Origin of the sequence: Veillonella sp. KGMB01456 (assembly GCF_023051165.1) — a bacterium.
In the GTDB taxonomy this organism is placed as follows: Bacteria; Bacillota; Negativicutes; order Veillonellales; family Veillonellaceae; genus Veillonella_A.
Window position 1 is genome coordinate 1 of record NZ_JALKIG010000001.1, and the last position, 115,343, is coordinate 115,343.

Below are 115,343 nucleotides of genomic sequence, written 5' to 3' on the forward strand. Positions count from 1 at the left end.
AACTTTTAGCTTAAATTTAAAACTATATTTTGACATGAAAAAACCGACCTCCTTAAAATTAGATTTTTAGGTCTAACTTTAAGGGGTCGGTTCAGGCGGAGGGTCCCTTTTTGAAAATTTAAGAGCACTTGATGAATATAAAAAGATATAAGCCTTGTAATTAGTATCATCAATCTGGCAGCTGCAATACTGATTTACAAGGCTTCTAAAAAGTAAAAAAGCAAGAGGGTGAAACACCCTCCACCTCTTAAAAGTAATTATAGACTCAAGAGAATAAAAATGCAATATTGAGGAATGATATTAAATAATTGTAATGCAAAATATAATATCTATTGTATTAGGCGAGATAGTTTTTTACTTAATTTTCTTGACTATTTTATCAAAATCAGAGATATATTCTTTGTCTTGGATGACGCGAAATTTTTTATATTCACTTTTAGCAAGTGATTTTGCTACCTCGGCGGATATTTTTCCTGCGTTATTTAAAATATCATACTCATTGAACTGCAAGAAATTATCAAGTCTGCCTGACCAATCGGACATGCTCATGGCAATTTGTCTTTCTGCCTGATTTTCCGCATAATCTAGGAACATTGTTACTACTCGGTTTAATTCTCGTAGCTCGGATTCAGTCAAATAGTTTTTTGCAGTGATAACATCGCTTTGGAGTATTTTGCCATCAGGCATATTTTTCCACGTTGTTAATCCCATATGTGGTTTTTGATGATTCGCACGCTCATGAATAATTTCAGCCGCCGTATGATTTGTAATGGCCCAATGGAGCTTATTTTGAACAGTAGAATAGAATAGTTGAGCCTCTTGGCTATTTTTATCGTAGTCATAGCTGCATTGTGAAAAAATATCGGTAATTTTTTGATAGAAACGTCTTTCAGAAGCACGAATCTCCCTGATACGTTCTAATAATTCATCGAAATAGTCTTTGCCGAATTGACGACCATTTTTTAGTAAATCATCATTTAAGGCGAATCCTTTTACAATATATTCTCGTAGTGTATTTGTGGCCCATATACGAAATTGAGTAGCCTCTTTACTATTAACTCGGTAGCCAACGGCGATGATGGCGTCAAGGTTATAATAGGTGACATTTTTGGTCTGAGTTTTTTCATCTATAGCACCATGTTTAGTGGTATGTGCAATTTCTGCACATACCACTGATTTATCAAGTTCGTGTTCATTAAAAATATTTTGTAAATGGCGGCTGATGGTTGAACGTTCAACATTGAACAATTGAGCTATATCTTTTTGAGGCATCCAAAATGTCTCATTTTTAAAAAGCACATTAGTGGTAATATTGGTATCATTTGATTGATAAATAATTACATCTCCTTGAGGATGTAATCCGTCCGGGAAAGGAAAAAACATATTGAACCTCCTAAAAATATTTTATTTCATATACTCACTAATTCTTTCTTAGAACAATTATAACATGAAAAGAGTTATAAGGATTAAAGGCGGCTTCGATGATAGGGATGGAATTAGTAAATTGACATTAAAATCCCTCCCCCTTACGTTAGAATCTGAGCCTTAACGTTAAGAGGAGGGATTTATTGAATACTATTTTTAGTTTTTATAAGAGCTGAATTAAATCACTTTCTATATCGATTCGCACATAAAAAGTAATTCTGATTTAGTTTATAGTAACTAGCAATTCTCACTTAGTTTTTACAAACCAGAAATTTTGACTAGTTTATACTAATAAGGCTTCCACTAGTCCCAACCTAACTTACGACGTTTTTCTTCGATGCCTTCGATAATCTGTTTAGCCAAAGCTTTTGGATCTGTATTAACGGTCATAACAGAACCGAGCGTGTCTTTCGTGTCGTGTTTTAAGAAGTTTTCCACATTAGTGGAGCCTTGTACCGGTGGTTCTACGCAGTGGTAGGAGTTGATACCGAACATGCGGAATGCAAGGGAAGCGTCGAGACCTTTTTCATTGGACCATTCAGGACTGGTGAAGGCGTAAGGCATATCTTTAATGTCTTTGCCCGCTGCCTGAGCGACGCCGGCTAAAACGGTGGATACACGCGTGTTATCTACGCATTCGCCTACATGCCATACCGGTGGTAATTTGCCGCCCAAGAATTCCTGTAAGGATTTACCGGCTTTGGACGCACCGTCTTTACTGCAATAGCCCAATTTTAAGAGTGGGAAGGATGCACAACCGTTTGTGAAAATTAAAATGTTGTTTTTCAATAATTCGTCGGCAATATCAACAATGGCTCGTTCGTAAATAACGCGCGGGTTGTTACAGCCAACCATGTTAACCATACCTTTGATTTGACCGCTCTTCAAAGCATCTACAAAAGCACCGAAACCATTGAATTCTTCAGCAATGTTTTCAGCATTGAAGCCTACATCGGCGGTTACTTCGTATGGTGGAATGAAAACCGGCACATCGCGACGATTAGCAAAGCTTTCGATAGCGCGGGTTACGATTTTGCGCGCCAATTTTTCAGTGTCTTCAATGTTGGAATGATGATGATCATACGCATAATGTTCAGCGCCTGGGAGACGAGCTGCATCGTTAGTAGTCACGACCGTTGTTTTGAAGCAACGCGCCACATCCATGATGGCAGGGAATACGTCCTGTACATCGGCTACCCATAAATCAAGCGCACCGGTACCTAAAACGAGTTCGGCACCAACGGCGTTTGACAAAGGAATAACGCCTTCGTAACGGTACATAGCGGACAAGCAGGAACAGCATACGCCGTAGAACTGAATCCCTTCGGCACCATGGGCTTTCGCCATGTCGATGAATTCCTGAGTGCGGCCGACACGAACGATTTCGCTCACTAAGGTTGGTAAATGACCGTGAACGGCAATGTTAACATAGCCTTTTTTCAAAGCACCGACATTTACTTTTGAAGTCGCCCGATGACCGATACCGAAGAGAACATCGGTAGCAATATCGGCAGCGACTACGCCGGTGTAGCAGAAAGCAAGACCGCAACGCAAGAATTGTTTCATAATGCTTTCCCAATCACCATCGGTACCGCAACCGGTGCGGTGGTAAGCATCGAATACTTCGTTATAAGCACTGATTGGAATAATGTCCAAATCTTGCCAAACTTTTTGGCGTTCAGCCGGAGCCAAGGCTTTGATGGCTTCGTAGTCATCCGGTGTGGCGCGAGATAAGTCGGCCAAGAGAACATCAGCCAATTTGCCGGCTAAGGCTTTAACATCATCCGTGTCATCCGGGATGCCAAAGGCTTTGCAAACTTGGTGTAATTTTTCAACACCGATAATCGGTAAATTCAAACGACCTTCAGCAACAAATTTTAAGGAAAAATAACTTCGCGAGCGTGCGCACCGTGTTGAGCCACGCCGGCAGCGGCACTGCGCAATAAGTTACGAGATACGATGAGGTCTGCATCGGCACCACAGACACCGCGTGGCGCTTGTGGTGTAATCTTACATGGACCCATGTTACAGATTTTACAGCAGACACCGGCTAAACCGAAGGTACACTGTGGTTTTTGTTTGTCAAAACGATCAAAAGTAGTATCGCAACCGATTTGTTCCATACGAAGAATCATTTCACGTACCGCAGGATCCGGCGTTTTGTCCAAAACGTCTTGTTTGGAGGCAAAAGTTTTGCGATATTCCGCAACGGCTTTCATGTAGTCGTTAACGTCGCCATGTACATGAGGATGATTGTGGTCATGAGGATGTACGTGGTCGGCGAGACAATCATGTTCATGGTCGTGGTCGTGTGCGTGATCATGAGCGTGTTCATGAGTATGAGGATGATGGTGGTCATGGTCATGATCGTGAAGATGCTCATGATTGTGGTGGTGATCATGGTTATGATCGTGAACGTGCTTTTTGTCTTGTTGATTGTCGTGTTCAGACATAAGAATTCACTTCCTTTAAGTGTAAAAAGAATAGTACTTACTACCGACTATTTGCTACTTTAAGTATAGAACTACTTCAGTGTATTATCAAGAAGAAATCGTTGTTTTTGTAAAATTATCAAGTACATTTGTATATTTAGGAAAAACGATTTTGCTGTATGCCCGAGTCATGTATAATGAGAGGTAATGAGACCAATGGTGGTCCGAAGATAAAAAATGAGTGGAATGGAAAGGGCGTTCCTGTCATTGCTTAAATAAAATACTACAAATAAATGAAAGGTCCCACTCGATTAATATCTGAGTGAGACCTTTTTCAGGTTTTACTTATTTCAAATATTGTTGATAGAATGCATCGATTTTATCAAACGGAATGTAGTTTGGATTATCATAGAAATCAGTATGCCATGCACCCGGAACAATAATCAACTCTTTGTTGTCCCCTTTAAGTTTTTTGAAGGCATCTTCACTGAAGTAACGGGAATGCGCTTCTTCACCGGCGATGATCAATACGGCACTCTGAATTTCATCGGAGCGTTGTAAGAACGGCATGTTGATAAAAGATAAGGCGGATGTTTTATTCCAACCGCCAAGGGAGTTGACGGAACGTGGATGGTAGCCTCGGTCCGTTGCATAATACTCAGCATAGTCGCGGATAAATTTCGGTGCATCAGCTGGTAATAAATCCGGATTTACATTGGCACCGGTGCGGACGAAGGTATCGTTTTTATAATCTTCCGTACGCTGTGCATTAAGCTCTTCTAACGTCTGATGACGTGCTTCGGCGCTGTCATTGGCATCGTTATAGCCATTCGCATAGTAACGGGTCATGTCGTACATAGTTGTAATAACGCTGGCTTTTACACGAGTATCCATGGAAGCGTTATTTAAGGCAATCCCACCGAAGCCGCAGATACCTAAGATGCCTAAGCGGTCAGTATCAACCAGACTTTGTGTGGTAAGAAAATCGATGGCGGCAGAATAATCTTCCGTGTTGATTTCCGGTGATGCTACATTGCGGACATTACCGCCACTTTCACCGGTGAAAGACGGGTCAAAGGCGATGGCAATATAACCGCGTTCTGCCAAAGTTTGGGCATACAGGCCGGATACCTGTTCCTTAACGGCGCCGAACGGGCCCACCACTACGATAGCCGGTAATTTTTCGCCGGCTTTGATATTTTTAGGCACATACATATCGGCTGCGAGAGTAATGCCGTAGCGGTTGTGGAACGTTACTTTTTGATGATTTACTTTATCGCTCTTTTTAAACTTTTTATCCCATTCGTTGGTAAGTTTAAGGTCTTCGGTGATTACACCCGGTGAAATGAGTGCGTTGGCTTGTGCTACTGCAGGGCCGGCCGCCGAAACTGTTTGGGCCGCGATGCCGGTAGCTGTCATGAGTGTGCCTAATGCTAAGGTCATAAGAATTCGTTTCGTTTTGAATAATTTCTTCATAAGGGTCTCCTCCGTAATCGTTTACTTTTTAGATTTTGTTAATTGATAAATAAGATAATCCAGACAGTCGATTTGTTGTTGTTTACAATGAAGTACATTCAATAATTCCTTACGATGAGCCAATAAGCGTCTGTGTAGCTGGACTCGTTTACCTTGTGTGAATTCATCCATACAAGATTTTGTCATCGTTTCACTACAGCCGGCATCAAGGAGATTTTGTCGAATGATACCCCTAATATCTGAAGCTTCGGGCATTCGTGTCACCCCTTTCTAATTGGTCGTTGTTTGTTTACTTCAACTGTATGACCATAGTATAATGGCTACAAAGACAAATTACCAATATCAATAATAAATTGAAATCTATTAAAAATCTTAATCGATTAAACCGAAAGGGGATGCAGTATGGATACCACTATTTTGCGCCATTTCCTGACGATAGCAAGGGAAGGCAGTATGACAGCGGCTGCCAATGAATTGCATATATCACAACCCACCCTCTCTGTTCAGATGAAACAGTTGGAAGATACCTTGGGGAAGAAGGTTTTTCAAAAACAGGGGCGTAATCTTGTGCTCACGGAGGAAGGCGTTTTGCTGAGAAAACGAGCGGAGGATATTCTGTCTTTGGTCGATAAAACGATGCAGGAATTTCAAGACATGGATAATCTCATAGGTGGCGAGATTCGTTTCGGTTGTGCAGAAACGTATTTGGTTCATCATATTGCCACTGTTTTTCACGAGTTACAACTACAGTATCCGTTACTTCATTTTCACATTACCAGCGGCAATACCGAGCAGGTTATTGAGCGCATTGAGCGAGGCATATTGGACTTCGCCTTAATTGTGGAGCCGCCGAGCCTTGATAACTTTAATTATATTGAACTGCCGGGCACTGATACCTATGGTGTATTGATGCGGCCTGACCATCCATTGGCAGCGAAACAGGCCATTGTTTTTGATGATCTTGTTAGTGAAAACCTGATTGCTTCGGAGCAGACGATTCAAAATGATATCTCCCGTTGGTGTGGTGAAAAAGTGAATCAGTTGAACTTTATCGGGAATGTAAACTTGTTTTATAATGGCAGTCAGTTTGTAAAAAACGGCGTAGGCCTGCAGCTTATTTTTGAACATTTAGTGCCGCAGTGTGATGAGTTAATATGGCGACCGCTGTCGCCTAAGCTGGAAACCCGTTGCTATATCGTGTGGAAAAAATATCAGATATTTACACCCATTACAGAAATATTTATAAAAGCGCTGACTAACTTGCTAGTGGCATGAGAACTATGTTTTTGTGTACCGGACAAAACGCTTGTGCTATACTGTAAGTAAATATCAAGTAGTGCGTTTCATTGATTGAAAGGGATGAGGTATATGAAGCGGTTATGGCAGGGATTATTTATTTGTTGTTTAGGGTTAGTTTTTATGTTCGCCGGTATGAATTCGGCAAGCGCTACGGATGTTTGGGTAGATCATTGGAATTATGAAAATATTGATATATATGTTATGAACGATGCAATAACATATAGTTCTGATTCGAATGGTCGAGGTTTTTCAGTGTCCACTAAGTTCGTCAAAAATGGCCAATTAAAGCAAATCGTGGTTTGGAATTTTTCTAAGTTCAGAAACGATATGTGGCGCTATCGTACAAATACGATGAGAGGTGGACACACTACCGTAGTAATCCCTCATAATGGGGTATTTGAGTATGGCATGAATCAAATTGGCTGGCGTTATTATATTGATCAGACGTATTACTATTAAAAGTGTATAAAATCAAGAGGGTACTATTATGATGATAAGTCCGGAAGAGTTTGTAGAACAGCATAAGAATGACACACTTGAAGAATTAATAATGGTCCGTAGGCGTTTAGAAAAAGACCTTGTGGAATTAGAAAAGAAGTTGTTTTATATTGGTGTCGATGAGAATGATCCGAGTATATTTACCTTGGTTGAATTTGAGGTAAATCCGGGACCTGAAGTGGAATACCAATGTAATCTTATGTATTTGGCTGAACTTTGTAATTTTTTGCGTGAAAAATATAATCGCGAAGAAATATGGGGATATTTGAACGACGATGATGACGATATTGATGACTTAGAGGCTGATATTGAAAAGTAATCATATGGAAGGGGAACTTATGAAAGAGTGTTTTAAACTATCAGGCAAGGATATAACCTTATATAAAGCTGAAAAGCCCAATCAACCATTAGTTGTACTGAATATGTTTGAAGACGATAGTTCCGGCGTGTTGGCAGAACTTCAGAAAATGGGCGATTTTGATATAAATCTTCTTGTTATCAGTAAGCTTAATTGGAATTCTGAGTTGTCACCGTGGGAAATTCCTCTCATTTCAAAACAAGAGCCGCCATTTACCGGCGATGCTTCTGTGTATCTCGATTGGCTCCTAAATGAGGCGTTGCCAAAAGGACTTGAGTTAATAGACGGTACACCGACAAAAACATATATTGCCGGTTATTCTATGGCGGGACTTTTTGCTTTGTATGCTCTTTATAACTGTGATGTATTTGAACGGGCTGCCTGCATGTCCAGTTCGTTCTGGTTCCTGGACTTTAAGGAATATGTTGAATCGCATCAAATGAAGCGTATTCCGGAAAAATTATACTTCTCTTTAGGTGATAAGGAATCTAAAACGAAACATCAGATTCTTAAAACGGTACAGGATAATACAGAAGCTATTGTTAAGCATTTAAGAGAACAGAATATAGATGTAACCTTTGAAATGAATGAAGGAAACCATTTTAAGGATATAGATTGGCGGATAGCCAGGGGGATTGCGGAGATTTGCGGATAAATATGAAGTGCGAATGATTATAAAGGAGTGTATACGAATGGCTAGGGGTAAATCAATTGAATTATTTTTGGCCAATGGGACAGCTGATAGTCTTATTACGGCTGAGTTTTCAAATTGGAACGGTAAAGCAATTAAGATTCCAAGAATTGAAGTGAGTGAATGTAAACGCACAGATATAAAGGGAGCCGGTGTATATTTTCTGTTTTGCAAGGAAGAGGATGACACTGATTCTGTGTACATTGGTGAAGCTGAAAATATTCAAGAAAGATTAATGCAGCATTTAAGAGATTATGCGGCTGAAAAAGAGACGTATTATTGGAATACAGTAGTATTATTTGTAGGTCGAGATTTAAATAAAGCTCTTATTAGATATCTTGAGTCTCGATTAGTTGATATGGCTAGAGATAGCAAACGTTATTTGGTGTTAACTAAAAATACTTATCGCAAAACGATTTTAAAAGAATCTCAAATTGCTGCTATGGAAGAATTTCTTGATAATATTAAGGTTTTAATTAATACGTTAGGGTATAAAGTTTTAGAACCTATTGTTCAAAAAAATGAGATAACACGTCAAGAATATCCTAAGTTATATTTAAATATTGGAAGTGCAACAGCTACAGCTATGATTACATCTGAAGGTTTTGTATTGTTGTCAGGAGCTTCTGTTAATGAAAGAACAGCCCCTAGATCATTCAGTTCCGGATTGATTAAATTAAGAGATAAACATTATAAAGCTGGTAGAATTAAAGATTGGAAAACAGTTGAAGATATATTATTTTCGAGTTCTTCCACCGCTGCATGTTTTGTCCTTGGATATAATGTTAGTGGGCCAGCAGTATGGAAAAACGAGGACGGTAAAACTTTAAAAGAGACTGAAGCGGAAAAATCATTCGAATAAATAATGTTTTGGGAATAGTTTAATGATAAAAGCTTAGATTCTTTCGACATTCTACGCAGCGTAGGTAGCCAGTACCCCCATTTTATCTTAAGATAGCCATAGCAAAAGAAAGAGGTGTAATGGCTATGAATTATATATCAGGCACGATGTTAAAAGAACTGCGTGAACGCAAGAAGCTCACGCAAAAAGAATTAGCTGAAAAGCTACTTATCAGTGACAAGACGATTTCTAAATGGGAGACCGGCAAGGGTCTACCGGATATTACTTTGGTTACGCCATTGGCGGAGGCACTCAGTATCTCCGTAGCAGAATTGTTTGCCGGCGAATATGCTATCAATGATAACTGCTCCGCCAATGTAAAAAAACTCAAATTTTATGTCTGCCCAATCTGCGGCAATATCATTACAAGTTTTGGTGAAGGTGACTTCAATTGCTGCGGTGTTAAACTACCGGTTCTTACTGTAGAAGAAGATTCACCGGAAGAATCTCCGGAACATATCATTAACGTTGAGAAGATTGAGCATGACTTTTTCGTGCATATGGAGCATCCCATGACGAAACAGCACTATATTTCCTTTATGGCGTATGTGACATCAGATAGATATACATTAGTGAAACTCTATCCTGAACAAAATGCAGAGTGCCGTTTTATGAGTCGTGGGCATGGCATTATTTATGCCTATTGTAACCGTCATGGGCTGTTTAAATTGAATGTATAAAAGAATCTGAAGAGTTTGTATTAAAAACAGGCAGTAATTGAACATAAATTGACAAAACTAAAGGCCTACAAAGTTAGATATTTCTGACTTTGTAGGCCTAATTGTTTATATAGATTTTATAGTATAGCAATACTAGTCAATTTGATGATTAAAGCAACTATTTTTGTTCTTCCACCCGCCCCGCACTCTTAAGCAGTGCGTCTTTGAGCTTACCTTCAATCTGCAGCAATTCCTGTTCCGCAGCTTGGCGTTTTTGGCGTCCTTCACTCTGGATACGGATAGTATCCTCGATGGTAGCGATGAGATCTTCGTTAACCTGCTTAATTGTCTCGATGTCCACGATGGCCCGTTCATTTTCAACGGCCGTTTCGTGCGAGTTTTGTTTGAGAAGCGCAGCATTGCGTTTTAAGAGCTCATTGGTAGTTTCGGAAACAGCTTGCTGCATCTTGAGCGCTTCTTGCTGACGCCCGAGGCCGAGGGCAAGAACCATCTGGTTTTTCCACAATGGAATAGTGTTGTAGATGGCTGTTTGGATGCGGTCCACCAAAATCTTGTCGTTATTTTGGATGATGCGGATTTGCGGCGCCGTTTGAATGGCAATCATTTTGCTGAGCTTCAAGTCATGCACTTTCTTTTCAAACTGAATCACGGAGTTTTTAAAATCCTGCACCACTTGGTGAGCCATCGGATTATCGGAGAGCTGAGCATCGGCTTCCAGCTTAGGAATCGTTACTTCATTAAGTTCCTGGAGTTTTTCTTCGCCCGCTTGGATGTAGAGCTGAAGCTGTTTGAAGTATTCCAGGTTCTTTTCAAACAAACCGTCAAACATGGCCACGTCTTTCATGAGCACCATTTTTTGCTTGTCCAGACCGGCTTGAATCTTATCGATTTGAACAGCCAGCGTAGTGTAAGACTCTTTGAGGTTCGCCACTTTTTTGAAAAGGGAACCGACTACCGGCAGATTGGCCAACATGCCTTTAGTGCCATCCTGCTCTGCTTCGAATTCGTTAACCTGTTTTACCAAGTCGGTAAGCAAGGTGCCGGCCGCTTCGTGATTCGTGCTTTTCACGGTCGCCAAGATGCTGTCTGAAAACGTCGCAATGTTGTCCTGTGCCGCCATGCCGTATTGGGCGATAGCATTGGACGTCACTAAATCGATGGAGTTTTTGATTTGATCTACTTGTTTACGTTCTTCCGGCGTGAGCGTCTCTACTTGTTGGTTAACGCGAACCAATTCCGTTGTTTCAATGGTTGGTGTATCTTCCGTAGCTTCTGCCTGTTTCTTCGCTAAGAGGTCGTTCAAATTAATTTCAGCCATAATTGCACCCTACTTTCGTCTACGATTTAAAAATTAACCAATGTTGCTGCCCAACTTCACGCAAGGTACAGGTGGGGATTCTGAGCCATATATTAGATGGGTATCCTACGCCATGCCTTAGGTGGGAATTCTGCACCCTGCATTAGGGTGGGTATCCTGCGTTCATTTACTTACGATTTAAAAATTTATCACTAAGCTCAATCAGGGAATTGATGAGAGGATTATTCGCTTTAGTGATTGGTGGACGCTCTTGAATATTCGGATTGAGCCCGTCCGCCGACATATTCTCCCTCATGACCTTCATCTCCGCATCGAGATCGATGAGCTGTGAGTTAAGAACCTTGGTAAACTGATCGGCATAGGCTTCGTCGTAATAATGGAGGAGCTGTTTGATCTCTCGTTTAGAATGTTCCACTTCTGGCTCCTGAAGACCGGTCCGATCCAATTCTTTGTATTTTTGCACCAATAAGATGGCGCGGTCCTGATAATAATCGATGAAACGGCGCGCCAGCCCGATACGTTCCGGATGCTCTTGCAGATAGGTCAGAAAGTTCTTGGCAATACCTTGTGTTTTTTGTAACTGCTTGCGGAACGATTTATCGTTTAACGTTTTGATTTCCCGCTCCATTTTGTTGTAGTCCGTAATGGCTTTATTAAAAAGCTCCGTGTTGAAGCGGTCCAGCTCTTTGTTACCGCTGTTGAATTTTAGCTTAGGGTTAAAACTCTTTTTCCAACGAATGGCACGGTAAAGAGCCAAAAAACCAAGGATAACAAGGCTTGTTGTTTCAAAACCGGAAAAATAAGATTCCGTTGAAAGGGTGAAGCAAAAAACTGCTATAAATAACCAAAAATATCGCATGTATGGTTCCTCCTTAATATGAAGAATCGCTTGTATTAATTTTATCATATTTTCATAAGCTCTGCCGATATCCATTTAGAACTCACAGGTGATAAATAGACCAATCGGGCGTGAAGTAAAAGGCATGCGAATATAGTCTGAGGGCCGTAGATTGACGAGGAAGTTTCTTAAGCCTATTTATTACATACTTGAAGAAATGCCGAAGAAAAGCTTGAAGAAAAACTCGACAAAAAAATGCGGAATCCGCAATAAAAATTCGAATTGTCTTGAAGCAAGTTAATATCATTGCTATAATATAGTCGAGGAAAAAATGCGGAATCCGCAATAAAATTTCGAAATATGAAGTGAGGTGAGAATATAATGGAATTTGCCAGAGCGGAATATATTGAAAAATTAGTGGCTAAAAAACATAATGGTAGAATCAAAGTGATAACGGGGATTCGAAGATGCGGAAAGTCGTATTTACTTTTTAAATTATTTGTTAATTACTTACATCAAAATAATGTTCATGATAATCAAATTGTCCAATTAGCTCTCGATGAAATTGGCAATGCCAAATATAGAAATCCAATCGAGTTGGACGCGTATCTTAGATCGCAAATAGAGAGAACTTCAACACAATATTATATTTTAATTGACGAGATTCAATTTGTAGCTGAGATTAAGAATCCATACGTTAATGATAATACAGCAAAATTAACCTTCATAGATGTTTTGCTGGGGTTAATGAAGTTGCCTAATGTGGATATTTATGTAACCGGTAGTAATTCTAAAATGCTATCTTCAGATATTCTTACCCAATTTCGGGATCGTGCGGATGAAATTCAAGTATATCCTCTTTCCTTTGCAGAAATGTATGAAAAATATGAGGGACCGGAACGCAATGCATGGCTTGATTATTATACCTATGGCGGGATGCCGGTAGTTTTTTCACTACAAACGCACGAAGAAAAGAGTAAGTATTTAAGTGATTTATTTTTGCGAACCTATTTAAAGGATGTAGTAGAACGTTATCAAATTCAAAATGATACGTCCATTTTGGAAGATTTATTAAATATTATTGCTTCCAGTATAGGATCTTTAACGAATCCGACAAAATTAGCTAATACTTTTTTGAGTAAAAAACAAGTTAAAATCAATTCGACTACAATCAGTAGATATTTGAGTTATTTTGTTGATGCTTTTTTAATAAAGCAAGCTAATCGATATGATGTTAAAGGAAAAAAATATATCAAAACACCGTTAAAATATTATTACACTGATGTGGGTATACGAAATGCAAGATTAAGTTTTCGTCAACAGGAAGAAAACCATATTATGGAAAATGTTTTGTACTGTGACTTAGTACGTCGGGGCTATAATGTGGATGTAGGTGTTGTTGAGGAGTATATTAGAACTGATTCCGGTAAAAATACTCGTAAGCAATTGGAAGTTGATTTTATAGTCAATCAATCCAATCAGAGATACTACATACAATCGGCGCTATCGATTGATAAACCTGAAAAACGAAATCAGGAAATAGCTTCATTACTGCGGATCCCGGATTCGTTTGGCAAACTTGTGGTTATACGTGACTATATTAAACCTTGGCGTGATGATAATGGGATTGTTTATGTTGGCGTAGAGCAGTTCCTGTTAAATAAAGATATTACTCGATTATTTTAATAGTGTTATTTTGGCAATCATTTGATTAAATGATTGCCTGTTTTACTTTAAAAATCAGTTAAATAGATCGGCCCACGTTTAATATTTAATAGATAAATAAATTAGTAGATTAGAATTAAAATAGCAACCAAAACAATAACCAAAACAATAACCAAAACAATAACCCAAACAACAACCAAGTGAAAAATGGTTGTTTAAAACCATTTGACTTCGTGTAATTTTGGTTGTACAATGAAAGTGCAGAGAGGGGTTGAAGCTCATAAATAGGAGAAAGCTCCTTAGAGGCTTAAGCGTAATATACGGATGAGTCAATAACCGGTAGGCCTGAAACAATGTATCCGGTAAAAGTGTTAGCTCATCCGGCAAGAGTGTTAGTTTATCTAGTAAGAGTGTTGCTTCATCCTGTAAAGGAGGTTTTAAAATCATCTAGTAAGAACGTTTTAAATTTTTTTAGCATTCTTTAAAATGGTTATACAAAACCAAAAAGAATAAAAGTGTTAGTCAATAGATTATCTAGTAAGCCCAAAAGTTATCTAGTAAATCTAAAAAGTATCTAGTCAGCAAAAACCATCTAGTAGAAAATATCTAGTAAAAACTATCTAGTAAACCCATAAATTCATCTAGTTAGCTTACTAGATAAAAACGGACGAATTTGTATTCACGTAAGGAGGAGTTAGTTATGTTAGGTTATTCAATTGGTATGTTAAAAGAATTCAGTGAGGATGTTCTTGAAAAGTTTGTCGGCAAAGTGGCGAGTGTTTTCGAATATTACTATTATGATTCTGACGATGATTTACCACTTATCCCGTTCAAGGACAGCATTTTGTTTGCTACGTTAATGTTCACTATGAAACGTCATAGACTTACTGAAAGCGAGGCAGAGGACTACATTGCAAAAGAGGTTAAGCTGCCTTCAATTAAAAAGGATTATATTGATTTGAGACAATACTATCCGAACGTATTACCACCTTTAGAGCCTTGTAAAACGGAAGAGCTATTTGCCTATATCCTTCTCGCCGAGCCAATTATTCGGTCGAAGTCTGAATACAATGTGGGAAGAAGTATTAATCGCTTGTTTGTTGAATTGTTAAGAGGTCAAGAGTCTGTATACGACTGGGGGTTTGCACAAGGTCAATTTCTGATTCAGTCACTCTTGAAAAATTCTTCAAAACCACAGGTATCGGGGATTGAAGTGAAAGAAAGTAACTATGTAGTTACTAAAATTCGGATGTGCATGGTGGGTGAAGCAGCAGACCTTCAACTGGGAAACCTTTTTATTGAAAAACAGGCCAATAGTGAAGGGGCCGCCGCCGTTATTTGCCCACCGCGTAAAAACCCGCTAACGGAGATTCAATATCGTGGCTATTATTTACAAAGCTCACTGGCTGAGTTGTTTTATAGCAGTTCAGACAGAGCTATGCATAACGGAGAATGGCCCTATGTTCTTAAAGCGTTGGATTCACTGCAACCCGGCGGTAAACTCATGGCCCTTACATCGACTGAGGCCGCTTCAGATAAACTTTATAGGGCGATTCGTCGTAAACTGCTTGAAGAAGGTTTGGTGGAGAGCGTTATCTTATTATCGAATCGCCTGATTCCGGGAAATAAGAAAGCCGCTATCCTCTGGATTTTTTCAAAAAAAGATAATCGCTACGTACGCATGATTAATGCCGGTGAAATCAGGACTAAGAGAGAGCCGGTGTACTATTTATCGGACGAGAATATAAAACAGATTGCCGATCTTTATCGCTATGGTGAAAAATACACGGGAACTATGACTGATGACGAAACTGTCATTGAAGATATAGTGAGGGATGTAGCTGTTGAAGACCTCTTGAAGGCCCCTATGTCTCATAGACGGCACCATCGTTTTGATGACGAAGAAATTGTTAACGTATGGAATTTAGGCCGGGATGAAGGGCCGCAATGTGATTTGGCGCCGGATCGATACACCAATAGAAACGCTACGGCAACGACTGATACGGAGGAGCTGTTTAAGGGTCCATCCTATTTCCTCGGCGATGTGTGCAAGATTCGACGTGGCGCCGATGAAAAAGTCGATGAGTCGGATACGGCGGATACCGGTGATTTGGCAAAATACATTACGCCGAAACATCTAAATAACCGCACGATTGATGTTTTGAAAATGCCTTCGCTTACGACAGTCACAGTAACGGGAAATCGGAAACCGCTGAAGACAAACACAATTATTATGAGTAAATCGGCACCGTTTAAATTCGGCTTTATCGATGATTTGAAGGGGCGCAATGTATATTGCAGCGGCAATACCTATAAGCTGACCGTTGATGAAAATGAAATAAATTCCATCTATTTGTTTATGTATCTGACTTCGGATTTGGCAAAAGAACAATTGACTCGAATTAGTGAAAACATGAATCCTTCATCGCGCACGAAGACAATCAGTATCACCGATTTAGGGGAGGTTCAAATTCCAATCGTGCCTCGTGACGAACAAGAGATGCTTGCTAAGGAATTTTTGAAAATGGCAGCTGAAGAAGAAAACATTCAAAGGCAATTAGATACGATTTCAGAAGGCAAAAAGGCACTCATTGAGAACGCGATGGCTAAAGCAGAACAAGAGAATAAATAGGATTTTGTATAGTGAGGAGGATGTGTATGTTTACGAAAAAAAGCATTTTTTACGACCCAATCGAAGACGGCACCGCCGAAATTTTACGTATCAATGCGGATGGCAGCTATAACGTCATATCGGTTAATGTTTTTTACAGCATCGGTGGCGTTGCGCCGGGGTATTTGGAATTTAGAGAACGGGCGGAAGGCATGGTATTTGAAGACGTAACCATTGGTGAACGAAACTATGGCATGTGGATGCCTATCGGCAAAACGGCCTATAACGAAAAGGCCTCAAAGCTGCTTGGCAAACCGGTGCAAGGCAATGTGTATATCATTCGCACCGACAGCTATAGAGAATTTCTGGAAGACGAGGATATGGAATATATCCAAAAGGTGCTTGGTTAATCAGGCCTGCCGGCGGATATATACGCGAAGAGGCATATACGAAGATGCATACATGAAGAGGCATATAGAAAGATGTATAGATGAAGTGGCATATAGAAAGATGTATAGATGAAGAGGCCTATGCTGAGTTAAGGGGGATACTATGTTTCGCAAAGACTTTTATCGAAGGCAGTCGAGGCCTTCATTATGAAGACGAAGAGGAGTACATGAAGATGCATAAAGTTATGTTGCCGTATAAAAAAGACGGGCGCGTGGTGGCATCCATTCGCGGGGAAATGCGCGGGAGCATGACCTTGCGTGATGAAAAAGGCAAGGTGTTGGCCCGTTATAGCTTGGTTAATAATTCTACGAAGGTTGTGAATGGTAAAAGCCTTGGTAGGGGCAATTGGTTGGCACAACTTTTAGTGGAGTATGTAGCGAGTTTGTCCTGTGAAAAAACTGCTGTGGCTGAGGTTGATAGCGGGAATGAGCCGGAGACGTTGAATAAAATGGCCGAATCGGATAATTAGTTGTCGTGTGGGAGTAAGGAGCGTGTTTTTATGAAAAAATATAAAGAACTGGAGATTGGGCGTGATGGTGTATCTCGATTTGTAGAAGTAGAGGCGGGGCCCTATGGTCAAGACGGAATAGCCGGTGCCGCACGACATAGACACTTCTGTAGTATACGGAAAATTAAAGTTAAAAATTTAGGCAAGAATTTTTATATCGTTGTAAATGGTCACAACACGATTAATCCGTTTAATAAAGACCCCCGGAAGGGATTTACTAAAGCCGATGATGCCGAACTTTTCAATGAAAATGCCTCAAAGCTTGCGGAACGAAATATATTCGGAAATGCCTATGTCGTGAAATTTGATAATGGCACTTACCGTGCCCTCTATGATGAGGATATTAGGGAGTTGAAAAAAGTATATCCATTTCCGATTAAAGGGGACGATGAGGAGCCAAAATAGCACCAAGCGAGCCATATGAAATTAGTAAGAAAAAGCAGGTAAAATACCCGAAAAATTAGCTCATAAAAGAGGAAACGCATTACATGTAGTCGAATATTATAAGGTAATGCGTTTTTTTACAAAACTTATTAGGCTATAGGAGATCGTTGCTATTTAGGGGATAGAGGACTGCTGCTATGAAACGGGATAAAGTGTTAAAAATCGGGTATGACGGCCATTCTGAATTTATTACCATTGAGACCGATAACCATGGTTGGGGCAAGATACTGGATATTTGCAAGCACGAAAGTTTTCACAAAGTCGATATATTTGGGGCCTATCGTCTGGCGGGCTATGTATTTGTGGTTGATGCTAAAAACTCCATCAAGAGGATGGAAGCTGAATTGATAAATCCCTTCTTTTGCCCGCTTGATGACAACTATTATAATGGCAACGCCAGCATGCTAATCGGCACGAACATCTACGGCAATGCCTATGTGGTGAAGGCCTATGGGATGAAGTACGGGGCTTTTAGCAAAAAAGATATGGGGGATCTGGCAAGGAAATATCCGTTTACCATTGATAATTTGAGTGAAATGGGGATTACGCCGAAGGGGCGTTAAAACCGGGAAACGTGAAAATGCGTTAGTTCTGTTGATTGATTTAAGATGAAACAATATATGCTGATTTGAAAATGCGGTTTGAGCGGATATGTGAATTCAAACCGCATTAATGCTATATAAGTTTATTTTTATCAAGCCAAAACTCCTTGATTAAGGTATAATTAAATATAAGATTAAAAGTGACGATAACTTAGTAAGATGATTAGGTAAAAGGTATCTGTTGAGGTGAGTTTATGGCTATACCTAAGTATTTTGAGTTTTTTCCTACAGTTATTGAATGTTTAAGTGATGCTACGTTGCATACTTCAAAAGAAATTCGAGAGTATTGTATTTCTGCATTTAAATTGACAAAAGATGATTGCCTTGAACAGTTAGAAAGTGGTCAACTAGTTGTTAATACACGCATAAGCTGGGCTTGTACTTATTTAAAGAAAGCAGGACTGATTGATAGACCTCAAAGAGGTTCTTATTTGTTAACTAAATTAGGTAAAGCTGCTTTAAAAGATGGTGTAGATAATATTACATTGGACTATTTAAAACAATTTGAAGCTTTTCGCGATTTTGTGCACGTTGAGCCAGGAATACAAAGTAGCGGAAATACCCCTCTTGCTCCTAAATCTGATGATAAAAGTCCGGAGGAGCTAATTGAATATGCAATGAATCAACTAAATTCATCATTAGCGGATGCATTATTGATTGAAGTAATGAAAATGACACCATATGAATTTGAGAAACTTGTTGTTAAGTTGTTAATTAAAATGGGGTATGGATCAGCTGAGTTATCTTTAAATTCTGTTACAAAGTTATCTGGTGATGAAGGTGTAGATGGTATGGTTGCTGCGGATCGATTAGGATTTGATGTAATTTATACGCAAGCAAAACAATGGAAACCGGATTCGGTAGTAGGACGCCCGGAAATTCAGAAGTTTTTAGGGGCATTAGCCGGCCAAGGTGTGGCTAAAGGAATATTTATTACAACGGCTAAGGTTTCATCAGAAGCTAGAGAATATGTGGCGAAACAATTGCTACAAAAAATAGTTCTCATTGATGGCAAACGACTTATGGAATTGATGATAGAATACAATCTTGGAGTTTCTGTTGAAAATCTTTACACCGTGAAGAAGCTTGATACAGACTTCTTTACTGAGGATTAATTAGGCTTGTAAAGGAGAAAAATTGTGGCGGACAAAAATACAGTTAATGTTGGATTTGAAAAACAAATATGGGATGCAGCCTGTGTACTACGAGGTAATATGGATGCCTCAGAATATAAGGGAGTAGTATTAGGCTTAATCTTTTTAAAATATATTTCAGATAGATTTGAAGATAAACATAAGGCGTTAGTGGCAGAAGGCGATGGATTTGAGGAAGATATTGACGAATACACTTCAGAAGGTATTTTCTTTGTCCCTAGTGGTGCGCGCTGGAGTGATATAGCTTCTAAATCTCATACCCCTGAAATTGGTGTAGTTATTGACAATGCAATGCGTGCTATTGAGAAGGAAAATAAACGACTTAAAGACATTTTACCTAAAAACTTTGCTCGCCCAGAATTAGATAAAGGCAGACTTGGCAATGTTGTTGATCTATTTTCTAATATTAAGATGATTGAGCATGGCAGTGAAAAGGATATACTTGGACGTACGTATGAATATTGCTTATCAATGTTTGCGGAACAAGAAGGTAAACGAGGCGGTGAGTTTTTCACACCTTCGTGCATTGTAAGAACCTTAGTTGAGATTTTACAACCGTATAAAGGGCGAGTATATGAGCAAAGATGCTTGGGATTGATACAATTTAAAGAAAGGTACGCATAGCCTAAAAGTCCATATTTAGCGAGGTTTTAACGTATTCCGGCAAAAGGCCGTTTTTTTTTATGCCCGAAAATAGAGGGGGTGGCTATGAGTAATGAAAGCTGATGGAGGAGAGAAATGAATACGACAGTAACGATAGCTTTTTATCGTTACTGCCGTTATTTTATGCTGGATCCATCATCATGTCATAATGCTGGGACTGTTCCATTACGTCGAATATGAGCTTGAACGTATACCTAATTTGTTCAACGCTTTCTGTATCTTCCACGTAGTCCAGCCCGTCATTAAATCGTTGATTTTCGGCTCCTATATATCTTAAAAGTGCATTCAGTAAATGTTGTTTTTCTCTGTTTTCAGTTCCGTCTGGAGCGATTTCCAGGAAGTCATCTTTTCGTTTCATGATACGGTCGGCCAAAGTTTGACCTTCGTAACCGCTGATTTGGATAAAGTAGTATTCTAGAATTTGTCTGGCTGTACGCATAATTACAGTAGAAGATGTTGCTTCCTTGTATTCTTTCCATAACGCCGCGTATGCATCACGCACTGTTGTAAAGTTTTTTTCGATTGCAGGCGTATCACTATTGACATCTTGTTTGACACACAGTTTAACTGTTGAGACATTTCGTTTCTTTTGAATGAGATAAAAATTTACGCAATGATAGTATTTGAGGCGGTTATATGAAACTTCCTTATGGAAAAAGGCATTATGCGTCAGAATAAAAATTTGTTTTATATAGCGCGGTGTATCTTGCTTTGAAGCAGAACCGTTATTAAAACAAATGGAAATCATTTCACGGATGATGGCACTGACAATAAAAAGTGACGAACTATCCATGCTTGAAACTGGATCATCAATGACAACGATGCGGTCTTTAAAATCACTGTCAGCATGTTCCCTTCCTTTCACTTTGTGATAAAAATAAAGAAATGCAATGAAATTGCGTTCACCTTCACTTAAGCCATGCGCCGGGGAGCCATCGTCCCGGATAATTTCATATTTGGCAGAATCGGGTTTATTCTTTTGAAGCCGAAACCCTTGAAACCCTGAATCCAGCAGCTCCTTATTGATAGCTTCCATTGTCGAATCAACATTGACAATTTGACTATTCAGTTCGGCAATCTGTGATTTTAAAGAAAGGCCTTTTTGGGTAATGTCATTTTGTTCTTTTGTTAATTTTGAAATTTCTGCATTCACATTTTTTAGACTGGTGCGGTAAGCATCAAGTTCTTTTTTAGATAAGAAAGCCATATGCTGCCAGACTGATTTTTTACACTCGGCCTGTTTTTCCTGTAAAGAAGCAATGATGTCGTTGTTAGCTTGGATAGCGGCATTGAATTTTTTTATTAAAGCATTTAGGCTATCAATAAGTTCAGATGTATCTTCTAAGTAAATAGGGCGTGAAGGTGCATCTAATTTCTCCTGTATGAGACCTTGGTTAATCTGTACAGTCTTTTTCAGGTTAATAAGCTGTTCTTTGTATACTGTGAAATCAATGTGAGAAAACTCGCAGTTTAGATTATTATCGAACTGGGTTAATAATCGAGCAAATGTATTATTGTAAGACTGTTGGAAATTTTCTAGTGAATCGATATCAGACTTATATTCTTCATCAAAACAGGCGGCAAGCTGTTTTGCAAAATCAGCAGGAAGAAGCTGATGACAATAAGGGCAATGGCCATCTGTTTTTTCTGCAAATAACTCGTGACCTTGTTTGACCCAGTCCGTTGCACCTACCGCTTGTATGAATTTGGCAAAAGGAGTATCGGCACTGCTGATGATAGGTTGGGAAAGTAATACCGAATCCAGAGGTTCTTCAGGTAACTCCTTACATCCTTCTTTTAAAAGAGGATAAGATTTGGCGCTTTTATCAAATGCAGTTTCATATAAAGCTTTCAGTACCTTGAAATCTTGCTCCTTAGGTTCCTTGATGGAGAGCAATTCATCGGTGAATACGGATTTTTTTCCTCTTTTACCTGCAAGTGCCTTTGCAAAGCGGTTGCGGATATCTGCTGTGGTTTCCCAGCAAGAGGACTCCAATGCGATTCTTAATGCGGGAAGCTTTCCCTTTGCATCTGTAAGTGCATTTTTCTTTTCTTGATACTGCACTGCAAGTTTGTTGCGTTCTTCATTTAATTCGGCCACTTTATTCTGAATTTCGATATTTCCTTCGTTCAAACTGAAAACGCCAGGCATAGCAGCATCTTCCTTAATGTTTTTTGCGATGAAGTCCTGATCATAGACCAGAACCTCAAAGTTGCTGATGTCCGGGGTAATTCCGGATTTTGAACGAATAAGACGGGCAATCGTGGATTTTCCGCTGCCATTTTTACCGTAGAAATAGTTAATGAGCGTAGGGTTTATTGTAACGCCATGAAACGTATTGTCGTCGAGAAAAATTGCTTTTATTGCGCCTTGCATTTTCTTTTCTGTCATTGAACTCGCCTCGTTTGTGATAGCAAAAGAACAAGCCTTAGCCGGGAAGGCTTAACAATCAGTAGGTTTAAATCGGGAACCCCAATTCACGGAATTCAGAAATCAAATTGACCTTTTTGACAGTCCAGTGTGTCCGATTGAGTTCACAGAAGCCTTTATGCCCATATATATCAAAATTCAGCAAGTTCTCGTTTAATATCTGCTGACTGAATTTCCAAAGAATGGATGGTTTGATGATAATTCCTTCATGGCGTACCTTTATTTTCAGGATGTAGCCGAACCCCGCTTGCTGATCCGGAGCGGCTAAACCATATCCTTCGTTTTCATGTGCAAAAATAGTAGGAAAGGTTTGAAGCGACTGAATTGCATCATCTGATAGAAGTGCGAACATTTTTTTTACGTCATCATCAATATATTCTGTAAGTGCTCTTGATGGTTCTATTGAAAAGCAGATTTCTGGATTTTCGATATCAATCATCCCGTCAACTATTAGATTGTAATAATCCGTATTAGGAGTCAGCGTCTGGTTGGGCACGATGGTTGGAATTGTTTTTTGTGTGGCATTTATGATTACATTATCAGCATGCTGAATCAACGTGTTTTTTTGTCCTTGCTGTGAGATGGACGGCGTAATTGAAGTCGTCGGCTGAGATATAGTGGTTTTGCTCAGAGTTAAATCATTGGACAATTAGAATCACACTCCACTAATTTTTTTTATTACTTGGGTGTTGGCTCTTTTGCTGGCCAAAGTTCGAGATACCGGTCACGTAATTCTTCGCGGATGCGAATAGAATTAGGCCTTAATTCTTCACGTAATCTTTCTCCTTCTTCAATGGACTGATTTTTACAGATTAAAAAATCAGGGTTAGAGGGGAGTAGCCGCATATATTTATCAGAGAGATAGTACAAATATTCATTGAAATTGTTTAACGTATGGCAGACGATTTCCTGTATTTTTTCAGATTCGAAATCTCTCCAATCAAACTGCCATTTATTGTAGTTACGTTCAATCAATTCAATACAATGGATATCAAAAGCATCGCCTGTCGGATCGATGTGTATGCAGTATTTCAGAATATTTTTATAAGAATTTTTAAATTCTGCCAATAATTTTGCATCGTTATTGGAAATTTTTATATCACCAAATATAGTACTAGGGAATGTAGATGAGTTTCTGCCTGGCTTTATATTGATGTTGACCGTGTCAGCATGCTGTATGACTGTGTTTTTTTCCCCATACTGATTGATGCTTTTATCAGTTACTGCATCAACAGAAACATCTGTTGGCTTTATTTGGCCCTTAGCTGGGAATTTGTTTGACATCTTAACCGCCCCTTTTGCCATCAGATATTTAGCGTATCGACATGAGTGATATGGATGTTTTTTTCACCATGCTGGTTGACTATAGTCGCATTTTGAATGATTTGTGTTTTTGAATAGTTGTTTTCTTCGGTGGTAGACGAATCGTCGGCTTCATAAGCCTTTTCTGAACTTTGATTGTTTTCTCCGTCAAGTACAGATGCGGATGCCGACTGATGGGATGTGTTGCTGCAAGTAACTTGCAGCTCCTGTTTAATATCGGCTCCTACACGTCCCTTATATTCTTTAGGGTTGTCGGGATACCAGGAGTGGTAGGTGTCGGCACCTTTTATATTTTCATTAGAACGATTTATGGCGATATAATGCCAAATGCCCAAAAGGAGATCAGGAAGATTTATCTCTGTACGGGTTATCAGACTCTTCTTTTCGACCCATTTAGGCCAAATGAAAAATTTTTCATTCGTTGGAATTGAGGAATCCTCCTGTATCAGCCCGAGTAAATTACGGACTAGTTGTTTGTATGCTGATTCATCAATGAAATCCCGGACAAATTGTACCATTGCGGAAAAAGCTTTAGAATCCTCTTTCTGGATATCTTCCTTAAAGTTTCTGCGTTTGTCATAATCATTAAACTCAATAAAGAGAATAAAATTGTCTTTACATTGTTTAAAACGGCTGGCATTGGTCTTAAGGCTGCTGCCTTCTGGTTTAAAATCATTATTTAGGTGATAAATTGAAATAAGCCTCCTGAACAGTTCTGGTTCAGAGAGGCTTTCTTTTTGTCCTTTTGCAAGCTCGGCAGGTGACTTTCTGTGTCTTCGTGCCCTAAGAATCTGGGCAAAGAACGTACCGCCGCAAAGGAAGGGAATAGTTGTTTTTTCCATGATTGCCTCTGATTTTCAAAATAAACTCAATAAACTCGTTGTCCCATTGCAATAAACCCGATAAACAATATTCTGAAATCACAGATGGGGCAATGGGGCCGACATAGTTGCCTTTCCATCATTATATCACGTGATGGCATGATTGTCGTACTCCTGAAGTCCTCAATCTGTAGTTAAAAAATCCGTTTCGCGAGGTTCATCTTTCGACGGGAAGATGCCTGGAGCCGAGAGATGGATATTAGATTTCTGTGTCAACCCACCAGGACGGTTGACCATGCGGAGCGAGGAGCATCCAAATGGTCAAGATGGGCGGCCCTGTGCGAAAACTCGCTTCGTTCGTTTATGAAAGCGAGTTAAACGATGGCCAATCTACAGACAAACAAACAGAAGCAATACTACATTCCTCTGGAACTCACGCCAGAAACCGTCATCACCGAGGCGTACAAGGACTGTGAAGTCCGCTGGTCAAAAATCGGTTGCCGTAAGGTACGTACTGTCCTGATTCCGGCAACTGAAGAACAGTATCGTGAATACATGCGTCCGCTCTGGCGGGAAGATAAGCGCCAGCAGCGGCATGGTGCCGATGAGGTATCGGCGGACAAAGTGCGGGATGACTACGAGGTGGAGGTGCCTGATGACTTCAACCTAGAGGAAGAAGTCGTGAAGGAAGAGTTACTGGCAGCACTGCGCCATGAACTGGCAGCTCTGCAGGATATCGACCGGACCATCCTGCTGATGATTGCCGATGGTTCTAGCGAAGCGGCGACCGGGAAGGCCGTCGGCTTGAGCCAGAAAGCGGTGAACAAGCGCAAACACAAGCTGTATGCACTCCTGAAGGAACAACTCAAAGACTTCCGTTAAGAAGAAAAAAGCCCCGGTCACAAAAAATGTGGCCGGATTTTTTTCGGAATCGGTACTTAACGATAACGCGGTTGTCCTATTACTGGTGAAGGGCGAACGAAGAAGCTCTTCAGGAAGGAGGCAGACAGATGATTCACACACAGACACCTGAAAAACTGGCACAGCGGCAAAAGCTGGACCGGGAACTGGCGGCGGTGCTGATGGCCATCAGCGTCACGACCCGCAGTATTGCCAGGAACATCCATCTCTTATCAATGCAAAGACATGTGAAAGGAGTCAATCCGTATGACAAACGATGAACTGCAGAAACTGATAGCGGCCCTGGCCGATTGTGGCAAGGCGCTGCTGAAGATTTCCGAAACCATGGCGGTGAAGAAAGACAATCTGCCACCTTCAGAAACAAAATCAAAGAAGGCTGAAGAGCCGCTGACACTGGAAGCTGTCCGCAAAGTCGCTGCTGACAAGGCCCGCAAGGGATTCACCGCAGAAGTCCGCAACCTTATCCAGAAGTACGGAGCGGACAAGCTGTCCGGTATTGATGCGGTACAGTACGAAGCATTCCTGAAGGAACTGGAGGTGATTGGCTATGCCGGATAAACATGCGGTGCTGTCCGCATCTTCCTGCTACCGCTGGCTGGCCTGCCCACCGTCTGCAAAGGAATGTGCCAAGCTGCCGGATACCTCCAGTGAATTCGCCCGCCAGGGAACGGATGCCCATACGCTCTGTGAATTCAAGGTGAAGACGGCGCTGGGGCAGAAGCTGGAAGACCCGACGAAGGGACTCACGTTCTTTGATGAGGAGATGGCGGAATGCACTGATGAATACGCGCAGTTCGTCATGGAATGCCTGGCCACAGCCAAAGTATCCTGCAAGGACCCGATGATCATGATCGAACAGCGGCTGGACTTTTCCCAGTGGGTGCCAGGCGGGTTTGGAACAGGCGACTGCCTCATCGTAGCCGACGATACCCTGACAGTCATCGATTACAAGCACGGCCTGGGAGTCCTGGTGGATGCAGAGAGGAATCCGCAGATGATGTGCTATGCCCTCGGTGCGCTGAACCTATTTGAAGGCATCTATGATATCCGCCAGGTGTCCATGACGATCTTCCAGCCCCGCCGGGACAACGTCAGCACCTGCACCATGAGCAAGGAAGAACTGCTCCAGTGGGCCGAAACGGTGCTGAAGCCTGCGGCAGAACTGGCGGCGAAAGGTGAGGGCGAATATAAAGCCGGTGACCACTGCCGCTTCTGCAAGATCAAGGCAACCTGCCGCAAGCGGGCCGAGTACAATCTGGAACTGGCCCGGTATGATTTTGCCGTCCCGTCCACGCTGCAGGATGAAGAAATCGAAGCCGTCCTGGAGAGAGCCGATGAACTGGTGAACTGGGCCGGGGATGTCAAGGAATACGCATTGCAGCAAGCCCTTTCCGGCAAGCAGTGGGACGGATGGAAACTGGTCGAAGGCCGGTCGAACCGCCGCTACGTAAGTGAAGAAGCAGTCGCCGCCAAAGTGGAAGAAGCGGGCTTCGACCCATATGAAAAGAAGCTGCTCGGCATCACGGCAATGACAAAACAGCTCGGCAAGAAGCGGTTCGAAGAACTTTTGTCAAATTTAGTCGAAAAGCCGCAGGGAAAACCGGTTCTGGTACCGGAATCGGACAAGCGTCCGGCGATGCATACGGCGGCTGATGATTTTAACGCTGCAAATTAAGGAGGAAACTACTATGTCTAACAACTACGTCAATCCGTGCAAGGTAATCACCGGAGTCAATACGCGCTGGTCTTACGCCAACGTCTGGGAACCGAAGTCCATCAACGGCGGTACGCCGAAATACAGCGTCAGCCTGATCATCCCTAAGTCGGATACAAAGACCGTAGAAAAAATCCGCGCTGCCATCAAGGCTGCTTACGAAGAAGGCGAAAGCAAGCTCAAGGGCAATGGCCGCACTGTACCGGATCTCGAAGCCATCAAAACGCCGCTCCGTGACGGTGACCTGGAACGCCCGGGCGATGATGCCTATAAAGACAGCTTCTTCGTCAATGCCAACTCGGCGACCAAGCCGGGCATCGTTGATGCTGACTGCCAGCATATCCTGGAACGCTCTGAAGTCTACTCCGGCGTCTATGGCCGTGCATCCATCAACTTCTATGCCTTCAACAGCAATGGCAACAAGGGTATCGCCTGCGGCCTGAACAACCTGCAGAAAATCCGTGATGGTGAACCCCTTGGCGGCAAGCCGCGTGCAGAAGATGACTTTGCTACGGCTGACGATGATGATTTCCTGGCATAAGGAGGTGCAATTATGGAAACTATGATGAGACTGATTCTGGATGGCCTGTACTGCCTGGTTGCACTGTGCGCTGGAGGATTCTTCGTGGCTATGATCTATACGGATATCAAAAAAGACCAGCGGGATGAAGAAATGGCTCGGCACCGGGATGAACGGGAAGAAGAGTACCACCGCAAGCAGATGGAATCCTTCCGGAAATAAGTAGTAGTGAATAGCGGCGGGGCCTTGTGCCTCGCCGCTTTTTCGAGGTGAAGCGTATGAAAACCATCAGTATCGATATTGAAACATTCAGCGATATCAATCTGGCAAAATGCGGCGTGTACAAATATGCCGAATCGCCAGCCTTTGAAATCCTTCTTTTTGGATATTCGGTGGACGGCGGCAAAGTGCAGATCGTTGACCTGGCGCAGAGAGAGCGTATCCCCAACGCTATCCTGGATGCCCTGACCGATGAATCCGTTACCAAGTGGGCGTTCAATGCCAGCTTTGAACGGGTCTGCCTGTCGCGCTACCTGTGTGACCTGGGGATGAGCCTGGATCCGTTCCGTGACCATCATCCGCTTTCCCAGGACTGTGCCAGGTTTCTCAATCCGGTAGGATGGAAATGCTCCATGATCTGGTCGGCCTATATGGGCCTGCCCCTTTCCCTGGAAGGCGCAGGAGCCGTGCTGAAGCTGGACAGCCAGAAGATGAAGGAAGGCAAAGACCTGATCCGCTATTTCTGCGTTCCCTGTAAGGAAACCAAATCGAATGGCGGCAGGACAAGAAACCTTCCTCAGCATGCGCTGGATAAATGGACACTGTTCAAGTCCTACAACAAAAGGGATGTGGAAGTGGAAATGGACATCCAGGAGCGGCTGAAGAAGTATCCCGTCCCGGAACCGATATGGGATGAATATCATCTCGACCAGGAAATCAATGACCGGGGCATCGCCATCGACCGGACGCTGGCTAAAAATGCCATCGTTATCGATGCCCGCAGCCGGGACAGCCTGATGGCTGTGCTGAAGGAAAAGACGGGCCTGGAGAACCCGAACTCCGTCATACAGATGATCGGCTGGCTGGAACAGCATGGGATGAAGACCGATTCCTTGGGCAAGAAGCAGGTACAAAAGCTGCTGAAGACGGCAGAAGAACCGCTACGCAGCGTACTGATGATTCGGCAGAAACTGGCCAAATCATCAGTACGTAAATACCAGTCCATGGAGATGACGGCCTGCGAGGATGGCCGGGCCAGGGGCATGTTCCAGTTCTATGGGGCCAACCGGACCGGGCGGTTTGCCGGCCGGCACATCCAGCTGCAGAATCTTCCCCAGAATCATCTGCCGGATCTTTCGGAAGCCCGGGAACTGGTACGCCAGGGAAATTACGAAGCCATGGAACTCCTATATGATTCCATCCCCGATGTCCTTTCCCAGCTGATCCGTACGGCCTTTGTGCCCCGGCAGGGACTGAAGTTTGCCATAGCGGATTTTTCGGCCATTGAAGCCAGGGTGCTTTCATGGCTGGCAGGAGAAACATGGCGTTCGGATGTCTTTGCCAGGAACGGCGACATTTACTGCGCCTCGGCCAGCTCCATGTTCGGCGTTCCCGTGGAAAAGCATGGTGTCAACGGGCATCTCAGGCAGAAAGGGAAAATCGCAGAACTGGCCCTTGGCTATGGCGGCTCCGTAGGAGCGCTGAAGGCCATGGGTGCCCTGGACATGGGACTTTCGGAAGATGAGCTGTATCCTCTGGTGCAGTCCTGGCGGTCGGCCAATCCGCACATCGTCGATTTCTGGTGGCAGGTGGACGCCGCCGTGAAGACAGCCATCAAGGAACGTATCCCCATGCGGACTGGCTGCATCCGCTTTCTGTATCAGAGCGGCATGCTGTTCATACAGCTCCCCAGCGGACGGCGGCTTTCTTACGTAAAGCCCCGAATAGGCGAGAACCGCTTCGGCGGGGAATCCGTCACCTATGAAGGCATCGGCGCAACAAAGAAGTGGGAACGGCTCGAAAGCTATGGCCCGAAGTTCGTGGAGAACATCGTCCAGGGCATCAGCCGGGACATCCTCTGCTATGCCATGCAGACGCTGCGATGCTGCGCCATCGTCGGCCATGTCCATGATGAACTGATTATCGAGTGTCCCAAAGACACTAGCGTCGATGCCATCTGTGAGCAGATGGGCCGGACACCGTCGTGGGCTGAAGGGCTATTGCTCCGGGCAGACGGGTATGAGTGCGAATTTTATAAAAAAGATTGATTTCCCGGTACTTAACATAGTGATTCCTGTCCTTTCACTATCAGAGGGAATTTCCTCGGATGTTTATTTTAAGAAAGGCGGGATTCGCTATGAAGTTTTTGATTCCAGAAGATGAATTTGGCGTGTTTGCTGATCAGAGAGGTGTACCAAGGGTCGACAGCCTGTTTGTTGCAGCGACTTTTGAAAAACAGCATTATAACGTTCTGCGTGATATCGGACGAATCACTGCATCCAATTCTGGATTAAGCCCAGAATTCATTGCACTCAATTTTGAGGGCAATACATATCGTGATGCCAGGGGAAGAAAACTGCCACGTTACCTGCTGACCCGCGATGGGTTCACCATGCTGGTCATGGGCTACACAGGCTCGAAGGCGATGCATTTCAAGGAACTCTATATCCATCGCTTCAATGAGATGGAGCAGTGCATCCGGTCGCTCCTGTCTGCCCGGCAGGAATTCCCGATGCTGACGGAAATGATCTGCCGGCTGCATGAAAGCCCGAAGGCATATCACTTCAGCAATGAAGCCGACATGCTGAACCGCATTGTCCTGGGGATGTCTGCCAAGCAGTTCCGGCTGGCCAACGGCATCGAAAAAGGGCAGAGCATCCGGCCTTATCTGACTGCACAGCAAATCCATGCTCTGGACCGGCTGCAGCACCTGGATTACGGCCTGCTGTATTCCTGCCCGGATTTCCAGCAGCGCAAGCAGATGCTCATGACCTATTACAAGACGGAACTGGAGGGATGAATCATGTTTTACGTAAAAGAACCACTTAAAGATGGTGTTGATGTGACGGTCGAAATCAATGACGAAAACGTCTTCTGCCGCTGCCCGGTCTGCGGCAGGGAAGTACCTGTCAATCTGAAGGATGTCCTGTCAGACAGTGACGCTGACCTGATGGGAACGGCAGTATTGTGCGATGAATGTGCGGAGGGGTGGATGGAACTGCATGGAAAACAATCCGAAACGTAATGCAGAGTACTATCCGGACCCGACAGCGTATCAGGCAATCAGGAACGTGGAACCCCAAAGGTTCCCGTTCATGCCTGTTGTGTACGTGTGTTCGCCCTATGCCGGGGATGTGGAAGAAAATATCCGGAAAGCCTGTGCCTACTGCCGCTATACGGTAGACCAGGGATGTATCCCTCTGGCACCGCATCTGTATCTGCCGCAGTTCCTCGATGAAGAATCGGAACGGGAACTGGCACTCTTTATGGATATCGCACTATTGTCCCGCTGCGTCGAACTCTGGGTCTTTGGCGATGTGATTTCGGCGGGAATGGAAAAAGAAATCCAGTACGCCCAAAGAAAAGGAAAACCAATTCGGTATATTAACGAGGTGAAATAAGATGGATTTTACACTTTATAGGTCAGACTTTGCTGGCGTGGAAGCGAATTGCCGCTATCCCAGGCAGCAGAAAATCAGCTGTGCCGAGGACCTGAAGGCGGCAGCCGCCTTCGATCATGTCTGCGTAGCCTTCAAAGATTGTTATCGGAAGCGGGAAAATTTCCTCTCCGCCGACGTCCTGGTCATGGATTGTGACAACACCCACTCGGAGAATCCTGCTGACTGGATTTCCATGGAAAATCTCCTGGCCATGTTGCCGAAAGTCTCGGTGGCCGTCGTGCCATCAAGGAATCACATGAAACCCAAGGACGGGAAGTGTGCCAGACCGCGCTTCCATGCTTATTTCGGGATCCCGGATATTACGGATGAACAGCACTATACAGAACTGAAACGGGCAATCCACCGGGCGTATCCCTTCTTCGATGAAGCGGCTCTCGATGCAGCCCGGTTCATCTATGGCTGCCCTGTCGAGAAAGTATTGTGGCAGGACGGGGAAACGACAATCGACCAGGTACTCAAAGTGGGAGATACCGAGTCACGCAGTATCCCGGCCGGACGCCGGAACAGCACTATGAGCCGTTTTGCCGGCCGCGTCATCAAACGTTACGGGGCGACGGAAAAGGCGTACCAGATTTTCCTCGACGAAGCGGAAAAGTGCGACCCGCCGCTTCCCGACACCGAGCTGAACACTATCTGGGGCAGTGCCGTACGGTTCGGCAAGCGCATCGAAAAGCAGGAAGGTTACGTCAGCCCGGATGAATACAACAACGATTTCGGCACCCGGGACTCCTTGCGGCCGGAGGATTATTCGGATATCGGCCAGGCCAAGGTTATCGCTAGAGAATACGGCAACGAGCTGCGCTACACCGACAGCACGGATTTCATCCGCTACGATGGCATCTGCTGGGAAGAATCGCGGCAGGCAGCGGTCGGTGCAGCGGAAGAATTCCTGGATTTGCAGCTGGCTGATGCTAATGAACAGTCCGAGCAGGCACTCAGGGAATTAGCAGGGACAGGGATTTCGGAAGATATCATCCGTAAGGGCGGACGGAACCTGGAGAAGATGATTGAGGAAAAGCAGACTAAAGCCTACGCCGCCTACCTTGCCGCAGAAGCGTACCGGAAGTTTGTCCTGAAACGCCGCGATATGCGCTATATCCTGTCGGCCTTGCAGGCATTGAAACCCATGGTCCAGATGCCTATCCAGGCACTGGATGCAGATGAATTCCTGCTGAACACCCCGTCTTATACATATGATCTGCGGAAAGGGATGCGGGGACGGCAGGAACACCGAGCGACGGACTTCATCACGAAATGTACCTCTGTAGACCCGGGCAGCGAAGGGAAAGCTATTTGGGAACAGGCCGTCCGGCAGTTCTTTACCGGCGATACGGCGCTCATCGACTACGCCCAGGAAATCAGCGGTCTCATGGCTATCGGCAAAGTCTATGTAGAAGCCCTGGTCATCGCGTACGGCGACGGCCGCAACGGCAAGTCGACCTACTGGAATTCCCTGGCCCGCGTCCTTGGCAGCTACTGCGGCGGCATCTCTGCCGATGCCCTGACGGCAGGCTGCAAGCGGAACGTCCGTCCGGAAATGGCGGAGCTGAAGGGGAAGCGCATGATCATTGCCGCCGAAATGGAAGAAGGTGTCCGGCTTTCTACATCCATCTTGAAACAGCTCTGCTCAACGGATGAAGTGAGCGGCGAAAAGAAGTATAAGGATCCTTTTAAGTTCGTACCGACACACACGCTGGTTCTCTACACGAACCACCTGCCCAGGGTGGGGGCTAATGACGAAGGGACATGGCGGCGTCTTATCGTCATGCCCTTCAAGGCCCAGTTCGATGGGAAGAGCGACATCAAAAACTACGCAGACTACCTGGTGGAGAAAGCCGGTCCTGCCATCCTGCAATGGATCATCGAAGGGGCGGAGAGGGTCATTGCCAAGAACTATCACCTGGATACGCCTGATTGCGTCGCATCTGCCATCAATGAATACCGCGGGCAGAATGACTGGCTTCGGCATTTCCTGGATGACTGCTGTGAAGAAGATGCCTCTTTCAGCGAGAAGTCCGGGGAACTTTATACGGCCTATCGGCTGTACTGCCAGCAGATGAACGAGTATACCCGCAGTACGACGGATTTTTACGGAGCATTAGAGAAAACTGGGTTTGACAGGCGTAAGCGGAAAGCCGGGTATTTCATTTATGGGCTGAAGCTGAAAGTCACAGATTTCCTGTAAGAAAAAGGGAAGGGTGCAGGTCGGTGCAGGTCAATATATAAACCCCCTTTAGGGCTGAAAAATAGAAAAAATGTCTTTAAGGGAAGTTTATGAAACGACCTTCACCGACCTGCACCCCTATAAAAAAGAGGTGAGTAATATGCGAGAAAAAGTAATCGAACACCACCTGGTGATGGAAACGGAGAAGGCTGGCGGTAAGGCAGTGAAGCTTGTTTCGCCATCATTTGCAGGTATGCCGGACCGCTTGATTCTATTGGCTGATGGGAAGATGGGCTTTGTGGAAGTAAAGGCGCCGGGGCAGAAGCCAAGGCCGCTGCAGCTGAAGCGCCATGCCATGTTGCGACGGCTGGGCTACCAGGTATTCGTCCTGGATGCCATGGAGGATATTCCCGCAGTCCTGAAGGCTATCGCCCACATGCCTGATGGGAAAGGGGGCGGAGGTGCATGAAGTTCATGCCGCATGATTATCAGAAATACGCCATCGAATACATCAAGTCCCATCCCATTACAGCCCTGTTCCTAGACATGGGCCTTGGCAAGACGGTGACAACGCTGACGGCCATCCGTGACCTCATGTATGATGCCTTTGAAGTTAAGCGGGTGCTGGTGATAGCTCCGCTGCGGGTGGCGAGAGACACCTGGCCGGATGAACTCAGGAAGTGGGATCACCTGAAAGAGCTGACCTGCAGTGTGGTCGTGGGAACCGTGGCAGAACGGCGGCGGGCTTTGCAGCAGGATGCGGATATCTATATCGTGAACCGCGAGAACCTGGCCTGGCTCTATGAGAACAGTCGCCTGGATTTCGATATGGTCGTCCTGGACGAGCTGTCGAGTTTCAAGAACCACCAGTCGAAGCGGTTCCGTGCCATGAAGGCCATGCGTCCTAAAGTGAAACGCATCGTCGGCCTTACAGGGACGCCCAGCGGCAATGGCTTGATGGACCTCTGGGCTGAGTTCCGCATCCTGGATATGGGAGAGCGGCTGGGAAGATATATCAGCCAGTACCGGAACCTCTACTTCCAGCCGGACAAACGCAACGGCATGGTGGTGTATTCCTACAAGCCACTGCCGGGAGCGGAAAAAGCCATCTATCACCAGATTGCCGACATCACTGTGTCCATGAAGGCAACAGATTATCTGGAGATGCCGGAATTGGTGAGCGTAGCGAAGGAAGTCAGACTGAGTGAAAAGGAGAAGGAACGGTATGACGAACTGAAGAAGTCCCTGATACTGAAGCTTCCAGGCGGCGAGGTCACCTCTGCCAATGCCGCGTCGCTTACCCTGAAGCTTTCGCAGATGGCGAACGGTGCCATTTACACAGATGACAAGAACGTCGTGAATATCCATGACCGTAAACTGGAGACCCTGGAAGACCTAGTAGAAAGTGCCAACGGGAAGTCTGTCCTGGTGGCGTACTGGTTCAAGCACGATAAGGACCGCATCCGGGAGCGGATGGAAGCCAGGGAACTGAAGGAGCCGCAGGATTTCGCCGACTGGAACGCAGGAAAGATTCCTGTGGCCCTCATCCATCCAGCTTCTGCCGGACACGGCCTAAACCTGCAGCAAGGCGGTTCCATCCTGATCTGGTTCGGCCTGACCTGGAGCCTGGAGCTGTACCAGCAGACCAACGCCCGGCTCTGGCGGCAGGGGCAGGCGGACAAGACGGTCATCATACAGCACATCGTAGCCAAGGACACGATTGACGAACGCATCCTGAACGTCTTGAAACACAAAGACGGAACCCAGGCCGCACTGATTGAAGCCGTAAAGGCTGACCTGGGCATGACGGAAACAGAAAATGGGGGTATACTATGAAACAGGAAACAGAAGGAGAAGAAAAGCGTATGGAAGCCAAGGCGTACCTGGAACAGGCACGGAACATCAACATACAGATAGACAGCAAGCTGGAGCAGGTATCGTCTTTGCGGCAGCTGGCTATCAAGGCGTCATCGACACTCAGCCCGGTGCCGCCAAGCGGGACACCCAATCCGCACCGTCTGGAAGAAACCATCGCCCGTATGATGGATATGGAACAGGAAGTGGATGAAGCTATCGACGTCCTGGTCGAACTCAAGGCAGACATCATGAAGGCTGTCAGCCGAGTGCCAGATGCCCGGGAACGGGTCGTCTTGGAACTCCGCTACTTGGCCTTTAAAGACTGGGCATCCATTGCCGATACTCTCGGACTTCATATCCGCCAGGTGTACCGGCTGCATGACGAAGCCCTGAAACACATCGAGATTTCTGGCGAATGTCACTGAATGTCACTAAAGCAGCACTTGATGTCACAGGCTTCTGTAAGATATACTATAATCAGCAAGAAAAGAATGAAGGACCGAGGCTTGAACGCCATCGGTCCTTTTTTGATGCCGGAGATGATGTAAATGCCCAGAAGACCGAAGACGCCCTGCAAATATCCGGGCTGCCCCAGGCTGGTGCCGTATGGAAGAAAATATTGTGAGGAACATGAACGGCAGTGCCAGGGCGACCGGGCTGATGCAGAAACACGTGGTTACGGATGGGAGTGGCAGAAGGCTAGGAAGTTTTTCCTGAAACGTCATCCCTGGTGCATCCGCTGCAAAGCAAAAGGCCGTCTCGTCCCGGCAACGGTCGTTGACCATATCAAACCGCATCGCGGTGATGAGAAACTGTTCTGGGACGAAACGAACTGGCAGCCCCTTTGCAAGAGCTGTCATGACCATAAGACGATGACCGAAGACCGGAACATCGAGTACAAGTACTGAATCCGTCCGTAGGGCGGGGGGGATGCAACTCTCTGCAGCCCTTCCGTCCATGACCGCCGCCCCCTCAAACGTGAAAAAACGCGAAATTCATAAGGGGGGATACCCGGCATCTAAAATCGAATCATCTGCTCCAGGCTATTTGGCCCGGAGCTTTTTTGTTGTGTGAAAGGAGCCTGTCATGAACGACTGCCAGCGTCGGCAGATAGAAGCCATGCGGAAGCAGGGGATGGGCTACAAAGCCATCGCCAGGAAGACCAAGCTGTCACGGGACAGCGTACGGAATTATTGCAGGTGGCACCACCTCGCCGGTTACGGCAGAGCGGTGGCGGCTGCCTTCAGAGAGGAGCAAGCGTGTGAAGACATCGGATATGGAATGGAAGATGCTGCCCATCGGCCAGCTGAAGCCTGCGGCATATAACCCCAGGAAGCAGCTGAAGCCTGGCGACAAGGAATACGAGAAAATCAAGAAGTCCATTCAGGAGTTTGGCTATGTGGAACCCATCATCGTCAATTACGACATGACGGTCATCGGCGGGCATCAGCGCCTGACCGTACTGAAGAATCTGGGCTACGAAGAAGTCCAGTGTGTCGTTGTCCATATCGAGGATGAGCATAAGGTCAAGGCGCTCAACATCGCACTCAATAAAATCACGGGTGCTTGGAACGAACAGCTCCTGGCCGACCTCATCGTCGATTTGCAGAGCGTCGACTTCAACGTCGACCTGACGGGCTTTGAAGCACCGGAAGTCGAGCAGCTCTTCTCGAAAGTGTACAACAAGAAAATCAAGGAAGATGACTTTGATGTCGACGGTGAACTGGCAAAGCCGACCGTCGCCCGGGCGGGAGATATCTGGTTCCTGGGTGACCACCGCGTCATCTGTGGCGATGCGACGCTGCCGGAAACCTATGAACGGCTGATGGCGGGGAAGAAGGCCAACATGGTGCTGACGGATCCGCCGTATAACGTCGATGTCGAAGAAACGGCCGGCAAGATTAAGAACGACAATATGCCGGATGACAAGTTCTACCAGTTCCTTTTCGCGGCCTTCGTCAATATGGAACAGAACATGGAGCAGGATGCTTCCATCTATGTATTCCACGCAGATACCCAGGGACTGAACTTCCGCAAGGCATTCAAGGACGCAGGATTCTACCTGTCTGGCTGCTGCATCTGGAAGAAGAACGCCCTGGTACTGGGACGTAGCCCGTATCAATGGCAGCACGAGCCGTGCCTTTTTGGCTGGAAGCTGAACGGCAGGCATCAATGGTATTCCGACCGCAAGCAGACGACCATCTGGGAATACGACCGGCCGAAAGCCAGCAAAGAGCATCCCACCATGAAGCCTGTAGCTCTCATGGCCTATCCTATACAGAATTCATCCATGAGCCACTGCATCATCCTGGACCCGTTCCTCGGTTCCGGTTCGACGCTCATGGCTTGCCAGCAGACGGGCCGTATCTGTTACGGCATCGAGCTGGATGAGAAATTCGTCGACGTCATCGTCAGGCGCTACATCAGCGAATATGGGGACGCAGGTGTGTTTGTCCTGCGCGGGGATGAAAAAATCCCCTATGGTGATATTGCACCTGAAACAGATGAATAGTTTCTCCCAAAGATGCAGAATAACTTGCTATTATCGGAGTTCAGAGTGATATATGTACTAACAAAAAAAGGAGGTACATACCTATGACCATCAAAACCAATCTGGACGACCGCAAGGAACTGGCGAAACACCTGATTCCCTTCAACCATAACGAAAAACTGCACTATGCAGGAACTCCGACCTTTGCTTTTGAAGGCTGCGGCTTCCGCATCCTCCGAAGCGGAGAAATCGAATGCGATGACGAAAAGACGCAGAAGGCCCTGCGCCGCTTCCTCGAAGAGGAAGGGCTGGTGGAACCGGAAGCAGAAGCCGAAACAGAAACCATCGAAGTCGGTGTTCCCATTGACGGGATGGACGGCATCCATCTCCGCAGCCTGATCTTCACCCTCAGCGCCCAGCAGTACCTGCTGAACCGCGCGGCAGGCTCCGAGAACTTCCATATTACAGAAGACTGCGTGACGGCCCTGAAAGAAGCCGCACTTACTGACGCCGCTTCCTTCTTCAAGGTGTACGGTACTTGCCTAAGCGGCAATAAGGGTATCCGTCTGAATGAAGAATCGGCGACCTTCTGCTTTGCCGACAAGGGGAACGCCGTAAAGAACCGGGCCATGGTGGAACTTTTCGCCTTCCTGATTAGCGCGGCCCGCAAAGCAAAGCGGGTACAGCCTGCGGTGAAGAAACCGGAGAACGAAAAGTACTATTTCAGGAGCTGGCTCCTGCGCATCGGCATGGGGACCAAGGCCAGCCATGAATCCCGCATGGCCCTGATGAAGGACCTCAACGGCTGGAGTGCTTTCCGCACGGAAGAAGAAGCAAAGCGTCATGCAGAGCGGGTGAAAGCACACCGGAACCTGTAAAATTAATCAATAATTATTCTCAAAATGACTTGCTATTGTGTGCCTTTAGAGTGATATATGGTGTACCGTAAGGACACACGCACACATAGAAAGGACAGAGAGAATTATGAAAACACAGCACTTTGGCATCGAAATCGAAATGACAGGGATTACCCGCAGCAAGGCGGCCAGCCTGATGGCCACCTTCTTCGGGACGGAACGCAAATACCACGAAGGCGGCGCCTACGACACCTACATCGCAGAAGACGGACAGGGACGGAAATGGAAAGCCATGAACGATTCCAGCCTGGTTCCCGAAAAGAAGGTCGGCGGACGCACTGTTGAAGCCTCGACAAACTACCGCACCGAAGTGGTCAGCCCCATCCTTTCCTACGACGACATCCCGAGCCTGCAGGAACTCATCCGCACCCTGCGCAAGGCCGGCGCTTTCGCCAACAGCTCCTGCGGCATCCACATCCATGTGGGGGCGGAACGGTTCACGCCGAAGACACTGCGGAATCTGGTGAACGTCTTTTACAGCAAGGAAGATCTGATCTACCGCGCACTGAGCATCAACCCGGGCAGGGAACACCGCTACTGCCGCAAGACCAATGAAAAGTTTCTCAGGGAGCTGAATAAGAAACGGCCGGCGACGATGGCGAAATTCGCAGACCTCTGGTACATGGAAGCCCCCTGCGGACGGAACATGCATTACAACAGCAGCCGCTACCACGGCCTGAACATCCACGCCACCTTCACCAAAGGCACCGTCGAGTTCCGCCTTTTCAACGGCACCCTCCACGCCGGCGAAATCAAAGCCTACATCCAGTTCTGCCTTGCCATGACCCACCAGGCCCTGACCCAGAAGAAAGCCTCGGCACGGAAAACGGAAACGGACAATGAAAAATACGCCTTCCGCTGCTGGATGCTCCGGCTTGGCCTAATTGGCGACGAGTTCAAGACCTGCCGCCATCACCTTTTGAAGAACCTGACGGGCAACGCCGCATGGAGACACGCAGCCGCCTGAAGGGAACAATAAACTACACACAGGGCAGCCCCGGCTGCCCTTAAGGGGGTAGAAGGACATTCCCTTCAGAAAGGATGAGCAATATGAAGAAATACTACATCGCTTACGGAAGCAATATGGACGAACAGCAGATGGCCGTACGGTGCCGCGACGCCGGCCTTGTGGGGACAGGATTCATTCAGGGATACGAGTTGCTTTTCAAAGGCTCGCTGACAGGCTGCTACGCCACCATCGAACCCAAGGAAGAAAGCACTGTTCCCGTCACGGTCTGGGCCATCTCCAAGGCCGACGAGAAGCGGCTGGACCGTTACGAAGGCTTCCCGACGTTCTACTACAAGAAGGATATCGAAGTGCAGATGAAAGATGGGGCGATTACAGGGCTGGTCTACATCATGCATGAAGACCGTCACTGCGGGATGCCATTCCCTTGGTATTATGAGCAGATGGAACGGGATTACCGGAAATTCGGCTTCGACCGCGTCATCCTGAAAAAAGCACTGGAAGCCAGTAAAGCAGGCATGGCCGGGATGCGGGTGAAGCTAATCTATATGGAGGACCCGCAGGCACCGGCACTGGAGACGGAAGGCACCGTCCAGTTCATCGACGATATAGGGACCATCCACGTGGCATGGGATACGGGCTGCAGCCTTGGTCTGGTGCCGGGAGTCGATGAATGGAAAATCCTCAACTAATCTATCAGAAATGACTTGCTATATTATGCATTTAGAGTGATATATATACATACCGAAAGGGAAAACACTCAAAGCATAAGAAAGCGGGGAAATAACGATGAGAACAATCATTACCTTGGATGGAAAGAAAATCAGCAAGAAAGCCGCCTGTGAACAGTTCGGCAAGGAAGACATGGAAAGAAAAATTAAGGAAGCGAAACAGACCTTCATGGAAGATCCATGGGTCGAAAACAGCTGGTGGATGGGGAAAGGGATGCTGACCATCAGCTTCTGCTAAGAAGCAGGCGCCAAAAGAGGGCTGGGAATCAGCCCTCTTTTCTCATCAAGCTCCTCAAGAAAATGCATAAATTCTCAATATAAAGCTCGCTATTATGTGCCTTTAGAGTGATATATATACATACCAAATGGGAACACCCACAAAGGAAAAACACATGAAAGCGAGGAAAAACATGAAAGACTTGAACGCAATCGACAAACAGAACCTGGACGGAGCATACGGAGCCACCGCAGTAGCGATGGACTGGCCGGAAGACCTTTCCGAAAAGGCGAAAGAAGCTTTGGGTTACCTGGATGACACTGCTTACCTTTTCCATTATCTTGGGAAGTACATCATCACCGACGAAAGCCTCTGGCTTACAGAATTTGGAAACGGCACCATGGACAGCCCTTACGGTTTTCCCAGAGCCGAATTTAGCAGTCTTGAAGAAGTCGGCCCCTGGCTGGAAAGTGTGGCGGACGAACTGGAAGATTTCTAACTTAACACACAAACAGCCCTGCGGGGCTGTTTTTTATTACAGAAAGGAGGTGTATGGCTTGGCAGTACGAGGAAGGAAGCCGAAACCGACAGCCCTCAAAGTATTGGAGGGCAATCCCGGCCATCGTCCCCTCAATAAGAAGGAACCCATGCCAAAGGGACGGCTCCCTCGCTGCCCGGACTGGCTGGAATACGATGCCAAGAAAGAATGGAAGCGGCTGGGGAAAGTCCTCGCTGAGATGGGGATGCTGACCAATCTGGATATGATGGCCTTTGCCGGGTACTGCCAGGCATATGCCCGATGGAAAGGAGCGGAAGAGTTCATCACCCAGCATGGGGATATGGTGCGGACGCCGAACGGATACCTGCAGCAGGTACCGCAAGTATCCATTGCCCAGACGAACCTCAAGATCATGCTGAAATTCTGTGAGCAGTTTGGCCTGACCCCGTCAGCCCGGAGCCGCATGATTGGGGAAGAGAACGGTGCAGAAAAAGAAACGGATGAAATGGAACTGCTGTTAAGGGGGTGACAAGTTTGGCATTTGTATATAAGCCGTCAGCGTTCATGCTGCCGGATTCCCATTACGACAAGGACAAGGCCGACAGGGCGGTTGCCTTCATCGAGCATCTCTGTCATACCAAAGGCAAATGGGCCGGGCAGCCGTTCCTGCTCCTGCCGTGGCAGGAACAGATTGTGCGTGATCTCTTCGGCATCGTCAAGGAAAACGGGAAGCGGCAGTTCCTGACGGCCTATATAGAGATTCCAAAGAAGAACGGGAAAAGCGAGCTGGCTGCAGCCATCGCCCTGTACCTTCTTTATGCCGATAACGAGCCGAGTGCCGAAGTGTATGGTGCGGCCTGTGACCGCAACCAGGCTTCCATTGTCTTTGATGTGGCACGGCAGATGGTCGAGATGAGTCCGGCCCTGATGCGCCGCTCCAAGATACGGACGGCGGGCAAGCGCATCATCAATTATCGCAACGCCGGGTTCTACCAGGTGCTGTCGGCGGAAACCGGGACCAAACACGGACTCAATGTGTCGGGCCTGGTCTTTGACGAAATCCACGCCCAGCCGAACCGCAAGCTCTATGATGTCCTGACCAAAGGCTCCGGCGATGCCCGGGAGCAGCCGCTCTTCTTCATCATCACGACGGCGGGCAACGACAAGAACAGTATCTGCTATGAGTTGCACACAAAGGCCCTTGACTTGATGGCGGGCCGAAAGAAAGATTCCACCTTTTACCCCGTGGTCTATGGCCTGGAACATGAGGAAGACTGGACGGATGAAGCCAATTGGTACAAAGCCAATCCTTCTCTGGGGCATACCATTCAGATTGATCGCGTCCGGGAAGCCTATCGGAATGCCGTCGAAAATCCGGCGGAAGAGAATGTCTTTAAGCAGCTCCGGCTCAATATCTGGACTTCGGCCAGCATCCGCTGGATACCAGAACAGGTCTACGACAAGGGGAGCCTTCCTATTGACCTGGATTCCCTGCGGGGACGGATGTGCTACGGCGGGCTGGACTTGTCCAGTACATCGGATATCACGGCCCTGGTACTGGCTTTCCCGCCACGGAGCGATGATGAGAAATACATCCTGTTGCCTTTCTTCTGGCTGCCGGAAGACACGCTGGAACTGCGGTGCCGCCGGGACCATGTTCTCTACGACATCTGGCAGAAGCAGGGCTTCATCCAGACGACGGAAGGGAACGTCATCCATTACGGCTTCATCGAGAAGTTTATCGAACGCCTGGGGGAAACGTACCGCATACGGGAAATCGCCTATGACCGCTGGAACGCCACCCAGATGGTGCAGAACCTGGAAGATATGGGCTTCACTATGGTGCCTTTCGGCCAGGGGTTCAAGGATATGTCGCCGCCGTCGAAGGAGCTGTTCAAGCTCCTGATGGAAGGGAACATCATCCATGGCGGCAATCCCGTTCTCAAATGGATGGCCAGCAACGTCGTCATGCGCCAAGATCCTGCGGGGAACATCAAGCCGGACAAAGAAAAATCCGTCGAAAAGATTGACGGAATCGTGGCGTCCATCATGGCACTAGACCGCTGCATCCGCAACGGGACTGGCAGTGGCAGTGTCTATGACGAACGAGGTGTTATTGCATTTTAAAGACATTTGCAAAAATAGCAGGTGCTTTTTTGTGCCCGTTTTTGGAGGTATTTTATGAGAATCCCCTTTTTATCCAGCCTGTTCCGTACCCGGGACAAGCCTCAGAACTATTATATCGGCACGGATTTCCGTTATCTGTTCGGCCCCTCTGCCAGTGGCAAGACGGTGAACGAGTTCACGGCTATGCAGACGACGGCAGTGTATGCCTGCGTCCGCATCCTGGCGGAAACTCTGGCGGCCTTGCCGCTCCAGCTGTACCGTTACACGCCTGGCGGCAAGGAGCGGGTCTATGACCATCCGCTGTACCATCTGCTCCATGATGAGCCGAATCCGGAGATGACTTCGTTTATCTTTCGGGAAACGCTCATGAGCCACCTGCTCATCTGGGGCAATGCTTACGCCCAGATCATCCGCGACCGATTAGGGCGGGTACAGGGACTATACCCGCTCAGGCCGGACAAGATGACCGTCTGCCGGGATGACCGGGGAAAGATTTTTTATCTGTATACCAAGACGGGAGACGAGAATCCGAACATCAAGCCGTACGGGCAGGTGGCCCTGCAGAAGGAAGAAGTGCTGCATATCCCCGGCCTTGGGTTTGACGGCCTGGTAGGTTATTCGCCGATTGCCATGGCCCGCAATGCCGTGGGCATGACCATGGCCTGTGAGGAATACGGTGCCTCTTTCTTTGCGAACGGGGCCAGCCCCAGCGGGGTGCTGGAACATCCAGGCGTTCTGAAGGATCCGGCCAAAGTCCGGGATTCGTGGAATGCCGTCTACCGGGGGACGGGCAATGCCCACAAGGTGGCTGTGCTGGAAGAAGGCATGAAGTACCAGCAGATCGGCATCCCGCCGGAAGAAGCACAGTTCCTGGAAACACGGAAGTTCCAGCTCGATGAGATTGCCCGGCTCTACCGCATCCCGCCACATATGATTGGCGACCTGGAGAAAAGTTCCTTCAATAATATTGAGCAGCAGTCCATGGAATTTGTGAAGTACACGCTGGATCCATGGGTCATCCGCTGGGAACAGGCCATGCAGAAAGCCCTGTTCCTGCCGGAAGAGAAGAAACAGTATTTCCTGAAGTTCAACGTGAACGGTCTCATGCGCGGCGACTATGAGAGCCGCATGACCGGGTACAGCATCGGCCGGCAGAACGGCTGGCTGTCCGCCAACGATATCCGGGAGATGGAAGACATGAATCCCGTCCCCGATGAGGAAGGCGGTAATCTGTACCTGGTGAACGGCAGCATGACCAAGCTCAAAGATGCCGGGGCCTTTGCCCGGAAGGGAGAAACGAATGAAACATAAATTTTGGAAGTGGGTGACCAATGCGGCCCCCGATGCCTTCGGCAGTGAACGGACGCTGTACCTGGACGGCCAGATCTCGAACGAGACCTGGTGGGGCGATGAGGTAACGCCGAAGGCGTTCAAGGAAGAACTGAATGCGGGCAGCGGCGATATCACCCTCTGGATCAACAGTCCGGGCGGTGACTGCTTTGCGGCTGCCCAGATTTATAACATGCTCATGGAGTATCCAGGAAATGTCACCGTGAAGATTGATGGCCTGGCAGCTTCTGCGGCCTCGGTCATTGCCATGGCCGGGACCAAGGTCTGTATGTCGCCAGTGGCCATGCTGATGATCCATAATCCGGCGACCCTGGCCTATGGTGACCAGGCAGAGATGGAAAAGACCATCGGTATGCTGAGCGAAGTCAAGGAAAGCATCATCAATGCTTACGAAATCAAGAGCGGCCTGGCCCGCACGAAGATTTCCCACATGATGGATGACGAGACCTGGCTCAACGCAAAGAAGGCTGTGGAACTTGGCTTTGCCGATGACATCCTGTTCGACCAGAAAAAGGGAAATGAAGAACAGCCGGAAGCCATGCTCTACAGCCCGGTCACCGTCACCAGTTCCTTCGTACAAAAACTGAAACCACATGAACCTGTCAATAAAGTGCCAGCCGCTTCCCTGGAGAACCGGCTGGCATTGCTCATTCATTAAGGAGGACAACAATGGATACGATTTTAGCACTGCGTGAGAAACGCAAGAATCTGTGGGATGCCGCCAAGAATTTTCTGGATACCGTCCGTGATGAGAACGGCATGGTGTCTGCGGAAGACGCGGCTCGCTACGACAAGATGGAAGCAGATGTGGTGAACCTCGGCAAAGAAATTGACCGCCTGGAACGCCAGCAGCAGCTCGATGCCCAGCTGGCACAGCCGACCACGACACCGATTACCGAACTCCCTGGCGCAGGTCAGAATGGAGCAGAAAAGAAAGGCCGTGCGTCCGATGCCTATCGTAAGGCTTTCTGGGACAGCATCCGCCATAAGAACTTCATCGATGTACAGAACGCCCTGAGTGCAGGCACCGATGCCGATGGCGGTTACCTGGTGCCGGATGAATTCGAACACCAACTCATCGACAAGCTGCAGGAAGAAAACTTCTTCCGCAGCCTGGCCACGGTCATCCACACCAGCGGCGACCGCAAGATTCCCATCGTGACGGGTCATGGCGAAGCGTCCTGGATGGAAGAGAACGGCCTCTACCCGGACAGCCAGGATACCTTCGGCCAGCAGTCCATCGGGGCGTACAAGCTGGGGACGGCTATCCGTGTGTCGGAAGAACTCCTGAACGACAGCGCTTTCGACCTGGAAAGCTATATCGCCGGTGAATTTGCCCGCCGTATCGGTACGAAGGAAGAAGAAGCCTTCCTGGTAGGCGACGGAAAGAACAAGCCGACCGGCGTTTTCCCGTCTGCCGAAGTGGGGGTGACGGTCACGACGGCTTCTATTACCTTCGATGATGTCATCGACCTCTATCATTCCCTGCGCATCCCGTACCGCCGCAAGGCTGTCTGGCTCCTGAACGATGCAACCATCAAGGCCCTGCGCAAGGTGAAGGACAACAACGGCAACTACATCTGGCAGCCGTCTGTCACGGCAGGCACACCGGATACCATCCTGAACCGTCCCTGCTACTGCACTTCCTTTGCACCGGAACTGGCCGCGGGCAACCGTCCCATGCTCTTCGGGGACTTCAGCTACTACTGGATTGCCGACCGGGAATACCGCTCCTTCAAGCGGCTTAACGAATTGTATGCCGCCAACGGCCAGATCGGCTTCCTTGCCAGCCAGCGCGTCGATGGCATGCTGATGCTCAAGGAAGCGGTCAAGGCCCTGGAGATGAAAGCGAAGGGATAAGCCATGATTGTGACGCTGGAAGAAGCCAGGGAATACCTGCGGATTGATGAAGATGACACGAGTAATGATGACGTCATCCAGTCTTCCCTGGAAACAGCCCAGGCCCTCTGCCTGGATATATCCCGCTGCGAGGAAGCCGATGCCGAAGAGAATCCCGTGGTTTTTCACGAAGCGATTCTCTTCGCTGCGGCTTTTTTATATGAGCACCGGGAGGAAGCGGACTACGCAGGCCTTTTGAAACGTCTGCGCTGGCTGCTGTTCGGGGTCCGGCGGAGCTGTTTTTGAAAAGGGGGATGCCCATGAAGACGGGACTTTTGAATAAACGGATTGAGATTCTGGGAAAGCAGGCCGTGACGGATGAATATGGTTTCGATACCCAGGCCGACGTCGTAGTGTACCGCTGCTGGGCATCCATCGAGCCTGCCCGGGGCAAAGTGTTCTATGAGATGGAACGCAAGGCGGACACGGAGTACAGCAAGATCACCATTCGCTGGCGTCCGGGTGTCACCCACGATATGAAGGTGAAGTATCAGGATCACCTCTACGACATCGATACCATAGTAGACCCGTATATGCGCCATGAATCTCTGGAACTGTACTGTACGGAAGAAACCAGGGGGCAGGACGATGAGCAGGGGTGATTTGGATATCCAGGGAATAGACGAGCTGTCCGGCAAACTGCTCTCTGCGATTGAGGAATTTCCAGGAACTGCTGAAAAGGGGCTGGTAACGATTGGCAACAAACTGAAGAAGGAATGTGTGAATCAGACCCCGGAAGGCAGTACGGGCAAGCTGAAGAAGGGATGGAAGCACAAGGTAACGGGCTATAACGGTTCGGAGCTGACCTATGAACTGGTCAACAGGCATCCGGTCCATCACCTCTTGAATAACGGCCATGTCAAGAAAACGCCGGGCGGCAGGACCGTTGGCTATTATGAAGGCCGGCACTATACGGAGAAATCCGTCAAGCAGTTCGAAGCCAGCGACTTGCAGTCGGGGCTGGAGAGACTCACGAAGAAGCTCCTCAAGAAAGCAGGCGGCACATGATCCATGACCTCGATATCCTGCAGGCGGTGCAGCAGAAACTCAAAGAGCGGTTCCCGTATCCCGTCTACCTGCAGGAAGTCAAGGAAGGCTTTGCGCCGCCGGCCTTCTTCCTGAAGACGATGACGGTAGCGACGCCGCAGAAAGAAAATGAGGTCTACCGGGATACGGACCTCTACATTACGTATCTGCCGAAGAAGCAGGAAAAAAGCACGGCTATCTACGCCGTGCTTTTTGCTGCGGAAAATTTATTCCGGGACGGACTGAAAGTCGGCAACCGTTATCTCCCTGTCGTGTCTATGAGTGAGGAGCTGATGGGGACGGACAATGACGGCGGGCGTCTGACGCTGACCTTCCAGTACTATGACGCCCGGGAAAAAGAAGAAACGGCAGAAATCATGAAGGTACTGCATCAGCGGTATCAGGGAAAGGAGACGTAACCCATGAAAATGCCATCCATTAATATCGCGTTCAAAGAAAAAGGCATCAGTGCCGTCGAACGCAGCGAACGCGGTATTGTCCTTCTGATTCTGAAAGAAGAGACACTGCCGTCCCAGACGGAAGTGAACCTGTATACGGCAGATGACATCCCCAAAGAACTCTCGGACAGCAACCGTGAGCAGCTGGAACTGACCCTTCGCGGCTACGTGAACAGCCCGAAGAAAGTCATCGCCGAAATCATCAGCAAGGATGCAGAAGATTATACCGATGTCCTCAAGGCCATCGAGAACAAGCGCTTCGATTACCTGGTCATCCCGGATATCGAAGAAAACCACATCGACACCATCGCGACCTGGATCAAGGGGATGCGGACGAATAAGAACAAACGCATCAAGGCCGTCCTGCCGGACTGCACGGCGGATACGGAAGGAGTCATCAACTTCGTCAATCAAGTCATCCGTACGAAAACGAAGACCTACACGACGGCCCAGTACTGCGGGCGCATCGCGGGCATCATCGCAGGAACGCCGATGACCATTGCCTGTACGTATGCGCCGCTGCCGGAAGTCATCGGCTGTGACGTCTGGACGAAGGAAGAAATGGATACCATGACGGATGCCGGCAAGCTGTTCTTTTTCTTTGACGGGGAAAAGGTCAAGCTGGGCCGCGGAATCAACTCCCTGGTTACGACAGTCCAGGGCAAAGGGGTATCGTTCCAGAAAATCAAGCTCGTCGATTTGATGGACATGATGTATGACGATATCCGCACCACCGCCCAGGACCATTACCTTGGCAAGTACGCGAACAGCTATGCCAACCGATGCCTCCTGGTGACGGCTATCCAGGGCTATCTGGACCAGCTGGCCCAGGAGGGCCTGCTGGAACAGGGGCAGAACACGGCTTATATCGATGTGGAATCCACCAAGATCTGGCTGGCATCCAATGGCAAATATACGAAAGAGGAACTGGCAGACATGTCAGAAATGGACATCAAGCTGGCCAACATCGGCAGCAATGTCTTCATCGCCGTAGATGCTTCGCTCCTGGATGCCATGGAAGATGTCACGATTGCCGTCAATATCTGAGGAGGTGAGGTACAGTGAACAGCATGGAAGCCAAACGGGTGATGAACGGCAAGTATGCCGACCTCTATATCGACGGCGACCTCATGGCCGAAGCCACGGCTTTCAAGGCCGAGGTCACGCTGACCAAGGAAGAAGTGAAGATGCTCCGTCATGTCGGCAAGGGCTACAAGGTCACAGGCTATGACTGCAAAGGGCAGCTGAAGCTCCATAAAGTCTCGAGCTACATGATTAAGAAGATGAACGACAACATTAAGGCGGGCAAGCAGACCGTCGTGACCATCGTCTCTGTCCTTGACGATAAGGACGCCATCGGCAGCGAACGTATCGTCATCAAGGATGCGACCTTTGACAGCCTGATCCTGGCGGATTGGGAAGTGGACAAGATGGGCGAAGAAAGCTACAGCTTCACCTTCTCGGATTGGGACCTCTTGGATTTAGCATAAGGAGAACAAGCACATGAATATGGTAGACCGACTTCTGAAAGCAGATGTAGTGAACAAGCTGGCCGAACGGCCTGAAAAGAAAGTGAAGATGGAACGGCTCTCGAAGCTGTTCGGATTCGATTTTATCATCACGCTCCGGGCTATCGACCCGGAACGCTACGCCGATATCCAGAAGATGGCCGTGGACTTCACCAACGGCAGCGCCGATAACATCGACATTTATCAGATGCAGACCCAGACGCTCCTGGCGGGGATTGCCGACCCGGACCTCAAGAACAAGGATCTGCTGGAAAAATTCGGGGCCGTACTTCCTGGTGACATCATCCGCAAGCTCTTCCTGGCAGGTGAGATTGCTGATCTCACAGCGCAGATCACAGAACTTAACGGCTATACGACCCAGGAAAAGGCGGATAAAGCCGTAAAAAACTGATCCGGACCGATGGCGAAGTGCAGGCGATGTATCTCCTGTTCCGGGAGCATCACCTGCTGCCGTCAGCGGTCATGAAGCTGGGATACGGCGAACGGCAGGTGCTGTATGCTTTCATCCGCTATGAGATGGAAGAACGCGATAAAAAAGTATCTTCAGCATTATCGGATTAACTGCTGAAAATACGGCTATCTGCCATAAAGTCATAAGGCAGGCTCAAGCCACTTAGATATTTCATAGACGAAGTCGCTTTTTTTCTTGCATTGTGGGTGGCCGACACGTAGTACATGAAAGGTTTGATTGCCCAGAGTGGAAATGGCTTCCTGCCAGGGCATTTTTCTTTTCCCAATGTCTTTAAAACCGTTGTAATGAATATTATAACGGTCAAAAACGTTAGGGATGTAATCGTCATAATACCAAGATGTATAAAAAATGATATGAGTAGGATGTATTACCTTTAATTCCTGCTGAAGGACTTTTAGGTTTAGGATACAGTTGGATTTTACAAAATCTGAGGTAGTATCCTTTCCTCCGGAATTGTTGGATTTGACAATATTGGTAAATGCGATGTGTTCTATAGAATCGTCACCGAATATTCTCTGAGTGATAGCACGAGTATAGCTCCAATATGGCCAGCTTTTGTTCCACAGAGATTCACGGGTATATTGAAAGGGATTGCGGAAGCCGTCTTCAATCGTGCCGGGATTGTTTCTGGCATTTTTACCGACAAATAGAATTCTCTTGGAAGTTTTATTAAAATCGGAACCTACGCACCAGCAGCCAATCGGTAAGGATAAATGTTCTTTCTTGTGACATTCTTCACAGATTTTGCAAGTACCAAGCTCCATATGGTGATATCGTTCAGCTAATCTTTTTTCTGTTTCATTGAAATAGCGCATTGGAATTCCTCCGTAACGATAGATTTCTTTTATCTTACTATATTTTTAATATCTGTAACAACATTGAGAGGTGAAACAGCATGGCCAATAATGTTATCGATGCCGCCATCCGGCTGCGGGATTTGTTCACGCCGACCGTGCGTAGCGTCAATGCCAGCCTGGGGACCATGAAGACCCAGATGGCGGCGGCGAAACAATCGGTCAGCGGACTGTCGGACAAGCTGACGGAGCATGAGCGCATCCAGAAACGGACGGCGAAGAGCATCGAGCAGACGGGAAGCAAGATTTCCGGCTTATCAGACAAGATGGCCCTGCTGTCAGCCCCCATCCTGGCAGCCGCAACGGCAGGCTTCAAGCTGCACAGCGACTTTGCCAACGGTATCGCCAAGATTTCGACTTTGGTCGACACGACGGTCGTTTCCATGCAGAAGGTCAGTGATGAGATTCGTGCAGTCAGCGATGAAACGGGCGCAGGTGTCGCTGATCTTTCGGAATCGGTCTACCAGGCCATTTCCGCTGGTGTCAATGCGGCCCATGCCGTGGGCTTTGTCAAAGACATGACAATTGCTGCGAAAGCCGGCTTCACCGACACGACGACTGCCGTTAACGGTGTGACCACGGTCCTCAATGCCTATGGAAAATCGGCAGAAGAAGCCACGGCGGTGACGGACCAGATGCTCCTGGCACAGAACTTCGGCAAGACATCCTTTGGCGAGATGGCCCAGTCCATGGGCAATGTCATCCCCATTGCGGCACAGCTCAATGTCAGTACCCAGGAACTGTTCGGTTCCATCGCCGTCCTGACCAAGAACGGTATCCGGACCAGCGAGGCCATTACCGGACTCAAGGCGGCTTACAGCAACATCCTGAAGCCGTCTGCCGAAGCGGCGAAACTGGCTCAGTCCCTTGGCCTTGAGTTCAATGCGGCTCATCTGCAGAGCGTGGGCTGGGTGAAGTTCCTGGACGAAGTGAAGCGGGTGACAGGCGGCGATGCCGAACAGATGGCCCAGCTCTTTGGCTCTGTCGAGGGCCTGAACAGCATCCTGGTCCTGACGGGCAAGGGAGCCGGGGACTTCGATAAGGTCATGGACCAGATGGCCCAGTCTGCCGGCATGACCCGGGAAGCCTATGAGAAGATGCTGACCCCGTCGGAGCAGATGCAGATTGCCATGAACCAGCTGAAGAATGCCGGCATGGATTTAGCAGTGTCGTTTACGCCGTACTTCAAGGCCATGTCGATGCGCGTCAAGGAACTGGCTGCCTGGTTTCGTGCGCTTACACCGGAACAGAAAACGCTGATCGGACAGGTGGCTTTTGGCATCGTGACCTTCCAGCTCTTCGGTTCCACCCTAGGGCGGGTGCTGACGGTCGGCGGCAGGGCTTTTGGTACTTTCAACTCTATTGCTACGGGCATCAGCAAAGCTGGCAGTGTCTCGAAGTATCTCTTGACTCAGTTCAAAGGACTCATTCCAGTGTGCCGGGGCATTGCCATCGTGGCCAGAGGCATGGGCAGTACCTTTCTGACTGCCGGACGCATGATGATCACCATAATCCGTGCTGTAGGCGCCGCAGCCATGGCCAATCCCATTCTTATCGTCATCACGGCCATCATCGCAGGGCTGTATCTCCTCTGGAGTAACTGGGATACGGTGTCGCAATATATCGAACAGGCTATACAGGCTGTATCGGACGCCGTCGATGCGGGGATGAACTGGATCAGTTCTGCCTGGGACGGAGCCATGAATGGCATCAGCGAGACGGCCTCCAGTATCTGGGAGAGCATCAAGGACACCTTTCGCAGCGGTGTGAACTGGGTCATTGACCAGGTGAACGGACTCATTGCCAGCGTCAATAGTCTGTCCATCGACATTCCGTCCCTTACGGGCGGGGCGCCGACCCACGTGGGCTTTGATATCCCAAGCATCAGCCACTTTGAAAGCGGTGTCGAGAACTTTCGTGGCGGCTTTGCCGTCATCAATGAAGACCGCCGGGGCGAGCTGGTACACCTGCCCAATGGCAGTACGGTCATACCTCATGATGAAAGCATCCGCCAGGCCATGAACGCCGGCAGCGGCGGCATTACCATCTGCATTGATACGATGAACGTCCGCAGCGAGCAGGACATCGACGCCGTCGCTGAAAAACTCGTCGAAAAAATGAGACTGTACGGCATGAACCGCATGAAAGGAGCGACCCTCTGATGAGTTCTTTCTTAGCATCCCTGTTGAACGCCATCGGCCAGGCTGCGTCTTCCCTCACGATTTCACTCTCTTCTGAATCGGCAGCGGTGGTCTTTCCCGTCCTGCCTTCGGAGCTGATGGTATCTGTCAATACGAATCATGGCACGGTGAACATCAATAACTTCGGCGACTACCTTATGATGGGAAAGACGGGACTCAAGACACTGACCCTTTCCGGCTTTTTTCCGGCCCAGGATTATCCCTTTGCCATGATGGGGCTGGCACCTTATACGTACATTGCCCAACTGGAAACGATGCGTACCGGTGACAGCGTCTGTCAGCTGACGGTATCAGACACGCCACTTTCCATGCCCTGCCTGATTTCATCCTTCAAGTTTGGCGAAAAGGACGGCAGCGGCGATGTCTATTACGAGCTGGGCCTGACAGAGTACCGCTACGTTACGGCGCCTGAGACAGGAAAGACCGAGACTGCTACGGGACTGAAGAAGCGGCCGGAGTCGTTCTGGTCGAAGATGAAGAAGAACATCACCTATTATCCCGGTGACAGTATCGGGAACGTCATCGGCCGGGCCGTGGGGAAATCGGTGACGCTCAACAATGAGCAGTTCTCGAAGTTCCAAATCTATCGCAGCATTGTCCGTAACGGCGGTCTTTCGCCCGGGGATATCATCCGCCTGACGACGATGAACCTCAAAAGGAATGATGAAAATGTTCCAGTTGCAAAGAATCAATAAGAAAACCAATACCGAGGATGCTCAGACGGAAGGCCTGAAAAAGCCCGAGAACGCAGACCTTACGGGCTGGCTGATTTGTGCAACCTGGTCCGGGGACGTCGAGCAGGCCGGACGCAGGCTGGAATTCGACCTGGCCTATACGACGCGGGATAAATCTTGGCAGAATCCGGAACTGGAACTGGGGGACGAGGTGCTGTTTATCCACATTGACGATAAAACGCAGCAGACTGTCCACCTGTTCCAGGGACGTATTTTTGGCCGCAGCCGGGAGAGCGGCTCTTCCGTGATGCATTTTACATCCTTTGACAATATCGTCTATCTGGCCAAGTCCCGCATAACCAAGAAGTACACGAACGTCACAGTGGCCGACGCCATCCGCCAGACCATCAATGACTTTTCTATTCCGGCCGGGACTATTCCTGACCTGTCCGTCACCTGCAATTTCATTGCCGATGATATCTCGGCTACGGAGGCTATCAAGCAGGCATTATCCTATCAGTCTGCACAGGATGGCAAGGGATACCATATCTACATGACCGAAGGGAAGCTCAACGTGGTCTGCATGAACAACCAGGTGGTGGAAGATTTCCTGATCAGCGATGTGACAAACCTGACCGGCGCTTCCGTGTCGGAGTCGGTCGAAGACATGGTTTCTAAGGTCATCGTCGTCGACAGTACCGGGCAGACGAAAGGCGAACTGCCCAATCAGACGGATATCGACCGATTCGGTCTCATCCAGGCCATTTGCAAGGCCGACCCCAAGCAGGACGATGCCTCGCAGGCAAGGGCCATGCTGAAGACCGTCGCCCATGACATGTCCATCCGGGCCATCGGTCATATCCAGTGTATCGCCGGGTTTTCTGTCTCAGTCCAGGAAGAACAGCTCAAGGGCCAGTTCTTCATCAAGTCAGACAGCCATAAAATCGAAGGCAACAAGCACCTGATGGAGCTGCATCTGGTATTCAACAAACTGCTGGATGAGCAGAAACAGGAACTGGACAGTACATCGTACAATGCCAACCCGGATTATGTGCCGCCAGCGGAAACGGAATCGACATCTTCTGTTTCTACAGGTGGCGCTGTGGCTGGCAGCAGTGTGGTCGATGCGTGCATGGCCAATTTCGAGGGTACCGTTTCTCCCTATGGCTCAGAAGGCTGTGTCGACCGGGCAACCATCGCCGCGGCGGGCTATTCCCCTTTCGCAGCGCAGGAATATAACAATGGCGTGAAAGGCTGCGACCAGCTCCGGGCCGATGCCGAAGCGCAGGGTCTGGCTATCCCTTATGACCCGTCGCAGCTCGAAAAGGGCGACATCATCATGTACAACCGCTACAGCAAGCCGGATCCGAACTGGCATGTCGTCGTCTATGACGGGAGCGGCGGCTGCTGGGGCAACAGCTCCAATGTCTATGGCTGTTTTCATCACTACGAAGGCAGCATCGATATGGGAAGCGACTATTATCCGGCAACGATTATCAAGACCTCAAGGGGGTGAGCGTGTGCAGAAAAATCCGTATATCAGCCTGCTGGATCTGATGGAGCAGGTCAGCCGCAGCAGCAACAGCCCGGACATTCAAATCGGGCAGATCCTTGCTTCGCCGCCAGATATCAAGGTCCGCTACAATGGCATCATTTTGACCAAAGAGGAGCTGTGGATTTCCCATTATCTCCTGGCAGGTTATGGCCGCACAGCTAAAGGGCATCTGGTATCGGCGACACAGAATCGTGCCGGCGGCAGCGGTGATGCGGCTTACCAGTCCCATAATCATGATATCGATAATGACTACACCGATTCCGTCATCTATACGGATACGCTGAAGCCCGGCATGTATGTGGCCATCATGCCCATGCTCATCAATGGCCGGATCCAGCAGTACATCATTTTGGACGAGATTGTGAGGATTGATGGCCATGGCTGATCCTTTTGTAGCAATGAACAGCATCCAGGCAGCGAACCGGAATGAGTCGCTGCCTCTTTTCGTAGAATACGGCTATGACTTTGATAAGCAGTGCTTCCGCTACGACGAAAAAGGCCAGAACCTGATGGTGACGGAAAACGAAGCCCTCAAGGTCTGGATTTATAAAGCGATTCTCACCGAACGATACCGCTACTTAGCGTATGATGACAGCTATGGCATTACCATCGAGCCGTATCAGGGGAGAGCGCCAAACAGCCAGTATACAGCAGACAGGATTTGTCAGAATATCCGTGAGGGATTGATGGTGAATCCGTACATTGCCCGCATTAACCATATCGAGGTGGAGAAGCGGGAACGGGATGATTTGGCCATTACGGTTGACGTCACTTCCATTTACAGTGACGAATCATTGATTGTGACGGCAGGAAGGAGCGAGGCATGAGCAATTTATTTGATGCACAGACCAAAGATGTGATTGAGAGCCGCATGGCCCAGACCCTGCACACCATTACGGAAAAAGAGCAAAGTACCATGGAAGGCACCTTTGCCCGCGACCTGATCGACGCCAATGCTGTGGAATTTGAGAGCAGCTATGCCGAGATGGCCATGTTGCGCGACGCGGCCTTTGCCGAAACGTCCTGGGGCGACTACCTGACGCTGCGGGCAGCGGAATTTGGCGTCGATCGCAAGAAAGCCGTCAAGGCCAAAGGAGAAGTTACGGTGACGGGGATGGCAGGAGCCTACATCATTCGCAGCAGTCTCTTCCAGACAAAAGACGGCCAGCGATTTTATACCCTGGAGTCGGCCACCATTCCTGCCGATGCCTCTGAGGTTACGATTCCCGTGGAAGCTGCCGATGACGGGGCGAGTGGCAATGTGGCCGAAGGAACGATTACAGAAATCCCCTATTCCATCCCGAATATCTCGGCAGTCGTTAACCATAAGAAATGCACCGATGGGGCGGATGAAGAAACGGATGACGCACTCCTTGCCCGGCTCCTGTTCCGGGTGCGCCAGCCTATCACCTCGGGCAATGCCAATCATTATCGTGACTGGGCCATGTCTGTCGATGGCGTCGGGAACTGCAAAGTCATCCCGCTCTGGCAGGGCAATGGTACAGTGAAGGTCATTATCGTCACGGCAGAGAACGAATCGGCATCGGCGGAACTGATTCAGGAAGTTTACGACTACATCGAAAGCCAGCGGCCTATTGGAGCGACTGTGACCGTCGTTTCACCGGCACCTTTAACCATTGATTTGACGGCAGATGTCTATGGCACAGCCAGCCCCGATGCCGTAAAAGCAGCCATGACAGCCTATCTCAAGCAGACGGGCTTCACGCTTTCCTATGTCAGCCTGGCCCAGATGGGGAAACTTCTTCTTTCCATCAGCGGCATTACGGATTATAAGGATTTGAAGCTTAATGGGAAAGCGGCCAACGTGGAACTGACGAACGAGCAGATCCCCGTGGCAGGGAAGGTGGTGCTGAACCTTGTCAGCCAATGACTGGATGCGGCAGAGCCGGATGGATATCCTGAAGTATTTGCCGCATTTCTTATCGAAAGACCCGATGTTCCGCCGGGTGGCAGAAACCTGCAATGAGGAGCATGACCGCCTGCGCCTGGCTCTGCAGGATCTGGCGGACAACTTCTTCGTGAACACCGCCACCTGGGCGCTGCCGCTCTATGAATCGTTCCTGGGCATCAAGCCCGGTGACGGAGATAGCGACGAATTCCGCAGGCAGCGGATTCTCTTCAAGCTGCAGCACGTGGATGTGTCTACGAAAGATTTCATGAACTCCATCATCAATCTCTACAGTGCCGGCCATATCGAGGAAGTCAATAAGGAGTATTACTTCAAGGTGTACTGCATCATGAACGACAAAGATACCACGACCTTGCAGAAGCTCATCACGCAGCTCAACATCTACAAGCCGGCCCATCTGGGGTATGCCATCTACCTGGGTTATTCCTGGAATGGCAAGATTCACTGGAACGGAGAAGCCACCTTCTCGACGGCGACCATCGTATCCAAGAAAGGAGTGATGACAAATGGATGATTATAGCAAAGAGAAATGGTCTGCCGACTTCCCGGACCGTGCCGGACAGGAAGTCCGGCCCACAGAAGCTGTGGAGAATACGCTGGATTATGATGTGCTTTTCCCACAGTATCTTTCGGAAGACCCGGTTGTCTTCAACCAGCAGAACAAGACCGTGTCCCAGCTGGTCAGCAATGATGCCCGGCTCTATGAGCGGATTTCCGCTACGGCAGCTGACATCAATGCCCATCTGACCGATGCCAAGGCCCATGCCAGCGGCATCAGCGGCAATGCGGCCAGTGCGTCGAAGTTGCAGACGGGGCGTAAGATTCACCGGGTTGTTTTTGACGGCACGAAGGATATCACCCTGCCGGATTTCAGTGGCTGCGGCGAAAAGACAGCAGGCCAGAGCGGAATGGTCCCGTCACCTTCAGCCGGGAAGCTGAATACCGTCCTGCACAGCAATGGCAGCTGGGGCAAGGTCACCTATGCCGATATGGATGAAGAAGCCGTGGCCAAAATCCAGGCATGCCCTTTTCCCGTCAATGCCATCTACATTTCTGCGGACGGGAAGAATCCGGCAACGTACTGGCCGGGAACGACCTGGGTGGCTTTTGCCATGGGACGTTGCTTGATCGGGGCCGGAGCGGCAGACAGCGGAACTATGTACAAGGCCGGGGACAAGCTGGGCGAGGAGAAGCACAACCTTACGATTCCAGAAACTCCGGCTCATGGCCATACAGTCGGAGACAGCGGAAATCATCGTCACTGGTCCTGCGGGTCATTGCCGCGCAACTTCCAGTGGGATGCCTGTGAAGGCAATGATGCACCTGTTGCCGTAGGGTATGGCGACGGCTGCTGGCATGGCAATCAGGTGGATGGGCATACATCTTGGGATGGAAATCATTCCCACAGCCTTTCCCGGACGGGTGGTGGCCAGCCGCACAACAACATGCAGCCGTCCATCGTCGTGTACATGTTCCAGCGGACAGGCTAGGAGGTGAGGAATATGGCTGAATGGTTACAGATGGCCGCATCCTTGGTATCGGTCCTGATGCTCTGCGGCGTCATCTTTAATTTCAGCGTCATCAAGCCGTTGAATGAATCGGTGCGGAGCCTCCGGGACTGTATCGCAGAACTTCGCCGCCAGCTGTCGGATACGGAAGCTAAGCGGCAGAAAATGGCGGAACGGCTGTCCCGGGTGGAAGCCCTGGCAGAACATGCCCACCGCAGGCTGGATGCCATGGAACAGCGGCAGCCGGAACAGGGGGGATGGAAATGAGCTTCTCCGTGGTGCAGAACCGGATTCGCCTGGTGAGGGGCGATTCGGCAGAAATCCGCCTGGTCATTTGCGACCGTGTGACGGGGGAACCTTTCATCCCTGGAAAGCGCGATGAGCTGACGTTCACGCTGAAGCGCAGTCTCACCGATGAAAGACCTGTTCTGACCAAGACACTGGAACAGGGCATCCGGCAGGAAGGGGCGGCGTGCTTCCTGGTTTTCTGGCCGGACGATACCCGGAACCTTCCCTGCGGCCGTTATATCTATGATGTGGAGCTGGTGCGGGAGAACGGATACACCGATACCCTTATTCCGCCCCGGCCTTTTTTCCTGGAAAGGGGCGTGACGGACAATGGCACATAAGGGGAACAACCTTGTCGGCATTCTTTCCATGCCCCAAGCCCCTTCCGGGGACTTTCAGGAAAAATGCATCGTCCCATCCGACGAGGAACAGGTCGTCACCGCTGACAGCGGTCATGCGGCCCTTTCCCGGGTGACGGTAGCTGCCATCCCGTCGAACTATGGCAGAATCAGCTTTAATGGCTATGAGTTGAAAGTCGAGTAAAGGAGCAATCAACATGGCGAAAAACGTAAAAATCAATTCGGTCGTGTATGCGGAAGTGCCGCAGGTTTCCATCCCTTTGGCAGAAGGGCAGGGGACAGCTGTCTTTTATGATACGACCGGGGCTGCGGCGGCATCGGGCGATATCCTGACGGGAAAATCCGCTTTTATCGGGAACGGCTTCGTCGCGGGTTCCATGCCCAATAACGGAGCCATCAGCGGCAGTATCAGCAAGGCCGATGGCACGTATACCATCCCGGCCGGGTTCCATAACGGCAAAGGGGCAGTCCGCATCAGCAGCGAGGAACAGGCCAAGCTGGTCAGCGGGAACATCAAGTCCGGGGTGACGGTCCTCGGCATCAGCGGCAAGTCCAGCGTAGTCGATACCAGTGATGCCACCGCCGCCGCGGGGACGATTGTCAGCGGTAAGACGGCCTACATCAATGGTACCAAGGTGACGGGCAGTCTGACGACCGTTTCCGTTTCCCAGGACAGCCTGACGAAAATCCTGACTGTCGAGTAAGGAGGGAAGGCCATGAAGGTAAATGTGACGATAGCCGGAGCCAGTTACAGCGAAGTGCCATCCATCCTGATTCCCCTAAAAAAAGGCGGCAGGGCACGGTTCTGCGAAGTGTCTGACACAACGGCGAAAGCCGCCGATGTGGCTAAGGGGAAAAAGTTTTATACTTCAGAGGGTGAACTGGTGACGGGGACGGCTGACCTGTCACAGGCAGATGCACGAAAGACGATAACCCTGATTCAAAAAGAGCATCAGACCATTACGCTTACCTGCAACCATCCGGAGTTATCCTCACAAACAGACTCAGATGGAAATACCGTATATGCTACAACGTATCAGGATACCTTGAGCATCAACTTGAAAGCAGATACCGATTATTATGCGGGGAAAATCACTATCAACGGGGAAGAGCAGGAAAACAGCAGTACCAATCCTCAACTTGCTTATATATCGGCACCCATCAGTAATGGCATGATTGTCAGTGCAACCGACGCCGCCCCGATTCCCACTGTTCCTTTTACAGATGTAAGCCTTACGATGACGGGACAGGGCACGCAGTGGCTGACTGGCCATATGCTTATGACGACGAAGCAATCCCCGGAAAGCCCTAAGATAGTCGGCGTGGGGGCTCTGGAAAATGGAAGCCGTAAAGGGCTGCTGTTCCTGTTGGATGAAGAAAAACGATATGCAGGTTGCAAAGTTGAACTTACGACAGGGACAGGAATATCGGATACCACAGAATTGTTCTATGAGAAAGATAATGATCTGGGGGTCATAATGATTGGGGAAATATCAGATGCTTTATATTCTTATCTGGCAGAATCTTCAGAGACAAATGCAGAAGTCATACTGACAGTTAAGGTGGTGGGATGAGTTTGTTTGAGAAAGTGAATATCCCCGACTGTATCGTCATTATCGGTCTGGTCACAGCACTAATCCTGGCGATTTTTTATGCCCTGAACGAACTGGCTATGTCCATTGCGTCAGGGCTTCTCGGTTACATCGGCGGCACCGTGAAGTCCGCCGTTCATCAGAAAGGAGAAGAAAAACATGAAAGTATTCCTGAATCCCGGCCATGCGCCGGGCGGCCATCCCGATCCGGGGGCCGTCAATAGTGAAAGCGGTCTGCGTGAGTGCGATGTCGCTTTGGCAGTCGGTCAATCTGCGGAAAGTTACCTGAATGCGGCAGGAGTAGCAACAGAACTGCTCCAGTCTGACAGCCTGGAGGAAATCTGCGAGGCCACCAATGCCAGTGATGCGGACATCTTCGTGTCCATCCACTGCAATGCCGCTGAATCCGAAGAAGCCAACGGCACGGAAACCTGGGCCTGTGCCGGCAGTTACCGTGGCAGCATGCTGGCTAGTTGCATCCAGAACCAGATTGTCGATGCCCTGGATACGACAGACCGGGGCGTGAAGATTGCCACGCCCGGCGTCAACGGCCTGTATGTCCTCACGAACACGGACATGCCCGCTGTCCTGGTCGAACTGGCCTTCATCACCAATCCTAGTGATGAAGAAATCCTGGCCAATGCTCAGGATGCCTTGGCCAGAGCAGTGGCACGGGGCATCACCGATTACGAACAGCTGATTCTAGGAGGTAAGTGACTATGAATCGTGATGAAATCAAGAAAGCCGTCGCCGATGCCGTCGTATCCTTTGCCAGGAGCGAAGCCGAAGCGGCCATCAAGTCCATCGACCTGGATGATGTCCAGAAGCTGGTGGAAGCGCAGATGAAGAACCTCACAGACCCGCTGGAAGCCGAAATCCAGACCACCACAAGCTGGTGGGTGAAGATCCGGAACAGGCTGTATATCACCTTGATGCAGCAGGCGGTCAAAGCCATCGTGGCTGATGTAAAACAGAAGATTGCATGAAAAGAGCCGGTATGGGACATCGGGAAGGATGTTCTGTACTGGCTTTTTATGTTACAATGAAAAATAAGAACTTTCAATGTCTGGACTGTAAATGGCTGATTGAGAGGAAAGCAACATGTGGAAGGTACTCACCGAAGAATTAAATCAAATCGGCTCTGAAGGCGGCAAGATTCTAAAAGATGAAGAATATAAAGGACAATGCCGTATTACCTTAGAACGATGCATTCGTTACGATGCCATCACCTGTGGTGTGTACGGCGAAATGGTTCACACTGCTTATTCTGATGCCAAAGATTCATCTTCTCTGTATGAATCAATGAAGAAAGAACTGCAGATGTTCATTGATGCAGATTTCGATGATGAAGAGAAACGTAGTGACTTTTATGAAGTCTTTGTAAATCGGTATTAAGAATAGCCGTAAGCCCTGTTTTTACTTGATATTGTTCGCTTAATGGTATAAAATCAGACATACGTAAATTCTGGAGATAAGTAATCATGGAATATATGACGGTTAAGGAAGCTTCTAAGAAGTGGAATATTACTATGCGACGTATTCAAGTGTTATGCAGCGAAGGAAGAATTGAAGGCGCTTTTCGTTTCAGTAGAGTGTGGGCAATTCCGATTGATGCACTTAAACCTATCGATGCAAGAATACATACAGGAAAATATATAAAAGCCAATAAATAAAGAAAGTAGAGTTGTTCATATGGATAAGAAAAAAACTGCGATTTCATTGTTTTCAGGTGCGGGAGGAATGGATGTTGGCTTTGAAAAAGCGGGAATCCAAGTTCTTGTTGCAAACGAAATTATGCCAGAAGCATCAGAAACTTATAAAGCCAATCATCAGGAAAGCAGAATGATTAATGATGACATCAACAATGTCATTAATGAGCTTGATAAGTATTCTGGAGTAGATTTTGTTTTTGGGGGGCCGCCTTGCCAAGGGTTTTCTGTAGCGGGTAAAATGGACCCTGATGATAGTCGAAGTAAATTGATTTTTACATTTCTGGATGTTATAAAAAAAGTACGGCCCAAGGCATTCGTGATGGAAAATGTAAAAGCTTTGGCAAAGTTAGAAAAGTGGGGGGACGTCAGAAAACGATATTTAGATACAGCCGCAATGTTAGGCTACCAATGCTTACCCTTTGTTTTGAATGCAACTGAGTTTAATGTTTCGCAAAAAAGGGAACGTGTATTTTTTGTTGGGGTTAGGGATAATTCAGACATCTTTTTCGAGTACCATATGAATGAGCTTTTAGATGAGGAAAAGAAAAAAGCCCCTATCATTAGAGACTTATTAAAAGATTTAGGAAAGGCTGGTACGGATAAAAACCCAAATACATGTACGGCCAAAATTACATTCGCAACTCATCCAATTATGAGAAAATCACCATATGCAGGAATGTACTTCAATGGCCAGGGAAGACCAATCAATATCGATGGATATGCAAATACGCTGCCAGCTTCTATGGGAGGAAACAAAACTCCTTTTGTAGATGAAGAATATTTGTACGGAAAGGCTGATGAAGACTGGGTAGTAAAATACCATAAAGGATTACTTGATGGATCAATAACTCCCCAATTCGAAGAAGCTCCAAAACGATTACGTCGTTTGACAATCAATGAAGCTATTCGTATACAGACTTTCCCTGATGACTATATTTTTTGTGGAAATAAAGGGAAAATATATACACAAATTGGTAATGCTGTACCTTGCAATCTAGCCGAGGCTGTAGCTAAAGCTACATTGAAGTACATGGAGAAGTATGAGTAAGGAACTCATATTTCTCCATCTTTATTAGTCAAATATGCTTCAACCCAAAAATTTGTTGACCTAAGGCGTCTAGGTATGCGATGACTTCTTCTTTGAATTTAGTGTCATGCGCAACTTTTAGAATGAACTTCATAAATTCTTTAGTGTCTGGTTCGGCGATACAGTTCAGTAAGCTAGAAAAGAATTCGTTATAGGGTACTACACGTAAGAAAAAATTTTTACTTAGATATTCTTGCTGAATATCATTAATGAAATCTGATTCAGGACATGCTCGAGGACCAAAAATAAATAACATATGATTTCCGCCTGCAGTAATAACTTTATCTGCAGCATGTCGAACATCTGGTTCAGAGAAATTTTTATCTTTTAATTCGTTAGAAGAAATTAACTCATTATCGACGTAGATATCTAAATCGCTGACTTCTCGTCCTGACGCACCGCTTTGATTAACGGGATGGACTTCGACTCTTGCACCAGGACGGTCTTTATAAATTAAATGATACGTTCCTGCAACCATTAAAGTAAGAATTTCACCTTCGAAGCTTTCTTTCAGCGCTTTTATGATGTATGTCCATAACAAAGCTGGGGTATTCGAAGTTTCACGTACATAGAAATTCAAAGATTTTTTTTGTGCATCTCGTAATTTGATTAATTTACAGAGTAAGTACACCAAACAATCAAATGCATCTTGTGATGTTTTTATTGTAGGTAAATTATCACATAATGCATTTAATATATTTTGGTCATTTCCTCTGCGAACTGCGTTGGTTTTGCTTAGTTCAGGGAACCGGGCCGGTTTGTTTAAAAAAGGTTCATTAGAGCCACCCATCGCTTTTTTTAAGACTTCCATCTCAAAAGGCACAATTACTTTATGACAAATTGTTCTTGCGTCATAGGCTCCTGGAAGCGTTGATTTCTTTTGAAGACAAAGAGGATTTATTTTTTCATCAGTAGCTTTAGATAAAAGAGCTGTAAACAGTACATATTTATAAGTCAGATGGGTGTTGTCAATAACATAATCAATTAACTCTTCATGTGTACAAGTTGACTCTGGATTATAACTCGCAACAGCATATGCTTTTTTTAGTATTTTTTCTGCTTCTTCTCGCATTCCCATAATTAATCATTCCTTTTAAATAGATGAAATTCTTTTTTTGTAAATCCCATGTCCAAAGCCCGGTAAAGAAACCGGGCAGCAATGGAGGAGTAGGGCTTCCACTTTTTACATTTCTTTTCTATGGATGCTCTCGACACATCTTCTGTTTTATAAAGCCATTTGTAGCTTTGTAAAAAAGCAACGTCTTCGAATGGCAGGATATCCTGTCTGTCCAGGACGAAGATCAAATACATCTTTGCAGTCCAAGTACCAATGCCGCGAAGACTGACTAATTCTTTGAGCGCAGCTTCATCTGTCATATCAGGAAACTTCGTAAAATCAAGTTCTCCTGTCAAGACGGCTGAAGCTGCGTTTTTTATATAGTTAGCCTTCGCAGTAGAAGTACCGATTGCCTTGATTTCCTCAACGGAGAGCTTTGAAATAGACTCCGGGGTTATCTGACCAGCACATAATTCTTCAAACCGCCCATAGATTTTGGCTCCGGCTTTTATCGACAGCATCTGCTCGATGATTTCATGGATCAGAAAAGGAAAGGGATTATCAGTGTGTGGTTCATAGGTAATCGGGCCAACCATGCTGATGACTTTTGTCAGTCGTTTATCTTTTTTGCATAAATATTGGACAGAAGGGCTGTCTTGATTCAAGGTGACGATAGCGGCCATAGAAGCTCCTTGTGTACACACCGTCTGTAAATTTTCTAAGCCGTGGTGTGTTTATATTGAGTTTCTTTAATTATAACACACTGAAACGACAGCTACTATAGGTACAGCACAGCCGTACTTATTATTTAGTACGAGTAATGAAAAATCGGATGCTCACATGGGCATCCGTATTTTTTTGCCATCAAAGTACTTAACGATAGCTGTTCTGTCCTATTACTCCTAAAAGCTAAATTTTCAGGAGGTGTCCTCGATGACGGACGAACAGAAACAACAGATCATTGCCCTGCGCCGGGATGGGGCGGGGTATGGCAGGATTGCGGCGCGGCTCCAGATTTCCATCAACACGGTGAAGTCGTTCTGCCGACGGCACAGTCTTGCTGCCAGTACAGCGGGGGCAGTCTGTGAGCAGTGTGGAAAGCCGATTGAACAGAATCCGGGACGGAAGCGGAAAAGGTTCTGCTGCGATGTCTGCCGGAATAAGTGGTGGAATGCACATCTGGAGCTGGTGAAGCGGAAAGCAGTCTACACCTATACCTGTCCGGCTTGCGGGAAGAAATTCACTGTCTACGGCAACAGCCATCGGAAGTTCTGCTCCCATGCCTGCTATATTGCATACCGGTTCGGAGGTGTCCGCCATGGATAAGAGGTCGTTTCAAAATGAAACAGCCTTCCAGGTGGTGATGCATCTGGCAAGGCGGATGCTGGCCGAAAAGCTCATCACCGGGAAGGAGTACCGGGACTTCGTGCAGGAGATGATCCGCCGCTATCCGCCGTTTTCCGGGGACTTATACACTTGATAATTGTATCAAACAGAGTGATATATAGTGTCGAAAGGAGCTGATTCTATGCGGACTATCCGTAAGATTGAACGACGCATACCAAATTTGAAGCAGCGAAAGAAAGTCGCAGCCTATGCCCGCGTATCCATGGAATCGGAGCGGATGCACCATTCCCTTTCGGCGCAGGTCAGTTATTACAGCAGCCTCATCCAGAAGAACCCGGACTGGGAATACGCCGGGGTCTATGCCGACTATGGCATCTCTGGGACGGGGATGAAGAAGAGGCAGGAATTCCTGCGGATGCTGGAAGATGCCGAAGCCGGGAAGATAGACATCATCCTGACCAAGTCCATCCAGCGCTTCGCACGCAACACCGTAGACCTTCTGCGTACCGTCCGGCATTTGAAAGAGCTAGGCGTCGAAGTCTGGTTTGAAAAAGAGAATATCCATACCATGAGCGGGGACGGCGAGCTGATGATGACCATCCTGGCCTCCTTCGCCCAGGAAGAGAGCCGTTCCATCAGCGAAAATGTCAGATGGAGAGTGAAGAAACGATTTGAGCAGGGGAATCCTAACGGGCGGTTCCGTGTTTACGGGTATCGTTGGGAAGGGGATAACCTGGTGGTAGTCCCCAAGGAAGCAGCTGTTGTCAGACGCATCTTCCAGAATTTCCTTGATGGCAAGTCACGTCTTGAAACCGAACGGGAATTTGCTGCCGAAGGCATCACGACCCGGAATGGCTGCCGCTGGATGGATTCCAACATCAGGGTTGTCCTGACCAATGTTACCTATACTGGCAATATGCTTTTCCAGAAGGAATATGTGACGGATCCAATCCTCAAGAAGCGGAAGAAGAACCGGGGCGAACTGCCTAGGTATTATGTTGAAAATACGCATGAGCCTATCATCGACAAGGAAACCTTTGATTACGTGCAGCAGGAGATGGCGCGGCGAAAGGAACTGGGGGCGCTGGCCAATAAGTCCTTGAACACGACCTGTTTCACGGGAAAAATCAAATGCGGCATCTGCGGTCGGAGCTATATGCACAATCGCCGCACAGACCGGGGCTTTGAAGAATTCTGGGATTGCGGCTCCCATAAGCTGAAAGGCCGGAATTGCGGCGCAAAAGGCAGTATCCCGCATGCAGTCCTTGTGAAGGAGAGTACAGAAGTTCTGGGGTTGGATGATTTTGACGAGCAGGCTTTTCTTGACCAGGTCGAAAAGATAGTAGTGCCAGAATACCATGTGATGGTTTTCTGTATGAAAAACGGACAGAAACTTATCCGGCACTGGGTATCAACAGCGAAAAAGGATTGCTGGACCGATGAGTATAAGGATCGCCAGAGGGCATGGATGAAAAACTACATGGCCAATGGCAAGGGAACACGGTTCTCCGCCTTTACGACACGTGTCCGGTGCGCCTTGTGCGGATCCTCTTTCCGGCGGTGCAAAACGAAGCATGACAGGCCTGTTTATTGGCGATGCAGCAAAGGCGGCAAATGTGAATCGGTCAGCATCCGGGAAGATGAGCTGAAGCGTGTGGTTGCAGAGGCCATGGGGCTAGAGACTTTTGATGAGGATAGATTCCGGGAGAAAGTGGAATCTATCGAAGCCGGAAAGCCAAATTGCCTGACTGTCCATTTCAAGAGTGGGAGAACAGAAGAGATTTCTTATACGCCTACGCCATCCAAGCGGCGTCCCAAGGCACGGAGAAAGGAGAGTAGAGAAAAGTGGCAAAGACAGTAAGGGCCATCCCGGCCACCATCAGCCGTTATACGGCGGCCCCAATCAACAGCCGGAAGAAGCGGAGAGTAGCTGGCTATGCCCGGGTTTCCACGGACCATGATGACCAGGTTACCAGCTATGCCGCACAGGTGGACTATTACACGAATTACATCAAGGAGAGGAATGACTGGGAGTTCGTCGGCATCTACACCGATGAAGGCATCTCGGCGACCAACACGCGTCACCGCGATGGTTTTAAGCGGATGGTCAGGGATGCCATGGATGGGAAAATCGACCTCATCGTCACAAAATCAGTCAGCCGCTTTGCCAGAAATACCGTGGACAGCCTGACGACGGTACGCAAGCTCAAGGACAAGGGCATCGAGATATATTTCGAGAAGGAAAATATCTGGACGCTCGATGCCAAGGGCGAACTCCTCATCACCATCATGAGTTCCCTGGCGCAGGAAGAAAGCAGGAGCATCTCGGAAAACGTCACCTGGGGCCATCGGAAGCGATTCGCTGACGGGAAGGTGTGTGTTCCGTTCGGCCATTTCCTTGGCTATGACCGGGGACCGGACGGGAATCTGGTCGTCAACCGGGAACAGGCCAAGACGGTGAAACTGATTTACCGCTTGTTCCTGGACGGGTATACCTTCCACTCCATTGCCAGGGAGCTGACTTCCAGAGGGCTGGAAACTCCGGCAAGAAAGAAACGCTGGTATCCGGGGACGGTAGAGAGCATCCTGACAAATGAGAAATACAAGGGCGATGCCCTGCTGCAGAAGCGGTTCACCGTCAACTTCCTGACCAAAGAAACGAAAGCGAATGAAGGGGAAGTGCCGCAGTACTATGTGGAAAATAACCACGAAGCCATCATCAGCCCGCAGGTCTTCGACTGGGTACAGGAAGAAATCAAGCGGCGGCGTGAAGGCAGGGGACGTTACAGCGGCGTATCCATCTTCTCCAGCAAAATCAAGTGCGGCCAGTGCGGAGGCTGGTACGGGGCCAAGGTCTGGCATTCGACCGACAAGTACCGCAGAACCATCTACCGATGCAACGATAAGTTCAAGAGCCATTGCAAGACACCACATCTGACAGAGGATGATATCAAGGAAGCCTTCGTCCGGGCCGTCAATCAGCTCATCGAAAACAAAGCGGACGTACTTGACAGCATCACACTGCTGAAGGAACGGCTCACTGACACAGAAGACTTGGAAGAGGAGCGGGACAGGATAAGCACAGATTTGAACCTGCTGGCCGACAAGATACAGCAGCTCATAGCCGAGAACGCCAGGGTCGCGCAGAACCAGGATGATTATGACCGGAACTACAACGAACTGGTCAGTCGGTATGAAGCAGCGAAGACGCAGTACGACAAGACCTGTGAAGCCATCCAGTATCGCAAGGCCCGGAGCCGTCAGATGGACAGCTTCATCAAGGAGCTTAGGAATCAGGATCTCATTAAGGAGTTCGATGCCCGGCTGTGGGGCAGCCTGGTGGATTTCATCACAGTGTACAGCAAAGACGATATCCGGGTGACCTTCAAGGACGGGACGGAAATCAGAGCATAAGCAGGAAAAAAGGATTACGGCAGAGAATCCAAGAGGAAACGCAGGATTCTCTGCCGTATTTTTGATGAAGAAAATCGGAATATGATATAATAGTAAGGGTTTCAGGTGTGCGAAGTTTGAGTGAGATATAAATGTTTGGCGAAATATTTTTGCGTGATGGCCCTCTCTGCCCATCGGCAATACCGATGCTATCAAGCCCCTTTAAAATACTAAATTATCAAAAATTCGTTTTGCCGCCTCCGCAATCATAGCGTCGTCAGATTTTGCATTTTTTTCCGTGCGGCGCGACATTATCGCCATGACAATGGGTTTGCGATTGGGCGGATAAATCACGGCAATATCATTCCGCGCCCCATAATCGCCTGAACCGCTCTTGTCGATAACTTTCCAACCTTGCGGAGTTTCTGCCTTGATAAGCGTGTCGGTTATGGAATTGTCGCTCATCCAATCAATCAGCAGTTTTTTCTTGTCGTCGCTCAAAATATCGCCGAATATATAGACTTGCAAATTTTTTACCATCTGTCTCGGCGTGCTAGTATCACGATTATCTTTTGGATTGAAAAGATTAAGTTCAGGTTCATTTCGCGCAGGTTTGGTAGTTTTGTCGCCAATATTTTTAAGTGCCACCTTGAAATTTTCCACGCCGCCGATCTCCTGCAAAATTAAATTTGCCGCCGTGTTGTCACTCCACCTGAGCGATGCCGAACAAATTTCCGCCAGCGTCATGCCATCAGCAACATGGTCTTTGGTGATTGGCGCGTAGGACAAAATATCTTCCGCCGAAAACTTACGAATTTCATTCAAATCGGAGATATTTTTTTGTCTTAGCAATTCTGCAGCCGTAAAAACTTTGTGTGTCGAGCAGTAGGAAAAACGCGTATCAGGTTTGTAGCAAATTTTTTTTCCATTCTCCATGTCAACGGCGTAAACACCAATCACGGCGTTATATTTATTTTCCAGATCAGCAAGATTTAATTTCTGCCGCGCTTGACAATCCTGAGGGCAGAAAACCATCAAGCCACAGATTATCAAAAACAAAAAACAAAATTTCTTCATAATAACCTCCTACTATCTGTTGAACGACCCGCCAAATTCAACGGGTCGTATTGGCTCAATAGAGCGTGATCATCAGCAATTAGCACTCTTATTGCCATTACTAATACATCACTTCATACAATCAAAGATGCAGTCACTTGCACTTGTCAACAAAAATTGGACACAAAACTAAAAAAATCAGGCATAAAAAACGAATCGATGTACAAGATTCATCAACTTTTCTGACATCCTTCAAGCTTGTTAGACAAACCATGCCATCGATAATGCAGACGAGATCAGCAGATGGGCGTGTGACGTTCCCGATACTGCTTCGGCGTCAGGTAGCCTAAGGAATAGGCTGGCCTCTGTTCATTGAAGAAAAGAATGTAGTCATCCACCTCCTCCTTGACCGGTTTCTCGCCGGTCACATGCAAGTCCATGAACAGCTCCACCTTGATCCATCCATTGATGGACTCCATAGCGGCATTGTCTGTGGGGGTCCCGGCACGTGACATGGATCGGGTGATGCCGTACATGGGCAATAGCTCGTTGTAGGCTTTGGAGGCGTAGACCGATCCCTGGTCAGAATGGAGAACCATTTGGTGCTCCGGATGCCGTTTTTGCCACTCAATCAGATTTTCCAGTCCGCTGATGTAAGTCATGCGATCACCGCGTTTTGCAGAGAGGGAATGACTGACAATCTCATTGTTCCATAGATCCATATAAAGAGTCAGTTCATGGTAGATGCCTTTCACATAAAAAGCGGTCATATCACTCACGATGCACTGCATTGGCCCATCGATCTGCATTTCAGACATGAGCAGGTTGGGAAATATCCGCGCTGGATCGCCAGCCTTCTTGTACCTGTAGTGCTTGGATTTGCTCTTGATTCCCGCAATCCTACAGCATTTGTGGGCATAGGGATCGGACAGGACAATCTCTTTGTCCAACCGTATCTTGGCGTTCAGCCAGCGATAGCCGTGCGATGGATACTTCCAATGGTACTCCTGGAACAGCAGGACGTTGCTCAAAAGGCGCTTTTCTTTGCCCGACGGCTGAGAAAGATGTTTTTTCCAAGCGTAGAAACTGCTCCTCTGGATGCCCATTGTCTTGCAAAGAAGCTTCACCGGAATTTCTCCGGATAGTTCCATGATTACTTGATAATCTTGTTGCCGTACAGAATTACAGTACCATCCCCCTTCACCTCGTAGCCTTTTTTTAGCCGTGCCTCGGTTATCTTGGCCTTGATTAGTTCCTGGATAAGTTCTTCCTTTGTCATCGCCTTCAGTTCATCCAGCTCTGCCGGAGCTTTCTTGAACGAGGGCGCACAGATGCTTCTTCGTCCCTGCTTGGGCGGCAACTGGTTGGCATCCCGGTACATTCTCATGTAATTCCGTGCCGTCTGCTCATTGATAACGTATTCCTCTGCAGCTTCATACCGGCTGATTTCGCCGTCGTAAATGCGGCGGCCAATGTCCAATCTCTGTTCTTTTGTGTACTTCACGGCAAACCTCCTGTCCTGTGAGGGAGAATTTCTGTCCGATAATTAATTTCGTACTATCCGTACAGTATACACCGTATGTCCAAAAATTACCCCCTCCGTGGCCAATTTTAGTTTACCACTTCACCATAGGATAGTCAATGAATATAATTTGAAAGTGAACCCTATTAACAATCGTCAAGTGGTTGTTAATAGGGTTCTTTTACGTCTTGAAAAAAATAAATGGTTAATTATCAGGGTAGATTGTATAATTAAATGAAGAGTATGATGTTCTATAAATTGTGAGTACGATGTTCCATACATTGTGTGTTTAAATATATTCCTGAACTAACAAGAAGCGATTCTTTATTTAATTCAAGTGAGGCCTTATGTTAACCAAAAACGAACTTTTAGAGTTGTTGCATAAAGATGTAGTACCGGCGCTTGGTTGTACGGAGCCGGTCTGCGTGGCTCTTTGTGCCGCTACAGCAAGTGCTGAATTAACGGACCCGATAGTACGGATTGAGGTAGAAGTCAGTCCCGGCCTTTATAAGAACGGCATGTCAGCCGGTATCCCGAATTGTGAGCACGTAGGCTTGCAGTATGCCGCGGCTCTTGGGGCTTTTTTAAAAAATCCGAATAAACGCATGGAATTATTTGAGGATATTACGCCGGATGTATTAAACGAGGTAGACGAACTCTGTAATAATGATGGTGTAATCGTTCAAATTAATTCGGAAGAAAGCGGTATATTTTCAAAATGCACTGTTTGGACTGCAGCGGAGCAAGCAACGTGTATTATTAAAAATGCTCATACGAATATTGTTTTTTTGCAAAAAAATAATGAAACAATCTTAGATTGTCGAGGCGGTCAACGTCTAAAACAAGACGATATATTGGTTGAAAAGCTAAAAGCCATGACCATTGCCCAAATGAGAAATTTGGTTGACACCGTGTCCGAAGATGAGTTGTTATTTTTGTTGGACGGCGTTGTGATGAATGAAACGCTGGCGGCCTATTCCAAATCCAATAAGATTGGTGTAGGCTTAGCAGATTCTATGCGAACAGGGGCAGGCCAAAAGTTGTTGTCAAATGATATAATGTCACGAATTATGGTGAAAGTTACCTCGGCAGCGGAAAGCCGTTTGGATGGCTGTTCTATGCCGACTATGAGTAGTTCGGGGGCCGGCACCAAAGGCTTGGTGGTTATTTTACCGGTGAACGAAATGGCTGATGAATTGCAAGTTTCCGTATTAAAACGCGTGCGTGCCCTGGCGTTGGCGCATTTGGTAAATCGGTATATTAATGCTCAGATTGGTAAATTATCACCCATGTGTGCTTGTGTATTGGCATCGGCTACGGCCGCGTCAGTGGGAATGACATATTTACTGGAGGGTACGAATGAAGAGCTCGGCTATGCTGTACGCAATATGACGGGAACTGTCACCGGCATGATTTGCGATGGCGGCAAGGTTGGTTGTGCCTTGAAGGTAGCCAGTGGTTCAGTGGCGGCCTTTATGAGTACTATGGCTGCGATTAATGAGGCCCCGTTGCGAGTGAGTGACGGTATATGTGCCGAAACGCCGGAGGATTGTATTCGCAATATGGCACGTATTGGGCAGGAGGGCATGAACCGAGTCGATGCGACCATTTTAGATATTATGAGAGAAAAATAGAGTAACGATAGGAATTTTTTTCAAAAGAAGGAAAAAGCCCCCTTTTTGCCGAATCTGTTGAATATAATTGTATTGTATGGGTAAAGGAGTTTGGGATGAAAAAAGTATTAGTTGTTTCCGCGCATGATACCGTAGTAGATTCAGTAGCGAATAAGTATATTTTGGAAGATTTGAAGGCAAAATTGCCGAATGCTGTGTTTGATGATTTAGATGCACAGTACGCCGGTTTTAATTTTGATATTAAAGCGGAACAGGCTAAATTGGAAGCCGCTGATATCATCGTGTTGCAGTACCCGTTCTATTGGTACTCTATGCCGGGGTTAATGCATCGTTGGATGGAACAGGTTTTCCAACACGGTTGGTCTCACGGTACATCCGGCCACGCGTTGGAAGGTAAAACATGGATTGCATCGTTTACAACCGGCGCGCCTGCTTTTGCCTATAGCCGTGAGGGCATGATGCGTTTTGAACTGGAAGATTATTTGGCACCATTTAAATCTATGTGTATTTTGACCGGTATGCACTGGGGCGGCTTTGTGGCGACGACCGGCGTGTCTTATGGCGACCGCAAACCGGAAAATGAAGCGGCTACGCGTGCTAAATTGGCGTCTCACACTGAAAAGTTGATGGCTTTATTGGCTAAAGCGTAGGTAGAATAATTACATGTCCTATCACCCAATTATATCTTTTGAATATAGAGGCAACGTGGCAACATGTGCCTCTTTTTTCTTGGGATATAAGAGTTTTCTTCTATAACCCTGTGCATTATTTAATCCAAAGTAAAATCTGTTTTCGTAGGAGAAGAAAAAAATTTTGCTTGAGTGGACAAATTTTGTCAATTTTTGTTTGAAGTTGGCCTTAATTCTTATTATAATATATTTATGAGATAGAAATTATTTCCGGTACATTTCATGTTAGCCGGAAGGGATGCCGTAATTCTAGTATAATTATGTAAAGCGAGGGATTATTATGCATGATGCAGAACATTTGATACAACTGTTAAAAACTAGACGGAGTGTTCGTAGTTTTAAGTCGGATGCGGTGCCTGCGGAATTAATAGATCAGATTATTGAAGCAGGTTTGTATGCGCCTAGTAGTATGGGGAAACAATCGGCCATTATTGTGGCTGTAACGAATAAAGAAGTTCGGGACCGCTTATCGGCGATGAATGCCAAGATTTTCGGTACCGAAAGTGATCCGTTTTACAATGCACCGGTAGTGCTGGTGGTTTTGGCGTCAAAAGAACGGCCACCTTATGTATGTGACGGTTCGCTGGTTATGCAAAACCTCATGCTCGCTGCTCATGCGTTAGGTCTCGGCAGTTGCTGGATTCATCGTGCCAAAGAAGAGTTTGAGTCACCGGAGGGGAAGGAACTTTTGAAGTCGCTTGGGATTGAAGGGGATTACGAAGGCATCGGTCATTGTGTCCTCGGTTACATTGACGGTGACACGCCAAAAGCGGCACCACGCAGAGAAAATCGGGTATATTACGTAAAATAAAGTTAAAGGATAAAATATATGGAATTTTTAGAGTTAGCTACATGGATTATGATTGGCAAAATTATCGTGGTCGATGTTTTGCTGGCCGGCGATAATGCCGTGGTTATTGGCATGGCCGTAAGTAAGTTGGAAGATAAGTATCGTGAAAAAGCCATCATGTGGGGCACCTTCGGGGCCATTGCGATGCGTCTTATTTTTGCCACCATCTTGGTAGAGGCGTTGGAATACATTCCGGGTCTCCATTTCGTAGGTGGTCTCGTGCTCTTGTGGATTGCATTCCATCTCCTTGTCGGCGATGATGAAGCTGAGAACATTGAAAGTAAGGACTCCCTGCGCGGTGCTATTATTACGATTATCGTAGCCGATGCGATGATGAGTATCGACAATGTTATCGGCGTTGTCGGTGCCGCCAAAGGCCATTTGGAACTCGTTATCGTAGGGATGTTAATTACCGTTCCGCTTTTGATTTATGGTTCCCGTTTGTTGGCGCGTATCATCAACAAATATCCGATTATCTTGTGGGCCGGCGGCAGCTTGCTCGCGTGGGTAGCCGCTGAAATGGTAACGGCTGAACCATTGTTACAGCCTTATATCACAGGGTATGAACGGTTGATTGAAATTGCCGGCGTTATCTTGGTTGTGGCTGCGGCACTTATTTGGAAACGTCGTCGTAAAGCAACGGCTCCGGATGAAGAAGCATAAAGACCTTAATTGCTGAAGAAGAGCAACGGTTTTTCTATTGAAAGGCGTAAAAAATAATAATTGCCCCTGAGGGGAAGAAGGATGAATTCGGTTATGCCGGGTTCATCTTTTTTTGTTCTCATAGGGTTGGTAATACCGCTGAAAACCGCGTAAAGATAGGCGTTTCCGGATTAGAGAAAATGATTTGGCGAAGACGATTCAACGACTTTACAAAAAATTTTCAAAAATTTAAAGTGTAATGCTTGACATTACAACTAAAAGGTTGTAACATGAACATGTAAGGAAAAATATTACAAGAAAGTCATTAAGAATTAAGTTTTAAAAGTTAGGCATTAAGTATTAAGAATTCAGTATTAAAGAGTTCAGTATTAAAGCATTCAGTATTACAGAGTTCAGCGTTACGTATTAAGCATTAAGGATTCAAAAGTTAAATTTTTAACAGTCATTTATTCCCGGTGCGGGAGAAAGTAGAGGTTCAATTATGAAAATTGCAGTTGTAAGTTCGAATGGTAAAGTAGGTCGTTTGGTAGTAGCAGAAGCATTTCGTCGTGGTTTTGACGTAACCGGTTTTGCCCGTAGCGAAAATAAATCGGACGCTACTAAATTTGTTCAAAAAGATATTATGGATATCACGAAAGAAGATTTGGCCGGTTTTGATGCAGTAGTTGATGCATTTGGTACATTTGCGCCGGATACCTTGGATCTTCACACTAAATCGTTGATGCATTTGTCCGATGCCGTAGCCAATACGGATACTCGTTTATTGGTTGTAGGTGGTGCCGGCAGCTTGTTCGTAGATAAAGAACATACGACACAGCTTCTCGATACACCGGAATTTCCAAAAGAATTCTATGCGCTCGCTAAAGCTCAGGCTGATGAATTGGCAGAACTTCGCAAACGCAATGATGTAAAATGGACCTTCGTAAGCCCTGCTGCGATTTTTGATCCGGAAGGTGCTCGTACCGGTGAATACATTTTGGCCGGTGAAGAATTCACTGTTAACGACCGTGGTGAAAGTGTGGTAAGTTATGCCGACTACGCCCTTGCTATGGTGGATAAAATCGAAAAAGGTAACCACATTCAGCAGCGTATCAGCGTGGTGGGTAAATAATTATACATCTTTATTTTGGGCGTCGTTATAGTAAAAACGGTGGATTCGTGATATAATCTGTAATGTAATAGTGTATATTACAATTTATTAGGAGGCATGCCCATGCAAATATCCAGTCGTTTTACTATAGCGGTTCATATTTTTACTTGTATCGCTATTGCAGAAAAGAAATATAAAGTAACCAGCAAGTTTTTGGCCGGTAGTATCAACGTAAATCCGGTTATTATTCGTAACATCGTGCTCATGTTGAAGGCTCATGGTCTGATTGATTCTCGTCAGGGCACGTCCGGCATCAAGATTGCCAAATGTCCGTCGGACATCACCTTGTTAGATATTTTCAACGCCGTGGAATCCCTCGATAACGGTCAGCTGTTCAGTTTTCATGAAAACCCGGCTCAAGATTGTCCGGTCGGCAGTCACATTCATTGTGTGCTGGATGGCCGTTTGGAGCAGATTCAGAGTGCCCTTGAAAAAGAATTGCAAAGTATTACGTTAGCTTCGATTATTGAAGATGCAGAAACGCAAATTGCTAAAGATGAAGCAGCGGCCAATGCCGATTGTTCGGAGCTGGTATAAAAACTATGCTCGGAGCTGGTATAAAAACTAAATAATTGAGCAGAGAACCCCGTGTCTCGGTTATGTAAGAGCTTATCCTTCAGGAAAGTTACGTATCATGACCGAGCGGGGGTCTTTTATATTGACTATGATATTTTTCAAAAGTTTATTGACTGAATAATCGTAAATTTTTTGAAAAATATCGATGTTATATTGCGGCCTTTTGGAGGCAGTGTGATATAATTAAATGTATGAGACAGATATTCAAGATTATTTATTTTTCAAAAATATTGATAGCGAAATAATAAGGAGGTAAAAGATGAAATCGTATGACGTAATTGTGATTGGTTTCGGTAAAGCCGGCAAAACTTTGGCCGGTAAATTAGCAAAATCCGGCAAAAAAGTAGCGTTAATTGAAAAAGACGCTTTTATGTATGGCGGTACTTGTATTAATGTAGGTTGTATTCCTTCAAAACGTTTGATTACAGATGCGGCGTTGTCCCCTGATGCATCTTTTGAAGAAAAAGCGGCTTATTTTAAAAAATCTATTGAAGGTAAACGTCAATTGACCGCTGCGTTAAATCAGGCCAACTATAATAAAGTAGCTCAAGCAGGTGCTGAAATTATTGATGGCGTAGCATCCTTTGTTGATGCTAAGACTATCAACGTTAAAACTGCTGATGGCGATTTGACGTTGACCGCTGAACAGTTCTTGATTAACACCGGTTCCACGCCGGTAATTCCTAATATTGAAGGCGTACGTGATCCAGCGACCGGTGAACTTCAGGCAGGCAATAAACTTTACACATCCCAGACGCTCATGGATTTGGATGAACTTCCTGAACGCCTTACTATCGTAGGCGGCGGCTATATCGGTTTGGAATTCGCGTCCATGTTTGCCGAATTCGGCAGCAAAGTTACGATTATTCAAGATTCGGATGTATTTTTACCGCGTGAAGACGAAGACATTGTCGAAGTAATTCGCGAAGTTATCAGCGCTAAAGGCGTTGAAGTGATTACCGGTGCGGCTATTAGCGCTATTAAAGACGGCGTAGTAACTTACACAGCTGACGGCGCTACTAAAGAATTAGCCGGCGATGCTGTTTTGATTGCTACCGGTCGTCGTCCAAACACCGACGAGCTTCAAGCTGAAAAAGCGGGTATCAAAATGACGAACCGTGGCGCTGTTGAAACAGATGAACACTTACGCACCAGCGTGCCTAACATCTGGGCTGCCGGCGACGTTGTTGGTAAATTGCAGTTCACCTACATTTCCTTAGATGATTACCGCATCGTTTTGGATGACATGATGGGCAACCGTCAACGTACCACTGAAAACCGTGGTGCTTTCGCATACTCCGTATTCATTGAACCTCCGTTCTCTCGCGTTGGTTTGAATGAAAAAGAAGCTAAAGCTCAAGGCCTCGAATATCGTGTTCTTAAAATGCCGGCTAACGCCATTCCAAAAGCTAAAGTACTTCGCGAAACTGAAGGCGTGTTAAAAGCTTTGGTAGCTCCAAACGGCAAAATCTTGGGTGCACAACTCTTCTGTGCCGAATCCCATGAAATGATTAATATGATTAAACTCGCTATGGATCATGACTTGGGCTATGAAGTACTCCGCGACTTCATCTATAACCACCCAACCATGTCTGAAAGCTTGAACGATTTGTTTGCGTTATAAGATGCTCTTTATGAATAGTATCGAATTATAAACATAATGTAATAAAACAGCAAAACTCCTTAATATATCAATGTATTATCGATATATTAAGGAGTTTTTTGTAATTTATACATGTTAGAAGAAAATTTGACAATTTTAAGACCTTACAGGAATAAAATAACTACAATATATCAAGTGTGTAGTTAAGCAAGGTATAAATACGGAGGAAAGGAGACAGGAAGGTTGATGGATTCATGATTTAACAATCAAGTGGAGAGGTGAGAGGTATGAATAAGTACTCCATCGAGAGTAAGTTACAGTTCATTATTTACAGTATTTTAGGCATTATTATATTCTTTGTACCGGTTACAATTGGCGGAAAATCGACGATTCCGCTGGATCACATTGTTACGTATATTTTAAAAATCCCGTACTTCCAGCCGGTATATGGTGCTTTGTTTGTTATTCTAGGGGCGGTCTTGCCGTTTATCAACAAGACGTGGAATAAGAATACGACAACAACTGTGTTCTCTTTGCTGAATATATTGGGGATTCCATTTATTATCATGGCTCTCATGAATGTGGGACCGGAATTTTTAATGAATAAGAGTACGATTCCGTTTATTTATTCTAAAATCGTAGTGCCGGTTATTACGATCGTGCCGATTGGGGCTGTATTCTTGGCTTTGCTTATTAACTATGGTCTCATGGAATTCGTCGGAGTTTTCATGCGTCCTGTTATGAGACCACTGTGGCAAACGCCGGGGCGCTCCGCTATTGATGCGGTAGCATCCTTTGTAGGCAGTTACTCGGTAGCCCTTTTAATTACGAACCGTGTTTTCAAAGAAGGTCGTTATACTATTAAAGAAGCCGTTGTTATTGCCACCGGTTTCTCCACGGTATCAGCTACCTTTATGATTATTGTGGCCAAAACTCTTAATTTATTGGATGTATGGAACTTATATTTCTGGGCCACCGTTGTTGTTACCTTCCTTGTTACGGCTGTGACGGCGCGTATTTATCCAATCAGTAAAAAGCCGGATACTTATTACAACGATGTACAGGGGGAAGTGGAACGCGTTGTTGTGCATGATAAATTCAAAGTCGCTTTTGAAGAAGCCATGGAAGCCAGTTCCAAAGCGGACGGTATTGTGACCGGTACCTTTCATCATCTCCGTGACGGCCTCGTGTTGGCCTTAAAAATTGCACCGTCCCTCATGTCGATTGGTGTACTGGGTATTGTTATCGCCAATAATACGCCGGTGTTTAACATTTTGGCCTATACATTGTATCCGTTTACCTGGATTACGGGCTTTGAAGAACCGTTTTTAGTAGCTAAAGCGTTATCCCTCGGTATTGCGGAAATGTTCCTGCCCGCCGTTTTGGTTACGAAATTGAGCTTTGAAGTTCGTATGTTGGTTGCTATTACCTGCGTTTCCGAGGTATTGTTCTTCTCCGCATCCATTCCATGTATGATGGCTACGGAAATCCCGATTAAACTCAAAGATTATTTCATTATTTGGTTTGAACGTGTGGTCTTATCTATTTTGATTTCTGTACCAGTTATTTATGCGATTAAGTGGTTAATGTAGTGTTCCGTAATTATTTCTGATGATACGTAAATAATGCAGTAGTGTTGCATTTGGAGCGGTCAGACGGCTATAAGCGTCCTGTGAATTCAAATTGTGAATTATCGAAATAGATTTACAAACAAAATTAATAAATATTCCCTGATAAATTATATATCAGAAATCATAAGATAATATTCCTGTTGGTTGCCTAATAGATAACTCCTTGAACTTTTTGGGAGTTATCTTTTTTTGTTCCTTAAAACATTTAGTATAGTAACTTTGGTCACTGAAACCTACTGAGGTTGCAATTTCGGCGATAGATAAATTGGTATCTCTGATTAAGTCGATACTTTTGTTTATCCGATAGAGTATTAAGTAATTGAACAACGATTCTCCGGTGACTTTTTTAAAAAAGCGACTACATTCGCTTTTGCTGATGGAAACAGATTTTGCAATTTCCTCCAGCGTTATTTTTTCTTGATAGTGATTTTGTATAAAGGAAAGAATTTGTTTTAACCGATCATTTTCATAGTAGCTTTGCGGGACTTCATCGCTGTCTTGTGAATTAGATTTTAGCAATAAATATGTTTCTTTAAAAATTTCCAATATATCAATTTCTACATCAACTTCAAATAGTTCCGGTGTTTCTTTTATTAATTGCTGAATGTTAATTATTTTATTTAGGATATTTTTTGAGTTGGACTCATTACCGGATAATTTTAAGGCTGCTGGAATAGGTGACTTAAGAATCGGGTTTATATATCGAGAATAAATTCGTCCGTGATTATCGTGGGCGATAAAAGATGGTGGAATATCTAAACAGATGTAAGACGCGGTTGAAACACTTTTATTTTGTTTAATGAGATGTATCTGCTGATAGTTAATAAAAAAACCGTCTCCTTTTTTTATTGAATATGTCTGTCGGGGAAGTTTTATATCAATGATACCTTCTGTTACATAACAATATTGAAATGCTTGATGCCAATGCCAATTAATGAACTCATAGGTATGGGGCGAAAATGTAGTTGTAAAAATTGAAATATTAAAACCGGGGAAAATAGGTTTTATTAATTCTTGTTTTGAATGATCAAAGGTAATTTTTTTCTCTTTCATTCTTACGACCTCAATATTTTTATAAAATTAAGATTTTTAGTGATATAACCATAAATTAATAAATAGTATAGTAAGTATAACAATAAATCGTTGAAAAGGGAAGTGATGAGATGCGTATTTTTAGCAATGATGTTATGGAAGTGCTGATTAATAAGGGTTTAAGAGAATTTAGAAGTGATGGTTGTTTTGACTATAATGAAGCTTTAGCGGCTAAAAAATCACATGAGTCATTAGAGGCTTATCAAAAAACACCTTTGGTTCACCTTGATGGATTAGCAAAAAAATTACAAATTTCCAATATCATGGTTAAAGATGAATCGAAACGATTCAGTCTTAATGCATTTAAAGGTTTAGGTGGCAGTTATGCTATGTTTCGTATTATCTGTGAAGTTCTAGGTTTAGATTATCAAACAGCACAACTTAAAGATTTATTACAAGATAAATTTAAAGCGACCTTACAAGCGATTGAGTTTGTTACGGCAACTGATGGGAATCATGGTAAAGGTGTTTCATGGGCAGCCGGAATTTTTGGTTGTAAAGCACATGTCTATATGCCAGCCGGTTCTCAGGAAGTTCGGGCCGAGGCCATTAGAAATGCGGGCCCTGCCGATGTTGAGATTACAAAGTTTAATTATGATGATACTGTTAGATTTGTAAAGAGCCAAAGTGAAGCAAACGGTTGGTATCTTATTCAAGATACTGCTTGGGACGGTTATGAAAAAATCCCAACTTGGATTATACAAGGTTATTTAACTATGATTCTTGAAACGGTTGAAGAGTTGGGAACTAAAAAAAATAAACCAACCCATGTTTTTTTACAAGCCGGGGTCGGGGCTATGGCTGGCGGTGTAGTAGGCTTTTTAAGTGATTATTATAAAACAGATAAACCGATAATTGTAATCGTCGAACCGCAAGTAGCTGACTGTATTTATAGATCTAAGCTGATTGATGATGGCGCGATGCATTCTATTGAAGGCTCGCCTTTTACGATTATGGCCGGCTTGAACTGCGGTACACCGTGCAAAGTAACCTGGGGTGAACTAAGTAATCTGCCTGACTTTTACGTATCTTGTGCTGATAGTGTAGCAGCTTGTGGAATGAGAACATACCATAAACCGCTTTCCGGTGATGCTCAAATTATTTCAGGCGAATCAGGAGCAGTAACAATGGGGGTTGTAAAAACTATTTTAGCGGATGAACGTTACAAGTCATTGAAGGAAAGTATGCAATTAAATTCGGATTCTAAAATTTTACTCATAAATACTGAAGGTGATACGGATCCAGAGAATTATGAGGCTATTATTTCCGGAAAATTATTCAAAGAAAACTGTTAGATCTTCTTATAATAGGTTGGTTAATAGATAGAGGGATAGGTATGAATACGATGAAACGGGAGTTGACTTTTTCGTATGCCGCATTTGTAATGGGCGTATGTTTTGCTTTCATTATGATTCCGGCTGCTGTGTTTGGAGTTAAAATTCATGTTATGTTTGTACTATCGTGGCTAATTGCGATTCCACTTTGTATGAGATTGGGCTATACCTATAAAGAGTTACAAAGTGGGATGTTGGACTTTATTCCTAAATGCATTATGCCGGTTCTTTTAATATTAATTATTGGTGGATTAATTGGTGCTTGGTGTGCCAGTGGTACCATTGCTTATATTACGGCTCTAGGGTTAAAAATGATAAATCCTCAATATTTTTTAGCAACAGCGTTTGCGATTACCTTTATTTGTGCTTGTTTTACGGGTACAAGTTTCGGTACCTGTGGGACAATTGGGGTGGCCCTTATGGGGGTTGCGGCCGGCATGGGAATTGATACCTATTGGGCCGCCAGTGCTATTCTTTGTGCTGCCGTTATTGGTGATGGATTGTCACCTTTATCTGATACTCCTAATGTTATTGCCGGTGCAACGAATGTAGATGTTTTTAAAAGTGTAATTTTTCAGTTGCCTATGACAATTCCGGTTATTCTTATATCCTTCGCATTTTATGCGTTTATGGGGGTGTTTGGGGATGTACCGATGGCTGATACATCGACTATAAGCAATTTAGTTATTGCCATCGAAGATAGCTACAATTTAGGTGTATGGTGTCTTATACCGGTGATTTTGGTGTTTGGCTTGTTGATTTTTGAATTTCCGGCGATACCGGCCATTTTAATTGGTATTCTAAGTGCTATAGGTGTGGCTGTAGTATTTCAAGGGCAAAGTATCGTAAATACTGTTAGTGCGGTATGGGGCGGCTATCACTTAGTTTCGGATAATAAATTAATTGAAACTTTATTCAGTCGAGGCGGCATTTCGAGTATGACGGGAACAGCAGTTTTAATTATCTTCTCATTTGGTTTATTTGGAATACTAAAGCTATGTAATGTACTGGATGTATTGGTAGTTCCACTAACTAAGAAAATTAAATGTCGTTTAAGTGGAGTTGTATGCGTAATTGTATTGGGATTTTTGGCAAATTTCTCATCTTCGGCCAGTTTCTCTGAAGTTTTTACAGGCAATATTATGACAACTGTTTATGATAAAGCAGGTTTGAATCGCTTGGATTTAACACGGGCTGCCACTGTTGGATGTTTAGTGTTCTCTATGTTCGTACCGTTTACAGTAATGTGTGCTACCGTTACCGGCTTTTTAGGTGTAGATCCGGTTGCGATGTTTAAATATTATGTCAGTATGCCACTTTATTTAATCGTTATATTGTTGATTACAGGGTTTAATTTGGATAAATCTTTATTGGCTAAGATGAGTAAAAGTTAGGTATAGCAACAGGTATTAATTTCGATTGGGTATTTGACAGTCTGTTCTTGGGAGGTAATTTATCATGGAAAATCAATTAGCGAAAATCTTTACATTTATTGATGAACATAAGGAAGACATGGTACAGGATTTAAGAACGTTTGCTGATTTAGAGGGGCACTTTGAAGAAAAAGATAATGTATTAAAAGCCAGAACGTGGTTGCAACAGCAGTTGGAAAAAGAAGGTTTTGCGTGTAGATTCAGAGAGGTTGCCGATGACCGTTGTGGTATTATGATTGCCGAGTTAGGGATGGATCGACCGGGGAAACCGATTATATTTTCCGGCCATTGTGATACAGTACATTATACCGGTAGCTTTGGCGGTGAAAATCCGACTGTCATTAAAGACGGGAAAATTTTTGGACCCGGTGTGCTTGATATGAAAGGCGGTTTAATTATTGCATTATATGTTGCAAAAGCGTTAAACTTTATACAGTATAAGGAGCACCCGATTAAACTTATTGTTGTAGGTGAAGAAGAATCCGATCATGTCGGTAATGACGGCAATAAAATACTAACGGCTGAATCAAAAGGGGCACTCTGTTGTTTTAACATGGAAACCGGTCAAATGAATAATAGTTTATGTACTCAGAAGAAAAGTCAATTTACCTATTATTTGAGTGTTGACGGGGTAGGTGGTCATGCCGGTAATGATTTTTTGAAAGGTCGTAATGCAATTAATGAAGCCGTGTATAAGATTCAGAAAATTATTGAACTCACTGACTTATCCGTAGGAACTACGGTTACAACGGCAGTTATAAAGGGTGGTGGGCACACCAGTGGCATTGCAGATCATTGTGAAGTCGTGTTCGATGTGCGAGTGACAAATGAAAATGAAGCAAAACGTATTATGGACTCTATGTATGAAATTACTGATGAAACGTTTATTGAAGGAACAAAGTCAAAGTTAACGTATTACCGCGCTAAATTATTGCCACTTCAAGAAACCAAAGAAGCGATTCGTTTACTAGACTTTGTTAATACAGTTGCCAAAGATAACGGTTTTGATGAATTTGGGAAAGTGCATTTAGGCGGAGCATCCGATGCCGGAAATATGGCGGCAGCCGGTATTCCGGTTTTAGATAACTGCGGTATCATCGGTCAATATGCACATAATAAAAAAGAATATGGCATAATTAATTCCTTATACTCTAGAGCTAAAATATTTGCAGGCACTGTTTTGAAAATTAAGGAGTTGTAGTTGTGGAACTTTCAACGGATATACGTTTTTGGTTACCGGCGTTAGTACCCATTGTATTTCTTTTAGTAGCGATTATTAAACTGCGGTGGCGGATTGCGAAGGCGTCGGTAGTCAGTATGAGCTTGGCATTGCTGATTGCCGGGTTGCTTTTCGGATCATCACCGTTAGCTTTATTATTTGAAACCGGTAAGGGCGTTTGGAACGCTGCCACCATATTGCTCGTGATTTGGCCGGCTATTTATTTATATGAAATAACTTGTGAAGTTAAGGCGGTTGAGGCGATTCGTACAGGTATTCAACGGATTACAAAACACGAACTATTGCAGATTTTAATATTAGGATGGGTGTTCCCCAGTTTCTTACAGGGGATAACCGGCTTTGGTGTTGCTGTGGCGGTGGGAGCGCCGCTGTTATTGAGTATTGGCGTAAGGCCGCTGTACAGTATTGTCATTGTACTGCTGGGCCATTCTTGGGGCGCTACGTTTGGGACCTTGGCGCTTGCTTGGGAGGCCTTGGTTCAGCAATCCTCGATGAATGGCAACGAACAAGTGTATGCCGCCTTTTTGGCGGCGGCTATGATTTGGATTTTTAACTTTTTAGCGGTGCTATATATTTGTTGGTTATATGGACGAATGAGGGCAATACAATCTGTTTGGCCGGTAGTAGTTGGCTTGTCGCTTGTCATGGGTGGTGGCGAATTATGGCTTGCCACCATTAATCCAACAATTTCCTGCTTTTTACCAACCGCTATCGGTATGGGCTTAGTGTTTGTGGTGAGTAAAATTCCAAAGTATAAGCAACGATGGTATAATACGGACAGTCCAATTATGATGCGGCTTAATCAAACTGAAAGAGCACCGTTGAATGACACGCCGGCAAAGGTCACTTCCGGACGTACCATGTCGTTTAATCAAGCTTTTTTGCCATACTATCTGTTGATTGGCATTACCGTATTATGCTTGTTAGTGCCACCGATTTACAATGCTCTCAGTGTCTGGAAAGTGGCGCTCACGTTTCCTGAGACGGCGACTGCTTTTGGCTATATGACTAAGGCGGAGCCTTATTTCAGCCCTGTGCAACCCTTAACGTATGCAGGTACGTTCTTACTTTTGTCAGCGCTAAGTAGTCTTTGGTACTATGAAAAAAAGAAATTTTTATCTAAATCAGCGGTAACGGCTATTAATAAACGTACTTTTGAAAAATGTAAGGCGCCTACCATAGCGATTACCTGTTTGATTGTCATGGCTAAATATATGGGCAGTAGCGGGCAAATTTATGTGCTTTCAACGGGGATTGTTGAATTGCTCGGTATTTACTATGTTATCGTATCGCCGTTACTGGGCATGATCGGGTCCTTTTTGACGGGCAGTAATATGTCGTCCAATATATTATTCGGCAATTTACAAATGCTGGCGGCTAAGGCGCTGGGCATAAATCCGGCTATTACGGCAGCGTTGCAAACTACCGGCGGCGTGCTTGGCAATTCCTTTTCGCCGGGCTGTGTGATTATGGGTATTGTCACAACCGGTTTTAACGAAGGTGAAGATAAAATATTGAAACTTATGATGCCGTTTACTATTGCGCTGGCTGTTATATTTGGTTTGTTAGGCTTTATGCAGTTATTGTTGTAAGTTTTGTCCTATAACCCTATAACCCTATAATCCTATAATCCTAAGCTTTGGATTCAGATAACACAAACCCCCTCTCCGTGCGGATGCACAGAGAGGGGGTTTGCTTATTATGCAGCTGATTTTCCTAGAGAGAGTAGTTATTTTTAATGATTAATTGCACACATTGGTCACATGAAACGCGAATATATTAATCATTTAAATTGGAAAAATCAACTGTAATACCGAGTGCCTTGGCTACGCCTTCGCCGTAAGCCGGATCACATTGGTAACAATGTTTAGCATGGCGTTCTTGAATTTCTTTAGAAACGCCGTTCATAGCACGTGCTGTATTTTCAAATAAAAGTTGTTGTTTTTCCGGAGTCATGAGACGGAACAATTTGCCCGGTTGGGTGTAGAAATCGGAATCGTCTTCATAGAAATCGTATTGGTAAGCAGGGCCCGTAATATCGAGCGGTGGTTCTTTGAATTCCGGTTGGTTGAGCCATTCGCCTTTAGTGTTTGGCGCATAGCCGATGGTAGCGCCGTGGTTACCGTCAACACGGCCGAGACCGTCGCGATGGTACATGTTAACAGGGCATTTAGCGGCGTTAACAGGAATCTGATGGTAGTTAGTGCCTAAGCGGTAACGCTGTGCGTCAGCATAGGAGAATAAACGACCTTGTAACATTCTGTCAGGGGAGAATCCGATGCCCGGAATTATGGTGGACGGAGCAAAGGCAGCTTGTTCAACGTCTTGGAAGTAGTTTTCAGGATTGCGGTTCAATTCCATGACACCAACTTCGATGAGCGGGAATTCGCTGTGATACCAAACTTTAGTGAGGTCGAACGGATTGTATGGCATTTCTTTAGCCTTTTCTTCCGTCATAACCTGGATGCACAATTTCCATTTCGGGAAGTCGCCTTTTTCAATGGCGTCGAATAAATCCCGTTGATGGCTTTCGCGGTCGCCGGCTACCACTTCGGCTGCTTCTTGGTCGCTCAAGTTTTCAATCGGTTGTTGGCAAACCCAGTGGAATTTAACCCAAACGCGTTCGTTATTGGCGTTGATTAAGCTGTACGTATGGCTACCGAAACCATGCATATGGCGGTAGGAGGAAGGGATACCACGGTCACTCATAACGATAGTAATCTGGTGGATGGCTTCCGGTAAGCTGGTCCAGAAGTCCCAGTTAGCTTCGGCATCACGCAAGTTTGTTTTTGGATTACGTTTTACGGCACGGTTCAAATCAGGGAATTGCAATGGATCGCGAATGAAGAATACCGGGGTGTTGTTACCAACGAGGTCCCAGTTGCCTTCTTCGGTGTAGAATTTAACGGCAAAACCGCGAATATCGCGTTCGGCGTCAGCTGCACCGCGTTCCCCGGCTACTGTGGAGAAACGAACGAATAAATCGGTTTTTTTGCCAACTTCTGAAAAAAGTTTAGCTTTAGTGTATTTAGTGATGTCATTAGTTACAGTAAAAGTACCGAATGCACCGGAACCTTTAGCATGCATACGTCTTTCAGGAATTACTTCACGAGCAAAATGGCCTAGTTTTTCCATGAGCCATACGTCTTGCATAAGGACAGGACCACGTTTGCCGGCCGTCATAGAGTTATTATTGTCCGGTACGGGTGCACCAAATGCGGTAGTCAATTTCTTTTTGTCACTCATTTTCCTATTTCCTCCTTAGTACCTACTAACTTTTCGATTGTTTTGAATGTTAACGGATAATTATTATCCATTTATACTATTATTATAACGTTAAATTTCGAAATACACAAGATTTTTTTATTAAAAATATTATTAAATTTGATGAGATAATAGCTGTAAATGCAGCTATTATCTGTAATGATTAAGCTATGTAATATAAAAGATACTTTACAATTTTTTGATATATTAATATGAAGTGAAGATGCTATATGATTGTTTCACGCATATATTTTGGACTAAATGGAGCTTTTCGGTAATATCTATCATAAGCGGAGACGTATCGCGGTTGATAATAAGTAGCTGACAATAAACGGCACATAATATACTTTATTAATGAACGGACGGTTCCTTTTCTTATTGAATTTTATATGATACTCTATACTTATAATATGCTTGTAGTATGAACATATCATTATTGACAGTGTATTTATTAGCTGGTTTGACGGAGACTTTATAAGGAAGTTTTAAAAGGAAATTACTACGAATTTCAAGCAAGAATTCCTACTAGAGATTTTTACCAAGAATTTTCTCGGAAATTAATAGATGTTTAAAAAGAAACGGAAGATTACTCATATGAAATATATACTGAAAAAAATGACGGTACTCATGGTGCTGGTGGGCTTTATCAGCTTTATGACGGCTGTGTCATTTAACGGTGTTGAGGCTAAATCGGAAAGACTTATGATTCAAGGTGACCACGGCGCCTTGTCGGCTGTGTTGCAAACACCGGACAAGGTTCAGAGTTATCCCTTGGTTATTTTGATGCACGGTTTTTCCGCGAGCAAAGATTATAAATTACTGGAATTGACGGCGGAATATTTAGAAAAAGCGGGGATTGCTTCCATTCGCTTTGATTTTAACGGGCACGGTGACAGTGAAGGCCGTTTTCAAGACATGACGGTGCCGAATGAAATTGAAGATGCGAAGAAGGTCTATGCGTACGCCAAAGCGTTACCGGGCGTTACGAATATTTTACTGGTCGGCCATTCGCAAGGTGGTGTGGTAGCCAGCATGTTGGCCGGCGAGTTAACGGAGCAATATGGCAATGATGCGGTGAAAGGGTTGGTTTTATTGGCTCCGGCCGCTAATATCGTAGATAAAACGATTGGGGGAGCCTTCTTTGGTGTACAGTTCGACACGGATACTATGCCGGAATACATTGAGTTGCCTAGCGGTTTACACGTAGGCCGTGATTATTTTAAAACGGCTTATAGTCTGCCTTTGTATGATACGGCCAAGCTGTATACGGGGCCGGTGACTATCATTCAGGGAAAGGAGGATACGGTAGTGCCGCCACGGTATGCGCAGCGTTTTGTTGAAATTTATAAGCATAGCACGCTTGAAATCGTGGAGGGCTATGATCATGAGTTTTCACAAAATATGCCTGCCATAGCGCGCGGGATAGTGCAGTCCGTGCAGCAAGATGTAAATCGTACGGATGATACGGATCTGAAGATTAATAGTTATCTCAACGAAATTCGGTTGTTTTTTGAAAAGATTATTGAAGTGCTCGATAAGGTGAAAGCATTTTTAGCGGGGTTAAGCTAAGTGTAGACATGTGAGAAAAGAGCTGTTTTTCTTCTGTTGTTAACTATTATTCCTATAATTTTAATGGTATAATATATCTATTACACAAAAACAAATGTTTAACAGACGCCGGGGGATGAAAGTGCACTTATATAAACGTTGTTTTGGTGCAATGAGAGATTAGAGAATTTTTTTCAAAAGAAAAGAGGAGAGAGTATGAGTTTAAGATTGTGGGAACAGGTGGCGGCTTGGAAGTCGCCGAAGTATCGCTTTGTGGATTTGACGCATGAACTAAGTCCGGAAACACCGCATTGGTGGGGTTTTAAGCCGCTAAAAGAAACGACTTTGTATGATTATCCCGAAAATAAAAAAGACGGTGACACTTGGACGGAAGCGCCTATGCAGATTAAGGAATACACTGTCGTAGGTCAGTACGGTACGCATGTGGATGCACCGATTCATTTTGATCCGAAGGGGCGTACGCAAGAGCAGCTTCGTGTTGATGAAATGGTATATCCATTGGTTGTTATCGATAAATCCAAAGAAGTAGCTGAAAATCCGGATTATGAATTATCCGTTGAAGATGTGTTGGCCTTTGAAGAACAGTACGGCCGTATTCCGGAAGGTGCGTTTGTTGCCTTTAGAACCGATTGGTATAAACAGCCGGCCGATGATTTTCAGAAAAAGGATGCCGACGGCAATCCTCATACGCCGGGCTGGACGATTCCCACATTGGAGTTTTTGGTAAAAGAACGTAATATCGGCGCCATCGGTCATGAAACGGCCGATACGGATGCGGCGATTCGAGCATTCCAACCGGATTCCCATCCGTTGCCGGCTGAGCAGTATATTTTGTCGCAGGATAGAATTCAGGTGGAAGTGTTGGCTCACTTGGATGAGTTACCACCGGTAGGAGCCGTTATCTTTGTAACTTTCCCTAAATTGAAAGGCGGTACCGGCTTTGCGGCGCGTTGCTTCGCCTTGGTAGAAAACGAATAAAATCAGATTAGGTTCTTAAATCTTAATAAATGAAAAGAAGGCGTTAATGCATCTGTTGATTTGCATTAACGCCTTAAATAATTTAGAGGATTTACTTCACATAATGAATGCGATCTTCAAAGAAACGATCTTGCTGTTTTCTCGTTTCGGCTGGATAGCCCAAAGGGAAGAGGGAGAACGCTTTTAGGTTTGCCGGAAGGTTCAAGGCTTTACTTACATACTCCATGTGATCTTCAAATGGTGCAATGCCTATCCATACACCGCCGAGTCCGAGGGCATCCGTCTGTAGCCATATGTTCTCTTGCGCAATGGTCATGTCGAGCGGCGCCATTGATGGTACCGGAATTCCATCAACTTTGTAGACCGGTACGATAACAACCGGGGCACTGGCTACGCAGTGCGAATATTGGGAAACCCGGGCTAAGTTTTCAATCACTTCTCGATTGGTAACCACATAGAATTCCCAAGGCTGTTGGTTAACCGCAGATGGAGATTGCATACCGGCGCGAAGAATTTCAGTGATTTTTTCTTGTTCAACCGGACGATCTTCGTATTTGCGGATACTGGTTCTGTGGAAAATGCTGTTCATGATGAGTCCTCCTAACAATTGTACTGTTTAATAGTTAATACTAACTTTTGTAAACCGACGCTCCTATATTAATCTCTTGCGCTTGCAAGGCATAGTTGTTAACCTTTAATATATTTACATACTTAAATGTGTTACTTAATTTCATTATATACTTTATGTCAAGTTCAGTCCCGCAGGAAATAGGGGGCATAGCAATACGAAGAAGGATGACACAAAAAGAGGCAGTAACCTCCGAGTCGGTTCGGATGGTTACTGCCTCTTATGATATGAATAGACCAATGCATACGGCTGTTACGCTTGGGCTATTGTTTGTCAGCTTAATAAGTACAACTGAGAGAGAATAGTTATATTACAAGGCGAAATATAAATTAATAAATGCCTTAGTACGTAATACTTATTATTTATTATTTTGCAGGTTTCTGAGCTTCAGTGTCAGTTTTGTCGATGATGATATCGGTTTTCTGAGCTTCTAAGTTGCTCTGAGCCTGTGCGTTCTGCCAAGTAGCGGCAATTTTAGCGTCTTCTACTTTTTTCTGTTGAGCTTCGGCCGGAGTAATAGCGATGTCCGGTTTGTTTTTCAACTGGTAGTCACGGTTAACAAGGTTAGCTACTACAGTTTCTAAAGCAGCGTCAGCTGTGTTAGGCTGGATAGCATGGCCCGCACCGTTAGCGTTGGAAGTGCTCTGAACGTTTTCGGAGTTGTTAGGGTATACGTCTTTCTGGTAAGCGTATAATGTGTTGTTAGCGAAGTCTAATTTGTAGTTTACTACATCAGTAAGACCTGTGTTAGGGTTTACGGCAGCTGCCTGGAAATCAGCAGTATCTGTATTTACATCGTAGTTAACGGAAGGAACGTTAACACGAGTTGTGTAGTCAGCGTCGGAATGTACCCAGTACCATTGATCGGCCGGTAAAGTTTTAGCGGAAGCTACGCCCGCAACTGTTGTTAATGCTAAACCTAATACTAATAATTTTTGTAATTTCATAATATATAATCTCCCTTCGAATATCAATAAATTTTGAATATCGATTTTTTTATATATTATTATAGCACAATAAAAACAAAGAGTTCAAGGGAGTGGACTAAAAAAATCGAAATTTTTAGTAATTCAACTATCGAAAGTTAGAGATTTGATTTGTGTTAACAAAGTTTTCACGTAGTTATTGAGGCAACTATAATTTTGTATTTAGTCATTTGAACTACTCATTTATAGTGCAATAGAGCCATCTCTTATATGATATAAATAGCCTTTAAGTCGTAATGTGTCTAAAGGTTATTTTTACTTTTTAAAAATAGTATTTTATTTGTAAGGGAGGCAAGTATGGCTATTAAAAAGACGGATGATAAGAAAAAAGCTACTAAACCGACTTACTCGCGCAAGGACATTTTGAAACTTCGCGACGATGAGATACCACCGGTGATTGATCGTTTTAGAGGGACCTATAGCTTTCTTTCGAATTTTAGTACTTATAAGGTATTTTATATGGGCGACACGTATTATTCGGCGGAGGCGGCGTATCAAGGTGCTAAAGCGGCGACGGACTTGCAGCGTATGAAAATGGTAAGAGTGAAGCGGCCTGACTTTGCACGGCGCATAGGGCGCAATATGAAGCCCATCCGTGCTGATTGGGAGAACGTTAAGTTGCGGGTCATGTATGACATAGTTAAAGCTAAGTTTTTACAGAATGAAAAATTGCAGGCTAAACTGTTGGCAACGCGCGATAGAATGCTGATAGAAGGCAATGATTGGGGCGATACCTTCTGGGGCATGGTCGATGGCGAAGGGGAGAATAATTTGGGGAAAATACTGATGCGCGTTCGCGAGGAAATAAAGACTGGTTTAAAGGGGGAATTTGAACAAGAAAATTGAGCAAGAAAATTAATATAACTAATGAAGGGCAATGCATTGCTTAAAGATGAAAAAGGTTAAGAATTTATAAAATTGCATATTCTGTGTGGACAAAGTACCACGAAATACCCGCTGGGAATGCTCATAGTGCCTCAAGATTCACTAAATGCATAATACCTATGATTTATTTGATATTAACACTAGCGCATAATGTTTTTTACTGTTATTATAAGATGTAGTAGATTATCTAAATTTTTGATTAAAATAGAAATAATTAAGATGAATTTAGTGTGAAGAATAGTAAGCAGAAAGAAACGACGGACATTAACACTGTTCGGCAGGAAGGATGTGTATTATGCGAGAATTTCGTTGTGATTCAGAGGCTATGAGAAAAGGGTATTTGGCATTGGCGGCTCAAGTGAGCAAGGCGCTTGAAAAAGGCACATTGTCTGTGCATGATACACTGCAATTAGTTGTGATTGACGACGTAGTAGTTAATTGGTACGGCAAGGATGCATTCGATGGTCGTTATGCTGAAAAGCCGGATGATGTATTGTTACAGATGGTGGCGCAAGCGCGCTATGAATTTGAAAAGCCATATTTTGAAGAGCATAGTATTGCTACGTTAGCGGCGTTGGCCAATAAAAAGCCGGTTGTGAAAACGCCTAAGTCGGTGGTAGAGCAAGTATTTACGGACAGTGAAGCGGCCAAAATTTGGGAAGTTGGTTTGACGGCTGTTATTAAAGCGTGTCAAGGGGGCGGCCTCAATCGTTTTAACGAAAGAGAATGTCGCAACAGTGACGGCACGTTCCTCATCAGCGAAGCGGGCATGAATCGTCTCTTCGGTGAACGTTTGGATGATCAGGGGATGAGTATTGTCTTCATGCATATCGGTTCGGAAGAAGCCATGTTGGTTCGCTCCAAATTGCGCAAGATTTTTGAAGCACGCGGCGTTGCCGATGTAGAAGGGGCTTTGCATGAACGTTTGGGTCAAGTGATTACGTCTTGCGTGAAAGCGATTGCCAACGGTCATACCGTAGAGCTTTTGAAGACGATTGAAGATGTGGCCAAAGATGTGGGCATTGTGTCGAAGGTGGTCAAGGTTGTTACTGATTTCAGACGCTATAACCGCATCGTGTGGGCGTACCTCTATTTATTGGTTGATAGTGATGAACTGGAAACTTGGCGCATGGTGGCCGAAGGCACGGATATTAAAGCGCTCATGGCGGCTGTGGCTAAGAAATAACCAATTACATGCGTATTTTACTTATATTAAATGAGCACTTTGCTTAATTGTTTAATATATGTTTTTGGATAATACTTAATTAAGAAATTAACTAATTTACTTAAAATTTGAATAAAAAATTATAAAAAACAGACTTAAGAGGTTGTAAGACTGCAGTAATAATGCGGTTTTATGACCTCTTTTTGAGTTTAGTAAAATGTATGTCAAATAGGTATGAGTTTTTGTAAAATTTTACTTGAAAAAATAGCAATCATGAGCGAAAATATATTTGTAATATATTTTCTTAAGTAGTTTATTAAATGTGAGGAGCGGAGATTATGTCAGAACTAAGATGGAATCCATTGCTCGGCACATGGACGATGGTAGCGTCAAACCGTAAATTACGTCCCACTATGCCAAAAGATTGGTGCCCGTTTTGCCCGGGAGAAGGGAAAAAGGTACCATCCGAATTTACCGTGTATGCCTATGATAATGATTTTCCGGCTCTAACCCAACATCCGGAAGCACCGTTTGTGGATGAAACAGGTTTTTACAAGAGCGCAGAAAATCATGGTAAGTGCGAAGTTATCTTGTACTCGCCGCGTCATTCGGTTAAATTCTATGAATTGTACGTAGGCCATATTATCGACCTGTTGGAATTAATTTCGGATCGTTGTACGGCTCTTGCAGCGGATAAGAAGATTAAGTATGTCTATCCGTTTGAAAATAAAGGGGAAGCCGTAGGCGTAACGATGCCGCATCCTCACGGACAGATTTACGGATATCCGTTCGTGCCGCAGAAGATTGAAACGGAACTTAAGAACTGTAAGGACCATTATGAAGAAACACAGCGTTGCTTGCTCTGTCAGATGAACCAAGCGGAACAAAAATCGGATTTGCGTATTGTAGCCGAAAATGACAGTTTCTTAGCGTATATTCCGTTCTTTACGGATTATCCGTACGGCGTATTCGTTGTGCCGAAACGTCATTTCAGCATGCTTTCTGAATGTACGGCCAAAGAAAAAGAAGATTTGGCTCGTATGTTAAAAGTGGTTACCCACGCATTCGACGAATTATTTAATGCACCGTTCCCGTACATGATGGTTTACCATCAACGGCCGGTTAACTCGCCGGAATATGATGATGCTAACGATTATTATCATTTCCATATTGAATTTTATCCGCCATTTAGAGAAGCTAATAAGATTAAATACTATGCTTCCTCGGAAATGGGCGCTTGGGCCGCAGCCAATACGAGCGCAGTTGAAGAAACGGCACCGGTTTTGCGTAAGCTGGTGACGAAGATTATAGAAAGGGAAGAAAGTAATGACTAAAGAGGAACTGATAGCTAAATTTATTGAGCAATTCGGCGATACCGGAGAACCCATTGATTGCTATTTTGCCCCGGGGCGTGTGAACATCATTGGTGAACATCAGGATTACAATGGCGGTCATGTGTTTCCGGCCGCTCTGACTTGCGGGATTTGGGGCGCTATGCGCCTGCGGGACGATTCTAAAGTTCGTCTTTATTCTGAAAATATGGAAGCCACGATTGTGGTAGATATTAATGATGATTTCGTTTACGATGAAGCTCATGATTGGGCCAACTATCCGCTTGGCATCATTGAATATTTGAAAAAAGATGGTTACACCTTACAGGGGATGGATTTATTCTACAGTGGTAATTTACCGGCCGGTGCGGGGCTTTCATCCTCTGCTTGTATTCTCGATTTAACGGGTTACATGTTGTGGACACATCTTGGCAAGACGCCGATTGACCGCACGAAGTTGGCAGAAATGGCACAGCAGGTTGAATACAATTTCGTAGGCGTTAAAGTGGGTATCATGGACCAATTCGCCATCAGCCACGGCAAAGAAGGACACGGCGTGCTCCTCGACTGTACGGCTATGGAGTTTGAACATGTACCACTTAACTGGGGCGATTACCACCTCATCATTATGAACACCAATAAAAAACGCGGCTTAGTTGATTCCAAATTTAACGAGCGTAAAGGTGAATGTGATGCGGCTTTGGCAGAAATCCAAAAACATCATCCTCTATCGGGCCTATCCCTGGGTACCTTAGAGGACTTGGATCTCATCGAAGATGATGTATTGCGTCGCCGTGCTCGTCATGCGATCACTGAAAACTTACGCGTTATGGCCTTCATGGATGCCCTTCGTGAAGGCAATACGGCAAAGATTGCCGAAATTATTACGGCTTCTCATGAATCCTTACGTTATGACTATGAAGTAAGCGGTTTGGAATTGGATACGATGGTAGAGATTGCGCGTAAGCAACCGGGCTGTTTGGCATCGCGTATGACAGGCGCCGGTTTTGGGGGCTGTGCGATTGCTTTGGTAGCAAGCGATAAGGTAGAGGCTTTTAAAGAAGCTGTACCAAAACTTTATGAAGAGGCTATTGGCACTGTACCGACCTTATATGATGCTGAGATAGGCGATGGCGTATATAATTTATAGGCTTTCGGGAAGGGGACAAGATGCAAACTAAACAGGCACTCAATAATGACGAAATAATTTTAAATTATATACGTCGTAACGGCTCTGTTTCAAAAGCAATTATTGCTCGTAATACGGGCATTACACCACCGACGGTAACCAATATTTGCAGTACGTTGGCTGAAAAAGGTCTTATTTATGAAGATCGACAGGAGCGCAGTGCATTGGGGCGGCCGTCGATGCTGTTGAAATTTAATGAGCAAAAAGAAATGATGCTGATGGTTCACGTACGTACTCATAATGTATTTTGTTATGTAGTGCAATCGGGGGGCATTATTTTATATCAGATGCAACAGTCGATTATCGGCCTTTCATCAGAAGAAATATTAAATACGATTTATCATTGTATCGAAGATATCATTGAGGATATGCGTTGGACGATTGCTGCTATCGGCCTCATCTTACGCGGCCCCGTGGATTCGCAAAAAGGAATTTCCATTTTTTCACCAAACGGTAAATGGTCCAATATTCCGTTCAAGTACATTTTGGAAGAACGGTTCCAATTACCGGCTTATGTGGAAAATGATGTGCGCTGCTTAGCTACCGGCGAATATTATTACGGCAGCGGCAAAGGCATTGAAAACCTCTTGGTTTTGAAATTCAGCTACGGTCTCGGCGCCTCTTTGATTTATCACGGCTCGCTTTATCGTGGTTACAATGATTATGCCGGCGAAATCGGTTACTCCGTCATCGATATTGATGAAACAAAAGAGGATTCCTTCACACGTTTAGAAGAAGTGGCATCGGAAACAGCCATTCGGGAGTATGTGTTGACGGAAATCAAAAAAGGTCGCTTATCCAAAGTAACTGACAATGGAGCCATTATAAATGATGCATTCCGGGTAGAACCTATTTATGAGGCTGCCGTGGAAGGCGATGAAATTTGTTTGGAAGCCTTGAATCGGGTAGGCAAATACTTAGGCATTACCTTAGCTAATTTATATAACATGATTAACCCGCAGCGCATTGTCGTAAGTAGCGCTATGGGCAATGCGGTGGGGACCATGGATCCGATATTACGTACCGTATTGGAAAAGAATTTACATCGGGCACAATCCGTCGATTTGGTTTACTCCGGCAACGGTAGTTATTACACATTGCTGGGCATGGTGGATATTGTCAGCAGCCGCAGAGCCGGTGAAGTATGGCTCAATGGGCGTTAAACGAACAGTTGGTAGATACGCTAGAAGAAAGCGAATTATAGAGTCTACATTTTCGTCTCAAAGGAGGAATTTCTCGTGAAAAAGGCATGGAAAGCAGCAATGTTGGCTACCTTCGCAGTAGGTACCTTAGTAGTGGCAGGTTGTGGCAGTGATTCCACATCCGGCAGTGGTGATTTACCACAAGTAGGTGTGGCTATTTACAAGTTTGATGATACCTTTATGAGCGGTGTACGTGCGCGTATCGATGCTGATGCTAAAGGCAAAGCTAAAGTTGATATCGTAGACAGCCAGAACTCGCAGCCTACACAAAATGAAAAAGTTGACTTGTTCCTTAACAAGAAATACAAAGCCATCGGGGTTAACATTGTTGACCGTCCGGCAGCCGGCGGGATTATCGACAAAGCTAAAGCAGCTAATGTTCCTTTAGTATTCCTTAACCGTGAACCATTAAAAGAAGACATGGCTAAATGGGATAAAGTTTACTATGTAGGCGCTAAAGCTGAACAAAGCGGCGAAATGCAGGGTAAAATCTTAGCTGATTACTTCAAGAAACATCCGGAAGCATATAAGAGCAACGATAATGTATTACACTATGTACTTATCAAAGGTGAACCGGGCCATCAGGATGCAGAACTTCGCTCTAAATATGTAATTGAATCCCTCAAAAAAGAAGGTATTCAGGTACAAGAAGTGGCACAAGATACAGCTATGTGGGACCGCGTTAAAGGTCAAGAAAAAATGGCTGCTTTCTTATCCAGCTACGGTGATAAGATTGACGCAGTTATCGCAAATAATGACGACATGGCTTTAGGTGCTATCGAAGCATTGAAAGCTGCCGGTTACTTCCAGAACGGTAAATATATGCCGGTTGTAGGCGTGGATGCTACGGCTCCTGCAGTACAGGCTCTTAAAGACGGCACTTTATTAGGTACTGTTCTTAACAATGCGAAAAAACAAGGCGATGCTGTATTCAACTTGATGCTCGTATTGGCTAAAGGGGAAGCTCCAACTAAAGAAAATACAGGCTTTGAAATTGTTGACAAACAATATATTTGGGTTCCTTACGAAATCGTAACGAAAGAAAATGCAGATCAAATCTTAGGTGATAAGTAGTCATTGCAGTAGGTAGGGAGGCTTGTTGCAGGCCTCCCTCACTTACTGAACCGGTAGGAGGGCAAGCATGAGTGAATATATTTTAGAGATGCAACATATATCAAAGTCATTTCCCGGCGTTAAAGCATTGAATGATGTATCTCTGCGGCTCCGTCCAGGTTCGGTACACGCGCTTATGGGCGAAAATGGAGCTGGGAAATCGACCTTGATGAAATGTTTATTCGGCATCTACAAGCAAGATGAAGGACAAATTATTCTGGACGGTGAAAAGGTAGACATTACCGATTCCCGTACCGCATTAGGCCTTGGTATTTCTATGATTCACCAAGAGCTCTATCCTGTATTACAACAGACTGTTATGGAAAACTTATGGCTTGGCCGTTTTCCGCTTAAAAGTTATGGTCCGTTGAAACTCGTTGACCATAAAAAAATGAAGGCCGACACAGAGGCTCTTTTTAAGGAAATAGATGTTGATATTGACCCGTTGGAATTGGCTGGGAACTTATCCGTATCCAAACTTCAAAGTATTGAAATTGCTAAAGCGGTGTCGCATCACTCTCGCATTATCGTAATGGACGAACCAACTTCTTCTTTGACCAGTGATGAAGTAGAGCATTTATTTAAAATCATAAACGGGCTCAAAGCAAAAGGGGTTGCCATTATTTATATATCTCATAAAATGGAAGAAATCCTCCGCATATCCGACGAAGTAACGATTATGCGTGATGGTAATTATATAGGCACTTGGCCGTCAGACGAATTGACCACGGACCTCATTATTAAACGCATGGTTGGCCGTGAAATGACGCAACTTTTCCCTGAGAAAACCAATGTACCGGGGGAAGAAGTATTGCGCGTAGAAAATATGACATCCATTCGTGACCATTCCTTCAAAGGTGTAAATTTCTCCCTTCGTAAAGGTGAGGTTCTCGGTATCGGTGGTCTCGTAGGGGCGCAGCGAACCGAGGTTATTGAAGCTCTGTTCGGACTTCGTCACTTGGCGGATGGTAAAATTTTTATCCACGGCAAGGAAGTTAAAATCCGTAGTCCGCGCGATGCGAAGAAACATCATATCGCGCTCCTCACCGAAGAACGACGGGCTACCGGTATTTTCCCGATGCTTAATATTGTCGATAATAATACGATGGCTTGCATGCCGAAGTATCGCAATAAAGTAGGTCTCTTAAATGACAGATTGCGTGAAATCGACACGGAGGAAGGCGTAAGCTCCTTGCGTATCAAGACGCCGGATACGCAGACCCGCATTCAATCCTTATCGGGCGGGAATCAGCAAAAGGTATTGATTTCTCGCTGGTTAAATACGAATCCGGAAATCCTCTTACTTGATGAACCGACTCGTGGTATCGACGTAGGGGCCAAATATGAAATCTACACGATTATCAATCGCTTGGCTACCCAAGGCAAAAGCGTAATCATGATTTCGTCGGAAATGTCCGAATTGCTCGGCATGAGTGACCGCATCATGGTTATGAGTAACGGTAAAATGGAAGGGATTCTGGATGCGAAAGACGCAACGGAAGAGAAAATCATGGAACTTGCTACGGCAGGTTTATTATAGGAGGATATGACTTATGAGTGGATCTCGCGTTAGCAAGTTTATGACACAAAATGCTATCTACATCGTACTCGTTGTATTGGTAGCTGCTATATCAATTTATAGCCCTAATTTCTTATCAATGACCAGTTTTCGGGATATTTTAATTCAGTCGTCACCGCGTGTTATTATTGCCCTTGGTTCAGCTATGATTCTGATAACCGCAGGCTGTGACTTGTCAGCCGGTCGTGTTGTTGGTTTAACCGCGGTTGTTTCGGCGTCTTTATCACAGTTGCCAAGTTATCCGCATCCGTTCTTTGAACAGGCGCCAAATTTACCGACTTTCTTACCGATTATTATCGCCATTGCCGTAGGCGCTTGCGTTGGTTTGGTGTCCGGTTTAATCGTAGCGTACTTGCGTATCGTACCGTTCATCGCAACCTTGGGTACTATGGTTATGACCTATGGTGTTTGTTCCTTGTACTTTGACATGGAGCCAAACAACTCTCAGCCAATCGGCGGTTTACGTCCTGAATTTACCGTATTCGGTTCCGGAGCTATGGATTTAGGCTTCATGACGATTCCTTATATCGTTATTATTGCTGCAGTTATCTCCTTTATTATGTGGATTGTGTATAACAAAACAGTACTTGGTAAAAACATGTTTGCCATCGGTGGCAACGCTCAGGCAGCTGTTGTATCCGGTATCAACGTAGGTGCTACCTTAATTGCCATTTATGTAATTGCCGGCGCCCTTTATGGTGTAGGCGGTATTTTGGAAGCCGCTCGTACCGGTGGTGCAACAAACAACTATGGTAACATGTACGAATTGGATGCCATCGCCGCAGCCGTTGTAGGTGGTGTATCCATTACCGGTGGTGTTGGTACGGTACCGGGCATCATTGCCGGCGTACTTATCTTTACGGTAATCAACTATGGCCTCACTTTCGTAGGCATGGGCCCATACTGGCAGCTCATCATTAAAGGCTTAATCATCGTTATCGCCGTAGCTGTTGACGTACGTAAATACTTGGCCCGTAAATAATTGACGACAGATTAGGTAGTCAATCGAAATGATTCTGTACGTATATATGTACACCCTGTGAGTATATATACGCAGATGCCAACATGATTACATATTGTAATTTTTGAAAATATGAATTAATTAAGATGTTTAAAAAAGCGCCGTTAATGAATGAATTTTTCATTTATTAACGGCGCTTTCTGTCTTTGTATAAATGTGTTGCACTATTTGATAATCAAGATTTTAGAGCGATTAGGAATGACTATTGATTGTGGAAAGTAGCATTATTTGATTGTAAAATTTGATTATAAATATTGCACGATATATTATTTATGTTATATAATATAAAAAGGTTATTTGAAGAAGTCGTGAAGCGAAAGTTGAGAACCGCTTTAAAAATATATGTATTGCTTTGCGTTAAGTATGCATATTTATAAATTAGGTATAGGGAAACAATGATGCGTATGCCAGTAACAATACTTGTACCGGTATATGTATCGAGCTTGCATAAGCCTTGGCAGATTAATTATGGGCGAGTGTATGCTTTTGACAAGAGAATCAAAATACATTAATAGAGCTATAGCCATGGGAATCGGCTATAGCATATTAGTGTTTTTTGTGTTTGTGTGGTGATTTTGGTACGTGTAATACTAGAAAGTTGAGTAATATGCAATGAAGCGTACGGGATTTGTGGTAGCCGTCTTCTTAATAGGAATCATAGTGATTCTTGGAGGCTGGCTTTTAGGGATAATCGGGAGAGATGACGGGCGCACTTTGGGGGAACGGCTTGATGCAGCTTATCACGCCTATATGCCTATGTCGGGAACGAAGCCACTATATATCAGGCAATTAGTGGGGCCGGATATGGGCACGAAACGAACTATTTTATGGGAAACAACTGAATTTGAAGCAAATGCTGTGGTTGTCTATAAATTAAAAGGTGAGGCTGATAGCGAGGCTAAAACTTTGTGGGCGACGACGGACAAGATTAGAGAAAATCAGACGACTCGCTATGTATACCGTGTTGATTTGTGCGATTTAGAGCCCAATCAAGAGTATGTTTTCCAGGTGGGGAAGCAAGGTCATACCGATGGTGAATGGCACTCCTTTAGTACGCATAAGATGGATAAAATGTCATTTCTTGAAACAAATAAGCCGCAATCTTGGGTTATCCCTAAGACAAGCGGTTCGGTGCAGATTGTAGGGGTCAAGAAATACGATACCCATTTTTGTTTGCATGGACCGAATCATGATTGTCCGGATGTTCATCCGAATACGCTGATTTGTTATGATATTTAATATTTTTTTCCATATTCTTCTTGACTTGAAGTTAACTTCAAACTATATAATGACTATATAAGATATTGAAGATATTCGATGAGCTGTTTGGTTGTATACAGTTTGTGAGATAACGTGTGAGATAACATGTATGAGATATCATGTGGGATCACATGTATGAGATAAGAGGAGTAACGATATATGGAAGAAAAAAAGAGAAGTAAAAGTTGGTTTACGTGGGTAAGTGCAATGGCGGTGCTGATTGTTGTCATGGGGGTCATTATCAGCTCAACTGCTTGGGGCTCCGGTATGTTGCGCCAAGGGCGGACATTGTATTATGAATTGATGCCGCAGGCGGGGACTGAGGCTATGTATGTACGGCAATTAATTACGCCGGACATGACGCACTCTCGCATTATCATGTGGGAAACGCACGCACCGGAAGCCGATCCGGTGGTACTTTATAAAATAGCCGGCGCATCGGATAGTACGATTGAGACTGTACCGGCTACGATGGAACGCTTTGAAGAAGATAAGACGGTGCGCTATATATACCGGGCGGAGCTTACCGGTTTGACGCCGAATTCAACCTATGAATATCAGGTGGGCAAAAATGTGATTACCAAAGGTTGGCATACCTTGCATACGATGGACGAAAGCAGTTTTACCGCCTTGATTTTTCCGGACTCCCAGTCCTCGGACTATAGCGGGTGGCAAAGCTTGGTAAACACGGCCTATAAAGAAAATCCGGAAGCCACGTTTTTTGTCAACATGGGTGACCTTGTAGATAATGGTGAATCGGCTTATCAGTGGGACGCTTGGTTTGGCGCGGTGGAGCCTATGATTGCGAATATTCCTTTTGTCGGCGTTAGCGGCAATCATGAGTACTATTCGCTGGATTGGCAGATAAAAGAGCCGACTGCGTATGACCATTTCTTTAAATTTGATGCACCAAAGGCTGAGCCCTATAGCGAGGCTGCCGGCGATTCTTCCCGACGTGCTTTTTATTCCTACGATTATGGCGATGTTCACTTCGTGGTGCTGAATACGCAGTTTAACGAGATGAATGAAAGCTATCGCGATGAAGTGCGTAATGAACAAATGGCATGGCTTGAAGAAGATTTGGCGGCTACGACTAAGCCTTGGAAAGTAGTACTCATGCACCGTGATACCTTCAGCTATCCGAATACGAAGGTGGCACGCATGACGGCCGGATTCAGTGATATAGGTGAATTATTCATGCCGGTTTTTGAAAAATACAATGTGGACATGGTATTGTCGGCCCATTATCATATGTATCGCCGTCGCGGCCATGTGGAAAACTTCCAACGCAGTGAAAAAGGGCCTTACTATATCATTACCGGTGTAGCGGGTGATGTGAAATACGCTGAGATTTGGAAAGACCATCCGCTGGATGAGTATGTGTCACCTTATCTTGACGGGGATAACTACTTAGTTCTTCATAAGGATAATAACAGTTTGACCGTTGATGCGTACTTGGCTGACGGCACGAAGTTTGATTCGATTACGTTGCGTAAATAAAGCAAGTAACTTTATAATTGCCTAATTTCGCAATAACTTTATAATTGTATAATTTCGCATATAGTGACGTCTTATAAAGTAAAAAGGAAGTAACGATTTCATCGATGAAATCGTTACTTCCTTTTGTATTAGCTGTTATAGTGATTCCGGTTATAGTTTACCCAACGCTTCAGCCAAAGTATCGGCTACATACCATAATTCTTCTTTAGTATGGTCCGCCGATACGGTTAGGCGTAAGCAGCTTTCACCGGGCGCCACGGTCGGTGGGCGAATGGCCGTCAAGATAATGCCTTTTTCGAATAATTGATCTTGAACCGCCAAGGCTTTTTCATCAGACCCTACGATGATAGGGAAGATCGGAATGGCATTGTGAGCCACCGGAATATTGTGACGTTCTAAATATTTAGACATATCATGCACATTGGCGCGCAACTGCGCAATGTGATACGGTTCTTTTTCCAAAAGTGCTAAAGCGGCTTTGGCTGCGCCTACGGCGGCCGGCACTAAAGCGGTGGAGAAGATAAAGCTGCGGGCGTGATTAATTAAGGTATTGATGATTACCTCGTTGGCGCATACATAACCGCCTTCACTGCCGAGGGCTTTACTGAGGGTGCCCAGTTGAATATCTACGTCATCGCTTAAGCCAAAGTGATGAGCGACCCCTTTGCCTTCGCCGATAATACCGGTCGCATGGGCATCGTCAACCATAACCAAAGCACCGTGCTCTTTGGCTAAATTTACAATGGCCGGGAGATGGCAAATGTCACCATCCATGCTGAAAACGCCGTCTGTCACAATGAGTCGTTTGCCCGTTGCCGGTAAGCCCGCAAGCAGTTCGTCTAAGTGTTTCATGTCGCTGTGACGATATACATGCACGTTGGCGCCGCTGAGACGGCAACCATCGATGATGCTGGCGTGATTTAATTCATCGCTGAGGATGTGATCGCCCGGTCTCATGAGACCGGAAATGGTGCCCACATTGGCCATGTAACCTGTGTTGAAAACCAATGCTTTGGTAGTGCCTTTAAAAAAGGCCAAATCTTCTTCCAGTTCCGTAATCATCGGATTAGTGCCGGACGTGAGGCGAGCGCCGCCGGATCCGGTGCCGTAAGTTTCAATGGCTTTTTGGGCCGCCGCTATGACATCCGCATTATGGGTAAAGCCCAAATAATTGTTGGAGGCCATCATTAAATACTTTTTGCCGTCCAACTCGATATGCGTGCTATCGATAGGCGTATAGGCGACACATTGACGAAAACGATGTTCTTCTTTGAGCACTTCCAGCTCTTGATTCATTTGTTCCCAGATGGCTTTTCTAAACATAGTAACTCCCCGCTTATAATTAATAATCTACGATAAAAAGACGTTTTTAATTATAATAATCTCTCTGAAATTTTCTACCTTTATTATAACAAAATTTGCTAAATCGTTTCAATTGTTACCAAAACGGTAGTTTCTTCCAAGTAATGGCGCAAGGAGTCGAGGTCGGTGTCCGGTTTTACAAAAAAGATGCGACCGCCTCGTTGATCGCCCAGTTCTTTGACCGGCGTTAAGCGGTGATAGGTGTGGCCGTAACTTACATAACCTACGGCGTAGTCCGGGTCGTCGGAGACGCAAAATTCGCCGAGAATATCCGGATAGCCTAATACTTTTGATGCCAGTACCAACGCTTCTTCGAAGTGAACACCGGTATGACCTTGTTTTTCAAAGTGAGGGATAGCGTCAGCCGGATCGGCAAAGGCCATGCGGCTGACACGCACGCCGCGGAGGCCCAAATCGTCCATCCGTTCACCGGTTTCGGCGTTGCAGATTAAAGCACCGCGCATGTTTTCCGGTTGACTGCGAAGGGTAAAGAGGGCTTTTTGAATGGCTTCGCGATTAATGCCGGAGGTTTCGAGGAGACGGTACGCAGCTTCGAGACCTTCCGCTACGGAGTCGGCTTTGGTGATGGCAACGTCTAAAGCCGGTTTATATACGATGTCGTCATCTTCGATGGCATCGATGGTGATGCGGATAAAGTCGGCACAGCCTTTGCTGTGAGTTAACGCTCTGGTTACGAGTTCAGAGGCTGTTTGCGCTAACTCTTCTTTACTTAAAATTCGTTCGGCCCCGGAAATATGGTGGCCGCCGTTTTCATGGGCACCGCCTTTAGCCGAACGCATACGAATACTATAAAGCATTGGCCTTATCACCTCCGGAGAGTGCCGGAACAGAGCGACGAACGCGGGACAACACTTTGACTAAGAGTGGGGAGAAGATGGCGGTAAAAATATAGCCCGGTACGGCCATAAGAATCATTGCCATAGCTAATTTACCGAAGAAGAGACCCAAGGTGAGGCGGGCAATGATAGAAGCAATCGGACCGGCAATTACCTGGGACCAGACGGCTCGGTGACCTAAATAGAGAACGGCCCCGGCAATAACGCGGAATTGCATCTGAATCGCTACATTTAATAAGTTGTGGGTGCCCAACATGAGGGAAATGGCACTGGCTAAGCAACCGGCAATGATATAGCGTTTAAAGCCGAATACACAGCAGATGGCAACGGCGAGTGGCGCGGATAGCTGGAATTCTATGCCGGGAATCACATTCGGTAATTTAATAGCGCCTGTAATCCCAATCATGGCGGCCAAGATGGCGATTTCGCAAATGAAACGAATGTTAGAATTTTTCATACGTAAACCCCTTTTCTAAAAATAATACCCCTAATACCTATTGTTAACCTTTATGTAAACCTATTGCGGATAAAATGGTTAACATTTGAGAATATTATACCCCAGTCGGTGTATACTGTAAATGAGAATTTTAAGAAATTTTTGTACAAATTTTTTCAGGAATATCATAGAGAAAATGTAGGAAAATAAAGTTATATCAGCGTTTATGTTAAAAAGTACAAGTAGTTTGACAGGAGAGATTTTTATCAACTAGATGATAAAACGTATCCCTGCAGATTAAAGCGTAGAATTAGCAATTGACCTATCTCTAAAAGTCATATCAATTTACAAAAAGTAATATGACATGAGCCCCTTTAATCTCTGTTGCAGATTTGATATAATAAAATAGTATAAAAGGTCCGTTGAAGGGGACCGTTCACAGTCAAGGAGGACGATATTGTGGAATTAGTACAAAACTTAAAAGCAAAAGTAAAACCATTAGGCAAGAAAATTGTATTACCTGAATACAAAGATGCTCGTGTATTAGAAGCTACTGAATTAATTCTTAAAGAAGGTTTTGCCACCCCTGTATTGGTTGGTAACCCTGAAGAAGTTAAAGCATTGGCTCAAAAAGAAGGCTTCAACGTTGACGGTGCTGAAATCATCAACCCTGAAACTTATGATCGTTTACCTGAAATGATCGACATTTTCGTAGAAAAACGCGCTAAAAAAGGTATGACTCCTGAAAAAGCAAAAGCCACTATGCTTGGCGATTGCTTATTCTTCGGTGCTATGTTGGTACACCTCGGTGTAGTTGACGGCATGGTAGCTGGTTCTGCCAGCCCTACGGCTAATGTATTGCGTGCCGCTTTACAGGTTGTAGGTACTAAACCTGGTCTTAAAACCGTATCCAGCTCCATGTTTGTTTTCTCTGACAAAAAACAATATGGCGACGACGGTATGCTCGTATTCTCCGATTGCGGCGTTATCCCTAACCCAACTTCCGAACAATTGGCTGACATCGCTATGTCTTCCGTTGAAAAAGCTCGCAAAGTTGGCAATATGGCTAACCCTCGCGTATCCTTCTTATCTTTCTCCACTAAAGGTTCTGCGTCCTCTCCTGAAGTAGATAAAGTAGTTGCAGCAGTTGAAATGTTGAAAGAACGCAATGTAGATTTCGACTTCGACGGCGAATTACAGCTTGATGCTTCTATCGAACCATCTGTTGCCGAACGCAAAGCTCCTGGCAGCAAAGTAGCCGGTAAAGCTAACATCTTGATTTTCCCTGACCTTCAGGCAGCTAACATCGGTTACAAATTGGTACAACGTTTTGCCGGTGCTACCGCTCTTGGACCATTGATTCAAGGTTTGGCAGCTCCTATTCATGACTTATCCCGCGGTTGCTTCGCTACTGATATCGTTGATGTTGTAGCTATTGCCGCAGCTGAAAGTGTTGAATAAGAATTTCATATAGCGAATGAATAATAAACTCCGTTATTGTAGTAGGTTTTTGAAAAACTCTGACAATAACGGAGTTTTTTAGCTTGTGTTTTATGGTATAATAAAAGTTGTTAGTAATAATATTATCAATAAGGCGATTCTTAAGACCTGTTTTGGCTAAGATATTTTGCTTACTATAATCTATGACTCTTAAGTAGAGGTGATACTATGAAACTATATTATTTAGAACACAGCGGTTTTATGCTTGATGCCGGTGATACCTGCTATATCTTTGATTATTGGAAAGATGAAGCGCAGGTTGTCAAAAAAGCGCAAGCGGCAGGTAAAGTATTGTGGTTCTTCGTGACCCATTGGCATGGCGATCATTATTCGCCGGCTATTTTAGATTTTAACAGCCCTACAACGCGTTACATCGTGCATACCGACGTGCCACATAAAGATATGCCTAAAGAACGAACTACGGTTATGGCCGTAGGGGATACGACGTACGTTGAAGACCTTAAAGTTACCATGTACGGCTCCACCGATGAAGGCGGGTCCTTCTTAATCGATACCGGTGATGCTACGATTTTCCATGCCGGCGATTTGAACTGGTGGCATTGGCTCGGTGATACGCCGGAAAATATCGACTTTGCTCGTGATTTTGCGGCCAAGGAATTTAAACGTATTGCCGGCATCACGCCGGATCTTGCCATGTTCCCGGTAGACGATCGCTTGGAAGCGGCCCGTGAATGGGGCGCCTTTGAGTTCTTACATGCAGTAGGACGTTTGCCAAAACTATTTGTACCGATGCATCGTCACGGTCCGGTTTGGGAACCTTCGTTATACTTTAAATCCTTGTATGAACATTTGCCGGTTTGGAGTCCGAAACATACGGGCGACAGCGTTGAATTAGAAGAGTATGGGATTGAATAATTCGATTGAGTTTGGTGAGTAGAGTATTGAATAGTTCGAAAGGATTGAGTATGAAACGACGAACGGATTGGCCGATTGCCACCGGCTTATTGTTTTGTATGATGATTATATTTTTAGGCGTCTATCCGTTTCGCCAAGAGCCCTTATTCGGCTTTTTGACTCATGTAAGCGGTGCCGCCATGATCGGCGGCCTGGCTGACTGGTATGCGGTGACCGCATTATTTAAAAAGCCTTTAGGCATTTCGTATAAAACGGCCCTTATACCGCGCAGTAAGGCCCGCTTGGTGGAAACGGCTCGTTATATGATGGTGGAAGAACTCCTCAGAGTTCAGCCGGTATATACGATTATTAAAAAAGAACAGTTGCCGAAGCGCATTCTCATGTACTTTTTGAGCGATGACGGGCGTAAACAATTAAATCAATTCATCGAAGAAGTAGGTTCACAGTTAGGCAATCGCTTTGACGGAGCACCCCTTCGCAAGGAAGTGACAGGCGCTATTAAGCAGGGCGTGGAGCACTGGGAAGTGGCACCACTCCTCATTCGTTTTGGTCATCTTTTGATGAAATATGAAACGGCGGAGACGTTGTGGCTCTACCTTAATCGCATGGCGCAGCGACTCATTGGTTCTGAAGGTATCCAGCCGTATATTACGGGTATCGTGGCAGCGATGATGAGCCGTTATGCGGAAAACTCCTTTTGGCGAGAGCTGGCGTTAGCCCTCGGCAGTGACAGTTTTTCACCGGAACGGGTGGCTGAATTAATTCAGCGCAAAGCAACGGAGTTTTTACGCTCGCAAGAATCGATTTATTCCCCCATGGGGCAGTATGTGTACAATAAGGTGCTTTGGCTCTTATCTGAGCTGGAGCGCAATAAAGAGTGGCGCGCGTACATAGAAACCAAAAAGAATACATGGCTTATGGATGCCTTGGAAGATGTAGATATGGCCGGCGATACTAAAGCTTGGCAGGGAATTTTCAAACGGGCTCAAGAAGAAGCCGAATCTTATGCGCGCAGTTTATTGCAGGATAAGGCCAAAATGCAGAGTTTGGAACGTTTACTTTTGTATCAACTGGTTCCGTTACTTCGTAAATTGCGGCCGTTTGTAGATACATCGGTAGTGCGTGAATTAAATTCCTATTCGCCGGAACGCTTGGCCGATTTGATCAAAGGTAAGTTATATCACGATTTGCAGATGATTCGTATTAACGGCTCCTTGGTAGGTGCTGTGTTGGGCGGTCTCTTCTATGTGGCGGCGCAACTCGTGCAAGGAGGTGTTAGCTTATGATTGGTGGTGTACCGTATCGCGTATGGGCTAATCGGATATTAGCTGGCTCCGCCGTTTTATACGCCCTGGTTTTTGTGGGGCAGTTCTACATTACCGCTACCTGGTATGAAGCTTTATATTGGCTCGTTCAATCGGCGCTTATCGGTTCCGTGGCGGACTGGTTTGCCGTGACTGCCTTATTCCGTAAACCGCTGGGCTTCCCGTATCATACGGCGCTCATTCCGCGCAATAAAGAGCGCATGATTTCCGGTTTGGTTAACCTCATTGAAACCCGTCTTTTGACTTTGGACCAGTGCCAGCGGGCTTTGAAGTCGGTGAAATTCGTGCCTTATATTGACGGTTATATCAAGAGTGATAAGGGCCGTCAGTACATTCGTAAGGCATTGTGCAGTTTGCTCCATGTAGTGTGGCATAGTCGCAGTGAAAGGGAGTGGGCTGCTTGGGGTGCTGAGAAACTTCGTTATTTCTTGCATCGCCAGTCGATTACGGGACCTTTACAGCAGTTTTTAACGGATGTTTGTAAAACCAATAAGCACGAAACTACGATTATTAAGGGCATCATGCTGCTGCAGGAAGCTCTCGATAAACCGCAAGTTTTGTTCTGGCTTACGAATACGATTGATCGTGAGATTCAGGCTCGTAAGGAAAATATTCTGTCCGCCATTCTTATTGGTGCTTCGGAAACCTTTGACATTATTAATGCCCGCGATATGGCCATGGCCATGTTGCGCGAGCTCTACATGATATTGGAGCGGTGGAAACAACCGGGCAGCACGGAGCGTCTTGTGTGGATGCAGCAGTGGCTTGGTCCTTTGCAGGAATTGGCCTATAACAGCACCGTCGGTAAAGCTATCGACGATGTGTGGCAACGCTGGATTGACGAACAAGATTGGGAAGCTGTTTTGGAAAGTTATGTGTGTCCGTACATTCATAATGTAATCCACATGTCGGATAAAGAAGATACCTTTGAAGAAGGTACACCGGTTAATGTATTGGAACAGTCGTTACAGGAGTTGTGGGCTGTTTACAGTAAAAATCCGGAATTGGAAGCTAAATTGGAAAACATGTGTCAGCACATGGCCGGTTATGTGTTATTGCGCAGTCATGCGCTACTGGGCGTCATTGTGCGACAGGTACTGGGCTCACTCAGCACAGAGAAGTTTATCTATTTCATCGAATCGAAAGTAGAGGATGACTTGAGCTGGATCCGTATTAACGGTGCTTTGGTAGGTGCTGTATGCGGCCTCGGCGCTTGGAGTTTCTTACACTTTATCTATGAACCGCTTTTGGCTTTGTGGGGATTATAAGAATATTTTGTAGTGAAAAAATAAACGGTCTTACTTCGCTTAGGAGTGAGACCGTTTTTGTTAACCTAAAAAGGACCCTGTGAAGGGTCCTTTTTAGGTTGTAATATTGTAGCGTGTTTGAAGAAAGTTAATGAAAAATTTTTTATAAACATTCATTGCCGGAGATGAAGTTAGTTGTCAGCTTGTCACTGATGAAGTGGGGTGGCAAACTGTTGTGATGAAGTTGCCGGCAATGAAGTGTTAACGAATTAAGCCTGAGTCTGAATAGGTTGAGGCGCGGTGCGTTCCAAATGCAAGTCTTCAATCATCTGTAAGTCTTGGAGTGGGGAACGACCATCGGTGGTTAAGTAACCGCCTACCATGATACCGTTGAGACCGCCGGATAATGCTAAGGCCTGTAAGTCGCGGAGGTTAACTTCACGACCGCCGGCTGTACGAATCTGTGCATGTGGCAATACGAAACGGAACATGGCGAAAGTACGTAAAATTTCCAATGGAGGCAATGGTTTGTTGTGTTCAAATGGAGTGCCTTTGATTGGATTCAAAATATTGAGCGGCACGGAATCGATGCCGAGACGTTTTAATTCATAAGCCATTTCAACGCGTTGTTCCAAGGTTTCATTGAGACCGAGGATACCGCCGGAGCATACGCGGATGCCTGCTTTTTTAGCGTTTTCAATGGTGGACATTTTGTCAGCAAAGTTGTGAGTGCTGCAAATGTTAGGGAAGTTGCTTGGTGCCGTTTCGATATTGGAATGGTAACGAGTTACACCGATAGCTTTCAACTGAACAGCCTGTTCGTAAGTAAGAAGACCTAAGGAACAGCAAATTTCAAGACCTGTTTCTTCGTGAATACGACGAAGAGCACTCAAAATCTGTTCAAATTCTTTAGGATTGTTGGTGTTACGACCGCTGGTTACGATGGAGAAGCGGATAGCACCGGCTTCTTTTGCTTTACGAGCGTGTTCAACGATATCTTCTTCGCTCATAAACGGATATACGGTAACGCCTGTTTCGTGATGAGCCGATTGGGCGCAGAATTTACAGTTTTCAGGGCATTTGCCGGAACGTGCGTTAACAATCGCACAAAGGTCAACTTCGTTGCCGCTGAATTTTTGACGAATTTTATCGGCCATAGCCAATAAAATCATTGTATCTTCGTCGGAAACATGAATTAATTCTTCAGCTTCCTTTGGCGTGATTTCACCACCATCTAAGATGCGTTGGGCGTACGCAATAATTTCTTCATAGCCAATAGTTTGTTTTGTTGTCATGAACCTACACCTCTGTATTTCTTTAGTTTATCCCGCTCTACCTGGGAGCTTCGGCTGTGGGTCTACTTGATATTAACCATTAGCCGTTGCCTATATTATACGAACATGATTTAAGATAGTCAACCATGAATTTTAATCATAGTTAACAATAACCGAAAATTATAAATATGGTTAACAATTGTAATGTCAGTTTGTAAAAAATTTACAAAAAATGGATAGGACAGATTACCATTTTCAAGAGGCTGTGATAAAATAAGAAGTAATGTAGTAAGTATTGTTTTACACGGCTTAAAAGTCGGTGAGGGGGCGAGGCATCTGTTAACAATTGAACGTAAAAGTGTCACGCCTTTATATGAACAGATTTATCAATACCTTAAATCTCGAATTGAGCACGGACAATATGCGGCCGGTTCCCGTTTACCGTCGGTTCGTTCCTTAGCCGGTGAAGTGGGAGTAAGCAAGATTACGGTGGAACAGGCCTATTTGCAGTTGGCCGCGGAAGGCTATATTAAGGCTCATGATCGCTCGCCCTATGAAGTGTTGCCTTTGCCGATTTTATTGGACAACGGCTCTCATTTTGCAAAGAGCCATGAATTGAGTGGCACCGATGCCGAGGTT

The 115,343-nt window shown here is 45.6% G+C and carries 123 protein-coding genes and 1 pseudogene (1 of these 124 running past the window's edge); 100 read left to right on the top strand and 24 right to left on the bottom strand.

The annotated features are described in order from the left end of the window. Window positions 1–354 precede the first annotated feature (354 nt). The 4 genes and pseudogenes from MXE28_RS00005 to MXE28_RS00020 all read right to left on the bottom strand — a co-directional run bounded on the left by MXE28_RS00005 (window position 355) and on the right by MXE28_RS00020 (window position 5,588). Window positions 355–1,383, bottom strand: a complete 1,029-nt coding sequence (locus MXE28_RS00005; RefSeq protein ID WP_021842626.1) for a virulence RhuM family protein — start codon at window positions 1,381–1,383, stop codon at window positions 355–357. A gap of 345 nt (window positions 1,384–1,728) precedes the next feature. Beyond that, window positions 1,729–3,878 (bottom strand): annotated as a pseudogene (gene cooS / locus MXE28_RS00010) (anaerobic carbon-monoxide dehydrogenase catalytic subunit). 324 nt (window positions 3,879–4,202) lie between these two features. After that, on the bottom strand, window positions 4,203–5,333 hold the full coding sequence (locus MXE28_RS00015; protein ID WP_021842629.1) for an alpha/beta hydrolase: 1,131 nt from the start codon (window positions 5,331–5,333) through the stop codon (window positions 4,203–4,205). Between the two features lie 21 nt (window positions 5,334–5,354). Further along, window positions 5,355–5,588: a hypothetical protein gene (locus MXE28_RS00020; RefSeq protein WP_021842630.1), complete on the bottom strand. Its 234-nt coding sequence runs from the start codon at window positions 5,586–5,588 to the stop codon at window positions 5,355–5,357. A 147-nt stretch (window positions 5,589–5,735) separates the two neighbouring features. Between MXE28_RS00020 and MXE28_RS00025 the strand changes: the two genes are divergently transcribed. From MXE28_RS00025 to MXE28_RS00050, 6 genes are all read left to right on the top strand, one after another. Next, window positions 5,736–6,608, top strand: a complete 873-nt coding sequence (locus MXE28_RS00025; RefSeq protein WP_021842631.1) for a LysR family transcriptional regulator — start codon at window positions 5,736–5,738, stop codon at window positions 6,606–6,608. A 93-nt stretch (window positions 6,609–6,701) separates the two neighbouring features. Beyond that, window positions 6,702–7,091, top strand: a complete 390-nt coding sequence (locus MXE28_RS00030; RefSeq protein WP_156705831.1) for a hypothetical protein — start codon at window positions 6,702–6,704, stop codon at window positions 7,089–7,091. 28 nt (window positions 7,092–7,119) lie between these two features. Then, the gene (locus tag MXE28_RS00035) at window positions 7,120–7,449 is read left to right on the top strand and encodes a hypothetical protein (RefSeq protein WP_156705829.1); all 330 of its coding nucleotides are present in this window, start codon (window positions 7,120–7,122) and stop codon (window positions 7,447–7,449) included. A 19-nt stretch (window positions 7,450–7,468) separates the two neighbouring features. Next, the gene (locus tag MXE28_RS00040; RefSeq protein WP_247239639.1) at window positions 7,469–8,143 is read left to right on the top strand and encodes an alpha/beta hydrolase-fold protein; all 675 of its coding nucleotides are present in this window, start codon (window positions 7,469–7,471) and stop codon (window positions 8,141–8,143) included. Window positions 8,144–8,180: 37 nt separating this feature from the next. Then, on the top strand, window positions 8,181–9,041 hold the full coding sequence (locus MXE28_RS00045; RefSeq protein WP_247239640.1) for a GIY-YIG nuclease family protein: 861 nt from the start codon (window positions 8,181–8,183) through the stop codon (window positions 9,039–9,041). A 125-nt stretch (window positions 9,042–9,166) separates the two neighbouring features. Then, entirely contained in the window at window positions 9,167–9,760 is a 594-nt protein-coding gene (locus MXE28_RS00050) for a helix-turn-helix domain-containing protein (protein ID WP_021842636.1), read from the top strand. Window positions 9,761–9,917: 157 nt separating this feature from the next. Here the strand turns inward: MXE28_RS00050 and MXE28_RS00055 are convergent, their stop codons facing one another. Beyond that, window positions 9,918–11,078 (bottom strand): toxic anion resistance protein, encoded by a 1,161-nt coding sequence (locus MXE28_RS00055; protein WP_021842637.1) that lies wholly within the window; start codon window positions 11,076–11,078, stop codon window positions 9,918–9,920. Window positions 11,079–11,244: 166 nt separating this feature from the next. Further along, window positions 11,245–11,937: a 5-bromo-4-chloroindolyl phosphate hydrolysis family protein gene (locus MXE28_RS00060; RefSeq protein ID WP_021842638.1), complete on the bottom strand. Its 693-nt coding sequence runs from the start codon at window positions 11,935–11,937 to the stop codon at window positions 11,245–11,247. A gap of 360 nt (window positions 11,938–12,297) precedes the next feature. Here MXE28_RS00060 and MXE28_RS00065 point away from each other — a divergent pair, with 360 nt between their 5' ends. The 8 genes from MXE28_RS00065 (at window position 12,298) to MXE28_RS11610 (ending at window position 19,974) form a co-directional block, all read left to right on the top strand. After that, window positions 12,298–13,602, top strand: coding sequence for an ATP-binding protein (locus MXE28_RS00065; protein ID WP_021842639.1), 1,305 nt, complete (start codon window positions 12,298–12,300; stop codon window positions 13,600–13,602). A gap of 679 nt (window positions 13,603–14,281) precedes the next feature. Next, on the top strand, window positions 14,282–16,213 hold the full coding sequence (locus tag MXE28_RS00070) for a type I restriction-modification system subunit M/S (protein WP_021842640.1): 1,932 nt from the start codon (window positions 14,282–14,284) through the stop codon (window positions 16,211–16,213). A 26-nt stretch (window positions 16,214–16,239) separates the two neighbouring features. Continuing rightward, window positions 16,240–16,602 (top strand): hypothetical protein, encoded by a 363-nt coding sequence (locus tag MXE28_RS00075; protein WP_021842641.1) that lies wholly within the window; start codon window positions 16,240–16,242, stop codon window positions 16,600–16,602. Window positions 16,603–16,808: 206 nt separating this feature from the next. Continuing rightward, entirely contained in the window at window positions 16,809–17,111 is a 303-nt protein-coding gene (locus tag MXE28_RS00080; protein WP_247239641.1) for a hypothetical protein, read from the top strand. A 30-nt stretch (window positions 17,112–17,141) separates the two neighbouring features. Then, window positions 17,142–17,555, top strand: a complete 414-nt coding sequence (locus MXE28_RS00085; RefSeq protein ID WP_021842643.1) for a hypothetical protein — start codon at window positions 17,142–17,144, stop codon at window positions 17,553–17,555. Window positions 17,556–17,731: 176 nt separating this feature from the next. Next, the gene (locus MXE28_RS00090) at window positions 17,732–18,157 is read left to right on the top strand and encodes a hypothetical protein (RefSeq protein WP_021842644.1); all 426 of its coding nucleotides are present in this window, start codon (window positions 17,732–17,734) and stop codon (window positions 18,155–18,157) included. A gap of 233 nt (window positions 18,158–18,390) precedes the next feature. After that, a complete protein-coding gene (locus MXE28_RS00095; RefSeq protein ID WP_247239642.1) occupies window positions 18,391–19,311 on the top strand; it encodes a restriction endonuclease in 921 nt (306 codons plus the stop codon). Window positions 19,312–19,335: 24 nt separating this feature from the next. After that, window positions 19,336–19,974 (top strand): class I SAM-dependent DNA methyltransferase, encoded by a 639-nt coding sequence (locus MXE28_RS11610; RefSeq protein ID WP_247239643.1) that lies wholly within the window; start codon window positions 19,336–19,338, stop codon window positions 19,972–19,974. A 160-nt stretch (window positions 19,975–20,134) separates the two neighbouring features. Here MXE28_RS11610 and MXE28_RS00105 read toward each other — a convergent pair whose 3' ends face one another. From MXE28_RS00105 to MXE28_RS00120, 4 genes are all read right to left on the bottom strand, one after another. Continuing rightward, window positions 20,135–22,405: an AAA family ATPase gene (locus MXE28_RS00105; RefSeq protein ID WP_247239644.1), complete on the bottom strand. Its 2,271-nt coding sequence runs from the start codon at window positions 22,403–22,405 to the stop codon at window positions 20,135–20,137. Between the two features lie 67 nt (window positions 22,406–22,472). Further along, a complete protein-coding gene (locus MXE28_RS00110; RefSeq protein ID WP_247239645.1) occupies window positions 22,473–23,093 on the bottom strand; it encodes a hypothetical protein in 621 nt (206 codons plus the stop codon). A gap of 29 nt (window positions 23,094–23,122) precedes the next feature. Next, entirely contained in the window at window positions 23,123–23,728 is a 606-nt protein-coding gene (locus MXE28_RS00115) for a hypothetical protein (protein WP_247239646.1), read from the bottom strand. Window positions 23,729–23,748: 20 nt separating this feature from the next. Further along, the gene (locus tag MXE28_RS00120; protein ID WP_247239647.1) at window positions 23,749–24,609 is read right to left on the bottom strand and encodes a hypothetical protein; all 861 of its coding nucleotides are present in this window, start codon (window positions 24,607–24,609) and stop codon (window positions 23,749–23,751) included. A gap of 360 nt (window positions 24,610–24,969) precedes the next feature. Between MXE28_RS00120 and MXE28_RS00125 the strand changes: the two genes are divergently transcribed. The 34 genes from MXE28_RS00125 (at window position 24,970) to MXE28_RS00290 (ending at window position 50,046) form a co-directional block, all read left to right on the top strand. Then, window positions 24,970–25,470 (top strand): hypothetical protein, encoded by a 501-nt coding sequence (locus MXE28_RS00125; protein ID WP_247239648.1) that lies wholly within the window; start codon window positions 24,970–24,972, stop codon window positions 25,468–25,470. A 128-nt stretch (window positions 25,471–25,598) separates the two neighbouring features. Further along, window positions 25,599–25,769 (top strand): hypothetical protein, encoded by a 171-nt coding sequence (locus MXE28_RS00130; RefSeq protein ID WP_247239649.1) that lies wholly within the window; start codon window positions 25,599–25,601, stop codon window positions 25,767–25,769. Next, complete coding sequence (locus MXE28_RS00135; RefSeq protein WP_247239650.1) at window positions 25,756–26,067, top strand: rRNA biogenesis protein rrp5; 312 nt, start codon at window positions 25,756–25,758, stop codon at window positions 26,065–26,067. Before MXE28_RS00130 ends, MXE28_RS00135 begins: the two co-directional genes overlap by 14 nt. Beyond that, on the top strand, window positions 26,057–27,184 hold the full coding sequence (locus MXE28_RS00140) for a DUF2800 domain-containing protein (protein WP_247239651.1): 1,128 nt from the start codon (window positions 26,057–26,059) through the stop codon (window positions 27,182–27,184). Before MXE28_RS00135 ends, MXE28_RS00140 begins: the two co-directional genes overlap by 11 nt. 13 nt (window positions 27,185–27,197) lie before the next feature. Then, window positions 27,198–27,764, top strand: coding sequence for a DUF2815 family protein (locus MXE28_RS00145; protein ID WP_247239652.1), 567 nt, complete (start codon window positions 27,198–27,200; stop codon window positions 27,762–27,764). 12 nt (window positions 27,765–27,776) lie between these two features. Further along, window positions 27,777–27,965 carry a hypothetical protein gene (locus MXE28_RS00150; protein ID WP_021840390.1) on the top strand — a complete coding sequence of 63 codons (189 nt, stop codon included), beginning with the start codon at window positions 27,777–27,779 and terminating at the stop codon, window positions 27,963–27,965. A 56-nt stretch (window positions 27,966–28,021) separates the two neighbouring features. Then, a complete protein-coding gene (locus tag MXE28_RS00155) occupies window positions 28,022–30,010 on the top strand; it encodes a DNA polymerase (protein ID WP_247239653.1) in 1,989 nt (662 codons plus the stop codon). An 89-nt stretch (window positions 30,011–30,099) separates the two neighbouring features. Continuing rightward, on the top strand, window positions 30,100–30,762 hold the full coding sequence (locus MXE28_RS00160; RefSeq protein ID WP_247239654.1) for a Rha family transcriptional regulator: 663 nt from the start codon (window positions 30,100–30,102) through the stop codon (window positions 30,760–30,762). Window positions 30,763–30,765: 3 nt separating this feature from the next. Beyond that, complete coding sequence (locus MXE28_RS00165; protein WP_247239655.1) at window positions 30,766–30,987, top strand: hypothetical protein; 222 nt, start codon at window positions 30,766–30,768, stop codon at window positions 30,985–30,987. Further along, complete coding sequence (locus MXE28_RS00170) at window positions 30,965–31,363, top strand: DUF4406 domain-containing protein (RefSeq protein ID WP_247239656.1); 399 nt, start codon at window positions 30,965–30,967, stop codon at window positions 31,361–31,363. Before MXE28_RS00165 ends, MXE28_RS00170 begins: the two co-directional genes overlap by 23 nt. A 1-nt stretch (window position 31,364) precedes the next feature. Next, window positions 31,365–33,608 carry a phage/plasmid primase, P4 family gene (locus MXE28_RS00175; RefSeq protein ID WP_247239657.1) on the top strand — a complete coding sequence of 748 codons (2,244 nt, stop codon included), beginning with the start codon at window positions 31,365–31,367 and terminating at the stop codon, window positions 33,606–33,608. Window positions 33,609–33,678: 70 nt separating this feature from the next. After that, window positions 33,679–34,056 carry a VRR-NUC domain-containing protein gene (locus MXE28_RS00180; RefSeq protein ID WP_269146155.1) on the top strand — a complete coding sequence of 126 codons (378 nt, stop codon included), beginning with the start codon at window positions 33,679–33,681 and terminating at the stop codon, window positions 34,054–34,056. Then, on the top strand, window positions 34,053–35,423 hold the full coding sequence (locus MXE28_RS00185) for a DEAD/DEAH box helicase (RefSeq protein WP_247239658.1): 1,371 nt from the start codon (window positions 34,053–34,055) through the stop codon (window positions 35,421–35,423). Before MXE28_RS00180 ends, MXE28_RS00185 begins: the two co-directional genes overlap by 4 nt. Continuing rightward, window positions 35,420–35,869: a hypothetical protein gene (locus MXE28_RS00190; protein ID WP_178321135.1), complete on the top strand. Its 450-nt coding sequence runs from the start codon at window positions 35,420–35,422 to the stop codon at window positions 35,867–35,869. Before MXE28_RS00185 ends, MXE28_RS00190 begins: the two co-directional genes overlap by 4 nt. Before the next feature lie 123 nt (window positions 35,870–35,992). Beyond that, window positions 35,993–36,352 carry an HNH endonuclease signature motif containing protein gene (locus tag MXE28_RS00195; protein WP_247239659.1) on the top strand — a complete coding sequence of 120 codons (360 nt, stop codon included), beginning with the start codon at window positions 35,993–35,995 and terminating at the stop codon, window positions 36,350–36,352. Between the two features lie 162 nt (window positions 36,353–36,514). Further along, entirely contained in the window at window positions 36,515–36,709 is a 195-nt protein-coding gene (locus tag MXE28_RS00200) for a hypothetical protein (RefSeq protein ID WP_127007632.1), read from the top strand. 11 nt (window positions 36,710–36,720) lie between these two features. Beyond that, entirely contained in the window at window positions 36,721–37,956 is a 1,236-nt protein-coding gene (locus tag MXE28_RS00205) for a site-specific DNA-methyltransferase (protein WP_348644744.1), read from the top strand. An 83-nt stretch (window positions 37,957–38,039) separates the two neighbouring features. Continuing rightward, window positions 38,040–38,813 carry a hypothetical protein gene (locus tag MXE28_RS00210; protein WP_247239661.1) on the top strand — a complete coding sequence of 258 codons (774 nt, stop codon included), beginning with the start codon at window positions 38,040–38,042 and terminating at the stop codon, window positions 38,811–38,813. A gap of 106 nt (window positions 38,814–38,919) precedes the next feature. Next, window positions 38,920–39,819, top strand: a complete 900-nt coding sequence (locus MXE28_RS00215; RefSeq protein WP_127007628.1) for an amidoligase family protein — start codon at window positions 38,920–38,922, stop codon at window positions 39,817–39,819. Between the two features lie 83 nt (window positions 39,820–39,902). Next, window positions 39,903–40,511, top strand: a complete 609-nt coding sequence (locus MXE28_RS00220; RefSeq protein WP_247239662.1) for a DUF4314 domain-containing protein — start codon at window positions 39,903–39,905, stop codon at window positions 40,509–40,511. 97 nt (window positions 40,512–40,608) lie between these two features. After that, on the top strand, window positions 40,609–40,788 hold the full coding sequence (locus MXE28_RS00225) for a hypothetical protein (RefSeq protein WP_127007624.1): 180 nt from the start codon (window positions 40,609–40,611) through the stop codon (window positions 40,786–40,788). A 172-nt stretch (window positions 40,789–40,960) separates the two neighbouring features. Then, window positions 40,961–41,266: a hypothetical protein gene (locus MXE28_RS00230; RefSeq protein WP_247239663.1), complete on the top strand. Its 306-nt coding sequence runs from the start codon at window positions 40,961–40,963 to the stop codon at window positions 41,264–41,266. Window positions 41,267–41,315: 49 nt separating this feature from the next. Next, window positions 41,316–41,795, top strand: a complete 480-nt coding sequence (locus tag MXE28_RS00235; protein ID WP_348644745.1) for a phage terminase small subunit P27 family — start codon at window positions 41,316–41,318, stop codon at window positions 41,793–41,795. A gap of 35 nt (window positions 41,796–41,830) precedes the next feature. After that, the gene (locus MXE28_RS00240) at window positions 41,831–43,393 is read left to right on the top strand and encodes a terminase TerL endonuclease subunit (RefSeq protein ID WP_348644746.1); all 1,563 of its coding nucleotides are present in this window, start codon (window positions 41,831–41,833) and stop codon (window positions 43,391–43,393) included. A gap of 54 nt (window positions 43,394–43,447) precedes the next feature. After that, window positions 43,448–44,704, top strand: a complete 1,257-nt coding sequence (locus MXE28_RS00245) for a phage portal protein (protein ID WP_247239665.1) — start codon at window positions 43,448–43,450, stop codon at window positions 44,702–44,704. Continuing rightward, window positions 44,694–45,401: a head maturation protease, ClpP-related gene (locus tag MXE28_RS00250; RefSeq protein WP_247239666.1), complete on the top strand. Its 708-nt coding sequence runs from the start codon at window positions 44,694–44,696 to the stop codon at window positions 45,399–45,401. Before MXE28_RS00245 ends, MXE28_RS00250 begins: the two co-directional genes overlap by 11 nt. An 11-nt stretch (window positions 45,402–45,412) precedes the next feature. Continuing rightward, entirely contained in the window at window positions 45,413–46,603 is a 1,191-nt protein-coding gene (locus tag MXE28_RS00255) for a phage major capsid protein (RefSeq protein WP_247239667.1), read from the top strand. A gap of 3 nt (window positions 46,604–46,606) precedes the next feature. Continuing rightward, complete coding sequence (locus MXE28_RS00260) at window positions 46,607–46,888, top strand: head-tail connector protein (protein WP_014128578.1); 282 nt, start codon at window positions 46,607–46,609, stop codon at window positions 46,886–46,888. A gap of 14 nt (window positions 46,889–46,902) precedes the next feature. After that, window positions 46,903–47,244, top strand: coding sequence for a phage head closure protein (locus tag MXE28_RS00265; protein ID WP_247239668.1), 342 nt, complete (start codon window positions 46,903–46,905; stop codon window positions 47,242–47,244). Further along, window positions 47,231–47,650 carry an HK97 gp10 family phage protein gene (locus MXE28_RS00270; RefSeq protein ID WP_247239669.1) on the top strand — a complete coding sequence of 140 codons (420 nt, stop codon included), beginning with the start codon at window positions 47,231–47,233 and terminating at the stop codon, window positions 47,648–47,650. Before MXE28_RS00265 ends, MXE28_RS00270 begins: the two co-directional genes overlap by 14 nt. Beyond that, entirely contained in the window at window positions 47,647–48,087 is a 441-nt protein-coding gene (locus tag MXE28_RS00275; protein WP_075581380.1) for a DUF6838 family protein, read from the top strand. Before MXE28_RS00270 ends, MXE28_RS00275 begins: the two co-directional genes overlap by 4 nt. 3 nt (window positions 48,088–48,090) lie before the next feature. After that, on the top strand, window positions 48,091–49,173 hold the full coding sequence (locus tag MXE28_RS00280; protein ID WP_247239670.1) for a phage tail sheath subtilisin-like domain-containing protein: 1,083 nt from the start codon (window positions 48,091–48,093) through the stop codon (window positions 49,171–49,173). A gap of 23 nt (window positions 49,174–49,196) precedes the next feature. Next, window positions 49,197–49,616, top strand: a complete 420-nt coding sequence (locus MXE28_RS00285; protein ID WP_014128573.1) for a phage tail tube protein — start codon at window positions 49,197–49,199, stop codon at window positions 49,614–49,616. Between the two features lie 13 nt (window positions 49,617–49,629). Beyond that, window positions 49,630–50,046 (top strand): hypothetical protein, encoded by a 417-nt coding sequence (locus tag MXE28_RS00290; protein WP_014128572.1) that lies wholly within the window; start codon window positions 49,630–49,632, stop codon window positions 50,044–50,046. A 200-nt stretch (window positions 50,047–50,246) separates the two neighbouring features. On the opposite strand, the gene MXE28_RS00295 is transcribed toward MXE28_RS00290, so the two are convergent. Beyond that, window positions 50,247–50,942, bottom strand: coding sequence for a hypothetical protein (locus MXE28_RS00295; RefSeq protein ID WP_247239671.1), 696 nt, complete (start codon window positions 50,940–50,942; stop codon window positions 50,247–50,249). 80 nt (window positions 50,943–51,022) lie between these two features. Here MXE28_RS00295 and MXE28_RS00300 point away from each other — a divergent pair, with 80 nt between their 5' ends. The 19 genes from MXE28_RS00300 to MXE28_RS00390 all read left to right on the top strand — a co-directional run bounded on the left by MXE28_RS00300 (window position 51,023) and on the right by MXE28_RS00390 (window position 63,848). Continuing rightward, window positions 51,023–53,143, top strand: coding sequence for a phage tail tape measure protein (locus MXE28_RS00300; protein WP_247239672.1), 2,121 nt, complete (start codon window positions 51,023–51,025; stop codon window positions 53,141–53,143). Further along, complete coding sequence (locus tag MXE28_RS00305) at window positions 53,143–53,877, top strand: hypothetical protein (protein WP_247239673.1); 735 nt, start codon at window positions 53,143–53,145, stop codon at window positions 53,875–53,877. Before MXE28_RS00300 ends, MXE28_RS00305 begins: the two co-directional genes overlap by 1 nt. Beyond that, window positions 53,852–55,372 (top strand): hypothetical protein, encoded by a 1,521-nt coding sequence (locus MXE28_RS00310; protein WP_247239674.1) that lies wholly within the window; start codon window positions 53,852–53,854, stop codon window positions 55,370–55,372. The genes MXE28_RS00305 and MXE28_RS00310 overlap by 26 nt, the downstream gene beginning before the upstream one ends. A gap of 4 nt (window positions 55,373–55,376) precedes the next feature. After that, a complete protein-coding gene (locus MXE28_RS00315; RefSeq protein WP_247239675.1) occupies window positions 55,377–55,796 on the top strand; it encodes a DUF2577 domain-containing protein in 420 nt (139 codons plus the stop codon). Window positions 55,797–55,809: 13 nt separating this feature from the next. Continuing rightward, on the top strand, window positions 55,810–56,238 hold the full coding sequence (locus MXE28_RS00320) for a DUF2634 domain-containing protein (RefSeq protein WP_281493508.1): 429 nt from the start codon (window positions 55,810–55,812) through the stop codon (window positions 56,236–56,238). Further along, the gene (locus MXE28_RS00325) at window positions 56,235–57,302 is read left to right on the top strand and encodes a baseplate J/gp47 family protein (protein WP_247239677.1); all 1,068 of its coding nucleotides are present in this window, start codon (window positions 56,235–56,237) and stop codon (window positions 57,300–57,302) included. Before MXE28_RS00320 ends, MXE28_RS00325 begins: the two co-directional genes overlap by 4 nt. Further along, window positions 57,289–57,855, top strand: a complete 567-nt coding sequence (locus MXE28_RS00330; protein WP_247239678.1) for a putative phage tail protein — start codon at window positions 57,289–57,291, stop codon at window positions 57,853–57,855. The genes MXE28_RS00325 and MXE28_RS00330 overlap by 14 nt, the downstream gene beginning before the upstream one ends. Continuing rightward, complete coding sequence (locus tag MXE28_RS00335; protein WP_170088046.1) at window positions 57,848–58,831, top strand: hypothetical protein; 984 nt, start codon at window positions 57,848–57,850, stop codon at window positions 58,829–58,831. Before MXE28_RS00330 ends, MXE28_RS00335 begins: the two co-directional genes overlap by 8 nt. Window positions 58,832–58,843: 12 nt before the next feature. Beyond that, window positions 58,844–59,116 (top strand): hypothetical protein, encoded by a 273-nt coding sequence (locus MXE28_RS00340; protein WP_225723669.1) that lies wholly within the window; start codon window positions 58,844–58,846, stop codon window positions 59,114–59,116. After that, on the top strand, window positions 59,113–59,478 hold the full coding sequence (locus MXE28_RS00345; RefSeq protein WP_075581370.1) for a hypothetical protein: 366 nt from the start codon (window positions 59,113–59,115) through the stop codon (window positions 59,476–59,478). Before MXE28_RS00340 ends, MXE28_RS00345 begins: the two co-directional genes overlap by 4 nt. Beyond that, window positions 59,468–59,680 carry a hypothetical protein gene (locus tag MXE28_RS00350; protein ID WP_075581369.1) on the top strand — a complete coding sequence of 71 codons (213 nt, stop codon included), beginning with the start codon at window positions 59,468–59,470 and terminating at the stop codon, window positions 59,678–59,680. The genes MXE28_RS00345 and MXE28_RS00350 overlap by 11 nt, the downstream gene beginning before the upstream one ends. A 13-nt stretch (window positions 59,681–59,693) precedes the next feature. Next, window positions 59,694–60,200, top strand: coding sequence for a hypothetical protein (locus MXE28_RS00355; protein ID WP_021840511.1), 507 nt, complete (start codon window positions 59,694–59,696; stop codon window positions 60,198–60,200). 12 nt (window positions 60,201–60,212) lie between these two features. Beyond that, window positions 60,213–61,070 carry a hypothetical protein gene (locus tag MXE28_RS00360; protein ID WP_014128557.1) on the top strand — a complete coding sequence of 286 codons (858 nt, stop codon included), beginning with the start codon at window positions 60,213–60,215 and terminating at the stop codon, window positions 61,068–61,070. Then, window positions 61,067–61,312 (top strand): hypothetical protein, encoded by a 246-nt coding sequence (locus MXE28_RS00365; protein ID WP_071818993.1) that lies wholly within the window; start codon window positions 61,067–61,069, stop codon window positions 61,310–61,312. The genes MXE28_RS00360 and MXE28_RS00365 overlap by 4 nt, the downstream gene beginning before the upstream one ends. Further along, entirely contained in the window at window positions 61,248–61,805 is a 558-nt protein-coding gene (locus tag MXE28_RS00370) for an N-acetylmuramoyl-L-alanine amidase (RefSeq protein ID WP_014128556.1), read from the top strand. Before MXE28_RS00365 ends, MXE28_RS00370 begins: the two co-directional genes overlap by 65 nt. A 2-nt stretch (window positions 61,806–61,807) precedes the next feature. Further along, on the top strand, window positions 61,808–62,074 hold the full coding sequence (locus MXE28_RS00375) for a hypothetical protein (RefSeq protein WP_014128555.1): 267 nt from the start codon (window positions 61,808–61,810) through the stop codon (window positions 62,072–62,074). 115 nt (window positions 62,075–62,189) lie between these two features. Continuing rightward, the gene (locus tag MXE28_RS00380) at window positions 62,190–62,483 is read left to right on the top strand and encodes a hypothetical protein (protein WP_014128554.1); all 294 of its coding nucleotides are present in this window, start codon (window positions 62,190–62,192) and stop codon (window positions 62,481–62,483) included. 86 nt (window positions 62,484–62,569) lie between these two features. Further along, entirely contained in the window at window positions 62,570–62,761 is a 192-nt protein-coding gene (locus MXE28_RS00385) for a hypothetical protein (protein ID WP_021840512.1), read from the top strand. 19 nt (window positions 62,762–62,780) lie between these two features. After that, entirely contained in the window at window positions 62,781–63,848 is a 1,068-nt protein-coding gene (locus MXE28_RS00390) for a DNA cytosine methyltransferase (RefSeq protein ID WP_014128553.1), read from the top strand. A gap of 28 nt (window positions 63,849–63,876) precedes the next feature. Here MXE28_RS00390 and MXE28_RS00395 read toward each other — a convergent pair whose 3' ends face one another. After that, window positions 63,877–64,965 (bottom strand): restriction endonuclease, SacI family, encoded by a 1,089-nt coding sequence (locus MXE28_RS00395; RefSeq protein ID WP_014128552.1) that lies wholly within the window; start codon window positions 64,963–64,965, stop codon window positions 63,877–63,879. A gap of 2 nt (window positions 64,966–64,967) precedes the next feature. Beyond that, entirely contained in the window at window positions 64,968–65,627 is a 660-nt protein-coding gene (locus MXE28_RS00400) for a DNA-3-methyladenine glycosylase (protein ID WP_014128551.1), read from the bottom strand. A 250-nt stretch (window positions 65,628–65,877) separates the two neighbouring features. On the opposite strand from MXE28_RS00400, the gene MXE28_RS00405 reads away from it, so the two are divergent. Genes MXE28_RS00405 through MXE28_RS11615 form a run of 4 tightly spaced genes read left to right on the top strand, consistent with a single transcriptional unit; the run spans window position 65,878 to window position 69,705 of the window. Then, window positions 65,878–66,270, top strand: a complete 393-nt coding sequence (locus MXE28_RS00405; RefSeq protein ID WP_014128550.1) for a deoxyribose-phosphate aldolase — start codon at window positions 65,878–65,880, stop codon at window positions 66,268–66,270. After that, a complete protein-coding gene (locus tag MXE28_RS00410) occupies window positions 66,263–66,424 on the top strand; it encodes an SHOCT domain-containing protein (RefSeq protein ID WP_193352757.1) in 162 nt (53 codons plus the stop codon). The genes MXE28_RS00405 and MXE28_RS00410 overlap by 8 nt, the downstream gene beginning before the upstream one ends. A 48-nt stretch (window positions 66,425–66,472) precedes the next feature. Further along, on the top strand, window positions 66,473–68,152 hold the full coding sequence (locus MXE28_RS00415; RefSeq protein ID WP_247239679.1) for a recombinase family protein: 1,680 nt from the start codon (window positions 66,473–66,475) through the stop codon (window positions 68,150–68,152). After that, window positions 68,137–69,705 carry a recombinase family protein gene (locus MXE28_RS11615; protein WP_247239680.1) on the top strand — a complete coding sequence of 523 codons (1,569 nt, stop codon included), beginning with the start codon at window positions 68,137–68,139 and terminating at the stop codon, window positions 69,703–69,705. The genes MXE28_RS00415 and MXE28_RS11615 overlap by 16 nt, the downstream gene beginning before the upstream one ends. Window positions 69,706–69,906: 201 nt before the next feature. Here the strand turns inward: MXE28_RS11615 and blaACI are convergent, their stop codons facing one another. The 3 genes from blaACI to MXE28_RS00435 form a co-directional block, all read right to left on the bottom strand. Then, on the bottom strand, window positions 69,907–70,761 hold the full coding sequence (blaACI, locus tag MXE28_RS00425; protein ID WP_247239681.1) for an ACI family class A beta-lactamase: 855 nt from the start codon (window positions 70,759–70,761) through the stop codon (window positions 69,907–69,909). A gap of 275 nt (window positions 70,762–71,036) precedes the next feature. Next, window positions 71,037–71,891, bottom strand: a complete 855-nt coding sequence (locus tag MXE28_RS00430) for an IS3 family transposase (protein ID WP_247239682.1) — start codon at window positions 71,889–71,891, stop codon at window positions 71,037–71,039. Between the two features lie 2 nt (window positions 71,892–71,893). Then, entirely contained in the window at window positions 71,894–72,244 is a 351-nt protein-coding gene (locus MXE28_RS00435) for a hypothetical protein (protein WP_006555381.1), read from the bottom strand. Between the two features lie 365 nt (window positions 72,245–72,609). On the opposite strand from MXE28_RS00435, the gene MXE28_RS00440 reads away from it, so the two are divergent. The 8 genes from MXE28_RS00440 (at window position 72,610) to MXE28_RS00475 (ending at window position 81,019) form a co-directional block, all read left to right on the top strand. Further along, window positions 72,610–73,896 (top strand): L-serine ammonia-lyase, iron-sulfur-dependent, subunit alpha, encoded by a 1,287-nt coding sequence (locus MXE28_RS00440; RefSeq protein ID WP_021842665.1) that lies wholly within the window; start codon window positions 72,610–72,612, stop codon window positions 73,894–73,896. Between the two features lie 95 nt (window positions 73,897–73,991). After that, a complete protein-coding gene (locus tag MXE28_RS00445; RefSeq protein ID WP_247239683.1) occupies window positions 73,992–74,546 on the top strand; it encodes an NAD(P)H-dependent oxidoreductase in 555 nt (184 codons plus the stop codon). 319 nt (window positions 74,547–74,865) lie between these two features. After that, on the top strand, window positions 74,866–75,396 hold the full coding sequence (locus MXE28_RS00450) for a nitroreductase (RefSeq protein WP_021842663.1): 531 nt from the start codon (window positions 74,866–74,868) through the stop codon (window positions 75,394–75,396). Window positions 75,397–75,414: 18 nt separating this feature from the next. Then, entirely contained in the window at window positions 75,415–76,098 is a 684-nt protein-coding gene (locus MXE28_RS00455) for a TerC family protein (protein ID WP_021842662.1), read from the top strand. 481 nt (window positions 76,099–76,579) lie between these two features. After that, entirely contained in the window at window positions 76,580–77,209 is a 630-nt protein-coding gene (locus MXE28_RS00460) for an NAD(P)-dependent oxidoreductase (RefSeq protein WP_247239684.1), read from the top strand. 102 nt (window positions 77,210–77,311) lie between these two features. Beyond that, a complete protein-coding gene (locus MXE28_RS00465) occupies window positions 77,312–77,785 on the top strand; it encodes an Rrf2 family transcriptional regulator (RefSeq protein ID WP_021842660.1) in 474 nt (157 codons plus the stop codon). Window positions 77,786–78,083: 298 nt separating this feature from the next. Continuing rightward, window positions 78,084–79,448, top strand: coding sequence for an FAD-dependent oxidoreductase (locus tag MXE28_RS00470; RefSeq protein ID WP_021842659.1), 1,365 nt, complete (start codon window positions 78,084–78,086; stop codon window positions 79,446–79,448). Window positions 79,449–79,714: 266 nt separating this feature from the next. Beyond that, window positions 79,715–81,019, top strand: coding sequence for a YjiH family protein (locus tag MXE28_RS00475; protein WP_156704685.1), 1,305 nt, complete (start codon window positions 79,715–79,717; stop codon window positions 81,017–81,019). Between the two features lie 153 nt (window positions 81,020–81,172). On the opposite strand, the gene MXE28_RS00480 is transcribed toward MXE28_RS00475, so the two are convergent. Next, entirely contained in the window at window positions 81,173–82,111 is a 939-nt protein-coding gene (locus MXE28_RS00480; protein WP_247239685.1) for an AraC family transcriptional regulator, read from the bottom strand. A 110-nt stretch (window positions 82,112–82,221) separates the two neighbouring features. Between MXE28_RS00480 and MXE28_RS00485 the strand changes: the two genes are divergently transcribed. From MXE28_RS00485 to MXE28_RS00500, 4 genes are all read left to right on the top strand, one after another. Then, entirely contained in the window at window positions 82,222–83,445 is a 1,224-nt protein-coding gene (locus MXE28_RS00485; protein ID WP_247239686.1) for a diaminopropionate ammonia-lyase, read from the top strand. 41 nt (window positions 83,446–83,486) lie between these two features. After that, entirely contained in the window at window positions 83,487–84,878 is a 1,392-nt protein-coding gene (locus MXE28_RS00490; RefSeq protein WP_226974447.1) for a Na+/H+ antiporter NhaC family protein, read from the top strand. 64 nt (window positions 84,879–84,942) lie between these two features. Next, entirely contained in the window at window positions 84,943–86,118 is a 1,176-nt protein-coding gene (locus MXE28_RS00495) for a M20/M25/M40 family metallo-hydrolase (RefSeq protein WP_247239687.1), read from the top strand. 2 nt (window positions 86,119–86,120) lie between these two features. Further along, the gene (locus MXE28_RS00500; RefSeq protein WP_247239688.1) at window positions 86,121–87,749 is read left to right on the top strand and encodes an L-lactate permease; all 1,629 of its coding nucleotides are present in this window, start codon (window positions 86,121–86,123) and stop codon (window positions 87,747–87,749) included. A 187-nt stretch (window positions 87,750–87,936) separates the two neighbouring features. On the opposite strand, the gene MXE28_RS00505 is transcribed toward MXE28_RS00500, so the two are convergent. Then, window positions 87,937–89,403: a catalase gene (locus MXE28_RS00505; protein WP_021842670.1), complete on the bottom strand. Its 1,467-nt coding sequence runs from the start codon at window positions 89,401–89,403 to the stop codon at window positions 87,937–87,939. A 612-nt stretch (window positions 89,404–90,015) separates the two neighbouring features. Between MXE28_RS00505 and MXE28_RS00510 the strand changes: the two genes are divergently transcribed. Then, a complete protein-coding gene (locus tag MXE28_RS00510) occupies window positions 90,016–90,990 on the top strand; it encodes an alpha/beta fold hydrolase (RefSeq protein WP_021842671.1) in 975 nt (324 codons plus the stop codon). A gap of 195 nt (window positions 90,991–91,185) precedes the next feature. Further along, window positions 91,186–91,968, top strand: coding sequence for a cyclase family protein (locus MXE28_RS00515; RefSeq protein WP_021842672.1), 783 nt, complete (start codon window positions 91,186–91,188; stop codon window positions 91,966–91,968). A 91-nt stretch (window positions 91,969–92,059) separates the two neighbouring features. Here MXE28_RS00515 and MXE28_RS00520 read toward each other — a convergent pair whose 3' ends face one another. Together MXE28_RS00520 and MXE28_RS00525 are read right to left on the bottom strand one after the other, a co-directional pair. Further along, a complete protein-coding gene (locus MXE28_RS00520) occupies window positions 92,060–92,557 on the bottom strand; it encodes a nitroreductase family protein (protein ID WP_247239689.1) in 498 nt (165 codons plus the stop codon). Between the two features lie 404 nt (window positions 92,558–92,961). After that, entirely contained in the window at window positions 92,962–93,543 is a 582-nt protein-coding gene (locus MXE28_RS00525) for a hypothetical protein (protein WP_247239690.1), read from the bottom strand. Between the two features lie 336 nt (window positions 93,544–93,879). On the opposite strand from MXE28_RS00525, the gene MXE28_RS00530 reads away from it, so the two are divergent. From MXE28_RS00530 to MXE28_RS00575, 10 genes are all read left to right on the top strand, one after another. After that, window positions 93,880–94,428, top strand: a complete 549-nt coding sequence (locus MXE28_RS00530; RefSeq protein WP_247239691.1) for an NADAR family protein — start codon at window positions 93,880–93,882, stop codon at window positions 94,426–94,428. A gap of 334 nt (window positions 94,429–94,762) precedes the next feature. Next, complete coding sequence (locus MXE28_RS00535) at window positions 94,763–95,653, top strand: helix-turn-helix domain-containing protein (RefSeq protein ID WP_021840809.1); 891 nt, start codon at window positions 94,763–94,765, stop codon at window positions 95,651–95,653. Between the two features lie 317 nt (window positions 95,654–95,970). Then, the gene (galT, locus tag MXE28_RS00540) at window positions 95,971–96,966 is read left to right on the top strand and encodes a galactose-1-phosphate uridylyltransferase (protein ID WP_247239692.1); all 996 of its coding nucleotides are present in this window, start codon (window positions 95,971–95,973) and stop codon (window positions 96,964–96,966) included. Further along, window positions 96,959–98,113, top strand: coding sequence for a galactokinase (locus MXE28_RS00545; protein WP_021840811.1), 1,155 nt, complete (start codon window positions 96,959–96,961; stop codon window positions 98,111–98,113). Before galT ends, MXE28_RS00545 begins: the two co-directional genes overlap by 8 nt. A 20-nt stretch (window positions 98,114–98,133) precedes the next feature. Then, window positions 98,134–99,315, top strand: a complete 1,182-nt coding sequence (locus tag MXE28_RS00550) for an ROK family transcriptional regulator (protein ID WP_021840812.1) — start codon at window positions 98,134–98,136, stop codon at window positions 99,313–99,315. Between the two features lie 75 nt (window positions 99,316–99,390). Next, window positions 99,391–100,428 carry a galactose ABC transporter substrate-binding protein gene (locus MXE28_RS00555; protein WP_021840813.1) on the top strand — a complete coding sequence of 346 codons (1,038 nt, stop codon included), beginning with the start codon at window positions 99,391–99,393 and terminating at the stop codon, window positions 100,426–100,428. A 67-nt stretch (window positions 100,429–100,495) separates the two neighbouring features. After that, a complete protein-coding gene (locus MXE28_RS00560) occupies window positions 100,496–102,007 on the top strand; it encodes a sugar ABC transporter ATP-binding protein (protein ID WP_021840814.1) in 1,512 nt (503 codons plus the stop codon). A 13-nt stretch (window positions 102,008–102,020) separates the two neighbouring features. Beyond that, on the top strand, window positions 102,021–103,028 hold the full coding sequence (gene mglC, locus MXE28_RS00565) for a galactose/methyl galactoside ABC transporter permease MglC (protein WP_021840815.1): 1,008 nt from the start codon (window positions 102,021–102,023) through the stop codon (window positions 103,026–103,028). Between the two features lie 651 nt (window positions 103,029–103,679). Next, window positions 103,680–104,306 carry a fibronectin type III domain-containing protein gene (locus MXE28_RS00570; RefSeq protein ID WP_021840816.1) on the top strand — a complete coding sequence of 209 codons (627 nt, stop codon included), beginning with the start codon at window positions 103,680–103,682 and terminating at the stop codon, window positions 104,304–104,306. Between the two features lie 180 nt (window positions 104,307–104,486). Then, window positions 104,487–105,827: a metallophosphoesterase family protein gene (locus tag MXE28_RS00575; RefSeq protein WP_247239693.1), complete on the top strand. Its 1,341-nt coding sequence runs from the start codon at window positions 104,487–104,489 to the stop codon at window positions 105,825–105,827. Between the two features lie 150 nt (window positions 105,828–105,977). Here the strand turns inward: MXE28_RS00575 and bioF are convergent, their stop codons facing one another. From bioF to MXE28_RS00590, 3 genes are all read right to left on the bottom strand, one after another. Then, window positions 105,978–107,150 (bottom strand): 8-amino-7-oxononanoate synthase, encoded by a 1,173-nt coding sequence (gene bioF, locus MXE28_RS00580; RefSeq protein ID WP_247239694.1) that lies wholly within the window; start codon window positions 107,148–107,150, stop codon window positions 105,978–105,980. Between the two features lie 98 nt (window positions 107,151–107,248). Further along, window positions 107,249–108,007, bottom strand: coding sequence for a 6-carboxyhexanoate--CoA ligase (locus MXE28_RS00585; RefSeq protein WP_156704557.1), 759 nt, complete (start codon window positions 108,005–108,007; stop codon window positions 107,249–107,251). Then, window positions 107,997–108,503, bottom strand: coding sequence for a hypothetical protein (locus MXE28_RS00590; protein WP_021840820.1), 507 nt, complete (start codon window positions 108,501–108,503; stop codon window positions 107,997–107,999). The genes MXE28_RS00585 and MXE28_RS00590 overlap by 11 nt, the downstream gene beginning before the upstream one ends. Before the next feature lie 438 nt (window positions 108,504–108,941). Between MXE28_RS00590 and pta the strand changes: the two genes are divergently transcribed. From pta to MXE28_RS00610, 4 genes are all read left to right on the top strand, one after another. After that, entirely contained in the window at window positions 108,942–109,943 is a 1,002-nt protein-coding gene (gene pta, locus MXE28_RS00595; RefSeq protein WP_021840821.1) for a phosphate acetyltransferase, read from the top strand. A gap of 207 nt (window positions 109,944–110,150) precedes the next feature. Beyond that, window positions 110,151–110,858, top strand: a complete 708-nt coding sequence (locus MXE28_RS00600) for an MBL fold metallo-hydrolase (protein WP_247239695.1) — start codon at window positions 110,151–110,153, stop codon at window positions 110,856–110,858. Window positions 110,859–110,908: 50 nt separating this feature from the next. Next, window positions 110,909–112,144: a DUF445 domain-containing protein gene (locus tag MXE28_RS00605; RefSeq protein WP_247239696.1), complete on the top strand. Its 1,236-nt coding sequence runs from the start codon at window positions 110,909–110,911 to the stop codon at window positions 112,142–112,144. Continuing rightward, entirely contained in the window at window positions 112,141–113,451 is a 1,311-nt protein-coding gene (locus MXE28_RS00610; RefSeq protein WP_247239697.1) for a DUF445 domain-containing protein, read from the top strand. The genes MXE28_RS00605 and MXE28_RS00610 overlap by 4 nt, the downstream gene beginning before the upstream one ends. A 248-nt stretch (window positions 113,452–113,699) precedes the next feature. Here MXE28_RS00610 and bioB read toward each other — a convergent pair whose 3' ends face one another. Further along, window positions 113,700–114,725, bottom strand: a complete 1,026-nt coding sequence (bioB, locus tag MXE28_RS00615; protein ID WP_021842376.1) for a biotin synthase BioB — start codon at window positions 114,723–114,725, stop codon at window positions 113,700–113,702. Window positions 114,726–115,085: 360 nt separating this feature from the next. Here bioB and MXE28_RS00620 point away from each other — a divergent pair, with 360 nt between their 5' ends. Next, window positions 115,086–115,343, top strand: the 5' end (the start) of a protein-coding gene (locus tag MXE28_RS00620; RefSeq protein ID WP_302688849.1) for a PLP-dependent aminotransferase family protein. Its footprint extends 1,200 nt past the window's final position; the window shows 258 of its 1,458 coding nt (coding positions 1–258); it begins with the start codon at window positions 115,086–115,088; its stop codon lies off the right edge, out of view.

Coding starts and splice junctions, on each gene's coding strand:
- MXE28_RS00005 (WP_021842626.1), bottom strand. CDS start 1,383: ATGTTTTTTCCTTTCCCGGACGGATTACATCCTCAAGGAGATGTAATT.
- MXE28_RS00015 (WP_021842629.1), bottom strand. CDS start 5,333: ATGAAGAAATTATTCAAAACGAAACGAATTCTTATGACCTTAGCATTA.
- MXE28_RS00020 (WP_021842630.1), bottom strand. CDS start 5,588: ATGCCCGAAGCTTCAGATATTAGGGGTATCATTCGACAAAATCTCCTT.
- MXE28_RS00025 (WP_021842631.1), top strand. CDS start 5,736: ATGGATACCACTATTTTGCGCCATTTCCTGACGATAGCAAGGGAAGGC.
- MXE28_RS00030 (WP_156705831.1), top strand. CDS start 6,702: ATGAAGCGGTTATGGCAGGGATTATTTATTTGTTGTTTAGGGTTAGTT.
- MXE28_RS00035 (WP_156705829.1), top strand. CDS start 7,120: ATGATGATAAGTCCGGAAGAGTTTGTAGAACAGCATAAGAATGACACA.
- MXE28_RS00040 (WP_247239639.1), top strand. CDS start 7,469: ATGAAAGAGTGTTTTAAACTATCAGGCAAGGATATAACCTTATATAAA.
- MXE28_RS00045 (WP_247239640.1), top strand. CDS start 8,181: ATGGCTAGGGGTAAATCAATTGAATTATTTTTGGCCAATGGGACAGCT.
- MXE28_RS00050 (WP_021842636.1), top strand. CDS start 9,167: ATGAATTATATATCAGGCACGATGTTAAAAGAACTGCGTGAACGCAAG.
- MXE28_RS00055 (WP_021842637.1), bottom strand. CDS start 11,078: ATGGCTGAAATTAATTTGAACGACCTCTTAGCGAAGAAACAGGCAGAA.
- MXE28_RS00060 (WP_021842638.1), bottom strand. CDS start 11,937: ATGCGATATTTTTGGTTATTTATAGCAGTTTTTTGCTTCACCCTTTCA.
- MXE28_RS00065 (WP_021842639.1), top strand. CDS start 12,298: ATGGAATTTGCCAGAGCGGAATATATTGAAAAATTAGTGGCTAAAAAA.
- MXE28_RS00070 (WP_021842640.1), top strand. CDS start 14,282: ATGTTAGGTTATTCAATTGGTATGTTAAAAGAATTCAGTGAGGATGTT.
- MXE28_RS00075 (WP_021842641.1), top strand. CDS start 16,240: ATGTTTACGAAAAAAAGCATTTTTTACGACCCAATCGAAGACGGCACC.
- MXE28_RS00080 (WP_247239641.1), top strand. CDS start 16,809: ATGAAGATGCATAAAGTTATGTTGCCGTATAAAAAAGACGGGCGCGTG.
- MXE28_RS00085 (WP_021842643.1), top strand. CDS start 17,142: ATGAAAAAATATAAAGAACTGGAGATTGGGCGTGATGGTGTATCTCGA.
- MXE28_RS00090 (WP_021842644.1), top strand. CDS start 17,732: ATGAAACGGGATAAAGTGTTAAAAATCGGGTATGACGGCCATTCTGAA.
- MXE28_RS00095 (WP_247239642.1), top strand. CDS start 18,391: ATGGCTATACCTAAGTATTTTGAGTTTTTTCCTACAGTTATTGAATGT.
- MXE28_RS00105 (WP_247239644.1), bottom strand. CDS start 22,405: ATGACAGAAAAGAAAATGCAAGGCGCAATAAAAGCAATTTTTCTCGAC.
- MXE28_RS00115 (WP_247239646.1), bottom strand. CDS start 23,728: ATGTCAAACAAATTCCCAGCTAAGGGCCAAATAAAGCCAACAGATGTT.
- MXE28_RS00120 (WP_247239647.1), bottom strand. CDS start 24,609: ATGGAAAAAACAACTATTCCCTTCCTTTGCGGCGGTACGTTCTTTGCC.
- MXE28_RS00125 (WP_247239648.1), top strand. CDS start 24,970: ATGGCCAATCTACAGACAAACAAACAGAAGCAATACTACATTCCTCTG.
- MXE28_RS00130 (WP_247239649.1), top strand. CDS start 25,599: ATGATTCACACACAGACACCTGAAAAACTGGCACAGCGGCAAAAGCTG.
- MXE28_RS00135 (WP_247239650.1), top strand. CDS start 25,756: ATGACAAACGATGAACTGCAGAAACTGATAGCGGCCCTGGCCGATTGT.
- MXE28_RS00140 (WP_247239651.1), top strand. CDS start 26,057: ATGCCGGATAAACATGCGGTGCTGTCCGCATCTTCCTGCTACCGCTGG.
- MXE28_RS00145 (WP_247239652.1), top strand. CDS start 27,198: ATGTCTAACAACTACGTCAATCCGTGCAAGGTAATCACCGGAGTCAAT.
- MXE28_RS00150 (WP_021840390.1), top strand. CDS start 27,777: ATGGAAACTATGATGAGACTGATTCTGGATGGCCTGTACTGCCTGGTT.
- MXE28_RS00155 (WP_247239653.1), top strand. CDS start 28,022: ATGAAAACCATCAGTATCGATATTGAAACATTCAGCGATATCAATCTG.
- MXE28_RS00160 (WP_247239654.1), top strand. CDS start 30,100: ATGAAGTTTTTGATTCCAGAAGATGAATTTGGCGTGTTTGCTGATCAG.
- MXE28_RS00165 (WP_247239655.1), top strand. CDS start 30,766: ATGTTTTACGTAAAAGAACCACTTAAAGATGGTGTTGATGTGACGGTC.
- MXE28_RS00170 (WP_247239656.1), top strand. CDS start 30,965: ATGGAAAACAATCCGAAACGTAATGCAGAGTACTATCCGGACCCGACA.
- MXE28_RS00175 (WP_247239657.1), top strand. CDS start 31,365: ATGGATTTTACACTTTATAGGTCAGACTTTGCTGGCGTGGAAGCGAAT.
- MXE28_RS00180 (WP_269146155.1), top strand. CDS start 33,679: ATGTCTTTAAGGGAAGTTTATGAAACGACCTTCACCGACCTGCACCCC.
- MXE28_RS00185 (WP_247239658.1), top strand. CDS start 34,053: ATGAAGTTCATGCCGCATGATTATCAGAAATACGCCATCGAATACATC.
- MXE28_RS00190 (WP_178321135.1), top strand. CDS start 35,420: ATGAAACAGGAAACAGAAGGAGAAGAAAAGCGTATGGAAGCCAAGGCG.
- MXE28_RS00195 (WP_247239659.1), top strand. CDS start 35,993: ATGCCCAGAAGACCGAAGACGCCCTGCAAATATCCGGGCTGCCCCAGG.
- MXE28_RS00205 (WP_348644744.1), top strand. CDS start 36,721: ATGGAATGGAAGATGCTGCCCATCGGCCAGCTGAAGCCTGCGGCATAT.
- MXE28_RS00210 (WP_247239661.1), top strand. CDS start 38,040: ATGACCATCAAAACCAATCTGGACGACCGCAAGGAACTGGCGAAACAC.
- MXE28_RS00215 (WP_127007628.1), top strand. CDS start 38,920: ATGAAAACACAGCACTTTGGCATCGAAATCGAAATGACAGGGATTACC.
- MXE28_RS00220 (WP_247239662.1), top strand. CDS start 39,903: ATGAAGAAATACTACATCGCTTACGGAAGCAATATGGACGAACAGCAG.
- MXE28_RS00225 (WP_127007624.1), top strand. CDS start 40,609: ATGAGAACAATCATTACCTTGGATGGAAAGAAAATCAGCAAGAAAGCC.
- MXE28_RS00230 (WP_247239663.1), top strand. CDS start 40,961: ATGAAAGACTTGAACGCAATCGACAAACAGAACCTGGACGGAGCATAC.
- MXE28_RS00240 (WP_348644746.1), top strand. CDS start 41,831: ATGCTGCCGGATTCCCATTACGACAAGGACAAGGCCGACAGGGCGGTT.
- MXE28_RS00245 (WP_247239665.1), top strand. CDS start 43,448: ATGAGAATCCCCTTTTTATCCAGCCTGTTCCGTACCCGGGACAAGCCT.
- MXE28_RS00250 (WP_247239666.1), top strand. CDS start 44,694: ATGAAACATAAATTTTGGAAGTGGGTGACCAATGCGGCCCCCGATGCC.
- MXE28_RS00255 (WP_247239667.1), top strand. CDS start 45,413: ATGGATACGATTTTAGCACTGCGTGAGAAACGCAAGAATCTGTGGGAT.
- MXE28_RS00260 (WP_014128578.1), top strand. CDS start 46,607: ATGATTGTGACGCTGGAAGAAGCCAGGGAATACCTGCGGATTGATGAA.
- MXE28_RS00265 (WP_247239668.1), top strand. CDS start 46,903: ATGAAGACGGGACTTTTGAATAAACGGATTGAGATTCTGGGAAAGCAG.
- MXE28_RS00270 (WP_247239669.1), top strand. CDS start 47,231: ATGAGCAGGGGTGATTTGGATATCCAGGGAATAGACGAGCTGTCCGGC.
- MXE28_RS00275 (WP_075581380.1), top strand. CDS start 47,647: ATGATCCATGACCTCGATATCCTGCAGGCGGTGCAGCAGAAACTCAAA.
- MXE28_RS00280 (WP_247239670.1), top strand. CDS start 48,091: ATGAAAATGCCATCCATTAATATCGCGTTCAAAGAAAAAGGCATCAGT.
- MXE28_RS00285 (WP_014128573.1), top strand. CDS start 49,197: ATGGAAGCCAAACGGGTGATGAACGGCAAGTATGCCGACCTCTATATC.
- MXE28_RS00290 (WP_014128572.1), top strand. CDS start 49,630: ATGAATATGGTAGACCGACTTCTGAAAGCAGATGTAGTGAACAAGCTG.
- MXE28_RS00295 (WP_247239671.1), bottom strand. CDS start 50,942: ATGCGCTATTTCAATGAAACAGAAAAAAGATTAGCTGAACGATATCAC.
- MXE28_RS00300 (WP_247239672.1), top strand. CDS start 51,023: ATGGCCAATAATGTTATCGATGCCGCCATCCGGCTGCGGGATTTGTTC.
- MXE28_RS00305 (WP_247239673.1), top strand. CDS start 53,143: ATGAGTTCTTTCTTAGCATCCCTGTTGAACGCCATCGGCCAGGCTGCG.
- MXE28_RS00310 (WP_247239674.1), top strand. CDS start 53,852: ATGTTCCAGTTGCAAAGAATCAATAAGAAAACCAATACCGAGGATGCT.
- MXE28_RS00320 (WP_281493508.1), top strand. CDS start 55,810: ATGAACAGCATCCAGGCAGCGAACCGGAATGAGTCGCTGCCTCTTTTC.
- MXE28_RS00325 (WP_247239677.1), top strand. CDS start 56,235: ATGAGCAATTTATTTGATGCACAGACCAAAGATGTGATTGAGAGCCGC.
- MXE28_RS00335 (WP_170088046.1), top strand. CDS start 57,848: ATGGATGATTATAGCAAAGAGAAATGGTCTGCCGACTTCCCGGACCGT.
- MXE28_RS00340 (WP_225723669.1), top strand. CDS start 58,844: ATGGCTGAATGGTTACAGATGGCCGCATCCTTGGTATCGGTCCTGATG.
- MXE28_RS00345 (WP_075581370.1), top strand. CDS start 59,113: ATGAGCTTCTCCGTGGTGCAGAACCGGATTCGCCTGGTGAGGGGCGAT.
- MXE28_RS00350 (WP_075581369.1), top strand. CDS start 59,468: ATGGCACATAAGGGGAACAACCTTGTCGGCATTCTTTCCATGCCCCAA.
- MXE28_RS00355 (WP_021840511.1), top strand. CDS start 59,694: ATGGCGAAAAACGTAAAAATCAATTCGGTCGTGTATGCGGAAGTGCCG.
- MXE28_RS00360 (WP_014128557.1), top strand. CDS start 60,213: ATGAAGGTAAATGTGACGATAGCCGGAGCCAGTTACAGCGAAGTGCCA.
- MXE28_RS00365 (WP_071818993.1), top strand. CDS start 61,067: ATGAGTTTGTTTGAGAAAGTGAATATCCCCGACTGTATCGTCATTATC.
- MXE28_RS00370 (WP_014128556.1), top strand. CDS start 61,248: ATGAAAGTATTCCTGAATCCCGGCCATGCGCCGGGCGGCCATCCCGAT.
- MXE28_RS00375 (WP_014128555.1), top strand. CDS start 61,808: ATGAATCGTGATGAAATCAAGAAAGCCGTCGCCGATGCCGTCGTATCC.
- MXE28_RS00380 (WP_014128554.1), top strand. CDS start 62,190: ATGTGGAAGGTACTCACCGAAGAATTAAATCAAATCGGCTCTGAAGGC.
- MXE28_RS00385 (WP_021840512.1), top strand. CDS start 62,570: ATGGAATATATGACGGTTAAGGAAGCTTCTAAGAAGTGGAATATTACT.
- MXE28_RS00390 (WP_014128553.1), top strand. CDS start 62,781: ATGGATAAGAAAAAAACTGCGATTTCATTGTTTTCAGGTGCGGGAGGA.
- MXE28_RS00395 (WP_014128552.1), bottom strand. CDS start 64,965: ATGGGAATGCGAGAAGAAGCAGAAAAAATACTAAAAAAAGCATATGCT.
- MXE28_RS00400 (WP_014128551.1), bottom strand. CDS start 65,627: ATGGCCGCTATCGTCACCTTGAATCAAGACAGCCCTTCTGTCCAATAT.
- MXE28_RS00405 (WP_014128550.1), top strand. CDS start 65,878: ATGACGGACGAACAGAAACAACAGATCATTGCCCTGCGCCGGGATGGG.
- MXE28_RS00410 (WP_193352757.1), top strand. CDS start 66,263: ATGGATAAGAGGTCGTTTCAAAATGAAACAGCCTTCCAGGTGGTGATG.
- MXE28_RS00415 (WP_247239679.1), top strand. CDS start 66,473: ATGCGGACTATCCGTAAGATTGAACGACGCATACCAAATTTGAAGCAG.
- blaACI (WP_247239681.1), bottom strand. CDS start 70,761: ATGAAGAAATTTTGTTTTTTGTTTTTGATAATCTGTGGCTTGATGGTT.
- MXE28_RS00430 (WP_247239682.1), bottom strand. CDS start 71,891: ATGGAACTATCCGGAGAAATTCCGGTGAAGCTTCTTTGCAAGACAATG.
- MXE28_RS00440 (WP_021842665.1), top strand. CDS start 72,610: ATGTTAACCAAAAACGAACTTTTAGAGTTGTTGCATAAAGATGTAGTA.
- MXE28_RS00445 (WP_247239683.1), top strand. CDS start 73,992: ATGAAAAAAGTATTAGTTGTTTCCGCGCATGATACCGTAGTAGATTCA.
- MXE28_RS00450 (WP_021842663.1), top strand. CDS start 74,866: ATGCATGATGCAGAACATTTGATACAACTGTTAAAAACTAGACGGAGT.
- MXE28_RS00455 (WP_021842662.1), top strand. CDS start 75,415: ATGGAATTTTTAGAGTTAGCTACATGGATTATGATTGGCAAAATTATC.
- MXE28_RS00460 (WP_247239684.1), top strand. CDS start 76,580: ATGAAAATTGCAGTTGTAAGTTCGAATGGTAAAGTAGGTCGTTTGGTA.
- MXE28_RS00465 (WP_021842660.1), top strand. CDS start 77,312: ATGCAAATATCCAGTCGTTTTACTATAGCGGTTCATATTTTTACTTGT.
- MXE28_RS00470 (WP_021842659.1), top strand. CDS start 78,084: ATGAAATCGTATGACGTAATTGTGATTGGTTTCGGTAAAGCCGGCAAA.
- MXE28_RS00475 (WP_156704685.1), top strand. CDS start 79,715: ATGAATAAGTACTCCATCGAGAGTAAGTTACAGTTCATTATTTACAGT.
- MXE28_RS00480 (WP_247239685.1), bottom strand. CDS start 82,111: ATGAAAGAGAAAAAAATTACCTTTGATCATTCAAAACAAGAATTAATA.
- MXE28_RS00485 (WP_247239686.1), top strand. CDS start 82,222: ATGCGTATTTTTAGCAATGATGTTATGGAAGTGCTGATTAATAAGGGT.
- MXE28_RS00490 (WP_226974447.1), top strand. CDS start 83,487: ATGAATACGATGAAACGGGAGTTGACTTTTTCGTATGCCGCATTTGTA.
- MXE28_RS00495 (WP_247239687.1), top strand. CDS start 84,943: ATGGAAAATCAATTAGCGAAAATCTTTACATTTATTGATGAACATAAG.
- MXE28_RS00505 (WP_021842670.1), bottom strand. CDS start 89,403: ATGAGTGACAAAAAGAAATTGACTACCGCATTTGGTGCACCCGTACCG.
- MXE28_RS00510 (WP_021842671.1), top strand. CDS start 90,016: ATGAAATATATACTGAAAAAAATGACGGTACTCATGGTGCTGGTGGGC.
- MXE28_RS00515 (WP_021842672.1), top strand. CDS start 91,186: ATGAGTTTAAGATTGTGGGAACAGGTGGCGGCTTGGAAGTCGCCGAAG.
- MXE28_RS00520 (WP_247239689.1), bottom strand. CDS start 92,557: ATGAACAGCATTTTCCACAGAACCAGTATCCGCAAATACGAAGATCGT.
- MXE28_RS00525 (WP_247239690.1), bottom strand. CDS start 93,543: ATGAAATTACAAAAATTATTAGTATTAGGTTTAGCATTAACAACAGTT.
- MXE28_RS00530 (WP_247239691.1), top strand. CDS start 93,880: ATGGCTATTAAAAAGACGGATGATAAGAAAAAAGCTACTAAACCGACT.
- MXE28_RS00535 (WP_021840809.1), top strand. CDS start 94,763: ATGCGAGAATTTCGTTGTGATTCAGAGGCTATGAGAAAAGGGTATTTG.
- galT (WP_247239692.1), top strand. CDS start 95,971: ATGTCAGAACTAAGATGGAATCCATTGCTCGGCACATGGACGATGGTA.
- MXE28_RS00545 (WP_021840811.1), top strand. CDS start 96,959: ATGACTAAAGAGGAACTGATAGCTAAATTTATTGAGCAATTCGGCGAT.
- MXE28_RS00550 (WP_021840812.1), top strand. CDS start 98,134: ATGCAAACTAAACAGGCACTCAATAATGACGAAATAATTTTAAATTAT.
- MXE28_RS00560 (WP_021840814.1), top strand. CDS start 100,496: ATGAGTGAATATATTTTAGAGATGCAACATATATCAAAGTCATTTCCC.
- mglC (WP_021840815.1), top strand. CDS start 102,021: ATGAGTGGATCTCGCGTTAGCAAGTTTATGACACAAAATGCTATCTAC.
- MXE28_RS00570 (WP_021840816.1), top strand. CDS start 103,680: ATGAAGCGTACGGGATTTGTGGTAGCCGTCTTCTTAATAGGAATCATA.
- MXE28_RS00575 (WP_247239693.1), top strand. CDS start 104,487: ATGGAAGAAAAAAAGAGAAGTAAAAGTTGGTTTACGTGGGTAAGTGCA.
- bioF (WP_247239694.1), bottom strand. CDS start 107,150: ATGTTTAGAAAAGCCATCTGGGAACAAATGAATCAAGAGCTGGAAGTG.
- MXE28_RS00585 (WP_156704557.1), bottom strand. CDS start 108,007: ATGCTTTATAGTATTCGTATGCGTTCGGCTAAAGGCGGTGCCCATGAA.
- MXE28_RS00590 (WP_021840820.1), bottom strand. CDS start 108,503: ATGAAAAATTCTAACATTCGTTTCATTTGCGAAATCGCCATCTTGGCC.
- MXE28_RS00600 (WP_247239695.1), top strand. CDS start 110,151: ATGAAACTATATTATTTAGAACACAGCGGTTTTATGCTTGATGCCGGT.
- MXE28_RS00605 (WP_247239696.1), top strand. CDS start 110,909: ATGAAACGACGAACGGATTGGCCGATTGCCACCGGCTTATTGTTTTGT.
- MXE28_RS00610 (WP_247239697.1), top strand. CDS start 112,141: ATGATTGGTGGTGTACCGTATCGCGTATGGGCTAATCGGATATTAGCT.
- bioB (WP_021842376.1), bottom strand. CDS start 114,725: ATGACAACAAAACAAACTATTGGCTATGAAGAAATTATTGCGTACGCC.